This is a genomic window from Bacillus sp. J14TS2, assembly GCF_018333015.1.
GTDB lineage: Bacteria > Bacillota > Bacilli > Bacillales > Bacillaceae_C > Lederbergia.
Genome location: NZ_BORE01000001.1, coordinates 115,344 through 230,686, shown reverse-complemented (window position 1 = coordinate 230,686; position 115,343 = coordinate 115,344). Strand labels below are relative to the sequence as shown.

Annotated in this window: 82 protein-coding genes and 1 pseudogene (2 of these 83 cut by a window edge); 62 read left to right on the top strand and 21 right to left on the bottom strand. The window is 38.2% G+C overall.

Annotated elements, in window-relative coordinates; translation table 11 throughout:
- The 3 genes from KI375_RS00910 to KI375_RS00900 all read right to left on the bottom strand — a co-directional run.
- On the bottom strand, positions 1–250 hold the 5' portion of the coding sequence (locus tag KI375_RS00910) for a hypothetical protein (RefSeq protein WP_212971679.1). The gene continues 95 nt to the left of window position 1, outside the view; only the first 250 of its 345 coding nucleotides appear in the window; the start codon lies at positions 248–250; the stop codon falls past the left edge of the window.
- Between the two features lie 388 nt (positions 251–638).
- Positions 639–3,452 (bottom strand): DEAD/DEAH box helicase, encoded by a 2,814-nt coding sequence (locus KI375_RS00905; RefSeq protein ID WP_212971678.1) that lies wholly within the window; start codon positions 3,450–3,452, stop codon positions 639–641.
- Positions 3,442–5,019, bottom strand: coding sequence for an SWIM zinc finger family protein (locus KI375_RS00900; RefSeq protein WP_212971677.1), 1,578 nt, complete (start codon positions 5,017–5,019; stop codon positions 3,442–3,444). The genes KI375_RS00905 and KI375_RS00900 overlap by 11 nt, the downstream gene beginning before the upstream one ends.
- 329 nt (positions 5,020–5,348) lie before the next feature.
- Between KI375_RS00900 and KI375_RS00895 the strand changes: the two genes are divergently transcribed.
- The 13 genes from KI375_RS00895 (at position 5,349) to KI375_RS00835 (ending at position 28,819) form a co-directional block, all read left to right on the top strand.
- Positions 5,349–5,966 carry a YesL family protein gene (locus tag KI375_RS00895; RefSeq protein WP_212971676.1) on the top strand — a complete coding sequence of 206 codons (618 nt, stop codon included), beginning with the start codon at positions 5,349–5,351 and terminating at the stop codon, positions 5,964–5,966.
- Between the two features lie 21 nt (positions 5,967–5,987).
- Entirely contained in the window at positions 5,988–8,249 is a 2,262-nt protein-coding gene (locus KI375_RS00890) for a helix-turn-helix domain-containing protein (protein WP_212971675.1), read from the top strand.
- 511 nt (positions 8,250–8,760) lie between these two features.
- Complete coding sequence (locus KI375_RS00885) at positions 8,761–9,723, top strand: ABC transporter permease (protein WP_212971674.1); 963 nt, start codon at positions 8,761–8,763, stop codon at positions 9,721–9,723.
- A 14-nt stretch (positions 9,724–9,737) separates the two neighbouring features.
- Positions 9,738–10,643, top strand: coding sequence for a carbohydrate ABC transporter permease (locus KI375_RS00880; protein ID WP_212971673.1), 906 nt, complete (start codon positions 9,738–9,740; stop codon positions 10,641–10,643).
- Positions 10,644–10,831: 188 nt separating this feature from the next.
- Positions 10,832–12,445, top strand: a complete 1,614-nt coding sequence (locus KI375_RS00875) for an extracellular solute-binding protein (RefSeq protein ID WP_244852149.1) — start codon at positions 10,832–10,834, stop codon at positions 12,443–12,445.
- A 75-nt stretch (positions 12,446–12,520) separates the two neighbouring features.
- Positions 12,521–14,131 carry an extracellular solute-binding protein gene (locus tag KI375_RS00870; protein WP_244852147.1) on the top strand — a complete coding sequence of 537 codons (1,611 nt, stop codon included), beginning with the start codon at positions 12,521–12,523 and terminating at the stop codon, positions 14,129–14,131.
- A 114-nt stretch (positions 14,132–14,245) separates the two neighbouring features.
- Positions 14,246–15,853 carry an extracellular solute-binding protein gene (locus KI375_RS00865; RefSeq protein WP_212971672.1) on the top strand — a complete coding sequence of 536 codons (1,608 nt, stop codon included), beginning with the start codon at positions 14,246–14,248 and terminating at the stop codon, positions 15,851–15,853.
- Between the two features lie 207 nt (positions 15,854–16,060).
- Entirely contained in the window at positions 16,061–17,470 is a 1,410-nt protein-coding gene (locus tag KI375_RS00860) for a sulfatase family protein (protein ID WP_212971671.1), read from the top strand.
- Between the two features lie 34 nt (positions 17,471–17,504).
- Entirely contained in the window at positions 17,505–18,785 is a 1,281-nt protein-coding gene (locus tag KI375_RS00855; protein WP_212971670.1) for a sulfatase-like hydrolase/transferase, read from the top strand.
- Between the two features lie 132 nt (positions 18,786–18,917).
- Positions 18,918–20,321 carry an alpha-L-fucosidase gene (locus KI375_RS00850; protein ID WP_212971669.1) on the top strand — a complete coding sequence of 468 codons (1,404 nt, stop codon included), beginning with the start codon at positions 18,918–18,920 and terminating at the stop codon, positions 20,319–20,321.
- Positions 20,322–20,346: 25 nt separating this feature from the next.
- Positions 20,347–23,460: an alpha-mannosidase gene (locus KI375_RS00845; RefSeq protein ID WP_212971668.1), complete on the top strand. Its 3,114-nt coding sequence runs from the start codon at positions 20,347–20,349 to the stop codon at positions 23,458–23,460.
- A 421-nt stretch (positions 23,461–23,881) separates the two neighbouring features.
- Entirely contained in the window at positions 23,882–26,416 is a 2,535-nt protein-coding gene (locus KI375_RS00840; RefSeq protein ID WP_212971667.1) for a beta-mannosidase, read from the top strand.
- Between the two features lie 168 nt (positions 26,417–26,584).
- Positions 26,585–28,819 carry a glycoside hydrolase family 3 N-terminal domain-containing protein gene (locus KI375_RS00835; protein WP_244852192.1) on the top strand — a complete coding sequence of 745 codons (2,235 nt, stop codon included), beginning with the start codon at positions 26,585–26,587 and terminating at the stop codon, positions 28,817–28,819.
- A 279-nt stretch (positions 28,820–29,098) separates the two neighbouring features.
- Here KI375_RS00835 and araC read toward each other — a convergent pair whose 3' ends face one another.
- Positions 29,099–29,929 carry an arabinose operon transcriptional regulator AraC gene (gene araC / locus KI375_RS00830; protein WP_212971665.1) on the bottom strand — a complete coding sequence of 277 codons (831 nt, stop codon included), beginning with the start codon at positions 29,927–29,929 and terminating at the stop codon, positions 29,099–29,101.
- 82 nt (positions 29,930–30,011) lie between these two features.
- Between araC and KI375_RS00825 the strand changes: the two genes are divergently transcribed.
- The 13 genes from KI375_RS00825 to KI375_RS00765 all read left to right on the top strand — a co-directional run bounded on the left by KI375_RS00825 (position 30,012) and on the right by KI375_RS00765 (position 50,994).
- Positions 30,012–30,836, top strand: a complete 825-nt coding sequence (locus tag KI375_RS00825) for a phytanoyl-CoA dioxygenase family protein (protein ID WP_212971664.1) — start codon at positions 30,012–30,014, stop codon at positions 30,834–30,836.
- Positions 30,837–31,068: 232 nt separating this feature from the next.
- Positions 31,069–32,490 carry an alpha-L-fucosidase gene (locus tag KI375_RS00820; protein WP_212971663.1) on the top strand — a complete coding sequence of 474 codons (1,422 nt, stop codon included), beginning with the start codon at positions 31,069–31,071 and terminating at the stop codon, positions 32,488–32,490.
- Positions 32,491–32,704: 214 nt separating this feature from the next.
- Complete coding sequence (locus KI375_RS00815) at positions 32,705–33,235, top strand: GNAT family N-acetyltransferase (protein ID WP_212971662.1); 531 nt, start codon at positions 32,705–32,707, stop codon at positions 33,233–33,235.
- Between the two features lie 1,043 nt (positions 33,236–34,278).
- On the top strand, positions 34,279–35,895 hold the full coding sequence (locus KI375_RS00810; protein ID WP_212971661.1) for an extracellular solute-binding protein: 1,617 nt from the start codon (positions 34,279–34,281) through the stop codon (positions 35,893–35,895).
- A 243-nt stretch (positions 35,896–36,138) separates the two neighbouring features.
- Entirely contained in the window at positions 36,139–37,068 is a 930-nt protein-coding gene (locus KI375_RS00805) for an ABC transporter permease (protein ID WP_212971990.1), read from the top strand.
- A 30-nt stretch (positions 37,069–37,098) separates the two neighbouring features.
- A complete protein-coding gene (locus KI375_RS00800; protein WP_212971660.1) occupies positions 37,099–37,995 on the top strand; it encodes a carbohydrate ABC transporter permease in 897 nt (298 codons plus the stop codon).
- Between the two features lie 141 nt (positions 37,996–38,136).
- On the top strand, positions 38,137–39,750 hold the full coding sequence (locus tag KI375_RS00795) for an extracellular solute-binding protein (RefSeq protein WP_244852144.1): 1,614 nt from the start codon (positions 38,137–38,139) through the stop codon (positions 39,748–39,750).
- Positions 39,751–39,842: 92 nt separating this feature from the next.
- Positions 39,843–42,248 (top strand): glycoside hydrolase family 38 N-terminal domain-containing protein, encoded by a 2,406-nt coding sequence (locus KI375_RS00790; RefSeq protein WP_212971659.1) that lies wholly within the window; start codon positions 39,843–39,845, stop codon positions 42,246–42,248.
- Positions 42,249–42,897: 649 nt separating this feature from the next.
- On the top strand, positions 42,898–43,623 hold the full coding sequence (locus KI375_RS00785; protein ID WP_244852142.1) for a GntR family transcriptional regulator: 726 nt from the start codon (positions 42,898–42,900) through the stop codon (positions 43,621–43,623).
- A 174-nt stretch (positions 43,624–43,797) separates the two neighbouring features.
- Positions 43,798–45,534 (top strand): class I mannose-6-phosphate isomerase, encoded by a 1,737-nt coding sequence (locus tag KI375_RS00780; RefSeq protein WP_212971658.1) that lies wholly within the window; start codon positions 43,798–43,800, stop codon positions 45,532–45,534.
- Positions 45,535–45,548: 14 nt separating this feature from the next.
- A complete protein-coding gene (locus tag KI375_RS00775; protein ID WP_212971657.1) occupies positions 45,549–46,454 on the top strand; it encodes an ROK family protein in 906 nt (301 codons plus the stop codon).
- Between the two features lie 17 nt (positions 46,455–46,471).
- Positions 46,472–48,904: a glycoside hydrolase family 38 N-terminal domain-containing protein gene (locus KI375_RS00770; protein WP_244852140.1), complete on the top strand. Its 2,433-nt coding sequence runs from the start codon at positions 46,472–46,474 to the stop codon at positions 48,902–48,904.
- Positions 48,905–48,918: 14 nt separating this feature from the next.
- Positions 48,919–50,994, top strand: coding sequence for a DUF5054 domain-containing protein (locus KI375_RS00765; RefSeq protein ID WP_212971655.1), 2,076 nt, complete (start codon positions 48,919–48,921; stop codon positions 50,992–50,994).
- A 61-nt stretch (positions 50,995–51,055) separates the two neighbouring features.
- Here KI375_RS00765 and KI375_RS00760 read toward each other — a convergent pair whose 3' ends face one another.
- On the bottom strand, positions 51,056–52,354 hold the full coding sequence (locus KI375_RS00760; RefSeq protein WP_244852137.1) for a C40 family peptidase: 1,299 nt from the start codon (positions 52,352–52,354) through the stop codon (positions 51,056–51,058).
- Between the two features lie 217 nt (positions 52,355–52,571).
- On the opposite strand from KI375_RS00760, the gene nagA reads away from it, so the two are divergent.
- The 3 genes from nagA (at position 52,572) to KI375_RS00745 (ending at position 55,970) form a co-directional block, all read left to right on the top strand.
- Positions 52,572–53,714, top strand: a complete 1,143-nt coding sequence (gene nagA, locus KI375_RS00755; RefSeq protein ID WP_212971654.1) for an N-acetylglucosamine-6-phosphate deacetylase — start codon at positions 52,572–52,574, stop codon at positions 53,712–53,714.
- 83 nt (positions 53,715–53,797) lie between these two features.
- Positions 53,798–54,505 carry a glucosamine-6-phosphate deaminase gene (nagB, locus tag KI375_RS00750; RefSeq protein WP_212971653.1) on the top strand — a complete coding sequence of 236 codons (708 nt, stop codon included), beginning with the start codon at positions 53,798–53,800 and terminating at the stop codon, positions 54,503–54,505.
- 259 nt (positions 54,506–54,764) lie between these two features.
- Entirely contained in the window at positions 54,765–55,970 is a 1,206-nt protein-coding gene (locus KI375_RS00745; RefSeq protein ID WP_212971652.1) for an MFS transporter, read from the top strand.
- A gap of 467 nt (positions 55,971–56,437) precedes the next feature.
- Here KI375_RS00745 and KI375_RS00740 read toward each other — a convergent pair whose 3' ends face one another.
- The 3 genes from KI375_RS00740 to KI375_RS00730 all read right to left on the bottom strand — a co-directional run bounded on the left by KI375_RS00740 (position 56,438) and on the right by KI375_RS00730 (position 59,241).
- Complete coding sequence (locus tag KI375_RS00740; protein WP_212971651.1) at positions 56,438–57,682, bottom strand: efflux RND transporter periplasmic adaptor subunit; 1,245 nt, start codon at positions 57,680–57,682, stop codon at positions 56,438–56,440.
- Between the two features lie 80 nt (positions 57,683–57,762).
- Positions 57,763–58,443 (bottom strand): hypothetical protein, encoded by a 681-nt coding sequence (locus KI375_RS00735; protein WP_212971650.1) that lies wholly within the window; start codon positions 58,441–58,443, stop codon positions 57,763–57,765.
- Positions 58,444–58,839: 396 nt separating this feature from the next.
- Positions 58,840–59,241 carry a helix-turn-helix domain-containing protein gene (locus KI375_RS00730; RefSeq protein ID WP_212971649.1) on the bottom strand — a complete coding sequence of 134 codons (402 nt, stop codon included), beginning with the start codon at positions 59,239–59,241 and terminating at the stop codon, positions 58,840–58,842.
- A gap of 193 nt (positions 59,242–59,434) precedes the next feature.
- Between KI375_RS00730 and KI375_RS00725 the strand changes: the two genes are divergently transcribed.
- From KI375_RS00725 to KI375_RS00715, 3 genes are all read left to right on the top strand, one after another.
- Complete coding sequence (locus KI375_RS00725; RefSeq protein ID WP_212971648.1) at positions 59,435–59,881, top strand: hypothetical protein; 447 nt, start codon at positions 59,435–59,437, stop codon at positions 59,879–59,881.
- A gap of 334 nt (positions 59,882–60,215) precedes the next feature.
- Positions 60,216–60,938 carry a WecB/TagA/CpsF family glycosyltransferase gene (locus KI375_RS00720; protein ID WP_306419759.1) on the top strand — a complete coding sequence of 241 codons (723 nt, stop codon included), beginning with the start codon at positions 60,216–60,218 and terminating at the stop codon, positions 60,936–60,938.
- 244 nt (positions 60,939–61,182) lie between these two features.
- Entirely contained in the window at positions 61,183–62,253 is a 1,071-nt protein-coding gene (locus KI375_RS00715; protein WP_212971647.1) for a glycosyltransferase family 4 protein, read from the top strand.
- Between the two features lie 453 nt (positions 62,254–62,706).
- Here the strand turns inward: KI375_RS00715 and KI375_RS27760 are convergent, their stop codons facing one another.
- From KI375_RS27760 to KI375_RS00690, 6 genes are all read right to left on the bottom strand, one after another.
- Positions 62,707–63,129: a hypothetical protein gene (locus KI375_RS27760; protein ID WP_306419745.1), complete on the bottom strand. Its 423-nt coding sequence runs from the start codon at positions 63,127–63,129 to the stop codon at positions 62,707–62,709.
- A gap of 139 nt (positions 63,130–63,268) precedes the next feature.
- Entirely contained in the window at positions 63,269–63,532 is a 264-nt protein-coding gene (locus KI375_RS27755) for a hypothetical protein (protein WP_306419744.1), read from the bottom strand.
- Positions 63,533–63,734: 202 nt separating this feature from the next.
- Entirely contained in the window at positions 63,735–64,775 is a 1,041-nt protein-coding gene (locus KI375_RS00705; protein WP_212971646.1) for an LCP family protein, read from the bottom strand.
- Between the two features lie 230 nt (positions 64,776–65,005).
- Positions 65,006–66,103 (bottom strand): CDP-glycerol glycerophosphotransferase family protein, encoded by a 1,098-nt coding sequence (locus KI375_RS00700; RefSeq protein WP_244852135.1) that lies wholly within the window; start codon positions 66,101–66,103, stop codon positions 65,006–65,008.
- Between the two features lie 88 nt (positions 66,104–66,191).
- Positions 66,192–66,590: a glycerol-3-phosphate cytidylyltransferase gene (gene tagD, locus KI375_RS00695; RefSeq protein WP_212971644.1), complete on the bottom strand. Its 399-nt coding sequence runs from the start codon at positions 66,588–66,590 to the stop codon at positions 66,192–66,194.
- Positions 66,591–66,765: 175 nt separating this feature from the next.
- Entirely contained in the window at positions 66,766–66,924 is a 159-nt protein-coding gene (locus KI375_RS00690; RefSeq protein ID WP_212971643.1) for a hypothetical protein, read from the bottom strand.
- A gap of 216 nt (positions 66,925–67,140) precedes the next feature.
- Between KI375_RS00690 and KI375_RS00685 the strand changes: the two are divergent.
- The 5 genes and pseudogenes from KI375_RS00685 to KI375_RS00665 all read left to right on the top strand — a co-directional run.
- Positions 67,141–68,286, top strand: a pseudogene (locus tag KI375_RS00685) (CDP-glycerol glycerophosphotransferase family protein); the annotation flags it as partial.
- A gap of 142 nt (positions 68,287–68,428) precedes the next feature.
- Entirely contained in the window at positions 68,429–70,795 is a 2,367-nt protein-coding gene (locus KI375_RS00680; RefSeq protein WP_212971642.1) for a CDP-glycerol glycerophosphotransferase family protein, read from the top strand.
- A 453-nt stretch (positions 70,796–71,248) separates the two neighbouring features.
- Entirely contained in the window at positions 71,249–73,042 is a 1,794-nt protein-coding gene (locus tag KI375_RS00675) for a CDP-glycerol glycerophosphotransferase family protein (protein WP_212971641.1), read from the top strand.
- 307 nt (positions 73,043–73,349) lie between these two features.
- Positions 73,350–74,951 (top strand): glycosyltransferase, encoded by a 1,602-nt coding sequence (locus KI375_RS00670; RefSeq protein WP_212971640.1) that lies wholly within the window; start codon positions 73,350–73,352, stop codon positions 74,949–74,951.
- Between the two features lie 12 nt (positions 74,952–74,963).
- Positions 74,964–75,182, top strand: coding sequence for a hypothetical protein (locus KI375_RS00665; protein ID WP_212971639.1), 219 nt, complete (start codon positions 74,964–74,966; stop codon positions 75,180–75,182).
- Between the two features lie 46 nt (positions 75,183–75,228).
- Here the strand turns inward: KI375_RS00665 and KI375_RS00660 are convergent, their stop codons facing one another.
- Both KI375_RS00660 and KI375_RS27245 read right to left on the bottom strand, forming a co-directional pair.
- Positions 75,229–77,118 (bottom strand): N-acetylmuramoyl-L-alanine amidase, encoded by a 1,890-nt coding sequence (locus KI375_RS00660; protein ID WP_374706788.1) that lies wholly within the window; start codon positions 77,116–77,118, stop codon positions 75,229–75,231.
- Positions 77,085–77,807 (bottom strand): hypothetical protein, encoded by a 723-nt coding sequence (locus KI375_RS27245; protein ID WP_244852133.1) that lies wholly within the window; start codon positions 77,805–77,807, stop codon positions 77,085–77,087. Before KI375_RS27245 ends, KI375_RS00660 begins: the two co-directional genes overlap by 34 nt.
- A 484-nt stretch (positions 77,808–78,291) precedes the next feature.
- Between KI375_RS27245 and KI375_RS27750 the strand changes: the two genes are divergently transcribed.
- The 12 genes from KI375_RS27750 to tagH all read left to right on the top strand — a co-directional run bounded on the left by KI375_RS27750 (position 78,292) and on the right by tagH (position 93,495).
- Positions 78,292–81,540, top strand: a complete 3,249-nt coding sequence (locus tag KI375_RS27750; protein WP_212971637.1) for an SH3 domain-containing protein — start codon at positions 78,292–78,294, stop codon at positions 81,538–81,540.
- A gap of 277 nt (positions 81,541–81,817) precedes the next feature.
- Positions 81,818–82,696 (top strand): glucose-1-phosphate thymidylyltransferase RfbA, encoded by an 879-nt coding sequence (gene rfbA / locus KI375_RS00645; RefSeq protein WP_212971636.1) that lies wholly within the window; start codon positions 81,818–81,820, stop codon positions 82,694–82,696.
- An 11-nt stretch (positions 82,697–82,707) separates the two neighbouring features.
- Complete coding sequence (rfbC, locus tag KI375_RS00640) at positions 82,708–83,271, top strand: dTDP-4-dehydrorhamnose 3,5-epimerase (RefSeq protein ID WP_212971635.1); 564 nt, start codon at positions 82,708–82,710, stop codon at positions 83,269–83,271.
- A gap of 1 nt (position 83,272) precedes the next feature.
- Complete coding sequence (gene rfbD, locus KI375_RS00635; protein WP_212971634.1) at positions 83,273–84,124, top strand: dTDP-4-dehydrorhamnose reductase; 852 nt, start codon at positions 83,273–83,275, stop codon at positions 84,122–84,124.
- A gap of 2 nt (positions 84,125–84,126) precedes the next feature.
- Entirely contained in the window at positions 84,127–85,158 is a 1,032-nt protein-coding gene (rfbB, locus tag KI375_RS00630; protein WP_212971633.1) for a dTDP-glucose 4,6-dehydratase, read from the top strand.
- A gap of 244 nt (positions 85,159–85,402) precedes the next feature.
- Positions 85,403–86,116, top strand: coding sequence for an IspD/TarI family cytidylyltransferase (locus KI375_RS00625; protein ID WP_212971632.1), 714 nt, complete (start codon positions 85,403–85,405; stop codon positions 86,114–86,116).
- Positions 86,113–87,138, top strand: coding sequence for a ribitol-5-phosphate dehydrogenase (locus KI375_RS00620; RefSeq protein ID WP_212971631.1), 1,026 nt, complete (start codon positions 86,113–86,115; stop codon positions 87,136–87,138). The genes KI375_RS00625 and KI375_RS00620 overlap by 4 nt, the downstream gene beginning before the upstream one ends.
- Before the next feature lie 32 nt (positions 87,139–87,170).
- Complete coding sequence (locus KI375_RS00615; RefSeq protein WP_212971630.1) at positions 87,171–88,391, top strand: CDP-glycerol glycerophosphotransferase family protein; 1,221 nt, start codon at positions 87,171–87,173, stop codon at positions 88,389–88,391.
- A gap of 69 nt (positions 88,392–88,460) precedes the next feature.
- The gene (locus tag KI375_RS00610; RefSeq protein ID WP_244852131.1) at positions 88,461–90,392 is read left to right on the top strand and encodes a CDP-glycerol glycerophosphotransferase family protein; all 1,932 of its coding nucleotides are present in this window, start codon (positions 88,461–88,463) and stop codon (positions 90,390–90,392) included.
- Positions 90,393–90,575: 183 nt separating this feature from the next.
- Complete coding sequence (gene wecB / locus KI375_RS00605) at positions 90,576–91,673, top strand: non-hydrolyzing UDP-N-acetylglucosamine 2-epimerase (protein WP_212971629.1); 1,098 nt, start codon at positions 90,576–90,578, stop codon at positions 91,671–91,673.
- A 182-nt stretch (positions 91,674–91,855) separates the two neighbouring features.
- A complete protein-coding gene (locus tag KI375_RS00600) occupies positions 91,856–92,674 on the top strand; it encodes an ABC transporter permease (RefSeq protein ID WP_212971628.1) in 819 nt (272 codons plus the stop codon).
- Positions 92,675–92,688: 14 nt separating this feature from the next.
- The gene (gene tagH / locus KI375_RS00595) at positions 92,689–93,495 is read left to right on the top strand and encodes a teichoic acids export ABC transporter ATP-binding subunit TagH (RefSeq protein WP_212971627.1); all 807 of its coding nucleotides are present in this window, start codon (positions 92,689–92,691) and stop codon (positions 93,493–93,495) included.
- Between the two features lie 94 nt (positions 93,496–93,589).
- Here tagH and KI375_RS00590 read toward each other — a convergent pair whose 3' ends face one another.
- A complete protein-coding gene (locus KI375_RS00590) occupies positions 93,590–96,286 on the bottom strand; it encodes a CDP-glycerol glycerophosphotransferase family protein (RefSeq protein ID WP_212971626.1) in 2,697 nt (898 codons plus the stop codon).
- Positions 96,287–96,856: 570 nt separating this feature from the next.
- Between KI375_RS00590 and KI375_RS00585 the strand changes: the two genes are divergently transcribed.
- The 4 genes from KI375_RS00585 (at position 96,857) to KI375_RS00570 (ending at position 102,231) form a co-directional block, all read left to right on the top strand.
- Entirely contained in the window at positions 96,857–97,282 is a 426-nt protein-coding gene (locus tag KI375_RS00585) for a CDP-glycerol glycerophosphotransferase family protein (protein ID WP_212971625.1), read from the top strand.
- Between the two features lie 536 nt (positions 97,283–97,818).
- A complete protein-coding gene (locus KI375_RS00580) occupies positions 97,819–101,547 on the top strand; it encodes a CDP-glycerol glycerophosphotransferase family protein (protein WP_244852129.1) in 3,729 nt (1,242 codons plus the stop codon).
- A 59-nt stretch (positions 101,548–101,606) separates the two neighbouring features.
- Complete coding sequence (locus KI375_RS00575) at positions 101,607–101,801, top strand: hypothetical protein (RefSeq protein ID WP_212971624.1); 195 nt, start codon at positions 101,607–101,609, stop codon at positions 101,799–101,801.
- A gap of 226 nt (positions 101,802–102,027) precedes the next feature.
- Entirely contained in the window at positions 102,028–102,231 is a 204-nt protein-coding gene (locus KI375_RS00570) for a hypothetical protein (RefSeq protein ID WP_212971623.1), read from the top strand.
- Positions 102,232–102,308: 77 nt separating this feature from the next.
- Here KI375_RS00570 and KI375_RS00565 read toward each other — a convergent pair whose 3' ends face one another.
- Genes KI375_RS00565 through KI375_RS00555 form a run of 3 tightly spaced genes read right to left on the bottom strand, consistent with a single transcriptional unit; the run spans position 102,309 to position 104,825 of the window.
- On the bottom strand, positions 102,309–102,608 hold the full coding sequence (locus KI375_RS00565; RefSeq protein ID WP_212971622.1) for a hypothetical protein: 300 nt from the start codon (positions 102,606–102,608) through the stop codon (positions 102,309–102,311).
- 13 nt (positions 102,609–102,621) lie between these two features.
- Positions 102,622–104,043, bottom strand: a complete 1,422-nt coding sequence (locus tag KI375_RS00560; protein WP_212971982.1) for a radical SAM protein — start codon at positions 104,041–104,043, stop codon at positions 102,622–102,624.
- 2 nt (positions 104,044–104,045) lie between these two features.
- Positions 104,046–104,825: a prolipoprotein diacylglyceryl transferase gene (locus tag KI375_RS00555; protein ID WP_212971621.1), complete on the bottom strand. Its 780-nt coding sequence runs from the start codon at positions 104,823–104,825 to the stop codon at positions 104,046–104,048.
- A 490-nt stretch (positions 104,826–105,315) separates the two neighbouring features.
- Here KI375_RS00555 and KI375_RS00550 point away from each other — a divergent pair, with 490 nt between their 5' ends.
- The 6 genes from KI375_RS00550 (at position 105,316) to KI375_RS00525 (ending at position 111,079) form a co-directional block, all read left to right on the top strand.
- Complete coding sequence (locus KI375_RS00550; protein WP_212971620.1) at positions 105,316–105,489, top strand: YjzC family protein; 174 nt, start codon at positions 105,316–105,318, stop codon at positions 105,487–105,489.
- A 122-nt stretch (positions 105,490–105,611) separates the two neighbouring features.
- Positions 105,612–106,586 (top strand): nuclease-related domain-containing protein, encoded by a 975-nt coding sequence (locus tag KI375_RS00545; protein ID WP_212971619.1) that lies wholly within the window; start codon positions 105,612–105,614, stop codon positions 106,584–106,586.
- A 564-nt stretch (positions 106,587–107,150) separates the two neighbouring features.
- Positions 107,151–108,083, top strand: a complete 933-nt coding sequence (cysK, locus tag KI375_RS00540; RefSeq protein WP_212971618.1) for a cysteine synthase A — start codon at positions 107,151–107,153, stop codon at positions 108,081–108,083.
- Between the two features lie 77 nt (positions 108,084–108,160).
- The gene (locus KI375_RS00535; RefSeq protein ID WP_212971617.1) at positions 108,161–109,003 is read left to right on the top strand and encodes an ABC transporter ATP-binding protein; all 843 of its coding nucleotides are present in this window, start codon (positions 108,161–108,163) and stop codon (positions 109,001–109,003) included.
- On the top strand, positions 108,936–109,688 hold the full coding sequence (locus KI375_RS00530) for an ABC transporter permease (protein ID WP_212971616.1): 753 nt from the start codon (positions 108,936–108,938) through the stop codon (positions 109,686–109,688). The genes KI375_RS00535 and KI375_RS00530 overlap by 68 nt, the downstream gene beginning before the upstream one ends.
- A 419-nt stretch (positions 109,689–110,107) precedes the next feature.
- A complete protein-coding gene (locus tag KI375_RS00525) occupies positions 110,108–111,079 on the top strand; it encodes an aliphatic sulfonate ABC transporter substrate-binding protein (RefSeq protein WP_212971615.1) in 972 nt (323 codons plus the stop codon).
- Positions 111,080–112,323: 1,244 nt separating this feature from the next.
- Here KI375_RS00525 and KI375_RS00520 read toward each other — a convergent pair.
- Complete coding sequence (locus KI375_RS00520) at positions 112,324–113,097, bottom strand: SGNH/GDSL hydrolase family protein (protein ID WP_212971614.1); 774 nt, start codon at positions 113,095–113,097, stop codon at positions 112,324–112,326.
- 158 nt (positions 113,098–113,255) lie between these two features.
- On the opposite strand from KI375_RS00520, the gene KI375_RS00515 reads away from it, so the two are divergent.
- The 3 genes from KI375_RS00515 to KI375_RS00505 form a co-directional block, all read left to right on the top strand.
- Positions 113,256–113,996, top strand: a complete 741-nt coding sequence (locus KI375_RS00515) for a YveK family protein (protein ID WP_212971613.1) — start codon at positions 113,256–113,258, stop codon at positions 113,994–113,996.
- On the top strand, positions 113,989–114,684 hold the full coding sequence (locus KI375_RS00510; protein ID WP_212971612.1) for a CpsD/CapB family tyrosine-protein kinase: 696 nt from the start codon (positions 113,989–113,991) through the stop codon (positions 114,682–114,684). The genes KI375_RS00515 and KI375_RS00510 overlap by 8 nt, the downstream gene beginning before the upstream one ends.
- A gap of 433 nt (positions 114,685–115,117) precedes the next feature.
- Positions 115,118–115,343 carry the start of a tyrosine-protein phosphatase gene (locus KI375_RS00505; protein WP_212971611.1) on the top strand. 542 nt of this gene lie beyond the right edge of the window, so 226 of the gene's 768 nt are visible here — the first part of the coding sequence; its start codon is at positions 115,118–115,120; its stop codon lies beyond the right edge, outside the window.

The following is a 115,343-nucleotide window of genomic DNA, read 5'->3' as shown; positions in this document are numbered from 1 at the left end:
CCTCTGAAAGAAGTGCTGATAGATTTCCGTCGGCTGCACTTATCGCATTCCAACGTAGATGCAGAGGCAACCATGTTTCTGGGAATAAAGCCGGGTCTTCTAATAGTCCATCCACTTCTTTTTCACAGATACCACGTACGAGAAAATCTGCTCGTATTTCTTGTTTATCTTGCTGAAATTGTTTGTCTCTTTCTTTTAACTCTGTTAGAAACTCAGTCATTTTTTCTTGGTTCAAAGAATTACTAGACATAGGAAGGACCCCTTTCTTAAGTCTACAGGATGTAGGGTACAAAGGCTGGCAACAAGATGTCGATTGAGACTGGATGTAGACGTTGTCTAGCTCCAGCGTCTAACCCCGAGAGACTCGCGGGACGCGAGTCCATCGGCGTTGCGACAGGATGTCATGCCTTTAGCCGATGTTCTGCTTAATAACCCTGAACCTATGAAGGGAAAAAGCCCCTTCCTAGGTTCAGGAACATTTGCTTGTCGGAGGCCAACAGGACGTTGGTCAGAAAGGCGTTGCGACGTACAGGAGGTACTAGTGCAGACGAAGCGACAGGACGTCGCGTTTGAGTCTGCCGCCAGGACGGCGCGAATTTAGCCTTTCTTCTTACATCAAGGCGCTTGCGCTTTTGTTCTTAAGCCAAGGATAGTAAGGAACGTAATTCATCATTCGATAACTCTGTTACCCATTGATCACTGCGAATAATCTCTTCATTAAGAGCTTGCTTTTTCTCTAGCATCATATCGATTCGTTCTTCCAGTGTTCCTGTTGTGATAAATTTATGCACATGAACAAAGCGATCTTGACCAATTCGGTAGGCGCGGTCGGTCGCCTGATTTTCAACGGCAGGGTTCCACCAGCGATCATAATGGATCACATGATTGGCTGCTGTTAAATTCAACCCTGTTCCACCAGCTTTTAAGGATAAAAGGAAGAAAGGGAATTCTCCTGCTTGAAATCGAGCCACATATTCATCTCTTTTTGCTTTTGGCATACTTCCATTTAAGAAAGGGACCTGAATCGAAAATCGTTGCTGCAAAAGGTGACGAATCATTTCACCCATTTGAATGTATTGAGTGAAAATAATTCCGGCTTCTCCTCTTTCTACAACCGTATCAGCTAACTCGACCAATGTCTTCATTTTATTTGAGCGATCAAGCGTCTTTTCGGGTGGAGTTTCTTTTAAATACAGAGCAGGATGATTACATAATTGCTTTAAACGATTTAACATTTGTAAAATTAGCCCTTTACGCTCAAAAAAGCTCAAGGTTTCAATTTTTGAGAAGGTTTCTTGAACTAGATCCTCATACAAGGCAGCCTGTTCCGCTGTTAAGGAGCAGTATTCCTTTTGTTCTAGCTTTTCTGGCAGATTTAATTCCACTTCTGGATCTCTTTTTGTTCTCCTTAATAAAAAAGGCTTAATCAATCGCTGTAATTCCTTGATTTTTACTTCAGAATTATCCTTTTCAATCGGAGAAATATATTTCTTTTGAAATTGGCCAAAGGTTCCTAGATAGCCATGATTAATAAAGTCAAAGATGGACCATAATTCAGCTAAACGATTTTCCATTGGTGTCCCTGTCAAGGCAATATGATGAGCACCTTTTAATTTCCGAATTGCTCGAGATTGCTTTGTTTCGGCATTTTTAATATTTTGTGCCTCATCAAGGGCAATGGTTCCCCAATCAACCGTTGAGAATTCTTCAAAATCAAGATGGGTTAATCCATAACTGGTTAGCACTACATCAGCATTTTGAATGCTATCAGTGAAAGCAATATCCTTCGGTCGATTTGGTCCATAGTGAAGAACAACCTTAAGACTAGGAGCAAACCTCTCTAATTCGCGTTGCCAATTCCCGAGCACTGTTGTTGGGCAAATAATCAGGGCAGGTTGCTCGCTTACAAGCTCATTTTTTACGTGAAGCAAATAGGCAATAAGCTGAATTGTCTTCCCTAATCCCATATCATCCGCTAAACAAGCTCCAAATCCAAACTGACGCAGAAAGGCAAGCCAATCAACGCCAAGCCTTTGGTAAGATCGTAACGCCCCCAATAAATGAGGTGAAATCTGAATAGAAGGAATATCATCTAATGTATGAAGTTGTTTGAGCATTTTTTTAAGTGATTGATTGAGTTCGATCTTAATTTGTGCAAAGGCACGTGGATCGAATTCCTCCTCAGGAGTAGAAGCAAGTTCCTCCTCGGCCTCCATGGCAAAAATGTCTTGCATCCGTAAGCCTTCTTTTTTTGCTTGGATCATTAATGCTTGGAGATGGGCAATCATTTTTGGATCAAGCTTCACCCAGCGACCGCGAACTTTCACGAGTCGACGTTGCTCTTGTACAAGCTTCTGAAATTCTTCTTCTGATAGTTCAGCTCCATTCATGGAAAAACGCCAGTTGAAATTAAGCATGGCATCTAAGCCGACAAAAGAAGGCCGATATTGTGTGCCAGTTTGTTTTACACGTGCTTTCACAGTTAAATTCGCTTCTCGCATGGCTTCCCACCAGCTTGGTAGAAGGATGTCAACACCGAGCGAAAGCAATTTTTCACTCGCTTCTGTTAAGAAATCCCAAGCTGCAGCTTCTTCAAGGCTTTTTGTAATTCCTTGCTCACCTTCTAACCAAGGGAATAGCTGAATCCAACGCTTCTCTTCCTTTGCTACATTTTCTAGATATGGTTGCCAACGCTTGGGAAGCTTCCCATCAGTCGTAAAGACTTTTTCTGAATTTTTTACATCTCGAAGGACGGTCTCCAATCCCCATGGTTCTTCATCTGTATCAGGTTCTACTAAACGAAGTCCGATGGAGAAAGGCAGGTTCTCCTCAGAAAGATTGGCCCATTCACTCCATTTTTCTTCGTCGAAATACGTATTTAACTCTTCCGCCACTAATGGCCCATCCTGTAAGGTGGACAATTTTTCCGCTAGCTGTGGATGATGAAAGCCATTCTCTAGATATTGAGCTAAAGCATAATGATAAAACCTTGAAATGAAGGATTGAATCGATTCATCAAATAAGGTTTGCTCCCAAAAGCTCTCTTGAAATTCATCCCAAACAAGGGAAGGGACTTTCCATGTAAATAAAGCCTCTTCCTCGTCAGAAAAATGAGGATTCCAGTGCCCGCTTTGAATCGCTTCAAGGATAATGGGGGCCACATTTAGTAATGCTTCTTCTGGCTCCTCCCAGATCCATTGAATAAACGGACTAAAACTCTCTCTTCCTAATAATGTTAAAAGTTCATAACTAGTTAAGTGAATGCCCTCTATATGATTAAGGGTTTCTTTATTTAAAAAAGAACCGTAAAAGCTTTCCTCATGCCAAAGAAAGAGGTTAGGCTGCCAATCAGTGACATCCACCCCTTCACCCTGTTGATTTTCAGCATAAAGAAAGAAAGCATCATCAGCGAGTGGTCGGATATGCAGTTGCCATTGATCATTATTCCTCATGAATTAACTTTCCTTTCCGGCACTCTTCTTGAAAAGCACGTAATCGTTTTGTTTTCTTTAATAAAGTAGATAAGTAAAACTCCCACTGATCTAAATTCTTCTCTTTTCGATAAACGGTTCGTAATTTTTTTAAGTAACGGACTGCTTTTTTATATGAATCCCGGTTACGGAAATCAACTTGTTCGATAACCGCAGCGTGGTAAAGTGGTTTAATGGCAGCTGGATCTTGCTTGGCTACAGTTTCTAGCGTAGCACGATCAATAAAATCAATTGTATCGCCCATATACACCTGAAGAGCGACCCATTTTCGGTAATCCTGTTTATTGAGCAAATATTCATTATAGCGAAAGCGACTATAGGGCAGTAAAGTTGTATATAGTCGTTCGATTAGCGAAGCATCTATTTTCGTTAAAGTTTCCTCATCCATTGTTTCGTACAATGTACGAGTAAACTGAATTTTTTCCTGTGGTAACGTTAAGCTTGTAATATACTGCTCAATTTGCCGAATAAATTCTGGAATAAATGGTGCGATTCTTTCCTTTGGCAACCATTCAAAGCAGCTCAATACATATGGTGCAATATTGGCGCCATAACTTTTTATTCTTTGCAGGGCTAATTCATCTTTTTCCAATAAAATCGACAAGTGAATAAGCCCAATTTGTATTCGCGGCCGTTCTAGATCACTATTATGTTGAAGGTGATTCCATTCTTCCGCTCTTTCTTGCTTCTTCTTAAACAGCGATGTCCAAATTAATAAGTACATAAGCGTAAAGCTTGCGTCAAAAGCTGTTTCTTTTTCTAATAATCGGGTGCTATGACTGCGTAAATAATGTAAGTACTCATCAAAGGCAAATGGAGAAGCCGTTGCTGACAAAGTGGTGATCGCTTCTTTTGCTTCTTCCACCATTTTTTCCGCGAAAAATGACATTTCATCCATTCTGGCAGAATTTGTGGCAAGAGAATCGATCATATTTAAGGATTCAAAAGCAGCAAACAGTTGAAATAACGGCCGCCATTCCCGTTCAATCGGTGCAAGGCCAAGCAAACGCTGGTAACGAGTCCGGACCCATTCCTGCAATTGATAGATATTTTGTGGAGGAACATCAGAATAAGCTTGTTGAACGCGCTTGACCCATTGCGTCGGACCACTTTCTGGATTGGGTGCTGGCTGTTGTAATAAATCCGAGCCACGCTTTAAGCTAGAAAGGATATCTTCCACTTCCCAATGAGCCTTCCATTCCTGAGTCCATGTAAAAATATTTTGTGCTTTACTTAAAATCGCAAAAAATAGGGCGAGTTGATGACGGCATATGCCTTGCTCTGGACAAGTACAAGTATTTCGTTCCATTTCCTCAAAATAAAGTTCGACTGAAACGGTACTGACATCGCGGACATTGCCGACCATCTTTTTATGGCTAAACTTGACATTATATACATTTTGCTCGCGAAAAAGCATCATCCCTCTTTGGACCATTCGTTGATGCACGTCTGTCCTCGGATCCAGCTGATTCTGTAATTCTTTACTATATGATTGTATAGATTTTAACAAGCCCTGATTATATATCATCACAAACCTCCAAATCCTTATTATACCGTGATTTGAGAAAATAAAAAAGAGGGAGGGAAGATTAACGCTAACATGCATGTCATTGACAAAGAAAAAAACTATTTCTATGATAGGATTAAGAGGATGTTCGAAAAGTCTGGTAAAAATGTCACTTCAAGATAAAGGATCTTCGACTAAGCACCGACATGTCCTGTGAACAACGACATCAGCGGTTCTAGCCGGATTGGTCCTTTTTACCCTTCTTCTTGAACAAGCAATTCAAGAGAAAAAGAAAACGATTGATCGAAAATTCGTAAGAAACACTCGGTTTTTGAAAGGAATTAAAAAAGATGGAACATGTATCAGGTTTATTTAGATGGGTATATGAAATAGGCGATGGATTGGCAAAGTTGATTTATTTGCATATTCTTTGGGTGCTTTTCACCTGTGTAGGTCTCGGTATTTTTGGTGTTTTTCCGGCAACTGCGGCCTTGTTTTCAGTTATTCATAAATCAATTGAAAGAAAGCGGGGAGAGTCGATCTTCCGAACCTTTTATACGAGTTATAAGAGTCAGTTTTTAAAAGCCAATGGCTTTGGATTCATTATCACAGCATTTGGCCTCTTTTTATATTGGGATGTCACCATTTCAAAACAGGTGATTCAATCTGCTATTTTGCACGTAATTCTACTTGTCTTTTGTTTCTTCTATTTTATTACGGTCCTCTATTTCTATCCTGTTTTTGCGCGTTATGAATTGAAAGGCTTTCAATATATAAAACAAGCTTTTCTTATCGCCATCAGCAGGCCGTTTGAGACGATCGCTATTATTCTTTGCTTACTTATTCTGTATTATGTTTTTGTTTTCATTCCCGTTTTATATGTATTCATGGGGGCGGCAATGGTGGCCTACCCTGTGATGTGGTTCGCTATGCGTGCTTTCATGGGAATTGAAAGGAAGAAATCGTGAAGTGGAAAGAGGGAATGAAATATGCTTGGAAAAATAGAAAAATCAAGCCTCATCTATAAATATATTATCTCTTATTTATTGGTGTTTTTAATTCCCTTTGTCTTTATGAGTGTGTTTATTTATTATAATTCTGTTTCAAGCCTGCGTACGGAAATTGAACAATCCAATATTAATAAATTAGAACAAGTTGAAAATATGACAAATGAGCGGATCAAAGAATTGGAAAAGATTGCATCAAGTATTGCCTATGATCCTCGGTTAACTCCCTATATGATGGAGCATGGGTATTATGGGAAAGAAGCACAGGATGAATTAAGAAAATATAAAGATAATAGTTCCATTATTCAAGAGCTCTTTGTGTATTTTCATAATCAAGGTCAATTAATTTATTCTTCTAATGGACTGTATTCTTTTACTACGCTTACCCAAAGAATATATCAATTTGATACATGGGAAAAAGACAGCATGGTGCAACAGTTACACTCAGCCCAACCACTCATCCTGCCTGTTGGAGATGTAACTTTAAAAAATGGTGTAAGGGATCGGATGATTGCTTTCATTTTTCCGATTGCCCCAAACAATCCCAATCCATATGGATCTGTGATGTATTTTATCGAAGAATCGACTTTAACCGATATGATTGAAAATATCCTCGCTGATTTTAAAGGGAATACTTATATTTTAGATGAAAATCAGCAACTAGTTGTCTCAGCAGTAAAGGGTGAAGAAATCTCATTCGCACAGCTTGATCCAACGCTCATCGAAAAAAGGGGAGTTCAGACGACGCGCATTAATGGACAGAAATATTCTTTGGTGACGGTCACTTCCGATATGAGTGGATGGACTTTTGTGACACTGATGGATTCGGACCAATTTTTCGAACGGGTTATTCATCGTGCAACATTTATCATTGTGTTATTGATCATCATACTTCTAGTTGGTTTAGCTGCCGCTATTTTATTGGGGAAAAAGCAATATCGGCCGATTCAAGGCCTATTTGAATTTGCTAAAATGAGCAGTACAAAGACGCCAAATTGGGGTGGAGAAAACGAACTGGAAGCGATACGTCAAACGATTACCACTATTTTTAAAGATCATAAAAGCTTATCAGAAACAGTAGATTTGCAGAAACCGTATGCCAAAGAACAATTATTGACGAAAATGCTAAAAGAAAGTTTTCCGAATGAGCAGGAAATTGAGTCGATGCTTCGAGCCTTAAATATGACAATGAATGAAGGGCCTCATTTTGTAGCAATCGTTGAATTTCAAAAGGAAGAATATGAGGGGAACCAACAAAATTGGGAGCAATTCATTGATTCTCTGTCCCAACTTACATTACCAAATGCAACAGTAAACGGCGTTGATTTACTATACCAACAACATACTCTGGCATTTATTATAAGTCTAGAGGAAAAAGATGACATTGAACAACAACGGCGTATGCTTGTGGAAACTCTTCAACAGTTTATTCAGAAGCACTCACCATTAAAAGTACTAATTGTGACAGTAGGAACGAGTTACGAAAAGAAAAATCATATTAATCGTTCTTATATTGAGGCTTTGACTGTCTTAGATTATCAATTTGCCGTCTCAGAGGGAAGTCTTGTATTTTTTGAAGAGTTAGGATCCCCAGGGGAGAGAGCGCTTGGCTACCCGAGGGAGGATCAAATGAAGCTGGCGCAAAGCTTGAAACAAGGAGATCAGGTAGTTGCCTTGGAAACCTTGCATACGATGCTAACGAATTTGGCTAAAGCGGAAATGTCTATTCAGGCGTTAAAATATATTTGTTTCGACATTATCAACACCGTGATTAAGACAGCGATGGAGCTGCAACTAACGCTAAATTTGGATGATTACAAGGAACTGGGAGAATTTCAATCTGTCGAACAGCTTAGTCAACACCTTAGTCCCCTTATTTTAAAAATATGCCAAACAGTAGAAGATAAGACAGAAAACCGCAGTCAGCATCTACGCCGAGAGCTTCTGGAATATATTCAGGAGCATTATACAAGCTATGATTTAACTTTAGAAGGCATCGCTTATCATTTTGAATTATCCGTTCCATACCTGAGTAAATTTATCAAAGAACAAACAGGTGAAACCTTTACCCAGTATGTTTTAACTTTACGTATGGAAGCAGTAAAAAAACAATTAAGAGAAACCAATCAACCGATTAAAGAGATTGTATCGAATGTTGGCTACAAAGATGTGGCCAACTTCACACGGCGTTTCAAACAACTAGAAGGAGTCACCCCAGGACAATACCGAAAATTAAACCGGTGACAAGAAAAGCGGAAGCGCCCGTTTAGCGACGTACAAACTTTTTAAGCTTCTGACGAGATAAAGGAAACACGGCGAAGCATGAGCCGATGTTGACTTATCGTAGGAAGAAGCTGAAAGTTTGCTAGTCGCTGGGCGCTGGAGCTGGACAAAAAAAGCGTAAGCGCCTGTACAGCGACACTAAAGATGCCGTGTTCTCTGAGCTGAAATAATCTCGTACCTATTACAAGGTACGAGATTATTTTTTTGTCTAAAAGCAAAGGGGAGGTAATTTATTTACCAAGATTCGACATTATTTCCTTTAGAATAAGCCTTTCTAGGTGAAGCAAAACGCACATATTAGATTAACTCGTACATATTCGTGCGTTGTGAGCCCTTCTATTATCAAGGTTTGTCCTATCAAAAGTTTGAAAGTTGGAACGCTTTCATTAAAATCGACATATTGTGTACAAGTTGTCGAAAAAATAGAATAAGGGCAAGCTGAAAACACTTTCACTTAAAAGGAGGCAATCGAATGAGCTCGAATACAACCACAGAGACTCAACAAAAAGTACAGCTGAAAAGTCGGCCTGTCACAACCAAATTTCGTAAGGCCTTACAGAATTGGCAGCTATATGTATTTGTTCTACCTGCTTTTTTATACTTTTTGATCTTCCATTATGTACCGATGTATGGAGTTCAAATTGCATTTAAAGATTTCATTCCTACACTCGGGATTTGGGGGAGTGAATGGGTAGGGTTTGAACATTTTACTAGATTCTTTGAATCCTACTATTTCTGGGATTTATTAAAAAACACATTAGGAATTAGTGTATATGAATTAATTGTTGGTTTTCCATTACCGATTATTTTAGCTTTAGCTTTGAATGAGGCGAAGGACGGTATATATAAGAGGTTTGTACAAACGGTTACATATGCGCCTCATTTTATTGCCGTTGTCGTTATTTCTGGAATGATTATTTCCTTTCTCTCACCAACGACCGGAATTATCAACCATATTATTGGCTTTTTTGGCATAGGACCTATCCCGTTTATGGAAGACCCAAAATGGTTTAAAACGATCTACGTTTTTTCTGGAGTTTGGCAAAGCACTGGTTGGGGAACGATTATTTATTTGGCAGCCCTTGCAGGTGTTAGTCCACAGCATCACGAAGCAGCAATTGTCGATGGGGCAACGAGATTGCAGCGAATTTGGCATATTAATATACCAGCGATCATACCGACAATGGTAATCCTGATGATTTTAAATGTCGGTAATATATTGGCCATGGGTTTCGAGAAAATCCTACTTTTGCAAAATCCATTAAACCTAGAATCTTCCAATGTAATCGCTACGTTTGTCTATGAATCTGGTTTATTAAATGCCCAATATAGTTTCTCTGCCGCTGTCGGTCTATTTAACTCGGTGATTAACGCCATCTTGTTAATCGTTGTGAACAAAATTGCTCAAAAAACAAGCGAAACCAGTCTTTGGTAAGGAGGTAGATTAATTTGGCATCAGTGATAAAAGATACGAAGGCTGATAAAATATTTAAGGTTTTTAACTTTCTCTTTTTAACATTAGCAATGCTTGTTGTTCTCTATCCTTTGATTTATATCGTTAGTGCGTCGATAAGTGATCCAAAAGCTGTTAATTCAGGGGATATGTGGTTACTTCCAAAAGGGGTTACATTTGAAGGCTATAAGATAATTTTTGATAATCCTGATATTTGGAAGGGTTATCTGAATACGATTTTTTATACCGCCCTTGGTACAGTGATCAATTTAGCGATCACCATCCCTGCAGCTTATGCAATGTCACGACGTGACCTTTCAGGACGCGGTCTATTAATGGGGATGTTCGTATTAACTATGTTCTTTAGTGGTGGATTAATTCCCACTTATTTAGTTGTTCGGAACTTAGGGTTAATCGATACAGTTTGGGCGATGGTCTTACCGAATGCAGCCGCTGTCTGGAATATCATTGTGGCACGTGTATTCTTCCAAACCTCAATTCCAACAGAATTGGAAGAAGCAGCGATTATTGACGGTTGCACCAATTTCAAGATGTTTGCCAAAATTATTTTGCCTTTATCAGCTCCGATTATTGCTGTTATGGCTTTATTCTATGGTGTTGGGCATTGGAACGGGTACTTTAATGCGTTAATTTATTTATCTGATAAGCAACTATATCCGTTACAACTTGTCTTAAGAGAAATACTAGTGTTACAAGAAATGTCCTCTAATTCCACGGAGATTTCAAGTAGCTTAGCAGAAGCCATGAATAATAAGCAGCAGTTGGCGGCAGTAATTAAGTATGGGGTAATGATTGTTTCAACATTACCAATTATTATTGTCTATCCATTCCTACAACGCTATTTTGTAAAAGGGGTGATGATTGGATCATTAAAAGGATAACAGGAGTGGGTGTAAAGATAGAAAAAATGGGCTCTATTGTTTAGAAATGGGTTTTAACTGAGGAAAATGGGTTTCTCCGTTCGAGAATGGGCCTCTTAAACTAACAATGGGGCTCGCAGTCCTAATTTCCAAAAAATGTTAGGGAGTTTTCTAACGATTAATTTCAAAATAAGAAAGGGGTTTTTATCTTGAAAAAGTCATTTAAGTTAGTTTTAACGGGCGTATTATCAGCGACCTTGCTGCTGAGTGCCTGTTCATCATCATCAGGAAGTGATGGGAAAAAGGAACCTGCACGAAAAGTGAAGGATGTTGAGGTTCAAAAAGAAGGATTTCCGATTGTCGATGAGAATATCACTTTAAGGATGATGGCACCAGGAACAGGCCTGGCAGAATGGAAAGATATGCCGACATTGCAGGAATATGCAGAGAAGACAAATATAGAATTCAAATACAATACGCCACCGCTAAGTGATTTCCAAACAAAATTGAACTTAGCCTTTGCAAGTGGAGATATTGCGGATGTGGTGTATGCCGCTGGAACTAATAATTTAACTCCCGGAATGGAAGTGGATTACGGGGAACAAGGCGTGCTGATTCCGCTTGAAGATTTAATCGATGAATATGCACCAAATATTAAACAATTGCTTGAAGATAGACCAGATGTTAAAAAATCAATTACAACACTGGATGGTCATATTTATTCTTTACCTACAGTAAATGAACTGACAACAGCTTCCTGGTATATTGGACCGAATTGGTATAATGGCCAGTGGTTAGATGCATTGGACGTAAAAGAGTTACCGAAAACAACGGATGAATTTTACGAATTGCTAAAACGGTTTAAAGAGGAAGATCCGAATGGGAATGGAGAAGCAGATGAAATTCCTTTAACAGATGTTAAACTGAATTCAATGCGTCCATGGTTGCTCGCTGCATTTGGTATGAAAGAATGGGATATTGAAGAAATCGATGGTAAAGTAAGATATGCACCAATTACCGATAATTATAAAGAGTATTTGACATTTATGAACAAACTCTATAAGGAAGAATTGCTTGATCCAGAAACTTTTTCACAATCTGATGAACAAAAGAAAGCGAAAGGGCAAGATAATCGCTTAGGTGTATTCACTGATTTCTATTCCTTCTTTACAACAGGAGAAACGGAAGAGGAATCAATGAATAACCCAATGTATTATCCATTGACAAGCTCAGTTTCACCTGAGCCAATACTTCCAAGAAATCCAGCTATTCAAAGAGGAACATTCTCGATTACGAAAAACAATCCATATCCAGAAGCAACTATGCGTTGGGTTGATTATTTCTATTCACAAGAGGGCTACGAATTTTTAAACCAAGGGCCTGAAGGATATCTTTGGGAAGAAGGAGAAGGTGGTGAGAAGGAGTACCTAGAAGATCCACCGAAAGAATTTAAATCAATGGAAGATTATCGCGGTACACTCACACCTGCTTACGGAATAGCGGCTCCTGCCCTTGAGAGACCAATCGAAGGAAAAGATGAATCTGAGTTTGATCAATTTATTGAGAAGGAAACAAACGAAAAAATTGAACCATTTGCAGAAGTTCCCTTTCCTCTCGTTTATTTAGAGAAAGATGAGCAGAAACAGATCAATAATATCCAAGTTGATTTAAAATCCTATGTTGAGCAAATGGAAGCAAAATTTATTACAGGCGTTGAGCCATTATCAAACTGGGACAAATACGTACAAACAATTGAAAATATGCAAATTGAGGAATATGTAAAAATTCATCAAGATGCCTATGACCGTTGGAAAGAGAGTTAAAAATTTAAAAATATTAAGAGAAAAACAAATCAGTGGGAAAGGGCAGCACGTCCCACTGATAGGAGGAATACTATATTGAGAAAATCACTTAAATTAGCCCTAACGGGTGTGTTATCAGCGACACTTTTACTAAGTGCCTGTGCATCCTCAGGAAATGATGGCAAAAAAGGAACAGCCTCAAAAGCAAAAGATGTGGAAGTTCATAAGGAAGGATTTCCGATCGTCGATGAAAAAATAACTTTGAGCATGATGGCACCAGGATCAGGAATTGCAGAGTGGAAAGACATGCCGACACTACAAGAATATGCAAAAATGACAAATATAGATTTTAAATACAATACACCACCTATCAGTGACTTTCAAACAAAATTGAATTTAGCTTTTGCGAGTGGAGATATTGCTGATATCATTTATGCAGCTGGGACAGAGGATTTAACACCAGGAATGGAAGTCGATTATGGGGAACAGGGTGTCTTGGTTCCGCTTGAAGATTTAATCGATGAATATGCACCAAATATTAAACAATTGCTTGAAGATAGACCAGATATCAAAAAATCGATTACAACTATTGATGGACATATTTATTCTATTCCTAGAGTGGCTGAAGGTCCAACCTCTTCATGGTATAGAGGGCCGATTTGGTATAATGGCAAGTGGCTGGAAGCACTTGATGTGAAGGAATTGCCAAAAACAACAGATGAATTTTATGAACTATTAAAACGGTTTAAAAATGAAGATCCAAACGGGAATGGAAAAGCAGATGAAATTCCTCTTACAGATGTAAAACTAAATGCGATGCGTCCATGGTTACTTGCAGCCTTTGGCATGAAAGAATGGGGCATTGAGGAGATTGATGGGAAAGTAAGATATACACCGATCACAGAAGATTACAAAGAGTATTTAACTTATATGAATAAGCTTTATAAAGAGAAATTACTTGATCAAGAAACGTTCTCTCAATCGCCTGAACAGAAGAAGGCAAAAGGACAGGATAACCAACTAGGCGCATTCACAGACTTCTTTTCCTTTTTCACAACGGGTGAAACAGAAGAGGAATCAATGAACAACCCAATGTTTTATCCGTTGACAAGCTCGGTTTCACCTGAAATCGTTATTCCAAGAAATCCAGCTATTTCAAGAGGAACATTCTCGATTACCAAAAACAACTCGTATCCCGAAGCATCCATGCGTTGGCTTGATTATTTTTATACTAGTGAAGGCTTTGAGTTCTTGACAGAGGGCCCTGAAGGACATTTATGGGAGAAAGGGGAAGACGGGAAGAAGGAATACCTAGAGAAACCACCAGAAGGTTTCAAATCAATGGAAGATTACCGAGGCTCCATCACGCCTAATTATGGTATTTCAGCCCCTGCCCTTACTGGTCCAATCGAAGGAAAAGAGCAGTCTGACTTCGATAAATTTATTGAAGAGGAAACAAATGAAAAAATAGAACCCTTTGCAGAAGTTCCTTTTCCTCTCGTATATTTAACCAAAGAGGAACAGAAACAGGCTAATAATATTCAAGTAGATCTAGAATCTTATGTCGAACAAATGGAAGCGAAATTTGTCACAGGCGTAGAGCCATTAGCTAATTGGGATAAATACGTAAAAACAATTGAAAATATGCAGATTGAGGAATATGTAAAAATCCATCAAGATGCTTACGATCGTTGGAAAGAGAGCTAAAGAGAATAGCGCAAGGCGCCTGAAGCTAGACATCGATCGAGACATGCAATTCTGAGAGTATCAAAAAAATCGGTGGGGGAAGGTAACTTATCCCACTGATAAGGGGGGTCACTCATGAGAAAATCATTTGCATTCGTCCTAACAGGTGTAGTAGCGGCGACACTGCTACTAAGTGCCTGCTCATCACCAAACAACGATAAACAAAAAGACACATCTTCAAAAGTAAAAAATGTTGAGATTAATAAAGAAGGATTTCCGATTGTCGATGAAAATATCACTTTAAGCATGATCGCACCAGGAACGGGTCTAGCGGAATGGAAAGACATGCCGACTTTGCAAGAATATGCAAAAATGACCAATATCGACTTAAAATACAGTACACCGCCATTAAGTGATTTCCAAACAAAATTGAATTTGGCATTTGCGAGTGGTGATATTGCGGATATCATTTACGGTGCGAGCTCCAGTAACTTGACCCCAGGAATGGAAGTGGATTACGGGGAGCAAGGTGTTTTAATCCCGCTTGAAGATTTAATTGATGAATATGCGCCAAATATTAAAAAGTTATTTGAAGAAAGACCAGATGTTAAAAAATCAGTGACAACACTTGATGGACATATTTACTCCTTGCCAAGAGTACAGGAAGGTTCGACTTCCAGCTGGTATTTAGGGCCGATTTGGTACAATGGCCAATGGCTTAAGACACTTGGTGTAGAGGATGTGCCCAAAACAACAGACGAATTTTATGAATTGCTAAAAAGATTTAAAGAGGAAGATCCGAACGGAAACGGAGAAGCAGATGAAATCCCATTGACAGATGTGAAAATGAACACCCTTCGTCCTTGGTTACTCGGTGCTTTTGGTATGAAGGAATGGGAGATTGAAGAAGTAGATGGAAAAGTAAGATATGCACCGATCACCGAGAATTATAAAGAATATTTAACCTTTATGAATAAATTATATCAAGAGGGATTACTTGATCCAGAGGTATTCTCACAATCAGATGAACAAAAGACAGCCAAAGGACAGGATAATCGCTTAGGTGTGTTCACATCTTGGTATTCATATATGTTAACCGAGGAATCAGAAGAAGATGCTGTAGATAATCCGATGTATTTTCCATTAACAAGTTCAGTATCACCTGAACCTCTAATCCCAAGAAACCCTGCAATCCTAAGGGGAACATTCTCGATTACAAGCAATAATGCATACCCGGAAGCGACCATGCGTTGGATCGATTATTTTTATTCTAAAGAAGGCTTTGAATTCCTGAACGAAGGACCTGAAGGCTATTTATGGGAAGAAACGGAAGATGGAACAAAAAAAGACCTTGAAATTCCAGCAAGCTACAAAACGCGGGAAGACTATCGCGGTACAATCACACCGGATTTTGGAATTAATGCTCCAGCCCTCACTGGTCCTATTGAGGGAAAAGAGATAACGGAATTTGAAAAGTTTATTGAAAAGGAAACAGAGGAAAAAATTGAGCCATATGCAGAAGTACCTTTCCCACTTGTTTACCTAACAAAAGAAGAACAGAAAAAAGTAAACGATATTAAAGTGGACTTACAATCGTATGTTGAACAAATGGAAGCGAAATTTGTCACAGGTGTGGAACCACTAGCAAATTGGGATAAATACGTAAATACAATTGAAAATATGCAGATTGAGGAATATGTGAACATTCATCAAGATGCCTATGATCGTTGGAAAGAGAGTTAATAAGCATGAGGAATCACAGGGAAAACGGTTTCCAATTTACAGGAATCCACTTACAATTCCTGCAAAGCATGATAAACTAAAGTGGAAATCGACAATCAGTGAGAAAGGCAAGCCCTCTCACTGATTGCTATTTCATTTTACCTGTCTCTTTACGAAGGGAATATCTAGCAAGAATTATTTTGCGTGAAAAAGCGAAGGAGGATTCAGATGCCTAGTAAACAACCGAATATTCTTTTTATTTTAACAGATCAACAACGTGTGGATACATTAAAGGCTTACGGTGGAGAGGTGTGTCAAACACCTAATATTGATCAGTTAACAACTGAAAGCATTGTTTTTAATAATACATACGCTAGCTGTCCAGTGTGTACACCAGCGCGCGCATCTCTGCAAACAGGGTTGTATCCACATAACCATGAAATGAGAAATAACACCTCAGAGCCAGCATGTAAATATGATAGCTTGCCGAATTCTAGTGAGTTGCTTAGCAACAGACTAAAGGAGCAAAACTACAGTGTTGGTTATACGGGCAAATGGCATTTGGGCTGGGGGCCCACAAAGGTTGGCTATGAGGGCGATGACTTTCCGGGCCATGGTGCTGGAGGACATGGTTATGAGCAATATCATGATTATTTAAAGGAAAAGGGACTAGAAGTAAAGCTTGAAAATAAAATGTCAGGACATTATAAAGGTCATTGGGCAGCAGAGGTTGTCTCGCCTGTTGAAACAACTGTTGAATACTTTTTAACCGATCAAGCCATTCATTATATTGATCAATTCCGACAAAGAGAAAATCCTTTTTATTTTCAACTTAACTTTTGGGGACCACATGAACCTTATGTAGCACCGACAAAGCATTTAGACCTTTATCGTGATCTCGATCTTGAACCATGGGCGAATTTTGATGATGAATCGACAAATAAGCCAGCCATTCATAATTTGAAAAGAGCCAAGACTACTGACTGGAAAACGTTTGAACCTTATGTAAAGCATTATTTTGCTAATGTAAGTCTGATTGATGAACAAATTGGCCGATTAATCGACTATTTAAAACAGCATGATTTATATGAGAATACGATCATTATCTTTTCTGCTGACCACGGCGAGTCACTAGGAATTCATGGGGGATTATGTGATAAAAACTTCTTTATGTATGAAGAAACATGCCGGATTCCCTTGATTGTGAAGCCGCAAGAAAAGTTACCGGAAACAAAATATGAGGAGCGATTTGTAGGCACCTGCGATTATTATTCTAGTATTTTAGATTGGGCAGGAGCCAATCAAGCAGAAATATCCCGGGATGGGAGATCTTTTGTACCTCTTATAAATAATGAAGATGTGAAGGATTGGCCAGATCATGTTGTAACAGAAGGTAATGGTCTTGCTGAAATTTTGTATACTCAACGGATGATTCGCCAGGGACAAATGAAATATATTTTTAATTGTGGAGATACCGATGAGTTATACGATTTGGAAAAGGATCCACATGAGCTCAACAACGAAATTGACAATAGCGAGTATCAAGAGACTCTTACAAAGATGAGAGAATTATTGGCGGTTTGGATGGAAGAACATAATGACCTTGCTTTAGGACAATTCAAAGATCTACGTTTTTAATGAACAAATAGTATGATTCGGAAGGTGATTGATTTTGTCGAAACCCAATTTTATTATTTTTTATTGTGATGACCTAGGATATGGTGACTTAGGATGTTATGGATCAGAGCATGTGAAAACACCAAATATTGATAAGCTTGCAGAAGAAGGCATTCGATTTACGAATTGGTATTCCAATTCCCCGGTATGCTCACCTTCTAGAGCCTCTTTATTAACCGGGAAGTATCCTGCTCGTACAGAGGTTGATCAAATTTTAAGTGGGAAAAGAGGGGCAGCTGGATTATCAGCGGAACATGAAACCATTCCTGCTAAATTGAAAGCAAATGGTTACCGTACAGCGATGTTTGGCAAATGGCATTTGGGTACGACGCCAGAGACACGTCCCAACGCTCATGGTTTTGATGAATTCTATGGTTTCCATGCGGGATGCATAGATTACTATTCCCATATTTTTTATTGGGAAAACCCACCTGTTCATGACCTTTGGCATAACAAGGATGAAGTCTGGAACAATGGCGAATACATGACAGAATTAATCACAGAGAAAGCCGTTGAATTTATTCAAAATGAACGTGAAGAGGAACAACCATTTTTCTTATATGTTCCTTATAATGCGCCTCATTATCCAATGCATGCCCCAGAGAAATACATGGAGCGATTTGCTCATTTACCATGGGACCGCCAAGTCATGGCCGCAATGATTTCGGCTGTTGATGATGGGGTCGGGGAAATTGTCAACGCCCTGAAAAGACTAGGAAAATATGAAGACACGATGATTTTCTTTTCCAGTGATAATGGCCCATCGGCAGAAGTGCGCAATTGGCTAGATGGTACAGAAGATAAGTATTATGGTGGAAGCGCTGGGATTTTTAGAGGCCACAAAGGAAGTTTATTTGATGGAGGAACTCGGGAACCCGCGATTTTAAGTTGTCCGTCTCTTATCCCAGGAGGGCAGGTTTCCGATGAAATTGGCGTGATGATGGATATCCTTCCAACCTTTATGTCCTTTGCCGATGTATCTTTTGAAAAAGAAGGATTGGATGGCGATTCGATTGTCGAAATGATAACAAAGAACGGAAAAAGTCCCCATGACCAGGTATTTTGGGAATATAATGACCAACTGGCTATTCGTCAAGGAAAGTGGAAGCTCGTTTTAAATGGAAAGCTAGATTTTGATAAAGCTATAGAGGATACAGTTCATCTCTCGAATCTTGAAGAAGATCCTAGTGAGCGAACCAACCTAGCTGCACAGCACCCTGAATTGGTAGAACAAATGACAACGGATCTACACGAATGGTATGAAAGTGTGAAATAGATAGGAAGTAAGAGACTTATAATGGGAAACTCAACTTTGTTTTTGGAATAATCTCCATTGAGCAAAGGTGGTGTTTCCTTTATAAGTTAAAAACAAGTTGGAAGCGTTGTATAGTGGAACATTTGAGGAGGAATGAAGTTGACGAACATACATGATGAAATAAAAGAGACGGAACAGAAGGAAGAAGTTGAAAATGGTGTTCACCACTTTAGTAATGAAAAAGGTTGGGTGAAGCCGGAAGATCCAGCCCTTTTAGAGCAAGTGGAATGGTTTAAGGACCAAAAGCTCGGCTTTATGATGCACTGGGGTCCATATTCACAATTAGGATTAGTCGAGTCATGGGCACTAAGTGATGATGATGCTGACTGGTCACGGGAAGATATTGATTGGGAGTCAGATCCAGAAGTCTTTAAGCGCCAGTATGTGGACTTGAATAAAAGCTTCAACCCTGTTCGCTTCCAACCAGAGGAATGGGCTGAGTTAGCACAAGAGGGAGGGTTTAAATATTTCCTCTTTACGACGAAGCACCATGATGGCTTTTGTATGTGGGATACAAAGACAACAAATTATAAAATAACCGATCCAAGTTGTCCATTTCATACACATCAATATGCAGATATTGTTAAACATGCTTTTAATGCATTCCGGGACAAAGGATTACCAATCGCTGCCTATTTCTCTAAAGCGGATTGGCATACACCGACATACTGGGCACCGAATATGGAGCGGGGAACAGAAATGTGGAGGGGGCCTTCCTATGATCCCGAAAAGCATCCTGAATTATGGGAGAAATTCGTGCAATTCACACACGAGCAAATGCAGGAATTACTAACGAATTATGGACGAATTGAAGTACTTTGGTTAGATGCAGGCTGGGTATCTGCAAAGAGTAAGCAAGACATACGTCTTGGAGAAGCAGTGGAACGTGCCCGTGAAAAACAACCATGGCTGCTTTCTGCTGACCGATTAATTGGCGGTCCCTATGAAAATATTATCACGCCTGAGCAAGCAGTACCTGAAAAACCAATGGATGTACCATGGGAAAGCTGTATTACAATGGGATCAGCCTTTTCGTTTAGATATGAAGATGACTATAAGACAACAAGAGAATTGATTCATTTATTAATAGAAGTCATTTCGAAGGGTGGAAACTTAGCTTTAAATGTTGCCGCTCAACCGGATGGACGTCTGCCGCGGACAGCAATTAAAAGAATGAAAGAAATGGGCGCTTGGTTAAAGGTGCATGGTGAAGCTGTGTATGGCACAAGAATGTGCGCTCCTTACTTCCAAGGAAATAGTGCTTTCACCAAGAAAGACAACACGGTTTACTGTTTTTATATGTATGAGAATGAGGATACCCCTATAGAGCAGGAAATTTTTATTCCTTATCCTGAAAAAGTGAGCAGCGTAGAAATGGTTGATGGAGATAGAAAAGTAGACTTTAGTCAAACGGAAAAAGGTTTATCGATTATCTTGCCTGATTCTGAAAAAGGGCAAACAGCTCCAATCGCGCATGTCTTTCGTTTTACTGAATAGTGGGTACTGAAAGGAGTTGATATAAGTGTACGAGGTTCGACGATTTATCCAGCATTTACAAGATCATCTCGCTTTAGATTCCGTTGTCCTTGAGGAATGGAAAGCAAAGCGTGCAGAATATACTGAGCCTGTCCAATATACCTATAAAGACAAAGAGTCGGTCAAAATTAATATTGGAGATCATTTAATCGTTTCTGGTGAGACGATGTTTCTTGAAAGAGATATTACCGTTCCATTAGAATGGGCGGATAAATCTGTAGGATTAGAATTTTTAGTTGGTCAGCCTAATGTAAAAACAAACCATGAGGCTCTATTATCTATTGACGGGAAGCCCTATCATGGGATTGATCGTAACCGAAGTTTTGTACCGTTTCAGGAAATAAAGAAAGAAAAACTTACGTATCAAGTGCAAATCGAGTTATTTAACCCTGTTGCACAAGTTGTCGATCGACTGAACTTTCAAAATGAAGCGGCTGAACATAGCCCTGCTCCGTTATCGCTTTTACAGAGTAAACTCGTTTGTATGAATACTGCGGTGGAGAAACTTCTATATACCGTAAAAACTTATGATGAAGCGGCGAAGTTACTTCCAGATGGAGATTTAAGAAAATCTTCGATCATAAAAGCATTAACGACAGCAGCAGATAAAATTCAAAATGAATCTGCTGAACAATTAAGGAATCAGGAATGGGTTTACGCAATCGAAGCGGAATTACGAAAAGAATTGGACATGCCAGCAGATCCATCAGTTGGCAAAATACATATGGTTGGCCAATCGCATATTGATCTTGCTTGGCTATGGCCAGCTAAAGAGGCGGTACGGAAATGTTCTCGAACCTTTTCTACGATGAGCACCTTATTGGACCAGTTTCCAGAATTTGGTTATGTGCAAAGTCAACCACAAGCTTTTGAGTTTATGAAGGAACATTATCCTGTTATCTATGAGCGGGTGAAACAACATATTGCTTCTGGGAGATGGGAGCTTGTTGGAGGAATGTGGGTAGAACCGGACTTGAATATTCCTTCCGGAGAATCGCTTGTACGGCAACTTTTATATGGAATGAATTTTTATCAGAAGGAATTTGGCCTTAAGCCTCGTATTGAATGGCTTCCAGATACTTTCGGTTACTGTGCTTCCTTGCCACAATTATTGCAAAAAGCAGGACTTGAATATTTCATGACAACGAAAATGAATTGGAATGATACAAACCAATTTCCATATGATCTTTTCCATTGGGTAGGCATTGATGGGACAAGCATTCTCTCCTATTTAAATCATGGTGTGAATGAACATACACATCCAAAGGAAATCAAGGATCATTGGGATAGTTATAAGCAGAAAGCCGAACATCCAGAACAAATGCTATTGTATGGCCATGGGGATGGCGGCGGTGGTGTCACAAGAGAAATGATTCAGTATGTAGAACGCTCTGAAAATTTGCCAGGTCTGCCTAGTGCAACATTTGGTACCGCCCATGAATTCTTTGATGGAGTCAAAACGGCGAATCCTTCACTCCCTACCTGGCATGGCGATATGTATCTTGAACTCCATCGTGGAACCTATACAACTCAGGCTCATAATAAACGATGGAATCGAAAAGCAGAGGTTCTCTATCGAGATGCCGAACTTTGGAGTAGTTTTACTTCTAATTTGGGAGAAAGTCAATCGACTTTGCATGATGGTTGGAAGTTATTATTATTCAATCAATTTCATGATATTATCCCTGGCACTTCTATTCCAGAGGTGTATGTGAAATCGGCATCTGACTACAAGGAAATTTTCCAAATCGGTCACAAGATCAAGGATCAGGCTCTGCAAAGTTTGGAGACGCAAATCGACACAAACGGCGCTGGAATTCCGATTGTAGTTTTCAATAGTTTATCCTGGTCGAGGTCAGAAACAGTGATGATTCAAGGTGGAGCCGAATTGAAGACGATGGGGGCCTACGACGAACACGGAAATAGGTTAGAAAGTGACGCTCGCCTTTTAGGAGAGAATCAAGTGGAATGCTCTATCTATGTTCCAGCTATCCCAGAAATGGGCTACCGCACAATTTGGTTAAAAGAAAGCCGTTTACATGGCCAATTGGAAAGTTCTACTTTTGAAGGATACTGGGAGACCGAATATTATCAAATAGAATGGAATGACCAAGGAGAAATTTCCCGTTTATATGATAAACAAGCAGATCGGGAAATCGTAAAACCAGGAGAAACCGTGAATCAATTTCAATTTTTCCATGATCGCCCCCCTTTATGGGATGCATGGGACATCGACCCGCAATTTGATGGACAAGTAGCAGATCAAGTGAAATTACAAACGGTTGAAGTCATCCAAGAAGGTAAAACAAAGGATATTTTACGATTCAAATGGTCTGTATCGAACTCTTTTATTGAACAGGATATGATTCTGTACCATCATTCGCAACGCATCGATTTTGACACGCAGGTAGATTGGAAGGAAGAGCATAAACTATTGAAGGTGGCATTTCCTGTCGATATTTTAACAGATAAAGCAACGTTTGAAATTCCATTTGGAACAGTGGAAAGGCCGACTCATAATAATACAAGTTGGGAATCTGCTCAATATGAAGTATGTGGGCATCGATTTGCCGATTTATCTGAGGGGAATTATGGAGTCAGTCTCTTGAATGACTGTAAATATGGATATGACGTGAAAGGACATCTAATAAGACTATCGTTATTGCGTGCGCCGAAATGGCCTGATCCACAAGCAGATATAGGTCACCATCAATTTACCTATTCTCTTTACCCGCATCGTGGAAACTGGCGGGAAGCTAATATCACAAGAAGAGGGTATGAGTTAAATCATCCTGTTTCGGTTATCCAAACAGAAGCTCATACTGGTGATTTGCCAAGCCAGCATAGCTTCGTGAAAACTCAAGCCCAACATGTGGTGGTCGATACGATTAAACCAGCTGAAGACGAGAATGGATTGATTGTGAGATTATATGAAACGTCTGGTGGAAGAGAGCGAGCAACTTTGCAATTATCTCAACCTGTTGACACAGTAGAAGAGACAAATTTATTAGAAGAGCCTGTTGCAAATTTGAACATCACAAACGGACAGGTAGAAACAGACTATAAACCATATGAAGTGAAAACCATGCGCATTAAGTGAGTGTTCAAATAGACTCTCGGAATTTCAAGATGTAAATCCGCCGAATGACCAAAAGCTTACTGGGAATCGAGGCCCTTTTCAAAAAAGACATGCCAAAGAAGCGTCACAAGTGTATTTTAAAAAAAGAATGTTTTTGTAACATCGTCTACCAAGATAGTGCGTGGTTGATTTCCGCTACAGTTGCTCGCTTTCCGCGGGGCGGGCGGTGAGCCTCCTCGGCGTAAACGCCTGTGGGGTCTCACCTGTCCCGCAGATCCCGCAGGAGTCTCGCACTTTCGCTCCAATCAACCTTTACCAGGTTTTGTTTTTCTAAGCAACAATCCCTTGGAGTCCTTTTTTTCGAAGTGTCATTTTCATGGGACTACTTGAACACGCACTTTTGATTAGTGCGGGATAAAAAAATGAAATAGAGGAGATGCAAATGAACTATTCTATGAGTCTAGCAGAAGATTGGCGTTTTAGACAGAAAGGCGAGGGGGAATGGCTTCAAGCTAAAGTACCAGGGTCTGTCCATACTGATTTAAGGGCAAATCGCAAAATTGAGGATCCCTTTTATGGAAAAAATGAATTGGCTATGCAATGGATTGATAAGGAAGATTGGGAATATGAAACAATCTTTGATCTATCGGAAGAGCTATTTCAGCAAAAAAATCTGGAAATCCTCTTTGAAGGCTTAGATACGTATGCAGATGTTTATTTGAATGGTCAACGCATTCTATCTGCAGATAATATGTTTCGCACATGGAAGGCAGATATAAAGCCTTATGCGAAACAAAAGGAGAATCATTTGCTCGTATCTTTCCGATCTCCTATAAAAGAAGATCTTCCGAAGTTAGAAAAACTTGGCTATGATTTACCAGCTTCTAATGATCATTCAGAGGATGGAGGATTAGGCGAGAAGAGATTGAGTATTTTTTCGCGTAAAGCTCCATACCATTATGGTTGGGATTGGGGACCACGTTTTGTCACAAGTGGAATTTGGAAACCTGTACAAATCCAAGGTTGGACGGACATCCGTATTACAGACCTCTATATTCGCCAAGATCATGTTACAACTCAATTGGCACGATTGTCAGCAGAAATTGAAGTAGAAGCAGATCAAGATTGGACAGGAAAGGTACGGATTGCCACAGAAGAGCTTAGTTTGGAAAAAGAAGTATCGATCCAAAAAGGAAATCATACGATCGAGCTGGCATTAGAGCTTGAAAACCCTAAGCTGTGGTGGTGTAGAGGACTTGGAGAAGCAAACCTTTATCAATTTTTAGTCAGTTTCTCAAAGGCTGGTAAGGCGATTGCTGAAAAGAAAGTAAGAACAGGATTGCGTACGATTCGCTTAGTTAGAGAAAAGGATGAAGCGGGAAAGAGCTTTTACTTTGAATTAAATGGCGTTCCTGTCTTTGCTAAGGGTGCGAATCATATTCCAAATGATAGTTTCCTAACGGATATCTCCTATGAACGTTATCGTCATGAAATTGCTAGTGCCGCTGAATCAAATATGAATATGTTACGTGTTTGGGGCGGTGGCATCTACGAATATGACATGTTTTATGAATTATGTGATGAGTACGGAATTATGGTTTGGCAAGATTTTATGTTTGCCTGCAGCATGTATCCTGGAGACCAAGCTTTTCTGGACAATGTGAAGCGCGAAGCTGAAGAGAATGTAAAAAGATTGAGAAATAACCCTTCGCTTGCATTATGGTGTGGCAATAATGAAATGGATTCAGCATGGGCTCATTATATTGAAAACAGAGGATGGGGCTGGAAGGAAGCCCATACGCCAGAAATCCGCGAGAAGATCTGGGCTGATTATGAGGAAGTCTTTCATCATATTTTACCAAAAGCTGTTACGGAGCATTCACCTGCGGTCGATTATTGGCCATCCTCTCCTATGAGTGAATTAACAGGAGATGAGCACCAGCATGCAACGTACACATCAACAAGTGGTGATATGCATTATTGGGATGTATGGCATGGAGCGAAACCGTTAGAGGATTATAAAAAAGTCGTCGGCCGTTTTATGAGCGAGTACGGCTTCCAATCCTTCCCTGAGTTAAAAACGGTTCAAACCTATGCGGAAGAAACAGAGCTTGAATTAGAATCGCCAGTGATGCTTCATCATCAAAAAAATGGTCGCGGCAATCAACTTATTAAAGAGTACATGGATCAGTATTACCAAGAGCCAAAAGATTTCCCCGCATTTTTATATATGAGCCATATTCTCCAGGCAGATGCGATCAAAACTGCCATTGAAGCCCATCGTGCTCAAAAGCCTTATTGTATGGGGACTTTATATTGGCAAATGAATGATTGCTGGCCTGTTGCATCATGGTCCAGTATGGATTATTACGGAAGATGGAAAGCATTGCAATATACAGCTAAGAACAGCTACCAGGATGTTATGGTAATTTTAGATCAAGTGGATGAAGAGTTGAATCTTATGGTTGTGTCTGATCTTCTTCAAGATAGTGAAGGAAGACTGCATTTGACATTATACGACTTTTCAGGGGAAAAGCTTTGGACTTATGAGCAAGGGATTCAAGTGAAAAGCAATACAGTGACGATGATTGATAAGCTAGAAGTGAAAGATATCGTACAGAATCATAAAGCAAACAATGTTGTGTTACATGCTTCTTTGGAAACAAATGAGCAAATAATAGATCAAAAAGTACATTATTTTGCAAAAATGAAAGAAATAGACTTGGAGATACCGAATATTTCAGTCGAACAAGTGGAAGGTCACGACTACGCTTTCGTCCTGACGACTAATGTGTTAGCTAAAAATATTTGGTTGGATGCTGAAAAAGAAGGGATTTTCTCAGATAATTATTTTGATTTAATTCCGGGTATTCCAAAAAAGATCACATTTTCGGCGCGGGATAATGGTCAATCTGCCTTTGTGTTAGAAAAACCGGGAGCTATAACAGTCCAATCAATGGTTGATTTCGTAAAGTGAAACTGACATCGGGGGGGCTTCATCTCCTCTCTGATGGTGTGCGAGACTTACGAATGGAAAAATGCTCATAATGAATAATGTAAAATCAATTGAAATGGATGTGAGTTGGTGAAATATAAAGACACTTCAATCCCTATCGAGGAACGGGTAGAAGATTTATTGCAAAGAATGACAGTAAAAGAAAAGGTTGGCCAGCTTAATCAGAAGATGTATGGATGGGAAGCTTACAGAAAAACAGATAATGGTATTGAGCTAACAGAAGCGTTTAAAGAGCAAGTGGAATTGGGAGATGGTATGGGCGCGCTTTATGGCCTGTTTCGTTCTGATCCTTGGTCTGCCGTAACCTATGAAAATGGCATTCCTACTCATGAAAATGCAAAATGGGCCAATAAAATTCAACGCTATGTAATGGAGAATACCCGTTTAGGGATTCCTGTTTTATTATCGGAAGAATGCCCACACGGACATCAAGCCTTAGACGGAACCTTAATCCCGACAAATATTGGAGCGGGGAGCACCTGGAATCCGGAGTTGATGGCAGAAATCTATCAACATGTTGCGGCCGAGGTACGCTCAAGAGGCGCACATTTAGGTCTTATCTCCACATTAGATATTTTGCGTGATCCCAGATGGGGCCGATCGGAAGAATGTTTTAGTGAAGATCCTTATCTGGCTGCAAGAATGACAAATGCTGCTGTGAAAGGCTTACAAGGAGAAAGCAGAGAAGAATTAACCCAAGCTGATAAGATTGTCGCAGTATTAAAGCATTTTAGTGGTCAGGGAGAAGGACAAGGAGGCCATAATGCCGGTCCAGCCAATATTGGTGAAAGAGAATTAAGGGAAATCCACTTACCTGGAATGAAGGCTGGGGTAGAAGCTGGTGCACTTGGGTGTATGGCGGCCTATAATGAAATTGATGGGATTCCATGCCATGCAAATACAACTTTACTGACAGAAATCCTTCGTGAGGAATGGGGCTTTGAAGGCATCGTTATGGCGGACGGAGTGGCTGTTGATCGCTTGACTCAGCTTGCAGGAGATTATGAATCAGCCGCTGCTATGGCGCTCTCAGCAGGTGTTGATCTGAGCCTATGGGATACAGCCTTTACAACCCTAGAACAAGCCGTTGAAAAGGGAAAAACAACCGAGGATCTGATCGACCGTGCTGTGCGAAGAGTCCTTCATTTGAAATTTGCTCTCGGCTTATTTGATCAGCCCTATACAGATGAAGAAAAAGCGTTGCAGATAGTCGGAAATGAATCGTTTAGAAAAGCCAATCTTCAAGTCGCCCGTGAGTCGGCAGTATTGTTGAAAAATGAAGATCAGCTTTTACCGTTAAGCAAGCAAACGGGAAAAATTGCTGTGATCGGTCCGAATGCGGATCAAATTTATAATCAGCTCGGGGATTATACAGCTATTCAGCAGGATGGAAAAGGAAGCACGGTCCTTCAAGGAATAAAGGATATAGCTGAGGGAGACGTTACCTATGTAAAGGGTTGTTCTGTACGAGGTCATTCAAAAGAAGGCTTTCCTAAAGCGATCACTGCTGCTGAGAAATCGGATGTCGTAATTCTTGTATTAGGTGGCAGCAGTATGCGGAATTTTGATCTCGAATTTGATTCCAATGGAGCGGCAATTGTTTCTGGGAATCCGACCGATATGGATTGTGGAGAAGGCGTTGACTTAGCCGATTTAAGGCTTGGTGGCGTTCAAGAAGCTTTGGTCAAGGAAATCGCTGCAACCGGAAAACCGATTGTAACGGTCCTCATCCAAGGAAGACCACATGCAATCACTAATATTGTCGACGACTGTGAGGCCATTCTTTGCGGATGGTACCCAGGGCAAGAAGGAGGACAGGCCTTGGCTGAGATCGTATTTGGTGAAGTAAACCCAAGTGGAAAACTACCAGTCTCTTTGCCGCGTTCATCCAGCCAATTACCTGTATACTATAATCAGAAGGACCAAGGAAGAGAGCTACAATATATCGATTCACCTGGAACAGCGTTATTTTCATTTGGACATGGTCTAAGTTACACACAATTTGAGTTCAGTCATTTACAAATCAGTCCCACAAATATTTCAGTGGAACAAGTCAATGAAGGGGCGACTGTGGAAGTCCAAGTAGTTGTAAAAAATACAGGAGATCTAGCAGGTGCCGAAGTGGTACAATTATATATAAAAGATATGGAAGCAAGTATTACAAGAAGAGTCAAGGAATTAAAAGGATTCCAGAAGATCTGGTTAGAGCCAAATGAAGAAAAAATGGTGACATTGCAAGTAAAGAAGGAAGATTTAGCCATTTGGAATCGCGAAATGAATTTTGTGGTTGAACCTGGGAATATCAAAGTGATGGTAGGTGCAAATTCTACCAATACGTTGGAAACGACTCTGGCGTTGACATAATCCTGACTATACAGCGAAAGAAGTTAGACATAGAGGCTGAGGCAAAAGTAAAAATCAATTTTTAGCTCGAACAAAATAGCTGCTGTATCGGAGGAAATATACAAAGACTCCTGCGGGAGGGCGGCTAGTGACGATTACGTCCTGCGACACTAGAACATCGTGTTCGTTGCAAAGTCCTCAATGAAACCTTGCAGAGCGAAGCACGAGGAGAGTCATTAGCCACCCGCAGGTGAGTATACGTAACAACTCGACTTTAACTGCTTTTGTCCAACCTCTTTCTTAATTTCTAGCAGTTTGCGCCCTATAAGAAGTGGGACTGATGCCATAAACTCTAGAAAATTGTTGGCTGAAGTAACTGGTTGATTGGAATCCACATTCTTCGGCAATTTCTGTTATAGAGTGAGAAGTAAATTGAAGGAAACGTGTCGCGTGCTTTAAACGAATGGTGATTAGCATCTCAATGATGGACTGTCCAACCTCTTGTTTAAATAAATGAGCTAAGCGTGATGGGGATAAACAGGCCATCTTAGCTAGTTCGGCTATGGAATGGTGCTGATTATAATGATGTGTTAAGTATTCTACGATGTCTTGTATACGCGGATCTCGAATGTGATTATATGATGGATTGCTTTTCTGATAGATAAGTAAAATGATTTCTTCAAGCGCATTAAGTGCCAGTTCCCTAGAAATACGATTAAATGGTTGATTGTCTTCAATTAATCTAAAAAATGCAGTTGTCAGCCTATTTTGCAAGGCTGGTTGGTTTGCATGGATCGATAATAACCCTGTATCTCGTTCTGGTAATTGTAGCCATGGTTTCCAATCTAGACGAGGGATAAAATGGACCCAAAGAAAATCCCAAACCTCTTCTCTTCTTGTATAATAATGATGTGGTGTTCCTGGTTTTAATATAATAATATCACCAGATTGGCACATGAAATCAACATCTCCAATTTGGAAACCGCCTTTACCTTTCAGTGTGTAGGTAAGAAGCCAATCACGAGTCCCTTCTGAACGAACGGTTTCATACCCAAATGCTTTGGAAAAATGGCCTGAAACTTGGACATTAGGAAAATGATATGTAGCAGGATCATGATAATGATTAGCCATTTTCTGTATTCCTTTCGTTTTCTCCCTATTATACAATGCAAACGTAACCATTCCTATGAAAATATAAAATGGAGGGGACAGTATGGAGAAAAGTGTAGAAAGTAATATGTTAGATCAGCAACTTGTTCAGCAGTTTCACAATGAAGGGTTTGTGATCGCTAGAGGGCTTCTTACCGAGCAGGAAATCGATGATATAAAAAAGACAGCGATGAACATGCATGCTGGGGGTCCGATTAAGGGGTGTTTCGATCCTGTTCCAAAAGAGAAAGCTGACCAGGACCCATTAAAGCTTTATCCAAGGATGATCCATCCCCATAAAGTGAATGGCACACTGAAAGAGTATATGCTTCATCCGAATATCAAACAAGTCCTAGCAAATTTATTTAATGAGGAACCGCTTGCGGCTCAAAGCATGTTTTACTTTAAACCACCAGGCTCAAGGGGGCAGGCACTCCATCAGGACAATTTTTATTTGAAGGTTGAACCTGGGACTTGTATTGCCGCCTGGGTTGCGGTAGATGATGCAGACGAAGAAAATGGCGGGCTAGTTGTTGTTCCAAAAACGAGTGAACTGGATATTATGTGCCCGCATAAGGCAGATATTAAAGAGTCATTTACAGCTTTAGAAGTGGAGGTTCCCGAAGGTAAATCCGTCGAACAGTGTAATATGAAAGCTGGAGATGTGCTATTCTTTAATGGGAGTGTCATTCATGGATCTTATCCTAATCAATCAAAAGACCGTTTTCGCCGCTCGTTTATTTGCCATTATGTAGGAGAATCGACAAGTCGGATCGGCCATGGCTATGCGCCTCTATATCGATTTGACGGAACACCAGTCGACACGGATGCAAGTGCCGATGGTTTGCCCTGTGGCATTGACTGGGAGTATGAATTTGAATTACATTAACTGGTAGGTTGAAGTGTTTTTTCAAATAAATCATTTTATATTTGTTGTCAACCTTTCCAGTAATGCTTTAAATCAAGTATTGAACTGAAAACAACAGCTAAAATAGGAGCTGGGACATCATTAAAACGTTAAGCTCCAAGAACGAACAATGCATTACCTTAGCAGAATTCGGCTTTTTCTTTGATGAAAATGCTTACGTCCCAGCCTCTTTAACATGGAAGGGGAGATAACAATGGAAGAGATTATTCATTATGCAGCTCATGTACAACCGACAGAAAGACAAGTGAAGCATCAAGAACTTGAGTTTTATGGCTTTATTCATTTTGGTATTAATACCTTTACCAATCAGGAATGGGGGAGCGGAAAAGAGGATCCTGCCATTTTCAATCCTGAAGAACTGGATGCGGAACAATGGGTAAAGGCCTGTAAAAGCGCTGGAATGAGAGGACTAATTCTCACATGTAAACATCATGATGGCTTCTGCCTATGGCCAAGTGAGTATACGGATTACTCAGTGAAAAGCAGTCCGTGGAGAAACGGTGAAGGCGATCTTGTGAAAGAAGTATCAGAGGCCTGTCAAAAAGAAGGCTTGAAATTTGGGGTTTATTTATCCCCATGGGACCGCCACGAGCATACATATGGAGATTCTCCTCGCTATAATACATATTTCAAGAATCAATTACGAGAGCTATTAACGAATTACGGTGAGATTTTCAGTGTTTGGTTTGATGGTGCTTGTGGAGAAGGGCCAAATGGAAAACGCCAACAATATGATTGGGATTCGTATTATGACCTTGTGCGCCAATTGCAACCAAATGCCAGCATGTCTGTATGTGGACCAGATGTGCGTTGGTGTGGAAATGAAGCAGGACATTGTCGAGAATCGGAATGGAGTGTCGTTCCAGTTGAATTAAGAGAAACAGAAAAAATTGCTGAAGAATCTCAACAAACGGATGATCGCGCATTTGCTAAAAAGTATGAGGCGGTTGATCAGGATTTGGGAAGTAGAAAGGTGATTCAGCAGGCAGATGAACTGATTTGGTATCCAGCAGAAGTCAATACATCCATTCGGCCAGGTTGGTTTTACCATGCTTCAGAAGATGACCAGGTTAAATCTTTAGATGAATTGCTACATGTTTATTATGGATCCGTTGGTGGTAACGCCATGTTCTTATTGAATTTACCACCAGATAAACGCGGCCTTATTCACGAAAATGATGTCAAACGTTTAGGAGAACTGGGCGATCGGATTCGCGAAATATTTCAAGAAAATTTGGCGACGGAGGCGACAGCAACTGCAACAGAAGAACAAAGCGGACATGAAGCAAATGCCATGTTTGATGATAATAAAGATACTTTTTGGGCTCCTGAAGAAGGAACTGAACAAGCCCAGATTGAAATTGATCTACAAGAGGAACAGGTATTTGATCATATTGTTTTGCAGGAATATCGTTACGGGCAGCGAGTTGAAAAATTTGAACTCGAATATAAAGCTGGTGATAAGTGGAAGCCATTGTTTACTGGAACGGTGATTGGCTATAAGCGTATTTGCCGTTGCGATGAGACAAAAGCTCGCTTTATTCGACTCACGATTTCAGCATCAAGATGGTGTCCACAGATTTCTTCCTTTGCAGTTTATAATAGTAAATCATAAGGAATATGACTATGGCTGTTATAAAAGTTATTCAATGACTTTTATAACAGCCTATTTCTTGTGACCTAGTAAATTATAAGTGGATAACTGTTTACGTAGTGGTTTGACATCCAAGTTGAAGTAATGGCAGTTACGTTTAGGAGATAATATTAGTAAAATAAGCTTAGGTGCCTGTAATTCAACTATTCATTATGGTTTTTAGGAGGGGGTATCCATGCTTACAATAAGTGTTATACAAATTGGAGATGTCTTACCTGGGATGCTAGATTCTTTTGAACGTTTTCAAAGAACAACAAGAGTGCTATTCAATGATCAGGGAACATTGATTGAGAACGAGGATTTGTTTGAAGACAATTGGACCTTGGAAAAGAAACGACAGATTGTCGAGCATTTTAGACAAACGATTAAAAAAGGCGGTGTTGTAGTAATTGCAAAACAAGAGGAACAATTGATTGGATTCGCTGTTATTGAAGCAGTGCCATTTGGAAGCGAGTCTATTTATCGAGAGTTATCTTTTCTCCATGTAACTCGGCCCGCCCGAGGACAGAAGATTGGTGAGTATCTTTTTCTTAAGGCAAAAGAAGCTGCGAAATTATTAGGTGCAGAAAAACTGTATATAGGTGCGCACCCATCAGTGGAAACTCAGAATTTTTATCATAAAATGGGTTGTGTTCTAGCGGCAGAGATAAATGAGTGTATTTATAAACGAGAAATTAGTGACATTCAATTAGAGGTGACGTTATAGCAAGTGGACTTATTAAGCTGATGGGCAGTTAGTTTAAGAACAGGCTGCAATCGGTACAATTATCACTCATAAAAGAACTCTCCAGATCAGATGCGGAGGGTTCTTACATTTTTACCCATGTCAGCTGTGTTGATATTACTCCTAATAAACATTTTTAAGCGAAGATATGACAAAGCATGTAAAGCGTTCTGGCAGTAGGCGTTTAAAAAGACAATTTTACACGTTGGGGTGTGATATAATGTCATGACAAAGGGACATTATAGTATAGGAGGTATATCATGTATATTCTTTTTCGAAAATACAGGTAAGGAAAAGAGCAAGCAGCTGTTATAAAGAGGTCATAGACATGTATTCACACCTGAGCCAATGTCATAACAATAGAATGATATAATACTATGAACGAAAGCAGGCTGTTAGAATAGGTCGTCAAACGTTGAATCCAAGTTATACCAAACGTGCATTTGAACAACTTTATTCATCTCAAAAAATATAGAATGGTCAAATGAATGTTAGGGATGAGCAGTAGCTCCACTTTCATTGAAAAAGGTAAGATCGTAACAAAATATGGTTTGCCGGCAGATGGCGTGAATTATCAAAACTGATCTTTAGATGGAACGATCGAAGATTACTTATTTGTAAACGATTTGAAAACGCTTGCCAGGAAAATGAACATGAAAGAAGCGAATGGATTAGCACCCTCCCAAGTTTCGCAAAAGGGGCATAAAATTCAATTACTTCATTAGAACGGCTGTAAAACGCAATGTACAATCCTTCCAAACAGATTGTATTGTTTTTCGGTGGATAAATTCTGGGAAGCATATGGTGGCGGATGGAGCCGGGACAACCATTAGCAATAAAGATAAAGGGAAGTGAGAATAGAACGCTTAGTACATGTAAAGGTTTAGTGTTTTTAATCTCGTCATTATAAGGCTGTATATAAATGATATTACTTCTAACGGTTTTGAAAATACGAAATATTCGGTATCTAGGATGCTACTGTGTTCTTTAGATATATAAAGAATTCTACATTTAGGAGGAGTAAGATGAAAAAGCTCTCATGGTTAATATTGGTTTTGCTTCTAACTTTTTCAATGATATTGACAGCTTGTACTGGTGGCGATTCCGAAAAAACAAGCAAAGAAAGTGATAAAACAAAAGATGGTAAGTTATCGTTACACTTTATGAAGAGAGGTTTTGGCAGTATTCACCCGCCAGCAGATGAGTTATGGATGTGGAAAAAGATGGAGGAAATGACAGGGATCCACATCGATTGGGAGGAAGTTCCCGATGAGAGCAGAGGAGAGAAAAAGAATGTCATCATGTCATCCAAGGAATTACCGGACGCATTCTATGGATCTTTCGGTTTTTCAGCAGACGAGGTAGCAAAATATGGACAAGAGGGTTTATTTATCCCGCTTGAAGATTTGATCGAAGAGCATGCACCAAACTTAACCGCATTATTTGAAGAGAATCCATCTATTAAGCAAGCAGTTACAATGCCAGATGGACATATTTATTCTCTACCGTATGTAGATTTTTCAGGTCCAGAACGTTCTTTAAGATATAACATTAATGCAAAATGGTTAGAAAACATTGGGATTGATGATCCTACATCAATCACAACATTAGATCAATTTACGGATGCACTTCGTAAATTTAAGTCAGAAGACGCCAATGGCAATGGAGATGCCGACGATGAGGTCCCGATTTCCATAGCGCCGGGTCAAATTGGTATGTTCGAGGAACAAATGCTTGGAGCCTTTGGCATGGGCAATGGTGGTCTAAAGGCTGCTGGAATGAAGCTATATTTAGATGAAAATGATGAGTTACAACTGACGCTTACAGATGATAAGTTCAAAAGTCTATGGTCATATTTTAATATGCTGTGGGAGGAAGACTTATTCCACCCGCAAACATTTTCTGATATGGAATATGAAGAATGGGTAACAGAAGGTACTCAAGATAAAGTTGGCGTCTTTTCATGGGCAGTTCCTGACTACCTTGGCAGTAAGGTTGCAGAGAACTTTGTTGGATTGCATGCCTTTGAAGGAGAAAATGGTGACAGGGTATTAAATTGGATTGATCATCCAGCCCGTGGTACTGCTCAGTTTATGATTACGAAAGATAATCAGAGTCCTGAAGAAACAATTAAGTGGGTAGATTTCTTCTACGGTGAAGAAGGTTCTAATTTTGGCTACTTCGGAATCGAAGGGGAAACATATGAAATGGTAGATGGAGCACCACTCTATAGTGATGAGATTTTAAACTATGATGGTGGTGTGCAATTAGGAGCATTCCAATTTGTGGATAACGTGTATGGTGCATTCTATCCATACGTTGAACCGGAACCAGAATGGCGTGCAAAAGCTAGAGGGGTAGAAATTGATGATATATATAACGCAAATACTGAAGAAATTGAAGCATTAGAACCAGAAACCATCCTACCACAATTCCAAAGTACTGCGGAAGAAAGTGCCGAAATCTCTGCCATCATGACAGATATTGACACATATGTCGAGGAGATGCGTGCAAAGTTCGTAACAGGTAAGGCTGATATCGAAACGGGTTGGGAAGAGTATGTAAACAGCTTGAAGAAAATGGGGATTGATCGTTATTTAGAAATCAGACGTTCCCAATATGAAAGAATTCAAAATCAATAATCCAAATCCTTTGAAAGTCTAAAGGCTTAGTATATTAATCCTGATGTAACCGTCCATAAGCCCCCTGCTTTCAAACTATGAGACTCCAAAGAAGCCCAAGCGGGGGATAACGGGCGATTAGTCAAAGTTTCTATCTAAGAAGGATTTTGGAAGGTGGTGAAAGACAAATCAAAATATAAACATAGTAGAAAAAGAGGAGGGAATTACGTGAAAAAGCAACAAACTGTTAGTCAAACGCCACTAATGAACGTTCAAAATAAAAGTCGTTTACAAGAAGTGAAGAAGAAGCTTAAAAAGAATATTCCGCTGTACATCATTATCGCACCAGCAATCATTTATTTTATCATTTGGCACTATTGGCCGATGTATGGGGTAATCATTGCCTTTAAAAACTTTTCACCTGCATTGGGGATATTTGACAGTCAATGGGCTGGATTGGCTCACTTTGAACGATTTTTTAATTCCTTCCATTTTTGGCGGCTTTTGAAGAATACGTTAGGGCTGAGTATTTATAGTTTAGTAGTCAGTATACCTGCACCTATTATTCTTGCATTATTGTTTAACGAGCTAAGATCAAAGGTTTTTAGGAATGTCGCACAAACAATCGCTTATGCGCCTCACTTTCTATCAGTCGTGGTCGCAGTAGGAATTTTATTTTTCTTCATTTCACCTAATAACGGCATAATCAACGCGATTATTGAAACATTTGGAGGAAAACGTATTGACTTTCTAGCGAATCCAGATAATTTTTGGCATATCATGGTATGGTCAGGAACCTGGCAAGGGGTTGGATGGGGATCGCTTATCTATACAGCTGCAATGGCAGGAATCCCACAGGATCAATATGAAGCAGCCTATATTGATGGAGCGAGTAAACTGCGGAGGATATGGCATATTACCCTGCCAGGAATACGCCCAACCATTGTCATTCTTGCCATCTTAGCAGTTGGAGGAATAATGGGTTCAGACTTTCAAAAAATCTTACTACTTCAAAATGGACTAAACTTGGAAATGTCAGAGGTTATCGCAACCTATGTTTATAAGAGTGGTATTGTCGAAGCCCAATATAGTTTCTCAGCAGCCGTAGGATTATTTAATAATGTAGTAGGCTGTATCCTTCTCATTACAGTGAATTGGATTGCCAAAAAGGTAAACGAGACGAGTCTTTGGTAATGCATGTGTTTGCAGAAAGGGAGTGGCATTATGTTGAATCAAGTTAAGAGGACAACAGGCGAAAAAATATTGGATGGTTTTATTCTCATAGCAGTCATCCTGATCCTATTCATGTTTTTGTATCCGTTGGTCTTTGTGTTATTTGCTTCGTTCAGTGATCCGAGGTTAATTTATGAAAGTCCACTACTTATTTGGCCCAAGGGCTTTAATGTAACAAGTTATATAGAAGTCTTTAAAAACACGGAGATTTGGATTGCTTTTAAAAATACAATTATCTATACAACGATAGGAACAGTTATAAATATTGTTATGACAATCTTAGGGGCTTATCCATTATCGAGAGATCGCTTTTATGGAAAGAATCTTATTACATTCTTTATAGTACTGACGATGTTCTTTAGCGGTGGATTAATCCCGCTCTATCTCGTAAACCAACAACTAGGATTAATGAATACAATGTGGGCACTTGTTCTTCCACCAGCAATTAGTGTTTTTAATCTCGTTATTATGAGGACGTATTTCCAAACAAATCTTCCAAAGGAAGTAGAGGAAAGTGCCTTTATGGATGGTGCTTCGGAATTTCAATTGCTATATAAAATTGTATTACCCCTTTCTACCCCAATCGTTGCCGTATTGATATTATTCTATGGGGTAGCGCACTGGAACTCCTACTTTGAAGCTTTAATTTATTTAACAGATCGAGGGAAATTTCCATTACAACTTATTTTAAGGGAGATTTTGGTGCAAAACTCGATGGAACAAATGCTTCAAACAACGGTGGATGCAGGGTATGCAGACCGAATGATTGAAAAACAAAGCTTGAAATATGCAGTAGTAATCGTATCAACCTTACCTTTGTTAATTCTATATCCATTGTTATCGAAGTTTTTCGAAAAGGGCATTATGGTGGGATCATTGAAAGGATAGGTTTATCAATAAAGGGACTGCTTGTCAAAAATTACCGTAAGTAGACAACGTCAAATTTCTTGAAAGAATAAAAAACTTGATATCCCGGATGCGACTGCATTCTTCAGATATAAAAAGAATTTTCCATTTAGGAGGAGTGAGATGAAAAAGCTCTCATGGTTGGGATTGGTTTTGCTTCTAACTTTTTCAATGATACTGACGGCTTGTAGCAATGAGAATTCTAAAGCTAGTAAGGAAGGTGATGAGACAAAAGATGGTAAGTTATCGTTACACTTTATGAAGAGAGGTTTTGGCAGTATTCATCCACCCGCAGATGAGTTATGGATGTGGAAAAAGCTGGAGGAAATGACAGATGTCCACATCGAATGGGAGGAAGTCCCTGATGAAAGCAGAGGAGAGAAAAAGAATGTCATCATGTCATCTAAGGAATTACCGGATGCATTCTATGGAGGATTCGGCTTTTCGACAGATGAAGTAGGAAAATATGGACAAGAGGGTTTGTTTATCCCACTTGAAGACTTGATCGCAGAGCATGCACCAAACTTAACAGCATTATTTGAAGAAAATCCATCCATTAAGCAAGCAGTTACAATGCCAGATGGGCATATTTATTCTTTACCGTATGTAGATTTCTCAGGTCCAGAGCGTTCTACAAGGTATTACATTAATAAAAATTGGTTAGCAAACATAGGGATTGACGATCCTACGTCCATTACAACACTAGACCAATTTACGGATGTACTTCGTAAATTTAAATCAGAAGATGCTAATGATAATGGGGAGGCCGATGACGAGGTTCCGCTTTCATTAAAACCAGGTGGAATTGGAAGCTTCGAAATACAAATGCTTGGCCCTTTTGGTATGGGAGAGGGTGGTCTAAAGGCTGCTGAGATGAAGCTTTATTTAGACGAAAATGGCGAATTACAATTGACACTTACAGATGATAAGTACAAAGAACTATGGTCATACTTTAATATGCTTTGGGAGGAAGAATTATTCCACCCGCAAACATTCTCTGATATGGAATATGAGGAGTGGGTAACGGAAGGCTCTCAAGATAAGGTCGGTGTTTTCGCCCATCCAGGTCCTGATTATCTTGGCAGTAAAGTTGCAAACAACTTTGTCGGATTCCATGCCTTTGATGGACCAAATAGTGACAGAGTTTTAAACTGGATTGACCACCCTGCTCGTGGTACTACTCAGTTTATGATTACAAAGGATAATCAACATCCGGAAGAGACGATTGAATGGGTCGATTTCTTCTATGGCGAAGAGGGTTCTAATTTCGGTTTCTTTGGAATTGAAGGAGAAACATATGAAATGGTGGATGGGGCACCACTTTATAATGATGAAATTTTAAACTATGATGGGGGTATTCAATTAGGAGCATTCCAGTTTGTGGATAATGTTTATGGTGCATTCTATCCATATGTTGAGCCAGATCCAGAATGGCGTGTAAAAGCAAGAGGATTAGAAATTGATGACATATATAAAGTAAATACTGAAGAAATTGAAGCATTAGAACCAGAGACCATCCTACCTCAATTCCAAAGTACTGCGGAAGAGGGTGCTGAAATTTCCGCCATCTTGACAGATGTTGAAACATATGTTGAAGAGATGCGTGCAAAGTTTGTAACAGGTAAGGTCGATATCGAAACAGGCTGGGAAGAGTATGTAAACAGCTTGGAAAAAATGGGGATTGATCGTTACTTAGAAATCAGACGTGCTCAATATGAAAGAATTCAAAATCAATAATCCAAGTACTTTGATAAGGGTAAGTGAGGATGGAATATTAGCAAATGTAAGGGCTTAGTATATTCAGCAAAAAAATGACAGGTGGGCTTAAGATGAAAAAGAAATGGAAGCTATATTTAATTCAACACTCGCATACTGATATTGGCTATACAGATCGCCAAGAGAAAATTGAAAGACATCATGTGGATTATATTAAATCAGCTATTGATAGTATAGACGCAATCGAAAATGGTACGAAAAAAGAGTGGGAAGGCTTTAAATGGACTTGTGAGAATTTTTGGCAAGTGGAACAGTTTCTTGAAAACTGTAATGAAGAATATAGACAGAAATTCAAAAAGTATGTGCAAGCAGGATTTATTGATATTTCCCTCACTTATTTAAATATGACGGAATTAGTAGATAATGAGATTTTGGATCAAAAGTTTCAAAAGGGAAGGGAATACGCGGAAACGAACCAACTTGATCTAAATTCTGCTATGACGGCAGATATTAACGGTTTTTCTTGGGGGTATGCTGAAACCTTATATAAAAATGGGATCGTTAATTTGTTTACATGCGTCCATACGCATCATGGGATGTTTCCTTTATATAAAAAGCAAATTCCTTTTTGGTGGGAAACACCGAAAGGCCATAAGATTTTAGTTTGGAATGGGGACCATTACCATATGGGGAACCAATTTATGCTTATTCCAAATAGCTATCGAATCAATAAAGGTTCAGCAACAGTGACAACCTCTGATCAAATGGATATTGCAGAAGAGCGAATCTTTACGTACCTAGAAAACTTAGAAGAAGAAGATTATCCATTTGATTTCATTCCTAATATGATTTCGGGAATTGGGACGGATAATTCACCTCCTAATCCGCGGTTAATGGAAATGATTCATAAATGGAATGCGAAGCATGGTGAGCAAGTGGAAATTGAACTGATCACATTGAATGAGTTTTTTCAGTTCCTGCGTAAGCAAGCTATCGATATTCCAACCTATTCAGGTGACTGGACAGACTGGTGGGCAGATGGAGTTGGCTCTACACCAGCACCAACAAAAATATACCGTGATGCACAACGCAAATATCACTTATCGAAAAAATTAGATCCAGAGGATAAGTTAGGGAAGCGGCAATTTTTAAAAGAGGCTGAATATCAGCTAATGTTATACGCAGAACACACTTGGGGTTACAATTCTTCCGTAAGAGAACCATGGAATACATTGGTTAATGATTTGGATTTTCGAAAAGCTGCATATGCGACCAACGCCAATCGACTTATATCGGAAAATTTAGATGAGGTATTAAGCAATCTCGGAGAAGTTGCCCATCAAATAGACAGAAAGCAGTTCTTTAAAGTTGTCAATCCTCATCATAATCGAGTGACTGATTATACATCTATTCAAATGAAGAATTGGGAGCATATTGATGGGGCTTATTTAGATAACTCTATTGAAGTTGTAGATTGTCAAACGAATGAAGTGCTAGATTCACAGCTTACATCTATCTCTAGAGGGAACCAGATTGAATTCGCTATTACATTAGATCCTAAGGAAGAAAGAATCGTTAAATTGCGGAGAGGGAAAGCCCCGCAAAAGAAAATGGTCGTGAACCATGCTGGGGTGGCAGATTTAGCCGCATATCCTGGATATGAAAAGATGGCGAATACGCATATTATGGAAACAAATGATTATAAAATCACGTTTAATCATAGCTCAGGAATTGAATCATTTGTTCATAAGCGGAGCGGAGAGGAATTAATTCATCCAGATGCCCCCTATGCACCGTTTGCTGGTGTTTATGAAAAAACGCCAATTCAAACAGATCCTAGTACAGAAAGAAGAGTGATGGGACTCAATCGCAAAGGAAGATTATCAGAGCGTCATGAAGCAAGCTTGAAAAATATGAAAGTAATAGAAGATGGAAAACTGTTTACATCGATTAAAATGGATTTTTCATTGGCCGGAACGGAAATGTATAATGTGGTCTTAAAGGTGTATAAGGATATGCCGAAAATTGGCGTTAATGTAAGGATTCAAAAGCAAAATGAGTGGGCTCCTGAAAATCTTTATATCCCACTTCCATTTAGTTTAGGGGAAGCAAGCGAGCTATTTGTCGAGAAGACAGGAAACGTATTCAGACCGGCGATTGATCAGTTGCCTGGTACCAATACCGAGTTCTACCTGCTGCAGAATGGATTAGCATTTAAAGATGAAGAACAAGCCCTACTTGTTGCGATCAAGGACACCCCATTAATCACTTTAGGGAATTTGGATCATCATGAAATTGAATTGTGTAATGAAAACACCCATAAGAAAAATAAGGATCTTGTCTACTCTTGGGTGATGAATAACTTTTGGGAAACCAACTTTAAAGTAGATTTATCCGGTTTTTATGAGTTTGACTATCAGCTTTATTTCGATTCAGAGAAGCAAAGTCCGGAGCAGCTGCTTGAGAAGTGCCAAGAGTTAAACGAAGGACTAGTTACCTTTCCAGTTAACCCTGAATAAGGACGGAATCATCTTATAAAGAAGAAACTACATGTTGTCTTTAAGACGCCTTTAGATATTTGGTTTTATCACCTAGATGAAAAGGTGATACTGATCTTTTCGATTATATTCCACAATGTATAGAGGATGAACTTTCCAGCTTGGTATGAGGGAGATATGGACTATCTTTTGAAAGCGGAATTGGCCATTCGTTAGAAGGACTTGTTGAACGAGGGGAAGAGATTCTCAAAAATATTTCAGGAGCATCCATTTCTCCCTCAAAAGGAAGGGTCTCACGTAAATAACCTACGGCTAAAATTGTCGTAGGTTATTTGGTCCTTAGCTCTATGCTCCGCAGCTAATTATAAAATTTGGCTATACCTTAATAAGAATATTGGCCCCGCAGTCAAAACCAGAAGGAACCTTTTGCCGTACTAATTTTGCTCCATTAGCAGCTTTGGATTTAGCTGATGAATCTGTATTTGTATTCTTATCGTATATGTAATAAGAAGTTAATGTTAGGGCCATTTTTATAAGATTTCTGTTCGTAAACATTACGTTTGGCTTGGCCACTATAAGTGTTTATATGAAAGGGAATAGAAGTGCTTGACTTATCAAATGAAACGAAAGAGACTAGTGATAAGTACAAATAGAAAGCAGTGAGTCTATAATGAAAATATACAATCAAGCGGCTTATCCATTATATGCGCAAATTGCCGACGATATGCGTTTGCATATTCAAACAGAGAAATGGCCGGAAGGTGAGCGAATTCCTACAGAAATGGAGCTGTGTGATATCTATCATGTAAGTAGGATCACGATTCGGAAGGCAATTGATGAATTAATGAAGGAAAACTTGCTCGTACGCATTCGATCAAAGGGTACATTTGTCAAAGATACATTTCAAGAGGAAGATCATTTTACAATTATTAAGGGATTTACCCAAGAACTACAGGAGCGCGGGAAGCTTGCAAAGACAGTAGATGTAGAGGTGAAAATAGGGCATGCGAATAAACGTGTGGCTAAGTTTTTAAATATTGAAGTTGGAAGCGAAGTGCTGGTCTTAAAGCGAGTACGGGGAGATGAAGATTCTATTTTTGCTTTCTTTGTCACCTATATTGCCTATGATCGCGAATATTCTTTAGATGCCAAGGACTATTATTCCTCTTTCTACGCCTATTTGAAGACAAAGAACATTAGCGTAAATCAGGAAAGGGAGTATGTTGAGGCTATATCGCCCAATCGTGAAGTGCAAAGAAAGTTAAAAATAAAGGAATCTGAACCTGTCTTGAAAAGAGTTCGTTTTACTTCACAAGCTTCCGAAAATTTTTACGAGTATACAGAATGTTTTTATATCGGAAAAAAATACCGTTACTATTTAGATTTTCGTGAATAAAGGATGATCACTTAAGATTGTGAACCATATAAAAAACTAGATCCATCGATCCGAAATCTATAACAAAGTCCGTTAAGCTTGCTCGGATGATGCTTCTAAAAAGACAATTTTTGTTATTAAATTGTGATAGACTCTAAAGTAATGTCATAACAAAGATACATTAGGAGGAACGTAATGTTTAATCCCTTTCCAGAGGTAAAAGTTAAAACAGAGCAACAGGCATGCAGTGGATATAAAGCAATTATAGACAAAATAAGACAAGAAATTACCCAATCTAGATCTAATGTTATAACAATAGAATGCTACCCTACTGTGAATGAAAGAGAGTTGTTAGAAGAACTCATTAAATCGTTAAATCCAAGCTGCATCGTGCAAGCATCTGAACAATTTTATTCATCGAAAAAAATAACAGAGATGATACAAATGAATTTAACGGATGATCGCGTTTTTGGCTTAATGAGCCATCACAGTTTTTCCGATTTTGTTGATGAAGAAAAACAAAAAAAGCTGAAGATGAGTATTCAAGAGAAGAGAGATAATGATGAATTGGTCGTTGTGTATGGAGTAGGAGCTTCATTACTCTATGAAACGGATCTCTTAATCTATGCCGACTTAGCAAGATGGGAAATTCAAAACCGTTATCGTTCAGGGGAATTTAGTAATTGGAAGGCAGATAATTTCGGGGAAGATCCATTAAGAATGGTGAAGCGTGGCTATTTTTTCGAATGGCGCATAGCAGATAAATTGAAAAAGCAATTATTTGCTCACATTGATTATTTTTTGGATACACATCAGAAACATCGGCCTGTTATGGTAGATGCTGAGAGCTATTTCCAGGCATTAGAGCAGGTCGTTAGACAACCTTTTCGTTTAGTCCCATATTTTGACCCGGGGGTTTGGGGAGGAAAATGGATGCAGGAAAAATTTCAGGTCGGACAAGACAAAGTCAATCTAGCTTGGAGCTTTGATGGGGTTCCTGAAGAGAATAGTTTATATCTAAAGTTTGGTGATGTACGGATGGAAATACCGGCTAATAATGTCGTCATGCACCAACCATTACCATTATTAGGAGAACGTGTTTATGGTCGCTTTGGCGCTGAATTTCCGATTCGTTTCGATTTTCTCGATACGATGGGGGGAGGGAACCTTAGCCTGCAGGTGCATCCGTTAATAGACTATGCGCAAGAAGTATTTGGTGCGCATTATACCCAAGATGAGAGCTACTATATTATTGATGCAGAAGAAGATGCCAAGATTTATTTAGGGGTGAAAAATGGCACAGACAAAGAAGAGATGATGCAGCAACTAAGATTGGCCGAGACTGGTACGGGGCGTTTTCTAGATGAAGATTATATTTATAAAAAAACAATCAAAAAGCATGACCACTACTCCATTCCCGCAGGAACAATTCATAGTGCAGGTGCCAACTCTGTTGTACTGGAAATCAGTGCAACCCCTAATCGTTTTACATTTAAACTATGGGATTGGGAACGAGTTGGCCTAGATGGAATTCCACGTCCAGTTCATTTAGAGCATGGTGAACCGAATATTGTTTTTTCTCGTGACCAAGATTGGGTGGAAGAGAAGCTAGCCAATCGTTTTGAAGTACTGGTCGAAAATGATACATGGAAGGAAGAACGAACTGGTCTTCATGAAAGTGAATTTATCGAGACTAGAAGACACACTTTTTCCGGAGAAGTATTACACGAAACTCATGGGAGTGTGAATGTCCTGAACTTAGTGGAAGGTGACGAGGCTATTGTAGAAAGTGTTGATGGAAGCTTTGCCCCATTTGTTGTCCATTATGGTGAAACTTTTATCATCCCTGAGGCAGTGAGGAACTACAGAATTAAGCCATACGGCAGCAGTGTCGGAAAAGAAATAATAACGATTAAAGCCTTTGTACGTTAATTGAGGTGGAAACAATGACCGAAGAATTTTATTTGTGTGTGGATGTCGGTGGAACTGAAATAAAAGCAAACCTTTTACACGGGGATCAGGCGGATGGCGAAAAGTACCCCTCTCAGGCGGAGCGGGGAAAATTAGAAATATTGGCCAATTTTGAACAGATCATCCAAAGGCAACTCCAGATTGTACTGGAACAAAAAGGGAAGTTAAAGGGGATCGGGATCGCCTTCCCAGGTCCTTTTGATTACGAAAATGGGATCAGTTTGATAAAGGGTTTGCGAAAATATGATGCTCTTTATCAAGTCGAGCTAAAGCCTTATTTCCAGGAATGGTTGGTTGATATGAACTTTCCGGCAAATATCCCTTTCTTATTTGAAAATGATGCGGTCGCCTTTTCCATAGGTGAATATGTTTATGGAGTGGGCCAACAGGCAGATAAGGCGATGTTCATTATGTTAGGAACAGGCTGTGGTTCCACCTTTATTGAACAGGGTGAGATCGTGAAAAATAAATATGGTTTACAGGAAAGTGGCATGATTTATCAAGATCCATTTTTAAAGGGAACGATCGAAGACTATTTATCAGCAAATGGCTTAAAAATGGTAGCCGGGCAAATGGGTATGAAAGAAACAGACGGACTAGCACTCTATCAAGCTTCACAAAGGGGTTCACAAAAGGCGCAACACGTTTTTCGAGAATTCGGTTTCCTGATTGGAACGGCTTTACAGCGTTATGTACAATCCTTCCAGCCAGATTGTATCGTTTTCGGCGGACAAATTGCTGGGAGCATGAAGTGGATGAAGGCTGGTATCCAGGCAGGACTAGATCAGGGACAAGCATTAAGAACAGAGATAAAAGCAAGTGAGAATGGCATGCTCAGTACATGTAAAGGCTTAGTATATTTATTAAAGAAAAAATGGTAAGGATAGGTGGGCTTCAGATGAAAAAGAAATGGACCTTATATTTAATTCAACATTCTCATACTGATATTGGTTATACTGACCGCCAAGAAAAAATCGAAAGATATCATGTTGATTATATTAAATCGGTGATTGATATTTTGGACGCTGCCCGAAATGGTTCGAAGAAAGAATGGGAAGGCTATAAATGGACATGTGAGAATTTTTGGCAGGTGGAGAATTTCCTTGAAAACGGCAATGAGGAATACAAAAGGAAATTTACAAAATATGTAAAGGAGGGCCTTATTGATATTTCTCTCACTTATTTAAATATGACAGAATTAGTAGATAATGAGATTCTAGATCAGAAATTCCAAAAGGGAAGAGACTATGCGGAAACGAACCAGCTTGACTTAAATTCCGCGATGACGGCAGATATTAACGGATTTTCTTGGGGATATGCTGAGACTATGTATAAAAATGGGATTGTAAATTTGTTTTCATGCTTGCATACGCATCATGGGATGTTTCCTTTATATAAAAAACAACAACCATTCTGGTGGGAAACGCCAAAAAGTAATAAGGTGTTAGTGTGGAATGGTGACCATTACCAAATCGGAAATGATTTTATGCTTATCCCTAATAGTTATCGAATGGATCAAGGAGCTGTAGTCGTAACGAAGCCGGACCAGATGGACATTGCGGAGGAAAGAATTTTCGGTTATGTAAAAGATTTGGAAGCTGAAAACTATCCGTTTGATTTCATTCCCAATATGATTTCGGGAATTGTGACGGATAATGCGCCACCTAATCCGCGTTTGATTGAATCCATTCATCAGTGGAATGAGAAGCACGGAGAACAGGTGGAAATAGCACTTATTACACTGAATGAGTTTTTCCGGATTTTGCGAAACAAGGATTTGGACATCCCTACTTATTCAGGGGACTGGACAGATTGGTGGGCAGATGGGGTCGGCTCGACACCAGCACCAACGAAAATTTATCGTGATGCACAGCGGAAATATCATCTATCGAAGAAATTGGACCCTAAATCCGAGTTAGGCAAACATTTGTTTTTACAAGAGGCGGAAAATCAGCTAATGATGTATGCGGAACATACTTGGGGTTATGCTTCTTCTGTCAGCGAACCATGGAATACGCTCGTCAATGATTTGGATTATCGAAAGGCTGCTTATGCGATTAGTGCCAACAGGCTGATCTCTAAGAATTTGGATGAAGTGTTAAGCAATCTGGGGGAAGTGTCCCAGCAGACGGATCGGGAAAAGTATTTCAAAGTAGTTAATCCACATGAGAATAGAGTGACGGATTTTACGTCTGTGCAAATCAAGCATTGGGAACATATTGATGGAACTTATTTAGCATGGGATAGGGAAAACTATGTGGAAGTGGTTGATTGCAAGACGAATGAGGTGCTGGATTGCCAGCTTACTTCTATACCGAGTGGTGATTTGATTGAATTCGCCATCACGTTAGACCCTAAGGAAGAAAGAATCGTGAAATTACAGAGAGGAGAAGCGCCCAAACAGAAAATGGTTGAAAACCATGCGCATATTGGCACAGATCGTGTGGAAGATTTAGCCGCATATCCTGGATATGAAGAGATTGCGAATACGCATATGATTGAAACAAATGCTTATAAAATTACATTTAATGATACAACAGGAATTGAATCATTTGTTGAAAAGCAGAGTGGCAAGGAACTCATTCATCCAGATGCACCATATGCTCCGTTTGCTGGTGTATATGAAAAAACACCGATTCAAACAGATGCTTGTACAGAAAGAAGATTGATGGGGCGTAATCGTAAAGGTAGATTGACAGAGCGTCATCCTGCCAGTCTGAAAAATATTAAGATAGTAAAAGATGGGCCGCTATTTATCTCCGTTAAAATGGATTTTGAATTGGCTGGTACGGAAATGTACACTGTATTCCTGAAAATTTATAAACATGTACCGAAAATAAATGTCAATGTGAGAATTCAAAAACAAAATGAGTGGGCCCCTGAGAATCTATACATCCCACTTCCATTTAGTCTCGGAGAAGCAAGTGAGCTATTTGTTGAGAAGACAGGTACCGTATTCAGACCAGCGATTGATCAGCTGCCTGGCACAAATATCGAATTCTACCTGCTGCAAAATGGATTAGCATTTAAAGATGAGGAACAAGCTCTGCTTGTCGCGATTAAGGACACACCATTAATGACATTAGGAACCTTGGATCATCATAAAATTGAATTGTGTAATGAAAACACTTATAAGAAAAACAAGGACCTTGTCTACTCATGGGTAATGAATAACTATTGGGAAACCAACTTTAAAGTAGATTTATCTGGATTTTATGAGTTTGATTATCAACTTTATTTCGTTTCAGAAAAGCAAGGTGCCGAGCAACTACTCGAGAGGTGTCAAGAGTTAAACGAAGGCTTAGTAGCCTTTCCGGTTAACCCTGAATAAGGAAGGAGTCAACCATGAAGAAACTACATGTTGTCTTTAAGACACATTTAGATATTGGTTTTACCGACTTAGCTGAGAAGGTAATGGATACGTATCTGTTTGATTATATCCCTAGAGCAGTTGAAATCGGTGAAGCCCTGAAGGAAAAGTTTACATGGACGACGGGGTCATGGTTAATTGACCACTATTTAAATCATGAAGCTGTTGTCGCAGAAGATAAAAATCGCCTGATTGCGGCGATTGAAGCAGGAACGATTAAATGGCATGGCTTACCTGTGACAACACATACAGAGTTAATGGATCGAGATCTGTTTGAGTATGGTTTGTCAATTTCACAAAAGCTTGATGAACGATTTCAGAAGAAAACCATAGCAGCGAAAATGACAGATGTGCCTGGACATACGATTGCAATTGTCCCCTTAATGGCGAAGGCTGGCTTAAAGTATTTGCACATTGGTGTAAATGCTAGTTCAGCTGTTCCGAATGTGCCAGAGTTATTCGTATGGCGGGCAAATGACGGTTCAGAAATCATTGTTCATTATGCGAAGGATTATGGACAAACCTTTGAACGTGAAGATTGGGATGACTTGCTTTATTTCGCCCATAGTCACGATAATCAAGGTCCACCTCGTGATGTTCAAGAAGTGGTGGAGCTTCATGAGAAATTGAGTCAGCAATATCCAGATGTTGACATTGTCGCATCCACATTAGATGAATTTGCCCAAGCAGCCTGGGGAAAAAGGGAAACCCTGCCTGTGATTGAAGAAGAAATCGCTGATTCTTGGATTCATGGTGTTGGCTCTGACCCAGGAAAAATAGGCAAGTATGAAATATTGCTTGGTTTGCGAGATAAATGGTTAGCCCGAGGGACATTGCTAAAGGACAGCGAAGAATATCGGCAATTCTCAGAACAACTATTATTAGTAGCTGAGCATACATGGGGCGGGAATGGTAATGTATTTTTGCCGGATTACCGAAACTACTTAATCCCCGATTTTCAAAAGGCTCGAGCAAAAGATAGATTAGAGTTTAATCGTGACCGCAAAACGATGGACTTCTTCGATCTGATGACGGAGATTAGTACAGATCTTGATTTTCATGCAGAGAAACGATCTTATAAATTATATGAAGCTTCTTGGGTAGAACAGCGGGAGTATGTTGAAAAAGCTGTCGGATATTTATCAAAGACACACCAGAAAGAAGCGGAACAGGCATTTGCGGACTATGAAAGTACAATCACAGTGATCCAGCCCGGCCAACAAATTGTGATTGGAAAACCATATCAGTTTGGTGAGTTTGAAATGGTCTTTGCTTCAACAGGAGCGCTCCAAGAACTGAAGGTAAAGAATCGTTCAATGCTTGAGCAAGGAAAGCGATTTGGAGAGCTATCATATGAACGTTTCGACTTTGCGAATTTTAGCCAATTTTTAAGTCAATATAGTCGTTTAACACGTTGGACGAGTAGTTGGGCATTGGTTGACTTTGCCAAAAGGGGAATCGAAGCATATTCCGAGATTAGACATGAAATCATCTCGCCATACGTAAATAATGCTTCCTTTAGACGAGAAAATGAGCTTGTCATATTTGATTTTGATTTAAAGTTCAAGGAAGAATCTGTGACACAGTTCGGCTTACCGAAGAGGATGCGGCTTAGTTACATTTTAAATCTTCGCACGAAAACATTAGAAGGAATGTTGAAAATGCAAGACAAAGCGGCTAATAGAATGCCAGAAGCATATTGGGTAGAAACGAGTATCTCTGTTGCGAATCCATATTGTTGGAAAATGCACAAATTAAGTGAGCCATTATCTCCTTATCATGTAGTAGAAGACGGGAATCGCAATATGCATGCTTTATCAAAAGAAGGGCTTACATATTCCGGCATTGAGGGGGGAGTCGCAATTCGTTCCAAAGAATCTCCTTTGTTTTCTTTTGGCAGAAGAGGGCTATTACAATTTGACAATGCTCAGCCTTCCTTGAACGATGGTATTTTCATAAATCTGTACAATAATGTCTGGGGAACGAACTTTCCGGCTTGGTATGAAGGAGATATGAACTATCGTTTTGCAGTGGAATTGGATATAAGATAGAGGGCCCAAGTATTTTTTTATAAAAGAGGCAGCCAAGAATGGCTGCCTCTCTCAGTTCAAATCAATAGAATCTCTTATACCCATCAAACTTACTATCCCAATATGGATTGCTAAGGTTGATGATGTTTACGCCTTTGTCGTTAGCGTGGATAAAGTCGCCATTTCCAAGGTAAATCCCCATATGCGAGATTCCAGGTTTATAGGTATCTCTGAAAAACACAAGATCGCCAGGTTGAGGATCTTTTACATAATAAGAACGATCATAATACCCCTCAGAGCTTGTACGAGGGACGTCATGTCCACTTTGACTAAATGCGTAGTAAATAAAACCACTGCAGTCAAAACCAGAAGGAGAGGTTCCACCCCAAGCATATGGGCTTCCAAGTACGCCTTTTGCTGTACTAATTAGTTTTGAAGTGTTAGTAGCTTCAGATTTAGATGACGAGTCTGTATTTGTATTCTTATCTTGCGAAGGCTTTGATTGTGATTTGTCAGGTGTAGTAGATGAAGTTCCATTTACTTTCAACACTTGTCCAACCTGAAGGAAATCAGAGCTTAGGCCGTTCAAAGATTTTAATTTACTGACCGTTGTTCCATACTTTGCAGCAATCCCACTTAATGTATCGCCACTCACGATTTTATAAGTATCTGTTTTGGAGCTCGTATTATTGGAACTATCATTCTTTGATTCATTTGGTTTTGTTGTGTTAGACGCTGAGTTTGATGAGTTTGAAACTTTTAACACTTGTCCAACACGAATAAGATCGGAACTTAATCCATTCTGAGACTTTAATTTACTGACCGTTGTTCCATATTTAGCAGCAATCCCACTTAACGTATCGCCGCTTACAACTTTATATGTATCTGTTTTGGTATTTGTATTATTCGAGCTTCCACTATTTGATTCTTTTGGTTTACTTGCCGTTGTTTTGGAACCCGAGACCTTTAGCACCTGTCCTGGATGGATTAAATCACTTGTTAAATTATTCCATGAGATTAAATCAGCTAAAGAGATATTATGTTTGATTGCAATATTAAATAAACTATCACCTGAGACAACGGTATAGGACTTCGCTGTAGATGAAGAAGTTGCTTGTTTTTTTGCGTTAGTTGAATCTGTCTTTTGTTTTTGTGACTTCTTTGCCTCATCCGGGGTTACAATGATCACTTGTTTAGGATAAATTAGATCCTGTTTTAAATGATTCCAGTCTTTTAATTGGGAAACAGAAGTTTGATATTTGGAAGCGATTTTCCAAAGAGAGTCTCCTGGTTTAACTTCATGTGTTGCGCCAAGCGCAGTGCCAGTGAAAGATGTTGTCAGCATAACGGCTGTTGCCGTGCCTACTAATGCTTTACGCACTATAAAATCCCCCTATCGATATAGTCTATTAATATAGTAGCATATACTTAAACATAATAATGGAAAATATTGCAATTTGTAACAAAAAATTAACGTTAGGACCATTTTTTGTAAAAACGTGGATGAAAGTTTACTTCTAAGGGAGATGTTTGTCATTATAACGTGCTAGACTTATAATAGGAGTAATTAAACTTGTTGGAGAAAGTAGGGTGAAAAGATGAATCAAAAGGTTGTAATCAATGCTGCAATTTATCCTGGTGGAAAAGCAGAGGTGATTGAGCAGGGATATATGCGTTTCTCTGAACAAATAAACGAAGTTGGATCTATGAGTGAGTATAAAGAACAGGAAGGCGAAACGGTCATCGATGCCAAGGGCAATCTCCTTATTCCTGGTATGATTGATATTCATATTCATGGTGGACACGGAATTGATTTTATGGATGCCGATCCGGAAGCAAATGTAAAATTAAGTGAAAAACTAATGGGAGAAGGAGTTACTTCCTTTTTTGCGACGACCATGACTCAAACATATGATCATATTACCAGAGCAATGGAAGCGATCCAATCAGCGAAAGAAAGGGGAGCCCATATCGAAGGTGTTCATCTGGAAGGCCCCTTTATTAATCCGATAAAAGCGGGAGCTCAAGATCCTCAATATATGGGACCTGCCGATATCGAGACATTTCTAAAATGGTATGAAGCTTCTGGTGAACAAATTAAGCTTGTAACATATGCACCAGAATTAGCGGAAGCCCGTGAATTCGAACAAGTGATGCTGGAGCGTAATATTATTCCATCTGTTGGACACTCTGATGCTGTCCGGTCAGAGCTTCTTGAGAGTGCGGCAACACATGCCACTCACCTATATAATGGTATGCGTGGTCTTCACCACCGTGAGGCAGGAGTAGCTGGACATGCTTTAATCACGGATGGATTGCAAGTGGAAATCATTGCAGATGGAATCCATATTCATCCCGATATGATCGAACTTGCCTACCTTATTAAAGGGGCAGAAGGCATTACTTTAATTTCAGATGCCATGATGGCAAAAGGAATGGAAAACGGTGATTATGAGTTAGGTGGTCAAAAAGTCATCGTAGTGGATGGAGAAGCCCGCCTTGAAAATGGCTCTCTAGCAGGAAGTGTATTGACAATGGATCTGGCATTTCGTAATATTATGGAATTCACAGGCTGCTCGATCGCTGAAGCGGTGCAAATGACTTCTAGTAACCAAGCACGTGAATTTGGATTAACACAAAAAGGCCATCTAGAAGTAGGCAAGGATGCAGACTTTGTCTTGATGAATCCACGTTTTGAAGTCGAAAACACCTATCGACTTGGCAAAAGCATGAAAGAATAGAGCTTAGGGATTGGATAGATACTAAAGCTACTAGCTAATAATCACTATAAGAGCGTGTTCAAAAAGGGAAAAGGGGGATGGAAATGCATATTATAACAGCAAAGAATGCTCAAGAAGCATCTAAAGCGGCATTCGATATAGTACAAGAGGGATTAGAAAGTGGCACAATCCACACATTGGGATTGGCAACAGGAAGTACTCCATTAAAGCTATACGAAGAAATGCGAGAAGCACAACTTAACGTTGAAAATGTTACAACGGTAAATTTAGATGAGTATATCGGATTAGCAGCAGATGATCCACAAAGCTATCATTATTATATGGAAAATGAGTTATTTAACAGCTTAAACTTTAAAGCCTCTCATTTACCTAATGGAATGGCTTCGGACTTAGAAGCAGAGTGTGAACGTTATGAACAAACTTTAAATGAGCATCCCGTCGATCTGCAAGTTCTGGGTCTCGGAACGAACGGACATATTGGATTTAATGAGCCAGGCACACCATTTACGACAAAAACGCATGTTGTTGAGCTAACGGCAGAAACCATTGAGGCAAATAAACGTTTTTTTGAAAAAGTTGAAGATGTGCCTACTCATGCGATTTCCATGGGAATTGCTTCGATTATGTCGGCGAAAAAAATTATTCTCCTTGCTTTCGGAGCAGCGAAGGCAGACGCGGTGCAACAGATGGTACAAGGACACGTAACGGAAGAATGTCCTGCATCTGTATTGCAGAATCATCCGGATGTGACTATCATTGTCGATGAAGCTGCAGCGGAGAAATTGAAATAATAATAGTGGCTAAGTGAATTTCACCTTAATTAGGGGCATGGGCAAAGGCATATCTAGGTAGACAGCATACGCATGTTCTGCCACATGGATATAGCCTGCACTGTCCCTTTATTTACGTTCTCCCTCTACCTCAAGGTTACGGAGAAGATACGCAGGTGAAAGATTCAACTACCAATCAGTAGGGATGGAGGAAAACCCCACTGATTGAAGTTTTACTTTATTTTTTCTCCTAAAACTACTTAGATTAAGAAGGAATTGTATGAATGATAAAAAGCCTGTATATGTTGTCGCTTTTGTGACCGCTATCTGTTTATTGGGAGACTCCATGCTCTATATTGTGTTACCAGTGTATTGGAGAGAAGTTGGATTACAATCCTTATGGGAAGTTGGGATTTTGCTATCGATCAATCGCTTTGTTCGACTCCCATTAAATCCGCTGATTGGTTGGTTATATAAAAAAATGTCCCTTCGTACGGGGCTATTTATAGCTGTTCTTATTGGGGCCCTGACAACAGTCGGTTATGGGGTCTTTAAAGGATTTATTGCTTGGTTAATTCTTAGAGGATTATGGGGAATTGCTTGGTCGTTTCTGAGAATGGGAGGATATTTTACTGTTATTCATTCTTCTCATGATGGCAATCGCGGGCAATTAATGGGCAGTTATAATGGGATTTTTCGGCTTGGCAGCTTGGCTGGAATGCTTGTTGGCGGGATACTAGTTCCTATTGTCGGAATGCAAAATGTTTCTTTAGGTTTTGGGTTGATTACGTTTATTGGCTTAGTACCAATATTTTTGTATATTTCTAATCAACAAGTAACAGAAGTGGAAGCGCATCCGCAAGAAGGAACCTTGCAATCTCGGATTTGGACGAAAGGCGTTATACAAATACTGATATGCGGGTTATGGATTGCTCTTTTACAAGCGGTATTTAGCTCGACATTAAGTCTGCTTATCGATCGTCATTACTCTGAATCAATTTCGATCTTTGGTTTGATCATGAGTAGCACGGCATTAGCTGGTATTCTCCAAGCCATAAGATGGGTGTGGGAACCTTTCCTAGCGACAAAGGTTGGGCAAATGTCAGATGGAGCTAAAGGAAGAATTCCCTTATTTCTCCTTTCGCTCTTTTGTGCAGCGATCGGCTATTTCTTAATCCCATGGGAACTGCCGATATATATATGGATGCTGATAGTACTATTTGTTATGGTAACAGGCACAGCAACCAACACTTTAATGGACGCGCTAGCCGCAGATATAGCAAAAACAACATCTGTGATTGCTGTGATGACAACCTATTCCGTTGTCACTGATTTAGGCTCTGCACTAGGTCCGATGCTGTCATACTGGTTTGTTGAATTAGAGCATGGTTTATTGCTAGTCTATCTTGTAAGTGCCAGCATCTATCTAGGAATCTTACTATGGTATCGTTCTACAAGGCGCTTAAAAAGAGAAATGCAGGAATAAGAGCAGTTTGGTGGGAGATCAGGGTGGCCGAAAAGAGGGGGGCATAAGTATTTTTACCAAAGAAAAAACGAACGCATAACTCCCGCTCCGGAAATATACTTCGCTTTCCACGGGCGAGCGGCAAGCCACCTGGGGTCTTGCCGAACTCTCACTTCCCGTAGGAGTCTACGTATATTTCCGCTAAGGTAATGTATCGTTCGTTCTTGGAGCTTAACGTTTTAATTATGTCCCAGTCTCTTGAAGGTTCATTTTATCCCGCATTAACGGGCAGTAATCCCCCCACCTCAAGCCATTAGAGAATACGGAGAGGCATAGCTGGGGGATACACTGCCCGTAAAAGCCCGATTGGTTCAGGCCAACAAGATGTTGGTCACAAAGGCGTAACGACAAGATGTCGCGATTTTAGCCTTTGATCCTCTTCAATCAGTGGGGGATGAAAGAAAACCCCCACTGATTGAAGGTTCACTTTATTTTTGTAAAAGTCCAATCAATAGATATTTTACTATTTTACGAGAACTGGCTTTTTTCCATGTCCGCAATATTTGCTTATCCCATTGGAAACTTGTAATAAAAGGATTGGCTCCACTAATCTCCGTTGGATCAGGAACATAGTATTCACCCGGTTCAATGCCGCTTGTTACTTCTTGTTGATCGTCAACGTGTAAACCAAGTTTGACCATTCTCTTTTCAGTTTTCCCTTCTTCTGTTAAGACCCAAAGGAAAGTTTGCTTGGCCTTCTTTTCCACACTGTTTTTTGCAACAATGGGGACATTGTTGGCTTGTGCTAAAATGATTTCTGTCTGAAGATGTTGACCGATTCGCCATTTTTCGTCAGGTATTTCAAATGCGACTGAGAATGGGTAAAAGCTTTCTTTATCCAAGTCTGCTTCCTCAAATGGGAGATCTTCAATACTTGCTATTTCACCAAGAATCGGCTGCTTAAACTGGCTAGAATGCAGTTTTACCGGCATATCAGGGTCTACTTCTTCAACCTGCTTCTCTGATAAACGTCCTTCTACGATCGGCTCTTCAGATACGATGGTCATAATAGGATTTTTTAGTTCGAATGAAAGATCGGTAATTTTCCCCCCTGTAGGGCTAAAAACAGTTAATCCTTTTATTCCATTTTGAACGGCTTCTCGTTGTGCTTCATATTGACGAATGGCCTCGTCGATATTGCGCTTATCCAGTTCTTTTTCAGCAATGGTTTGGTCAAGTGACAAAGATAATCCATTGATGGAGGCGGACTTCACTGCCTCAGACGTTTGACTATCTTCTTTATTTTCCTCTTCATGTATGCTAGTAGCTGTGGTTGGATACAAATTCGTTTTCATTTGGACGAGTTCTTCAAGATAAGCATCGATATTTTTCTTCTCTGATTCTAACCGTAAAATTTCTGCATCAAGTAAAGCAAGCTGCTCATCTTGATGAGAACTTTCATATTCAAAAAGCGGCGTGCCTTTTTCAACCACATCTCCTTTTTCAACGAGGAAATGTTTAAAAGCGGTTTGGTCATCAACAAAAATCGGATGTTTCTCCGCAGGCACGATCATCCCCTCTGTTTGTAAGGTTTGTTCAAGAGTCCCGGAAGCTAAGGCTTGCCAATCAGAAAGATGGGTCACTCGCTTCACCTTACTGTCATCCTTTTCCAGTAAAAAAATATTTATGCCAATAAACAGAACGCTCAGAAGGAAGAGTAAACCTTTTTTCATAAGAAAAATCACCAGCTTTTTATGTAAGATGAATAGGATGATGGGAAATCCTATTGCTTCGCGTTAGTGAGAATAATTACTTATAATAAGTTTACAAAATTAAACATAGCGATAGCAGAAGTACCGCACCATGAAATAAGATGCACAGTAAAAATAAGCAAAATAAGTGGAAAACGTCCTAGGTTCAGGAGCGGCTTCAGCCCACGATATTGCATAACCATGACCCAAATTTTAAAGATTGAGATGGTACCGAGTAAGAAAATGACATATGTATAGTTTGTGGAATATTGTCCGATCACCCCTAGAGAAAAAGGGGAAGAATACCAGGGCAAATCCATTTTAAGCGCTAATATGATATAAGAAATTTGTTCGAGTAATAAAATTGGCAACAGAATCGCTTGGATCATGACAAACTTTGAATAAGTTTCTTGAGAAAATAGTGAAAAACAGAGAGCAGGTAAGGTTAAAAAAACTCCAGCAAACAATAACCCAAGGATACAGCGACCTATAATAAAGAAGCCTCTAAGGCTTTCGTATTCCGCTGGCGAGTGATGCAATAATGCTGGGGACAGCGCTTGACTCCCAACTCCCAACCAGCCTGACAAAGAAAAAATAGCAGCACTTACCAATAAAAGAAAAGAAATGCGCAAACGCCATCTTTCAATGGTTTCCGCTTTAGCTAACTGGTAAAAGCTTTGATTTGGATAAAATAACCCTTTGAAAATGCTTAATTCATATATCAACAACATCACCTGCTTCAAAAGTCGACATCTTTATCCCGCAGTAACGGGCAGTAACATCTCCACCTCAAGGCTTTAGAGAATAAAGCGTAGATGGGGATAAATAGGCCGTAACAGCCCGATTGGTTCAGGCCAACAGGATGTTGCGAACTTAACCTATGATCTCTTAACAATCAGTGGGGGAGGAAAGAAACTAAATTTGCGACATCCTGTCACAACGACTTACTAGTACATATACGTCGATCCCCAGATTAAAGTTTCACTATCATCCTTAAAGAATTCCTCTTTAAGTTGTTTCTTTCCTTCTAAATTTGTAAAAATGGGACTTTAGGTGGATCGAGAGGAATAAGGAGTTGGTGGAGAAAAGCCTTAATCAATTAGTTAAGGCTTAACGGCACAACTATAGAGGCTAGTTTTTTAACGTTGGGCAAGTTTTAGTACGTGTGGAAGAAAGTCACCTACAAACCGCTGTGTTTTTTCGTCAGAATGAGAGAGTGAGACGAGAAACTTATGTAGGTTCTCATTTTTTTCAATCATATCCAGAATCTTATGGAGTTCTGAATCCTTTGTATGTTCTCGCAACATCATGGCGTTATACTCTTTTCCTGTTTCTTCACCAAAAAGAATGCGCATCAAATGATCTTGCGGAATCGCGTAGGCACGCTGAAATTGTTGAAGTGTTTCAATAGAGATTTGGCGTTTCCCATGTTCATAATTAGAAAGGGCAGCCTGAGTCATATGAAGTCGCTTGATTGCTTCATCTTGACTGATTCCCAAAATTTCTTCTCGATATTTTTTTAGTTCTTGATGAAATACCATGCTACTTCCCCCATTTAGCTTTTTCGTTAAAGATACCGACAAAAAAGGAATGAAGAAGATTTTATAACAAAATAGAATGGAAAATGATATAACAAATTATTTTTTTAATAAAAACAACCAATAAGAAAGTTAATATATAGGTATATTTAACTAATGATAGGTCTTTTTGACCTTGTGAGGGGGAAAGGTAAATTTGAGTATGAATATTGAAATTAGAAGAATAATGTCGCATGGGAAAATAGCAGGAAGAGGATATCAGTTGGTTTGCCATGGATGCGTAGCAAAGAATAGTAATATTATATTAAGCCCTGTCAATTACTTCTCAGAACCTTCATCTTTACAAAACTCCAAGAATTCTTTTCTAGATACCACTATACTTTTATCAGCAACCTTATTTGTTCACACAGTCCTTGATGTTACGGTCAAAAAAGAAGAAATGGAATGGAATATTCGAATGGTGATGGACCTAAACAATTGGTTATTTTACATTGAGGATCAAGGAGAGGACACCTTTATACCCAATGAAGTAAAAGTGCTGCTTTTCTCTTCCTTTAGTATCCAATTTCAGCGAAAGGCTCTGACACTTGGTGTATTAGCTTCAAAGAAACATATTATGAGTAAAAAACATTACTCCTCGTAAAAAAAGTGATAAGATGTATGAAAGGGGTTTCTTTGCTGTTTTGGCGGAGAAATCCAGGATCTTTGACACGATTTAGCTTAAAAATTTAAACAGAACGTAACTGTTTAGACATAAAAATAAGATACAATAGAGAGGATGCTGAAAAAATTCTGGATGATAATGTCTGAATTGATTATAGTGCAAATGACAAGTTTGGATATAGTTCATACACCGAACAGTGTCGGGTTTATTTGAATGAAGTAAACTTCTACCATATCCATACTTGGTTTATACGTGATATACTGTCTAAGGATATCAATAAATTGTGATACAGGAGTTAACCATATTGGAAAAAGTGGACATCCTTGGTGTGGAGTTTGACTATACTACCCAACAGGAAATAATAAATATCTTACAAGATAAAATAAAGCGGCATAAAAAAGCCTTTGTTGTGACAGCAAATCCCGAAATTGTTATGTATGCCAATCAACATCCTCACTATATGCAGACGTTGCAGTTTGCTAATCACATTATCGCGGATGGAATCGGCGTAATCTTAGGTTCGAAAATTGTTCGTCAGCCACTACCAGAAAGAATTGCAGGCTTTGATTTAATGGTAGAACTATTGTCAATTGCCAATGAGGAAGGATTACGTGTCTTTTTTCTAGGGGCGAGAGAGCAAACTCTTGAACAAATGCTACCAAAGATCAAAAAGGATTATCCAAAGTTGATAATTGCAGGTTATCACCATGGATTTTTTAAGGGCCATGAACATAAAGTGAAGCAGATGGTAAAAGAAGCGAATGCGGACCTTGTCTTCGTTGCCTTAGGTTATCCAAAACAAGAAGAATGGATTCAAAAAAATATAGATAGCTTCGAAAAGGGAATTTTTATGGGAATTGGTGGTAGTTTTGATATTTTAGCAGGTACAGTGAAACGTGCTCCTACGTTTTGGAGAAAACTAAATCTTGAATGGCTGCACCGGTTGATTCAGCAACCCACACGATGGAAAAGAATGCTTGCATTGCCTATTTTTGTGAAAAAAATGTTTCGCTATAGAAGAAAAAATTCACGTTAATTATGTAACCTTTTTATTTTTCGATCGTCTATAGTATATAAGATTAGTTGAAAACGAGATTTAATTCGGCTATTATGTGATTAGGCAAAATTCGACCTTTTTTAGTATAAAGGAGTATTTGTGGGGCACAGAAGCAGTTGTTAGGGGCTCTTATACAATCGTTCCTAATAATGGGAGAAATGTCATTAATCGATATGTCTAGTTATGATAAATTATGCAATAGTAAGGACAAGGGGGGTACAAATTGGATTTGCTGTATCTTTTTATATGCTTTGTTGCCTCAATTATTTTAACACCCATCATTAAAAAGTTTGCAATCAAATGGAATGTAACCGATAAACCGAATGAACGTAAGGTGCACGATAAAGCAATGCCATATCTTGGCGGGCTTGCCATTTATTTAAGTTTTATTATCGGTCTGATCATATCTCATGAAGATAGTCCTTATTTATGGCCAATTATAATTGGAAGTGGCATTATTATAGTGACGGGGATTTTGGATGATATTTATGATTTATCTCCACGCACTAAGTTTATTTGTCAATTGTTTGCAGCAGTAGTTGCCTTAGTCGGAGGATTTGATTTAGAATTCATTAATCTTCCATTTGGCGGGCAAGTGGAATTTGGTTATTTTTCCATCCCACTTACCATTCTCTGGATTGTTGGTATTACAAATGCGATTAATTTTATTGACGGATTAGACGGTCTTGCAGCTGGCGTTTCATCGATTGCTCTTATAACGTTAAGTATTATGTCTTTAATTCAAGGTGATTTTTTCGTTTTGACGATTGCGCTTGTGTTACTCGGTAGTACACTTGGGTTCTTACCTTATAACTTTTACCCAGCAAAAATTTTCATGGGGGATTCAGGAGCCTTATTTTTAGGCTATATGATTGCTGTCTTATCCCTACTTGGATTTAAGAATATTACTTTCTTGTCATTCGTTATCCCGATTATTATTCTCGGCGTTCCGATTTCTGATACATTTTTTGCGATGATGCGTCGATTCATCCAGCGAAAGCCACTATCTTCAGCAGATAAGCTCCATTTGCACCACCGTCTGCTAAGCTCTGGTTTTTCACATCGTCAAACCGTATTACTTATTTATGGCATTGCGATTATGTTTAGCTTAGTAGCCATCATCTTTTCCATGGCAACCGTTTGGGGCTCATTACTCATCCTTGCCTTGCTATTGCTGCTAATTGAGCTATTCGCAGAACTCATTGGCCTTGCGGGAAAAGACTACAAACCAATTCTGAAATTCATGCGACCTAGAGCAAATGCAAATGACAGTCGCTATAATGATCGACTATAAAAAACAAGAGCAATCGCCTAATAATTGCGATGCTCTTGTTTTTTATTTTGCATTAACAAGCAGTAATACTTCCTCAAGGTTCTAGGGAAGACGGAGAAGCATTATAGGTGAGATTGGCTCTATGGATTACAGGAGGCAGGTCAGGAAGGCGTTACAACGTACAGGAAGGACTAAAGTGCAGGTGTCGTCTTTGAGCCTGCTAACAGGCTGTTGTGGCCTTAGTCCTTGATCCTCTTTACAATCAGTCGGAATCGGGAAACAGACTATGCTCATCGCTATGTCTACTCTAGCACATCCCTACATCAAAAAACTTCACTGATTGAAGTTTCACTTTATGAATTCATTCAAGGCAAAAGATTTCAAGAAAGGCTTTTGTCCAGGGACCCATAAAATGTTATAGCTTCCTTTTCAATTCCTCAATTTCCCTTTTCTCCAACTTTGTTACCTCAACAATTAATTCGATGGACAACCCTTTTTTAGCATCTCTACTGCAACTTCTCGCTTGCCACTTTTTTCCCCAATCGCTTTCCCTTTCTCCTCATAAGAAATTGGGATTTCCATGATTTTGATTCTATCCGCTTCGTCCATATAATTGAGTTCATTCATCAATTGTTCCTCCTCCTGTTCGTTCAAAGTTAAATATCGTTCGAAAAACCCGTAGACCAATCTTTGTCTGGCTGGATCCAACTCCATTTTCACAAGCATTTTGAGGAATTCTTTTTTGACTTGAACTTTTTCATTTTCAGTATATCCCATTTTGCTTAAAAGAGCAGCAGTGGCCGGATTGTTTGATTCTATATAATCCCGCCAATTCTTTTTCTTTAGATGAAGCGTCAAATAGTTGAAGGTCAGTACATGAAAGAAAGGAAAAGCCATCGTATATTAATTCTTTTCCCAGTTCTCCTCATAAGTAAAAATAGCAATGGGAATAATCGTCTTCCGATATTTGTTATATAAAAGACTAAAGTATTGATACATGCGCTTGTGAAAATAGATTTGTTGAGAGCTCTGTGGTTCAACGTGGATGACAATCACTGATTCTGTCCCTTTTTAGTGTTGTTTCGATGACGATATCCAGCCTGCGCGTTTCTCCTTCAATTAAATCGGTAAAAACTTCTTCTGATAAAGGCGTCAGATCATAAAAATCAACAAATGGGTGGACATCTGGAAAAAACGCCTCCAAAAATTCTTCGAAAAAGGTATGAATTAATTCCTTGAATAATTGATCGTGATGAATATAGTCAGAAGGTTTCTCCTTAACCAACTGCGCTTGGGGCATAATCGCACTTCCTTTGTAGATTGTAATGAGGATGAGTCGAGGTGTACTTCTATCTCCATTATACCTAAAAAAGACAGAATAGATAGGGTTTTTCCAATTTCACATGCAGGAAATTTGACAAAATCCAGGGCGTGCCAGGGACCCGAAAGAGACTTAAAATCCCCCACTTATCATGCAAGTGGGGGATTGATTTTTGTCTATGTTATTCTTCTTCGTTAATAGCAGGTTCAGCGACATTATTTGTATGGTCAGTTGCTGGTTCAAGGCCTAGTTGTTGTTTTAAGCTAAGGCTGGTTTCAGCTAATGCTTCTTCATCAAGCTGCCAGTAGTAGACGTTGTTGCCAGCACTGTTAGGGATATAGCTGTCATAACCCTCAAGGGTCATGGTATCAATGGATAAGTGTCCAGTAATGCCGTAGTCAGCAAAAGCCTTAATTTCATCAAATGTCATATTCGTTTTCATATTGTTGCCAATGGCATCGATGATTTGACCCATTTTCGGAATCGCTGCCCCTGATGCTGCTTTCTTTGTAATGGCTTTAATGACTTCTTGTTGTCTCTTCCCACGCTCGATGTCATTATCCATATGTCTTGTTCTAGCAAAGGCTAAAGCTTCTTCACCATCAAGTGTCTGCATACCAGCTTCTAATGAGATCGCGTTAGCACGGTCTTTGGAATCCTGTTCAGAAAATGCGAATGGGACATCAATATCTACACCGCCAACAGCATCGATAATCTCCATGAAGGCTTCAAAATCGACACGTACGTAGTAATCGACAGGAATATCTAAAAGATTCTCAACGGTCTCAATCGTTGTTTTAGGACCACCAAAACTATGAGCATGGTTAATTTTTGTTGAATATCCAACCTCGTCAATATAAGCATACGTATCACGTGGAATGGATAAAAGGTTTACCGACTTTTGCTTTTCATTCAGTGTTGCCAGCAAAAGTGCGTCTGAACGCGTGGTATCACCCTGGCTGCGTTTTTCGCTTTCATCAATCCCAATAAATAAAATCGATACATTATCAATTTTCGGATTCACTTTCTTCTCACGCAGCTGTGATTTTCCGTCACGATCTTCTTGATAAGAATTTGCCATCATATCTTCAGCTTTCGTATATATATGAACACCGTAGCTAATCGCACCAGATGCTATCAATAAAATCGGGAAAATTAAAAACCAGAAGATGCGTCTTTTTCGCTTTTTTTTAGTTACCTTTTTTATATGTTGTCTTCCCATAAGGATTAGACCCCTTTATTTAAAATTTCTCTTACCTTTTAAAATGTGCTTATAAAAAATAAATATGCTACAAACTATAATACTATGAAAGTTTGATTAGGTAAAATACATTTTGATGACAAATCATGTAAAACAATGTAAAAAAAGTAACTAGAGCGAGAAAAAAATTGCGTTTTCAATCATGAATCAAAAGAAAAAGGAGTAAAAAGTTAAACTCCTTTTTCTCTTGATTATTCTTCTATAGATCGTGAATGTGAGATCTGTTCGGAAGAAGTGAAGAGGGCTTGTACTAACTGTTCACTTGAATTACCTTGCGAATACTCATTCCAATCCCGCGCAAACTCATCAATTTGTTGGAAATGAAAGTCCTGATTTTGAATGCTTTCAATGAGTTCATCGGTTGTTTGGACAATGGGACCTGGAACAAGACTTTCATAATTTTCCCAAAAACCACGGGAACGACTATAGGCTTCTAAATCGTAGGCGAAGAAAAACATCGGTCTTTGCAACAGGGAAAATTCAAATGGAATGGAAGAATAATCCGAGATTAATAGATCCGTGACCATTAATAAATGATTGACATCAGGATAATGAGAGACATTATAGATAAAATCGGGATAATGATTTGTCCAATCCGCTTGTATAGCGGGATGTAGTCGTAAAAACAATACATAATCTTTATGGAAAGCTTGATACATTTTTTCAAGATCAAGAGCTAGCTGAGAAATATGCATTTGGTCATCACGAAAAGTAGGTGCATATAGCATGACTTGTTTTTTCCGAATAACGGGGTAATGATAAGCCAAATCTGATTCAACAATTTGCTGAGTCAATTCATCATAAAAGAAATCTGTTCTTGGAATTCCTGTTCTTAAAATTCGCTCTGCAGGAATCCCAAAGCTCTGTTGGAAAATCTCACTCATTTTCTCACTACCTACAACCACATGAGTATGTTGATGATAGACTTTTTGAAAACGAGCTTGAGCTCGAGGTGTACGATAATAAATAGAGGGATCCTTTAACCCGAATTTCTTCACTGCTCCCGCTGCGTGCCATAATTGAACACAAGCCACTTCTTTCCGAAAGGGAGCAGCCGCTAAAAACCCAAAATAGTTATCGACAAAAATATGAGACGATGTAGCAAGGTGAAAAACGGAACGTAGCCAATGAATAGGAGAGGTAGGCTCGAAATTCAAGATAATCCAATCAGGATAACCGGCGAAATCTAGCTTACAAGAACTTGTCTTCAATATAATAATCGGTACGTCAGGCTTGGCTTTTTCCAAAGCACCTGCCGTATATAAAACATTATCTCCAAATGACGCCACAAAGGTTGACTGCTTTTTTAATGGGTACAATCTAAAAAGCGAGAAGACAATCCGAAAAAAACATAAATATAAAGTAATTGCCAGCTCTCTAACCATTATTCTTTCTATTCAAATCCTCTTTTATTTTGGTTGTGGAAATGCCAACCGTTCTTGGCAAATATACCACTTCGCAATATTCCTTTAAAAAATCAAACTTCCCCCGCCAATCATCCCCCATAACAAACACATCGACATCATGCTTCTTCACATCATCTATTTTCTGATCCCAAGAATTCTCGGGAATCACCTCATCTACATAACGTACAGCTTCCAAAATGGCCTTACGCTGTTCGTATGAATAATACGCTTTTTTTCCTTTAATCGCATTAAACTCATCCGTTGAAATGGCTACAATCAAATACTCCCCATACTCTTTTGCCCGCCGCAAAATATTAATATGTCCAGTATGGAGAAGATCGAATGTTCCATAGGTTATTGCTTTCTTCAATTTTGGAACCTCCGTAAGAAGTATTTCATTATTATATCCTTTTCACGATATCACTTCAAAATTCCTTGCTAAAGTGAAATTTCATAAACAATTAAAAGCCAAAGTAAGTGGATCTTCTAATTATTAAGCATAAATGCTTTAGTGATGTTAATAATACAAATAACAGGTAAATTCGTCAAAGGATTAAATGATCAATTCTTTCATTTGAATTCTGAAGAATGGGCTCTAAAGCAATCCGATTGTAATATTTGTAATCGGAAAATCCATTCGTATTGCCTATTTCATTTGGCCGTTGCTGATTTTTGTTGTTTTTCGCTATTATTGTATCAAACACCTCTCCAGTTTGGTAGCTTTTTTCAATTACTGAATGCTTAAGGGTGTTTTCTTTTAATAGCCTGCTCGATAGATAAAATTGTTATTCGTTCTTATAAACTGAAGTTTTGCTTTGGAAAGAGAAAGTCAGCTGAATTTATGGGAATAAAGAGGAGGAAGCGATATAGTGTCGTCATTTTTGAGTAAAGTTTTCCGCAGTCAGTCTATGCTGTTCTTATATAAAATTGTGTTTAAGCTTATTGGGCAATTCCCCCCCAAAAAAAAGCTTATTATTTTTGAAAGTTTTCATGGAAAACAATACAGTGATAATCCAAGGGCAATATATGAATATTTGCTAGAGCATCATTTTGAATATGAAATGTACTGGAGTATAGACAAGAGGTACCTGGAACAATTTCGAAAAAGGCATAACATAAGATGTCTACAACGCTTCTCGTTTCAGTGGTTAATGAAAATGGCTAGAGCCCGGTATTGGATCGTGAACAGTAGGCTGCCATTGTGGATTCCAAAGCCAAGGGAGACAATTTATGTTCAAACATGGCATGGAACGCCTTTAAAAAGGTTAGGTGCGGATATAGAAGAAGTACATATGCCGGGAACAAATACAGTGAAATACAAACAAAATTTCACATGTGAGGCAACCAAGTGGGATTATTTACTATCGCCAAACGAATATTCAACAAAAATATTCACGAGTGCTTTTAATTATAAGAAAGCAATTGTTGAATCAGGATATCCCAGAAATGACTTTTTAATAAATCATAACGATGAAAAAACCATTCTAGAAATAAAAAAAAGAGAAGGCATCCCCATTAATAAAAAAGTGATTTTATATGCTCCTACATGGAGGGATGATCAATTTTATACAAAAGGAAAATATAAATTTAATCTTCATTTAGATCTAGAAAAAATGAAGAATGATTTGGGAGAACAATACATCTTAATCCTTAGATTACATTATCTCGTTTCTGAAAGTCTCGACTTATCGGGGATGGAGGATTTTGTTATTGATTTATCTAATCATGAGGATATAAGGGAGCTTTATGTTATTTCAGATATGCTGGTGACAGACTATTCATCTGTTTTTTTTGATTATGCCAATCTTAAACGCCCTATGCTATTTTATGTCTATGATTTAGAAGATTATAGGGATAAATTAAGAGGCTTCTACTTTGACTTTGAGAATCAAGCTCCAGGACCTCTTGTTAAAAATACAAATGATTTAATTGAAGAAATTAAACTTATAGAAGAAAATGGTTATATTCCACCAAGGACTACAATCGAGTTCAATGAGAGATTTTGTTCCTTAGAAGATGGTCAGGCAAGTAAAAGAGTAATAAATGAAATTATATTGAACGGTTAAGTACAAAAAAATATTTAATGATCCTCGCCTTTAAAAGGATCTTCAAATCGGAAGTATAAAGCCGTGGAAATGATCAAAAGATAAATGTCATAAAGAATTCGTAATTAATTTTTATGGAAACGAAAAATGGAGTGTTTATTAAATGGAAATTTATGATTCCACATTTGAAGTTGTTGAAAGCCATCCTGAATCAATAGAGTTGTACTCAAAAATAGATAATAAAATCATTTCTATTGATATCCTTTCCCTTCATTTAAATGTACCACAGCAGATAGCAACATTAGAGATTAACGATAAGGAGCTCCTTAAGTATGCTCCTAATGAAAATGTCATTTTCATTTTATATTCGTATAACAACGTGGTCTACTGTATTTTAGAAGAAGAAGAAATCTCTACAAGCATAAAGAATGAAAATTATTTTAACTTTGATATAGAAAACTTTTATCCATCCACACGAGTATACCAACTAGGCTCAGCGCGAATAGGTATGGTGGATCAAAACGGGGAAATTCTCTTTAAAATCGATGACTTTCTGACAAATAACAGAAATCAGCTTCAATTTCAATATGATATGGGCTTTACAACAACGGAATTTAGGTACACTGTTATATCCATTATAAATTATGATAAATACAATATTGTGATTACCTATGACTTGTTCCGTAAAGAGTTTATTGTAGATAGAATTTTTTTAAAAGTTGTCAAACCTCATGAAGATTTGGACATAAAGTTGTTGAGTAAAAACACAATTCAAATAACTAGTGAGAATGCTTTAAAAGAAGTGAAATTTACATCCCTACCAAGAGGGAAAAGATACAAGTTACTTAACCATAATCAAGTGAAAAATGGAAGCAAAGAGAATATATTGTCCATTCTTAGTATTAATAAGACTCGCTATTATATCTTCAGTAGTCACAGAGGGATTTATATAGTAAAAGGTGATCCATATAAGGTTACGGGAAATCAAACAAACTTAAGGGTGATTTTGACTAAAAGAAATTTATACGTTTTCGGGCGTATGACGCACTACGCTTATCACGCGCATGGCCAATATGAATATTTATATTTACAGAATGCAGATCAAAGAATCGGGAAGTTTTTTAGACCATTCAAGTCGATTAAATTTTTGCAAAGGTTCGGTCTATTTAAAGTACCAATAAAATCTTTAATGGTAGATGGCCGAATCCACAATAACCTATTGGTAGGCGACGAAAAGATCCCAATTCATAATTTAAGAAGAAGAAAAAGAGATAAAAAAGCGACCACGCTTTCTTTTAAAAAGCAAGATGATCAATTAATGGTAATAAGAACAAATTTAGGTGGAAATTTAACCGCAACCGTTGTCCCGTTCAGTGAAGAATATCACTTGATTAATCGAATTAAGATTAAATTTGCTCATGTTGCATCAAGGTTGTTTCCATCGAAAGAAAAAAACGTGAATCTTTATTTTGAAAAGAAAAGTGAAAAAGCGGATGAATCGGGATTTCGTGTATTTGAAGAAGTAATGAAGAAAAGTCCAACAGCATCTGAAAACTTTTTTATTATTAACGCTTATTCCAATCGATACGCCGAACTAAAAGAAATATATGGAACAAATATCATTGCCAAATATAGCTTTAGGCATTATTTGAATATATTTCGAGCAAAATATTTTATTTCGAGTGAGCTATCTAATCATTTGTTAAATGATCGCTTATATATTGATGAAATTAGAAGCAAAATAATGTCCGTTCCCCTTATCTTTTTACAACATGGTATTATGTTTGCAAAGCCTGTGGACAACCCGATGGCTTTCGGATTTCACAAAGATAAGAATTTGTATAATATGTATAAATCAGTGATAAGTTCTGAATTAGAAGCGAATGAATTTTACAAGATGGGGTATAGTGATCAAGATTTAATTTTAACGGGTTTAGCAACATTAGATTTTGCAAAGCTTGATGAAAATGCTAATAAAATTGCCTATATGCCAACATATAGATATTGGGAAGAATCATTAATATATAACAATGAAATAAAGAAAACAACGTATTACAAATCGATTATGAAGATAGTGGAAGCATTTGAAAAAGCGCAACTGCTTGATCGATTGCTAATTGTTCCTCACAATAAATTTTCGCAATTCATTTATGAGAACATTCCGGAGTATAAGGATATAATTGAAAGCAATCCTTCTGAAGCTTTAAAAAAAGCACAAGTTTTTATTACTGATTATTCTTCCGCTATTTATGATGCAATTTTTAGAGGTGCTTATCCGATATTTTATTGGGAAGAAAAGGATTATTTAATTACAAACTATAAGGCAATCCCTCCTGTCAATGAAGAAAATGCCCCGGGGCCAATCGCGAATACGACCGAAGAATTAGTCGAGTATGTAAAGAATGCTATAGCCCGTAATTATGTTTTAGAAGGAGAGTATCAAGAAAGGTATTTAAGAATTAATAAGTTTGATGATCGGAAAAATACGGAAAGAATTGTGCAGTATTTAGAGGAAGAAAATATAATTTAGCTAAACTACAAATAGGGATTTATATAGATTATATAGTGCCGTCAAATAAGCTTATTTACAGATATTCCGTGTGTTCACCGACTTAAAAGAATGTTGAAAATTTTCAGTGAAAGGTGTATATTTATTAAGAATTTAGGCACGTAAACATAACTATTCTGAAGATGGCACTGAACCAACAATGAGAGAGATAGATATAAATAATAACTAATTATAGTGAAGTATTATCTTTTTTGCATAATTAACTTTGTGATCTTAATTAAGGAGTAAAAGGAAATATTGCTTCACGCCATTCAAATGCATTAGAGATGACTCATATTATGTGTACTAAGATAGGAACGAGTATATAGGGAATTTCAATAACTTATATTTTAAGTCCAAGATGAAAATTGAATATGTAGAGATCGCATTTATTTCTTCTGATTTTATTTTCTATGATTAAAAGGAGTATAGCTTATGTCAGAAAATACAAATCTATCTAAGTCAAATGAAAACTCTAAAGAAATTTTTCAAGATAAGTTCTATGAAGCCAAAAATAGCATAATGGATCTAAATTGGAATGAATCAATTTTAGATATTAAAGGATATTGTTACATTAAAGGAATCCCCTTGACAAACAGTTTTAATGTTAGAAAGAAATTGCTCTTAGAAAAAGAATTAAATGATCATGAGGAAGAAGTGGAAACTCTTTTTTGCTATATGCTGGAAGATATTCCTATGAGTGTATTAAATATAAATGAAAGTATTGAGGATTCTATGTATGTTTGGGCAGGATATAAAGGAAGCGTTAACTTGTCTAACGCTCATGAAAACAGACCCCTACCACCAGGTGCATATAAGACTTTTATAGAAATTGAAATACTGCAAAACAATCAAGTGGTAATAAAAGAGAGAATACCTCTCGGTGATATTCGAAGATTTTTGAAAAATGATTTTCATACAGCACAATTAAAGTTTTTCTCCGCAAAATTGCAAATTGAAAATAATTTAATGGTAACCTATGATTTAGATTCGAAAAGTATGTTGCTTGAGTCAATAAAAGTAAAGAGTTTAAATCCAAGTTTACTTTATGGAGATGTTAAGAATAGGACTGAAAAACCTGGTATTCTGTACAGAATTTTGAGGTCGAAAGTCTTTGTATTATTTTACTATCTTTTCAATCTACTTCCAGTAAAGGACACAAGGATTTTATTCGCGTCAGACAGTCGAGAAGAAATCGGCGGTAATCAAAAATTTGTATATGAAGAAATACAAAATCGTCAATTAAACTATGAATATAAGTTTATGTTTAAGGAAAACAGTTTTGTTAAAAAAAGTCTTTCGGAGATTGTTAAACTAGCTTATTTTGCAGCGACATCTAAATTTATTCTGTTAGAAGAAAATTATCCAATGTTTTCTCCTCTAAAAATCAGATCTAAAACTGATTTAATACAACTATGGCATGGAGCAGGAGCTTTTAAAAAGTTTGGTTATAGCCGTTTAGGACAGCCAGGAGGTCCTAAGATTAATTCTAAAGATCATCGTAACTATACTAAGGCTGTTGTAAGTTCAAAACATATTGTTCCACATTACTCGGAAGGGTTCGATATCAGCCCAGAAACAATTTATCCTTTAGGAATTCCTCGTACCGATATGTTTTTTGATGAGGAATATAAAGAGCAAAAAAGAGCGGAATTATACGAGCAATATCCCTTTTTGAAAGGGAAAAAGGTTATTTTATTCGCCCCTACATTTAGAGGAAGAGGAAGAAAAGAAGCACACTATCCTATAGAGGTTTTGAATTTCCAAGAACTTTATGAAAACTTAAAGGATGAGTATGTTTTTCTATTTAAACTTCACTTTATTGTTTTAAATAAAATCAATATTCCTTATCAGTATGCAGATTTCTTTTATGATTTTACCGATTATAGAGAAGTAAATGATTTATTATTGATCACTGATCTTTTAATTACAGATTATTCTTCCATATGCTTTGAATTTTCTTTATTGGACAAACCCATGCTATTCTTTGCCCATGATGTAGAAGAGTATATTAGTACTCGTGGTTTTTATTATGAATACCAATCTTTTATTCCAGGGAAATTAGTGAAAACCTCAAAACAATTAGTTGAACATATAAAGAATAATGATTTTGCTATTGAAAAAGTTCCTCCTTTTAGAGAATATTTCTTTAGTGAACTTGATGGTAAAGCAAGTAAGCGTGTTGTAGATCAATTAATATTGAACATTGGTGAGCAGGAAATACAATAGTTTAACTGAATCAAATCCTCTATAATAGTAGACACATCCTACTATTATAGAGTTTTTTCTTGTACCGGATGTAAATCTGAGTATTGTTTTCTATCACTGAAGAAAGTCTAATTGATCCTATGTAACATTTTATAGGCTATGGTAATGTTTTTATTCCTTTTTTATACATATATAACTGCAATAAAAGTGAACAATATTCGAATTATATGAGATGAAATTTGACCAAATATTTTTTTTCTATAAAATGTTAATGTAGTGAAGATTATTAAAAGATCAGCATATTGATTGCTTATAGGAGTTGAAAGGTTTGAAAATTACTGTAGCTATCCCAATCTATAATGCGGAAAGACATTTAAATGTAACATTAGATTCTTTAGTAAATCAAACAATGGATAGTAGTGAGTTTGAAGTAATTTGTGTGAATGATGTCTCAACCGACAATAGCACTAAGGTTGTAGAATCGTATATGGAAAGTCATAATAATATTAAGCTTATTAATAGAACTGAAAACTCTGGCGGCCCCATGCTACCAAGGAATGATGCAATTAATGCTGCAAAAGGTGAATATATTTTATTTTTAGATAATGACGACTTTATTGGAGAAGAAACGCTAGAAAGATTTTATAAGAGTGCAATAGAAAATAATTCAGATGTTATATTTGGTAAGTATGTAGGGGTTAATGGAAGGAATGTTCCGCAATCTATGTTTAAATATGGGAATTTACCAAGAGCTGAGATTTTAGAACATAATTTGGTCTTCTCATTAGCACCACATAAAATGTTTAAAGTTAATTTTATAAGGAAATATGATATACGTTTTCATAAAGAAGCTGTCGTAGGTGAAGATCAGTTATTCGTTATGCAGTCTTTTGTTAATGCTAAAGTTATTACAGTTTTATCTGATTATGAATATTATTATGTTGTTAAAAGAGGAGACGAAAATCTAAGTCTAAAATATTTCCCGGCTAAAAACTTTTATTACTCGTTTAATAATATTATGAAGAGTATAGAAGAGTCAGAGCTAAGCCCTCTATATAAAACGGAATTATCTGCGGCTTTCTTAAACAGATTCCTTCATGCAAGTAGATTAAGAAGTTATCTTTTAACGAAAAGGTTAACAACAGAACAAAAAATTGAATGGTTAAGTGAAACTAAAAGATTCATTGATAACCATGTAAATGATGAATTGATCAATTTATTACCGTCTCGCTTCCATTATTTAGTGTTAATTGCACAGGAAAATGATTTGCATAAATTATTGATGGTTCATAAGCAAATGGATAAAGTTAGTCCGAACCAAGTGACGAGGGTTGAAAATGGTTGGATTTGCGCAAGATTTAAATATTCTAGAAAACACTTAGCTTATAATGACGAATATTCAGTAAATCATCTTAATAAATCAGATGTTTTTGTTAATAATATTGTGGTAGGGGATACACATTTTGAAATATGTGGACAGTTTTATCAGAGCCTTTTAATCAATATGGATGTAAAACATGAGTTAATTCTTGTTCACAGAAGCTCCGGAATAGAAAAAAGAATAAAAAATAATCTTTTAAAAGAGTCAGGCCAATTCAGTTTTAAGGTTGATTACAGAGATTTCGTTATAGATGAGAAATCCTCTGGACCGTGGGATGTCTTTATAGAAGGAATTATAGATGAATATACAAAAAGAAGAAGGTTGGGACAAGCAAGAAGCAATGACCTAAAAACAAGGCATCAAGAAGGTATACATGAAGCTAAAGGTTTTATAGACAAAATTACACAGTCTAATAAAGAGCGAGAAGCAGTTCCTAAAAAGGAAATAATGACTGAACCTATACATTCGTTTGGAAAGAAATATACAGTTAAAGCATATTTTACTAAAAATCATGATAATCTTTCGTTTGATGTGAAATTGACTAAGTAAAAGGATGATAATATGGTAGATTCAAAAAAGAAAGCAATGATTAAAAATAATGATGTTTATTCGTATGCTAGACCTTCAAAGAATGCGATTAAGGTTAATCACTTTAATGAAGGCGATGAAATAACTGTATATCCTTTAATTAAGGGATGGTTTGAGCTTCGCCCAGTAGATATAGATGGTATTATGAATACGGAATTTATTGCAGAATCTGAAATAAGCTTTGTGGAATAGTATGATAAAAAGGCTAGGAATATTTTTATTCCTGGCCTTTTTAAAATTAATAGCTATTGAAGTACTGATCTACACCATCGGCTATAGCTTTAGCTAATTTATCTTGATATGAATTTGTAACTAGTTTAATGCGTTCAGATACATTATTAATATACCCAAGTTCCAATAATGTTGCTGGCATTTTCGCTTCACGTACTACCGCAAATGATGCCCCGCGTGTTCCACGATTTACTGCTGCGGTATTCCTGTGCATATTATGATGAATATAATTTGTTAATGTTACACTCTTTTTAATTCTTTGAGGATCATTATGCATATCCTTGTTTATTTTTGAAGGATATTCTTTATCATATTCATAGTAGTAAGATTCAATCCCATTCACAATAGTTGTGGTAGAAGCTGTTGAATTATGGTGAATACTAATAAATATATCTGCATCTAAATTATTTGCCATTCTTGGTCTATCATATAGGTCGACATAATTATCGTTGTTTCGTGACATATATACAGAATAGCCACGGTTTTTTAATAATTTTTCAACTTTTTTTGCCACGGTCAAGTTCAAATCAGCTTCCCTTACCCCTCCAGCTATGGCTCCCGTATCATAACCACCATGTCCTGGATCAAGAAAGACTTTAATTTTAGCCGGTTGCTTGAATGCCTCGCTCGCTTTTACTGATTGACCTTTACCTTTAGGTACTAGTTTTACTTGGATAGCTTCTAAGCGTTTGGAAGCACCTTCTGATCCAGCTTTCATTCCATTTTTGGCCCAACCTAGCCATCCATATGATTGGGAATGCACTCGATAATACACATCGAAATGGTTTGAAATTTCGCCCGTAAGATTAATTTGAATGGCTTCCATTCGTTTACTTTGTCCATTTGTTCCAGCTATCGCTCCATTGGAAACCTTGTTTAACCAACCGTGACTTTGAACATGACTGGAATAAATAATATTACCTGAGTATGGAGAGTCCTTTAAGTTAATTTTAATTGCTTCTAGCCGTTTTGATTGACCGTTTGTGCCGCTTGTTGCTCCATTCTTAACTGAATCTAACCAACCATACGTTTGAACATGTGAAGAATAAACAATTGAAGGCTTAGTCAAAAATCGATTTGCAGTTGACCCAGGGGCTTTTCCCCCCTTTGCTACTAATTTAACTTCAATAGCCTCAAGTTGCTTCGATAAACCTTCTGTTCCAGCGGATTGTCCATTTTTGGCCCAGCCTAGCCACCCAAAGTTTTGAGAATGAACCCGATAATATACATCATAATATTTTGCAACCTCTCCTGTGAGGTTGATTTTAATGGCTTCCATTCGTTTACCTTGTCCAATTGTTCCAGAAACAGCACCGTTAGATACATTCTTTAACCAACCAATATTCTGAACATGCGTAGAGTAGATTACCTCCCCGGAGTAATTGGAATCTTGTAAATCGATTTTAATTGCTTCTAATCGCTTTTTCTTCCCTGTTGTTCCGCTCAATGTTCCATTTGTGACTTTGTTCATCCAACCATAAGTTTGCACATGGGTGGAGTAAGCGATAGTAGGTTTCTTAATAAACGAATTCCCTGTTGAAATATCAACATTAGCTCCTTTTTCGATTACTTTTATTTCGACTGCTTCCAGTCTTTTAGAAATTCCTACTGTTCCAGCAGGCTCTCCGCTTTTTGCCCATCCAAGCCAACCGAAAGTTTGTGCATGAACACGGTAATAGACATCGTAATCTTTTGCTTTTTTACCAGACAATTCAATTTTAATCGCTTCTAAACGTTTTGATTCTCCGGTAGTACCACTAATTTTTCCATCAGAAACATAATCAAGCCATCCATAACTTTGAACATGAGTGGTGTATTTAACACCCAAATCTTTTGCATTATCAATTGAAATTCTAATCCCTTCTAAACGCTTAGCTTTACCAGAAGATCCCGAGATTTCCCCGTTGGAAACAGGATTTTGCCAACCAATTCCTTGAATGTGAGAGGAATAGCTAATAATGGGATCTTCGTTTTGTAAGGAATAGGTTCACTAGCGCTTGTGATATCCATGGCTGGGGATTCCGTATCTGTTGAATTTTCATTTTCCTCAGGCGCAGTCTCTGATTTTTCCTCTTCTATAGACTCAGCCTCTTCTTCGGCTACATTTTTATCTGTGTCAGTAATTCCATTTGTAGAATTACCATCTTCATCTTCACTTTCACCTTCATTTTCAACTTCGTCAGTTGTTGGGATATTAGAATCTGGTAAATTTATTTCTTCTACATGAAATAAATCAGAAGGATGCAGGGTATAATAAATACTTTTATCCTCCATTATTTTAAGCTCAATGGGATGTTCTGTCACTTCCAATATTAATTCATTTCTAGAACTTGATGGGGATGTTTGATCACCAACTTGCAATTGAGCATTAACTTCTGACTTAGTTTCATCCGACCAGCTTGTTAAAATTAATTTAATATTATTTTCTTCAAGAATTAACTCTTGTTCTTCACCATTGTAATGAATGGAGTAGTAATTAGTTTCTTCCCCATCCTTTGGTTCAGTGGGATTTTCCACTGCAAAGGCATTAGTTCCATTAAACATAAGAAGCATTAACAACAAATTACAAAGTAAAATTTTTTGCATTCTGATTCTCCCTGCTAATCTAGTTTCAAATTGGTTTTTTAGCAAAAATATTCCAATTCAATATACTATTTTAGCATAAAAATAGATAAATACTACCGGTAAAAAAGTTATGGATAGGAGAGGTTAGCTTGAAGTCGCTGATTATAAAGAACTAATTTTCTATTGATTCTCTATATAGTAATGTGGAAGTATATGTTAATATATGACATGATTTGAGTTTTTGTGCTACGACATTAGCACATAAGATTAATCTGAATCATCGATTTACTTTACTAGGTTTAAATCTAATTATTTCATTCGGAACTCTAAAAGGTATATAGGTGTTATGTACTATAATTTGGTGTGGAAGAGGTGGAAATCACGAAAAACATTTAGACTGTCTCAATGGTACTTTTGTCTTTGTTTTATAACTAGATTAAGAAAAAGCATTTTGTATTTAATAAAGTTACTAATTACGTAAAACATAAATTTAGGGAGATTGATGATGCAAAAAAAGATAAGTTTACTAAGTTGTATATTATTGATGTTTTCTGTGTTGTTCTTACAAGGGACATTTGCATACGAATTAGACAGCGCAGGAACAAAAGACTTTGGGGAAGAATTTAGTTATCACTTTATTCAATATGATGGTGTAGAACAAGAAATAGATATTAGTGAAAATATAAAATTAATCCTAAAAGGGTGGACAGACGAATCGAAATCATCTGTTAGTGGGAAAATTGAAATCTATACCGAGATGACTAATTCAACTGAAGAGGTCACTCTTGATGTTACTACCGAACGCAATGAACTTGTTATAACAGAAGATAAAAAGATTGATTATAGATTAGTACAATCTGATTCATTTAAGATTGAAGAGGTTAATCCTATTGAATTAAACACCGAGACGGATATCATTGCTGAGAATGAAAATGGCACATCTATTGAAGATGTGAAAATCATAGATGAGTATAATACTGTGATTGATCAAAGAACAGCTTATTATTTAATAGAAGAAGATAGTCAAAAGGTTGAAATCACAGAAGAAGAATATGAATTCTTAAATTCAGTGGAAGATGATGAAATAAAAGATGAATCTTTAAATCCTGTAGAAGATAAAGAAACAATAAATGAATCTTCAGAAGTTGAGATAGAAGAAGATGAAGAAAAGATTACTGAAGTAGAGGTAGATTCAATAGAAGAAGCATCATCAGAGGAAACACCATCAGAAGAACCTCTAACTACACCTGAAGAGCAGTCTGAGGAAACAGTAAACAAAAACTATATGATACAATCTAATCAAAATCCTTCCATTAACTATTCAACTCACGTACAAACTCATGGTTGGTTGAAAACAGTTAAAGATGGAACTTTAAGTGGAACTACTGGAGAAGCCAAACGTTTAGAAGCTATTAAAATTTCTATCGAGAATATGAACGATTTAGGTTTGAACTATTCTACCCATGTTCAGACATACGGTTGGCAAGATCCTGTTTCTGCAGGGAAAGCAAGTGGAACTACTGGTAAACACAAACGGCTAGAGGCAATTAAGATCGAATTAACTGGTAAAAATGCAAAAAATTACGAGGTCTATTACCGAGTTCATTCCCAAACGTTTGGTTGGTTAGATTGGGCAAAAAATGGTCAACCTGCAGGAACAGAGGGGCTTTCTAAAAGATTAGAAGCTATACAAATCCAACTTGTGAAAAAAGGTGGTAAGGCTCCTGGTTCCACAAATAAGCCTTTTCTTACAAAGCCATCAGTAACCTATTCTACACATGTTCAATTCAATGGCTGGATGAGCGCGGTTAAAGATGGGGTAATGAGTGGTACCGAAGGCGAATCCAAGCGTTTGGAAGCGATCAAAATAGGTTTAAAGGATTCTCCTTACAGTGGAGGAATTACCTATTCTAGTCATGTTCAAGGTAAAGGATGGATAAACAGTGTTTCTAACAATTCTTCATCGGGTACTACTGGACAAGGTAAACGTTTAGAAGCCATTAAAATTAATCTTACTGGTGAAGTTGCAAAACACTATGATGTGTATTATCGCGTTCACTCCCAAACTTTTGGATGGTTGGACTGGGCGAAAAATGGAGAAATCTCTGGGACAGAAGGTTTATCTAAACGTCTTGAGGCCGTTGAATTGAAATTGATTGAAAAAGGAAAAAAAGCCCCCGGTTCAACAGCTAGGCCTTCTCTTACAAAACCATCCGTCGTTTATTCAACACATGTTCAAACACATGGCTGGATAAATTCTGTACCAGACGGGGCAATGAGTGGAACAACTGGAAAAGCAAAACGTTTAGAAGCGGTTAAGATTGCTCTGAAAGATGCTCCTTATAGCGGAGGAATTACATATTCCACACACGTACAAAGTAAAGGGTGGTTGAAAAATGTCTCTAACGGTGCTGTATCCGGAACAAGTGGTGAAAGCAAGCGGCTGGAAGGCATTAAAATTAATCTTACTGGTGAAATAGCAAACCATTTTGATGTTTACTATCGTGTACATGCTCAAAACTTTGGCTGGTTAGGCTGGGCTAAGAACGGAATGGAAGCAGGCTCGCAAGGATTATCGAGACGTTTAGAGGCCATTGAAATTAAGTTAGTGTCAAAAGGTAAAGGTCAATCCGTAAATAAAGAGGATGCATTCAAAAAAATAGGAACAGTTGAAAATTATACAGACTATCTTATTAATTTTTCAGATATGATAGATATGCAAATGGCCGTAACTCCTAAGGCTGACGGTACTGGACTTTTATATGCAAGTAGGGAATTTGTTGAATATTATGCTAATCCGAACAACTTTTCAAAGGATTCTAGTAGCTATCTACAATTCATTAACCTTTCAAAAACAGCTGGATTAAGTGTTACAGAATTATATGATAAGGTCCTTAAAGGTAAAGGGGTTTTTTCTGGCAAAACACAGGCGCAGGCATTTATTAATGCTGGTAAAAAATATAATATAAATGAAGTGTATTTAATATCCCATGCTCTTCATGAAACAGCTAATGGTTTATCGATTCTATCAAGCGGTACTATTCAAGTGGGAGAGATAAGCAAGAATAAATGGGTTTCAATTCAACCCAAAGGAACGTATATTGCAGAATGTAAAATTAATGCTGCAGGTGGATGTAATTGGAATATTACCGAAGATAAAAAGTTTAATCCAAAAAACGCCAAAAATATTAAAACAACATATAATGCTTTTGGTATTGGAGCTCTCGATCAAAATCCAAATATTTTGGGTTCTGTAAGAGCATATCAAGAAGGATGGTTTAAGGTAGAAGATGCGATTATGGGCGGCGCACAGTTTATATCGAAAGGATATCTTGACCAAGGTCAAGATACATTATATAAAATGCGCTGGAATCCAGCTAGTCCAGCAACGCACCAATATGCTACACATGTGGCTTGGGCTGAATCACAAACCATTGGAATGGCAAATATATACAACTTACTAGAATCATATATTTTGCACTTTGATATACCGAAGTTTAAAAATCAACCAAGTGCATCTCCAAAACCGACGGGCGATGCTCAATATGATCTTGATCGTGCATTAGAGGGTAAAGCCGCTATTACAACAAGCAATCTTAACTTTAGAACCGGACCAAAGACGACGAATAGCATTATTCGAATTATACCTAAAGATACGGTGGTAACCATTATTGGTAAGAATGGTGGGTGGTATAAAGTTAAAGTGGATGGTATAGCAGGCTGGGTTTCTGGTGATTATATTGTAGTTAAATAGGTTTTATGCCTGAATTACCACATTTAGTACTGAAAAGATGCATTTTGGAGATGTCCAACATGCATCTTTTTAACATTATCGTAGATGATTACTTTTATGTAGATGGACAGATTATGCATGTTAAATGGAATTTGTTATAATTGTCGAAGGTAACAGAGTTTGACAAGTTTTTTATAAAATTAGTTAAAAACTGTATACTTTGGTATTAAGGAAAAATTAAGGTGCTCGATACTAGTTTTTTAGAAACTATATATATAATTTAGTAGGGGATGATGAAATGAAAGGCATTATTTTAGCCGGAGGAAGTGGGACACGACTATATCCACTAACGATGGTAACGAGTAAACAGTTACTGCCTGTTTATGACAAACCAATGGTATTTTATCCGTTATCTACATTAATGTTGGCAGGAATCAGGGACATATTAATTATTTCGACACCAGAAGATATACCACGCTTTAATGCCTTGCTTGGAGATGGTTCTCAGTATGGGATAAGTCTGCAATATATAGTTCAAGAAAAACCAGAGGGGTTAGCACAAGCTTTTATTCTTGGCGAGGATTTTATTGGAGAAGACTCAGTTGCTATGATTTTAGGAGACAATATCTATTATGGTAGTGGTTTAAGAAATAAATTACTAACAGCCACGAACAGGAAAAGCGGAGCTACTGTCTTTGGGTACCATGTTCCAGATCCGCAACGATTCGGTGTTGTCGAATTTAATAATGAAGGAAAAGTTATTAGTGTAGAAGAAAAACCTGATAAACCTAAATCAAATTACGCTATAACTGGATTGTATTTTTATGATAATCGAGTTGTCGAGATTGCGAAAAATGTAAAACCCTCGCATCGTGGAGAATTAGAAATTACTTCTATAAATGAAGAATATTTAAATCTTGGAGATCTCCATGTTGAATTATTGGGACGTGGATATACATGGTTGGACACAGGAACACATGAAAGTTTGGTAGCTGCGACAAACTTCGTAAGAACAGTGGAAGAACATCAAGGTATTAAAATATCCGCGCTTGAAGAAATAGCCTATATTAATGGGTGGATAACGCAAGAAGAATTATTTCGTTCAGCAAAAGCCTTTTCTAAAACAGGATATGGCCATTACTTATTAAAAGTTGCGAATGGGGACATTAAATACTAGAGGTGAAATTAATGAAAATTATTGATACAAATTTAGAAGGCGTCAAAGTAATCGAACCAGCTGTTTTTGGGGATCACCGAGGTTGGTTCATGGAAACTCATAGTTATTCTAAATTAAAAGAAGCAGGAATTGATTTAAACTTCGTGCAAGATAATCAATCCTACTCTGCCACAAAAGGAACGTTGCGCGGATTACATTATCAATTGAATCCAAAAGCACAGACTAAGCTTGTAAGATGTACGAAAGGTGCTATTTTTGATGTAGCAGTAGACATTAGAAAGGGTAGCCCTACATATGGTGAATGGTATGGAATCGAACTTTCCGCTGAGAATAAGAAACAATTATTAGTTCCAAGAGGTTTTGCCCATGGTTTTATGACTATTACTGAGGACGTCGAAGTCCAATATAAAGTGGATAACGATTATGCTCCTGATTGTGACCGAGGAATTATGTGGAATGATTCTACAATCGAAGTTCAATGGCCTATGGGGATCGAACCAATATTGTCGGAAAAGGACCAAAATGCACCAAGCTTAGAAGAAGCTGAGATCAATTTTTTCTATGAGGAGAAGTAGAATGAAGATTCTAGTAACAGGCTATACAGGGCAATTAGGCTATGATGTAGTAAAAGAGGGGCGAAGAAACAATTTTGAGATGTACGGTGTTGGAAGTAAAGATTTAGATATAACTGTACAGCAAAAAGTAAACAAATATGTAGAAGATTTAAATCCAGATGCTATTATTCATTGCGCTGCATATACAGCAGTTGATAAAGCAGAGGATGATCGAGAAACCTGTTGGAAAGTGAATGTAGAAGGAACAAAAAATTTAGCAGAAGTAGCAAAAAAGGTTGGTGCTAAATTTCTTTATGTCAGTACTGACTACGTTTTTGATGGGAAAGGTGAAACCCCGTTTAAGGAGACCGATCAAACAACCCCAATTAACTATTATGGTTTAACAAAATATGAAGGCGAGGAAATAGTTCAGAAAACACTAGATAGTTTTATTGTTCGAATTTCCTGGGTTTTCGGTTTGAATGGGAAGAACTTTATACGAACTATGCTACGATTAGCAGATTCTAATAAAGAGGTAAGTGTTGTGGGGGACCAAATTGGCTCACCAACCTATACGTATGACTTAGCAAAGTTAATAATTGACATGATTCAAACAGAGAAGTATGGAATTTACCATGCGACAAATGAAGGGTTTTGTAGTTGGGCCCAATTTGCTCAGGAAATCTTTAAGCAAAGTAATAAAGGAGTCAAGGTTAAAGTTATTCCAACAATAGACTTCCCTACTCCGGCAGTAAGACCAAAAAATTCAAGATTGGCTAAAACAAAACTTCAGGATAATGGATTTACGAGATTACCAAAATGGCAAGATGCATTAACACACTTTTTGAATGAGTTAAACCATGAGGTGAAATAGTTATGTTAAAGAAAAAGATAGTAGTTACTGGTGGAGCAGGTTTTATTGGAGGAAACTTTGTGCAGTATATGGTGGATAAATATCCAGATTATGATATTTATAATCTAGATTTGCTAACATATGCAGGAGATTTGACAAAGCACAAAGAAATAGAAAACAACGCTAATTATCATTTTATAAAAGCAGATATAAGTGATAGAGAAACAATCTTGAACGTATTTGAAAAAGAAAAATTTGATTATGTTGTTCATTTTGCGGCTGAAAGTCATGTTGATCGTTCCATCACAGATCCAGAGGTCTTTATAAAAACAAATGTATTAGGAACACAAATACTTTTAGATGCTTCTAAACATATCAATGTATCTAAATTCCTTCATGTATCAACAGATGAAGTGTATGGTGAATTAGATTTTGACCCAACTGTGTTCTTTACGGAGGATACTCCCATTCAACCCAATAGTCCATATAGTGCAAGTAAGGCTTCTTCTGACTTATTAGTACGAGCATACTTTGAAACATACGGTTTACCAGTTAATATTACTCGTTGTTCCAATAATTATGGGCCATATCACTTTCCAGAGAAATTAATCCCGCTTACTATATCAAGAGTTTTAAATGACGAAAGTGTTCCAGTTTATGGTGACGGCAAAAATATTAGGGATTGGCTTCATGTTTATGATCACTGCTCTGCGATTGATTTAGTTCTACATGAGGGCGGCAATGGTGAGGTTTATAATGTCGGGGGGCATAATGAGAAAACAAATCTTGAAGTAGTAAAAACTATTCTAAGTGCCCTTGATAAATCAGAAAGCTTAATTAAGTTTGTTGAAGATCGATTAGGTCATGATAAACGATATGCAATTGATCCTACAAAATTAGAAAATTTAGGGTGGAAACCAACGTTTAATTTTGAGACTGGTATTGCTCAGACCATTCAATGGTATTTAGATAATAAGGAATGGTGGATACAAATTATTAGCGGAGAATATAAAGAGTATTTTGAAAAACAGTATTCATTAAAAGACAATAAATAAAGGTATCCTTAATAGCTTGTCACTTATTTAAAAACAATTTCTTACTTAAAGTTAACATTTCCGTATAAGGTTTAAACTGTAAATAAACTCATCTGAGCCAGATGAGTTTATTTGATGTATTCCTATACAATCTATGACTCTGTTGATAAAATGAGAAAAGAAGTGTATATTTACTATGAGTTTGTGACATCTTTCAACAAAAAAATTTAGTTATATATAAACGTAGATAAAAGGAGATATGACAGTGATATATGCAGAAATCTTAGCAGGTGGAAACGGCTCGAGAATGGGAAATGTCAATATGCCAAAGCAATTTCTGTCGCTAAATAATAGACCAATTATCATTCATACCATCGAGAAGTTTTTATTAAATGATCGTTTTGATAAGATTATTATTGTATCACGTAAAGACTGGGTTAACCACACAAAAGACATTATAAAAAAATATATTGGTGAAACAGATCAAGTTGTCGTTGTGGCAGGTGGGCAAGATCGAAACGAGTCGATTATGAGTGGGGTTAGATATATTAATGAGAATTTTGGGGCTAATGATGAAGACATTATTGTCACCCATGATTCTGTTCGTCCATTTTTAACTCATAGAATTATAGATGAAAATATTAACGCTGCTTTAGAATATTCAGCTGTCGATACGGTGATTGCAGCCATTGATACAATCATTCGTTCTGATGATCAAGAGGTTATTACAGAAATCCCTGTTCGGGACACTATGTTTCAAGGACAGACCCCACAAAGTTTTAATATTAAAAAGCTAGTAGAACTTTATAAATCACTTGATCAAGATGAAAAAAGTATTTTGACAGATGCTTGTAAAATATTCGCATTAAAAGGTGAAAAGGTAAAATTAGTAAGAGGAGAAGTATTTAATATTAAATTAACCACCCCTTATGATTTAAAAGTAGCAAATGCGATTATACAGGAGCGGATTTCACAATGATCAATCAAGTTTATCGATTAGTTTCTGCCCGACAATTTGAGGTAACTTATAAGGATCGCAGCTTACAATCAGACTACGTAGTAGTTCGACCTGAGTTCCTTTCTATTTGTGCTGCGGATCAGCGCTATTACACAGGTACTCGAGGGAAAGAGGCCATGAGTGCAAAATTGCCAATGGCTCTAATCCATGAAGGAATTGGCAAAGTCGTTTTCGATCGCTCAGGTAAGTTTAAAATTGGGGCAAGAGTTGTAATGATTCCTAACACTCCTACAGAAATTGATGAGTATTGTGCAGAAAACTATTTACGTTCTAGTAAATTTCGTTCAAGTGGATATGATGGCTTTATGCAGGATTATGTATTCTTAAAAGCGGATCGCTTAGTTGAATTACCTGAAGATATTAATCCAGCAGTAGCAGCGTTTACAGAATTAATTACAATTGCAACACATTCTATTACCCGGTTTGAAGTTAAGGCACACAAAAGAAGAGAAGTATTGGGCGTTTGGGGAGATGGCAATTTAGGTTATATCACATCCTTACTGTTGAAGAAAAAGTACCCGAACAGCAAAGTCATTATCTTCGGCAAAAACCAATATAAACTAGACCATTTTTCCTTTGTGGATGAAGCTTACCAAATTGATGAAATACCTGAGGATTTATTGATCGACCATGCGTTTGAGGCAGTCGGCGGTAGAGGTAGTGAAGCGGCTATTAGCCAGATTATAGATCATATCTATCCTGAGGGTTCGATTGCTATTATGGGAGTATCAGAATATCCAATTCAATTGAATTCTAGAATGGTATTAGAAAAGGGAATTACTATTATTGGAAGCAGTCGGAGTGGTCGTAATGATTTTGTTGATACAGTGGAATTGATGAAAGAATTCCCTGATATCGTCGATTATTTGACAACACTTATTGGGTCTGTTCAATCCATTACAACAATTGGAGAAATTGTTGAAGCCTTTGAAAATGATTTAACTGTATCCTGGGGGAAGACAGTATTGGCCTGGAATATTTAATAGAGCGGCTATAAAGGAAGGTAGGCATAAAGGTGAACTTGAAATTTCTACCTACAATTACAGTGAAGTATTTTCTGCGATTTATTTTTAATATAATAACTTTTGTTTTTCCGATTAGGGAAAATAAGGTAACGTTTGCTTCCTATCGTTCAAATGTTATGGAAGGTAACTTGAAATATGTATATCAAGAAATGGAAAGTCAATATCCGGACTACCAATATTCCCTCTTAATAAAAAAATTTAATGGCTCTTTAATGGGTAAGATCGAATATATCTTTCACATGTTGAAGTCCATTTACGCACTCGCTACGTCTAGGTACTTTATTATCGATGATTTCTACTTTCCTGTTTATGTGATCAAACCACGGAAAGGAACTGATATTATTCAGCTTTGGCATGCAGTAGGTGCGTTTAAGAAGTTTGGATTAAGCATAGTGAATAAATCCTTTGGACCAAGCAAAGAATATCTCCAACATGTTAGAGTACATTCTAATTATTCCAAGGTATATGTGAGCTCCGGAAATGTGACCCCTTATTACGCAGAGGCTTTTGGAATGGAAGAGGATAAGATCTTCCCATTAGGGGTTCCACGCACCGACTTTTTCTTTGATATAGATAAAATAAAAGAAGCTCAGGAAAAATTTTACCTTCAGTATCCAGAAGTAATAAATAAAAAGATACTTTTGTATGCTCCTACCTTTAGAGGGAAAAGTCATGATCCTGAGAAGATTCCTTGCCCAATTAATATTGGCCAATTAAGAGCAGTGCTTGGAGATGAATATGTTTTACTCATTCATCTCCATCCTTATATGCAACAAAGTTCTTGGATTCAAGAAAAAGACAAATCTTTTGCTTTAATGATTAATGAAAAACTTACTATTGAAGAATTGATGGCTGTAGCAGACATTCTGATTACTGATTATTCTTCAATTATTTTCGATTACAGTCTTCTTGAAAAGCCAATTTTGTTCTATGCAGACGATCTCGAGGAATATTTACAAGAACGCGATTTTTACTTTGATTATCAAAGCTTTATCCCTGGTCCTTTGTTTGATGAAACAGTGTCTTTGGGGGATTGGATTCTAAATGAAAAATATGATCCAACAAATATTGTCAAATTTAAAAAGGACTTTTTTGATTACTTAGACGGTAAGAGTGCTGAAAGGATTGTCAATCATATTCATGGTAAAAATATTGGTGAGATTGAGCATAGAAGCCTTCCGGAAAACTCTGAATTTGTAATTGAGCCTTAATTTATGTAAGGCTAGACGGTCAGAGTGATAAAGTATTCTCTACCAATTTTTAAATAGAGGTGATGTCTATTGTTTATCTCATCAATTGAAAATAAGAATGTAGAACTTAAACATAATAAAAAAGTAATCCATGATATTACAAAACTTAACATTTTCGGGCCATACTTTGATATTGAAGGCTATGCTACAATAGAAGGATTGGCAACTTATGAAGAAGATAGAATCAGAAAAACATTATTGATTGTCCCGAAAATCGACTTTGATGAGTATCGAAAGAATCATAGAAGATGTGAGGAAGATGACGATACATGTGAAGAAATGTCCGATGATGAAATTCTTGAGAGAGAAATGTTTCATCTTCCTTTAATTAACTGCAAACTAAGCGATATTTTAACTGATTTAGGCGAAGATGAAGATCGTGAGCAATTGAGTGGCTTTAAAGGGAGTATTGATTTATCGGCTGTTAATAAAGATAAACCGCTTGAGGCGGGAGAATATAATCTATATATCAGATTGGAACAAATGCCTGATGATCAAGACGACATAAAATACCAGAAGGCTATACCGCTCTCGAGTGCTAAAAAATTGTTAGGAAATAAACTATTTACAACAAAACTGCATTATTTTTCACCAAAGAAAGTATTGAAATACAATCTGCTAATTGAGTTAGATAAATATTCGAAGACATTGCGTTTTAAAAACTCTCTTTTACAATCCTACGATCCTAGAGAGCTTGATGAAGATAACGAAGCAAGCGAGAATAAATATCTCAAAGCTTTAAAGCGTCGGTTCTTTAAACTAGCTTATACTCTATTTGGTTTATTTCCGATCAAAAAGAAAAAAGTTGTATTTGCTTCAGATAGCCGTTCAGAATTAAATGGTAATTTTTTCTTTGTTTATGAAGAACTATATAAACGTGATTTAAAATTAGATATTAAGTTTTTATTTAATGAACGAATTAATAACAGAAAGTCGTTATTTGAGTTATTTAAAATCGCCTTCCATTTTGCCACTGCGAAAGTCATTTTGTTAGACGATTTTTATCCACTCGTTTATCCACTTGATATTCGGAAAAAGTCAGATTTAATCCAAGTGTGGCATGCTGCTGGAGCATTTAAAACATTTGGTTTTAGTCGGCTGGGGAGACCAGGTGCGCCATCTCCTAGGTCAAGAAATCATCGGAATTATACAAAGGCTGCTGTAAGTAGTGAAGGTGTAAGAAAGAACTACGCAGAAGGTTTTGGGATCACAGTAGACAAAGTCTATGCAACTGGAGTTCCGAGGTCAGACATATTCTTTGATGAGGAATATAAAAGCCATGTTATTAACGCACTGCATAAAAAATATTCATTCTTGAGAAATAAGAAGGTTATTTTATTTGCTCCAACATTTCGTGGGAATGGACAATCCTCTGCCCATTATCCTTTCGAGGTTCTTAATCTGAAAAGGATCTATGAGGAATTACATGAGGAATATGTTTTCCTATTTAAAATTCATCCGTTTGTACAAAATAAACTCGATATTCCGTATGAATTTGCGGATTTTTTCTATGATGTGAGTGACTATCGAGAAATCAATGATTTACTTTTAATAACGGATTTATTGATTACAGACTATTCTTCTGTATGTTTTGAATATGCTTTGTTAAATAAACCAATGCTCTTCTTTGCATTCGATGTTGAACAGTATATTCAAGACCGAGACTTTTACTACAACTTTTTTGACTTTATCCCTGGTCCATTAGTAAAGACGACAGATGAATTACTTAAAAGAATCATAAGTAAGAAATTTGAAATGGAAAAAATACCGCCTTTTGTTCAATACTTTTTCGGCGATACTCTAGGCAAAGCGTCGAAAAATGTTGTCGATGAACTTATCATCCCAAGCCTAGAGGATAATATCGAAGAACAAAAAGAAACAAAGATCAATCTTTCACCGCCTAAATCCAGAATTGAGTTGTTTGAAAGATCCATTATTCAGCAAGAAGAGCAGCGAAAATAGGGTGCCTTCGATTAATATAATGATCCTAAAAAGAAAAGAGAAAACACTAATTATTTTACAATCAGATTTTAATTTATAAATTAAGAAATAATAATACCTAGCTATTGTCAATAGTAAAAAGTATTGTGTTCGTCTAGTTTTATCTTTAAGGATTAAATTCAATTTGAAGGATTGTGAAACCTCATGAAAAAAGTAATGGTAGTTTTTGGAACAAGACCTGAAGCGATAAAAATGTGTCCTTTGGTCAAGGAGCTAAACACACGAAAAACATTAGAAACGGTTGTCTGTGTGACGGGGCAGCATAGAGAAATGTTAGATCAAGTTTTGGGAGCTTTTCATGTTACACCTGATTATGATCTTTCTATTATGAAATCTAAGCAAACTTTATTTGATGTGACTATTAATATTTTGGATAAAGTGAGGAATGTGTTAGAAGAAGTAAAACCAGATGTCGTATTAGTTCATGGTGATACTTCCACAACATTTGTTACGGCGTTAGCGTGCTTCTATCTGCAAATTCCAGTAGGCCATGTGGAAGCGGGGCTGAGAACATATAATATTTACTCTCCATATCCGGAGGAATTCAACCGCCAAGCTGTTGGGATTGTAGCAAAGTATAATTTTACCCCAACCGAAATGTCTAAAGAGAACTTAATGAAAGAAGGCAAGGATCCTGCATCGATTTATATTACAGGAAATACAGCTATTGATGCATTAAAGACCACTGTACATGAAGAGTATTCACACGAGCAATTAGATTGGGTAGGGGATAGTAAGCTCATTATGATCACAGCCCATAGGCGTGAAAACTTGGGCGAACCAATGAAAAACATGTTTAGGGCTATTAAGAGGATTATTGATGAGCATCCTGATATCAAAGCAATTTATCCGATCCATATGAATCCAGTTGTAAGAGAAGCAGCAAATGAAATTTTAGGAAACTGTGATCGGATTCGGATTATTGAACCATTGGAAGTCATTGATTTTCATAATTTCCTCTCAAGATCTTATATGATCCTCACAGATAGTGGGGGCATTCAAGAAGAAGCACCAAGCTTAGGGAAACCCGTATTGGTAATGCGGGATACGACGGAAAGACCTGAAGGAATAGCTGCTGGAACATTGAAGCTAGTGGGTACTAGAGAGGAAGTTATCTACCAAACCTTTAAGCTTTTGTTAGAAGACCAAGCTGAGTATGAAAAGATGAGTCAGGCAAGTAATCCATATGGGGATGGGTTAGCAAGTAAACGAATTGCGGATGTGTTGGAAGGACAATCCTAGGAATTATAATTTTTTATTTTTGATTCAAGAAAAACTGTAATTATTTGAGTTGACCTCCGCCTGAATTTTCAGTTAGAGCTGTTACTCTATCTCTAGCTTTTCTAATCTATTGTTATTTAAACTCCTTCCCTGTATAATTTATGAAGTATGTACATCGATTATGGAACCTGAAAGGAAATTGTATGAAAGCTGCAATAACAGTTATTAAAGAGCAAGTTAATCACTTTTATCTTATTCGAAGATTGTCATTATATGAACTGAAAAGTACAAATAAAAGTAATTATTTAGGAATGGTATGGGAATTTCTAAATCCATTAATACAGGTGTTGATTTATTGGTTTGTGTTTGGAAGTATTAGGCAGAGGGCTGATATTGAAATTGCACCAGGTTTAGAAGTTCCGTTTTCTTATTGGTTATTCGGTGGATTCGTTCTATGGACATTTTTTTATCAATCGACCATTCAAGGCTCTAAGTCGATTTATACAAGGTTACGAATGCTATCGAAAATGAATTTTCCAATGAGTGTTATTCCTAATATAGCCTTGTTTTCTCAGTTTTATATTCATTTAGTTATGTTAGGAATCGTCGTTATTATATTTCAATTTGCTGGCTTTTTCCTTAGTATCTATTTTTTACAGATATTTTATTTTATCTTTGCGGCATTCTGCCTAATGTTTTCTATATCTCTAATTACCTCAACATTGTCAACGATTATTAGGGATGTTCATATGTTTTTAAATGCTACTTTAAGAATGGTACTTTATTTATCACCAATACTCTGGCAGGTATCAACGTTAGACGAACCCCTACCAACTCTTATGAAGCTTAATCCCCTCTACTATCTAATTGAGGGTTATCGATCTGCTTTATTTGGACTCGATTGGTATTTCATCGAACATTGGCAGTATAGCCTCTACTTTTGGGGGCTGGTGATTGTGCTGTTTTTATTTGGGGCAGTGATCCATGTTAAATTTAGAAGGCATTTTATAGATTACTTATAATGGTTGTGACAAAAATGGAGAAAGCAATTAGCGTAAATCATATTACGAAAAAATATAAACTATACAGCAATACGAAAGAACGAATTTTAGACCTTCTTACTCCAAAAGACTATGGGGAAGATTTCTACGCGTTGACGGATGTTAGCTTTGAGGCGGAAAAAGGAGATATCATTGGGTTTATTGGAATTAATGGCTCTGGCAAGTCGACATTATCCAACATTATTTCTGGGATCGTGCCAGAGACATCGGGAACAGTTGCAGTCAATGGTCAAGCATCTCTTATTGCCGTTTCTGCCGGCTTAAAAGCAGATTTGTCGGGAAGAGATAATATTGAATTAAAGCTCCTTATGCTTGGATTCAATAAAGAACAAATCAAAAAGCTGGAACCAGAAATCATTGAATTCTCGGAACTAGGCAAATTTATTGATCAACCAGTAAAGTCGTATTCCAGTGGTATGAAATCACGGCTTGGCTTTGCTATTTCGGTAAGTGTTGATCCTGATATTCTTATTATTGATGAAGCTCTCTCCGTAGGGGATAAGGCTTTCGCTGAGAAAAGTCTTGAAAAAATGAAAGAGTTTAAGCAACAGGGCAAAACAATGATATTTGTCAGTCACTCAATTGGACAAATGAAGGAGTTTTGCGAAAAAATTCTTTGGTTAGAATTTGGCATGGTCAAGGAATTTGGTTCTGTGGAGGAGGTTATCCCTGAATATGAAAAATTTCTGAAAGAATATAAGAAGCTGCCTAAAAAAGAAAAAGATCAGTATAGAGAAGACGCGTTAAAGAAACAGACAGAGATGTTGCGACTTTCATACTAGCTAAAAAACCGTGAAATATAAAACTTCACGGTTTTTTGGTGTACTTCTGAATGAGTTATAACTTGAGCAAAAGTCCATTGCATAATACAAATTTCTAATCCACTGTACTTGTCAACGGAATACTCTCTTGTAAAGCGTTCCAGTAATTAGAATTATTTTCATAATTAACAACTTCATCAAACTGGGTATCACCAAATAATCGTCTAGCTTCACGTTTAAATGCCTGTTTATAGGATAATTCCATTCTTTTATTAAGGAACTTTTCTTCAGAATGAAAATAATTAATTGCTATAGTTTCTTCAAGTGTTGTTGGCATGTTCTTGTCATGTGCTGTTAGATTAATATCTAAGCTTAATTTCGCAAGTGCTCTAAACTTGTCCTTATCCTTTGACAATTCTTTTTTTAACATTAGCGTCACAATATTGCCATCTTTCTTAAGGTGATTAAGTTTATCGATGAAACCGGGAATTCCTGATTGATCACTTAACACTCCACCTAGGAAAAGATAGGATTTATTGGATTTTAAACGATCGACAAAATCTATATCTTGATTATCGCTATAAAAAAACCATTTTACAATTCTCTCGGTAGATCTTCCGTCATCATAGGGGCAAAATCTGTCTTTTACCTTCATGTAATGTGAACTAGGTTTGTCATTCCGAAGTTTGTCCGCAACTGCAGCAATTAATTGTTTGCTCGTTTTTGCCACACTTCCGGGTAATTCATCTTCGCTTAGATTTAAACCTCGTTCTTTGGCATAGTCATCCACATCATAGAGATAATGAATGATTGGTCGTTCTGTAACCAAAAAGTCAAAGAATACACTTGAGTAGTCACTAATAACGATATCGGCTATACCTAGCAATTCGTTAGTTAGAATATCAGGTGACGGAACGATAATATTTTTTGGAAGTTTCACATCCTTTAACAGACGATTTGATATCGTATGCCCACGGAATACAACATTTGCATCGAGTTCTGCTAACATTTTTAAGTCTTCAATCAGTTTGTTTGAATCAAATTTATTGTCGGATTTCGTACTTCCACGCCAGGTTGGCACATAAAGAACCAGTTTTTTTGATGGATTAATCCCTAGCTTGGATGCTATTCGCTGCTTGGCATCGTCTGTTATATTAAGTGTAACGTCTATACGTGGATAGCCAATCTTCGCAATTTGTCCTGAATTAATATCTTTTATTGAATAACTTTTTGGCTGTTTTTCGGCCATAAATTCGTTAGGCACGATAATGTGAGTGGCTTGTAGCAAGTTGCGCGTACTTCCTGCAACCCCGACTGGCGTAGCGGCGCTGTCACGACCAACTGTTTTGTAAAATATTCCATGACTTGTCTGGAGATAAAGTTGATCAGGCTTACGAACAACGTAAGGCTCAAATGTTGAGTTGCATATCAGATATTTAGCACTAGCTATGTATTTGAAATAAGCATCGGATCCCTTTTTGACGAATATTACATTGTTCATGGATCTGAATTCATTGGGGATGATACCAAATGAGTTCACTACCCAGACATGGGTGTAGTCTTTGAAATTAATATCGTTGACTATATACTCAAAAATAGCAAAAGGGCTATCCATCATTCGAGCACCACCTAGACTTTCATAAAAGACCATCTTATCATTTATAGAATAATGCTCATAACTTATAGCATAGCGAACGTTGGTTTTAGCGATATTCTTTTTATACAAACTTTGGTCAATGTGGCTGGGTTTATCAAAAAGTTCGGCTTCTTGATATGCAGCTAAGGATTCCTTAGTTCGTCCAAGTTGAGCCAGAACATAGCCTAATCGTCTATAGTTTCCGGGGCGATGTTTTTCTTGTCGGGCAATTGCGCTTTCGTACCATTTAGCCGCATTTTGATAATCTTTTAATTGTTCATAACAGTTAGCCAGTGCAAAGTTCCATGGTGATCGAACTTTGTCTAATTCTAAAGCCTTTTCGTAATATCTTAGGGCATCCTCAGGTGCATATAATTTTTTGTCTAGTAATGAAGCTAATTTAAACTGAAGTTCAGCATCTTTATTGTTTAGTTGCAATTGATTTTTATAGGCCTCTACAGCATAGTCCCATTGCTTGTAATGTTCATGAAAAACACCAATGCCAAAACGTTGACCATTTAATTCTTGATCTAGTTCAATAGCCTTGTTAAAGGACTGAAAAGCTTTTTCAGGATGATTATTCTTAAGTTGCATTAGACCAAGCCAGTAATAGGAGTTGGCAAGTGTTTGTCCAACATGTTTATGATCAAGATTGTTCACAGCTTGTCGATATTTCACTTCGGCAAGCTGATAATCTTTCAGTTTGCGATAACATTCAGCCAATTGATAACTTGCCCCTGAATCTTCTGGATGTAACTTGAGGTAGGATTCAAGGCTATTTGTTGCATCTTTCCATTGGCGGAGTTTAATATATTCGTTTGCCAACTTAAGCCAAGCTTGGGCATTTGTTGGTTTATTCGATACATACTCATTTAGGCATGACACTACTTTGGCTGATTCACCTAAATGGATTAAACAGTCGGCTTTATACACATAATATTCATCGGGAGGCTGATTTCCAGCTAGTTGCATGGCGGTATTAATATGGTCTAGTGCTTGCTTCCACTTCTTTTGACGATAACCTAGCTTTGATAAACGATAATAATAGTCTGTTTTATTCTTATACAAAGGTTTCAATTTTAGTAAGTTTCGATACATCCCTTGTACATTGTCACGCCTTGTATAGATCTTTAAAGCTACATAACGGGTCAACAAATTATCTATTTTACTTTTCATAAAAAATTCACCTCTAACAATAACAAGTTTCCTTGTTTAATATTTTTATTTGTCAAACTAGCCATACGACATGGTTTCAACAAAATTCTTACCAGAAATAAAACTCTATTTGATTCCAATATGAGCCGCATATTGTTCTAAACTCAAGTGAATCCTGATAATTGGTTCACAGTCTCATGTGGTGAGGATTTCTGGATATATTTGTTTGTTGGACAGAGAATCTAAAAAATACTTGATAGATATTGGTTGTTCGTTTTGTAAGCGCTATTATTTTTTTGGTGATAATCTATATGCTTATTATAACCATATCACTATCAAAAGGAAAGGCCACATCCATTTAACCTCTGATTTCACATAATAATATTAGACGTTTGACTTAGTCAAAATAGTTCAGATTAAATGAAGCAATTATTGATGATTGATAGAAAGAATCTAGACCACGTCCTAAGAGATTTTTTACTCTGAAGGAAGTTTCTTTGGTAGCAGGGGAAAGAATATGCTAGTTTGTTGGTTCATTTAAACCAACTTTAGACTGAGGAGCAATACAGCTCTTTTTGTTATCAGGTGGTATTGGATAGTTTAGGGGAGACACATGCTTTACTGGTTCATCTTCATCCTTATATGCGCGGCAAGTTTGTATTAGAAGGAGAAGGCTTCGCCTATCAAGTAAAAGATGCGTTTTCCATTCAGGAACTTCTCGCCTTATCCGATTTACTTATTACGGACTACTCGACCGTTTTCTTTGACTATAGCTTACTTGGGCGCCCGATGATTTTTTATCCTTATGATTTGGAGGAGTACATCCGCAGTCGTGATTTTTATTATTCTTATGAAGATATGATCCCAGGTCCAATGGCGGCAGACACTGAAACGTTAATTCAGCTTATTCAGAATCAAGGTGGGGCAGAAGATGACATCGCTCAATTCCGCAATCATTTCTTCGATCATCAAGACGGCCACTCAGCAAAGCGAATTGCTCAACATATATTTGGATGAAAAAGCCTTGGAAAGGGCTTTTTTTATTTCTAACTCATAATTCTATTAGGAAACCATTTTGTGCGTGAAGAAACCCATAATTTGTCTGGGAAGCACATAATACGCATCTGAACCCCCTTATAGCATATAAGAAACCCATAACAAGCTCAGGAGACCCATTCCAAGTGAGAAGATCCCCATAACTTGTACACTAACCCCATTCCATTATTAAAGTAACCCATAGCCTGCATAGAAACCTTATTTCCCCAGTGAAGTGAGGAAGTTCTGCGGATATATAAAATATAAATTGAATATTTCAACGTTCAAAAGGGACTTGGCTCGATGTGTCATCTTAATCAAACGTTTGATTAAGATGAGAACGGAGTTTTTTCTATGCTAGATGGGTTTGTGAAATATAGGGATGACCTAATATGTATGGTTTCCTTATGAAGACCAAATGAAGGTCAAGATTTTATCATTTGTTCTTGATCTCTATTATCTATTGCTACATTTCTTTTTTTAGATTCACCTCCGAAGTATTTCCTGAGAAGAGCATCATGAATTTAGGGACGAATGTTCTTATTCGACAAAGAACAGGGGGTGTCAGACACCATTATATTTATTGCGGAATTGGGGCATACTGTGATCGGGAATATTTTGCAAATATTGCCCGGGAAATGGAAAGTTTCCCAAGTTTCGACGATTGGTGGTGGCTAGAAATTTTAAATAAAAAGGTTTTGAAGCGAAAAGTCAATTATTTGTTGAATCCGCTGACGAATTATCTGCTAAAAGCAGGGCATCGGCGGGTGAATCAGTATGCGTATTTTTATGATAAATTGTCGATTAAGGAAGATACTATCTTATATGAGTGCCGTGATGGAAAAAGCATGACAGATAGTCCATATGCAATGTTTTGCTATATGTTGGAGCATCCTGATTTCGAGAACTATATTCATATATGGTCGATTGAAAATGAAGAAGCACTCGAGCCTATAATGGCAAACTATAAAAATAACCCAAATGTGAAATTTGTTAAGCGCCATTCGCGTGCCTATTTACAAGCATTAGCATCATGCGCTTATTTGGTGAATAATTCTACCTTTCCTTCTTATTATCTCGCAAAAAAGGGGCAGGTTTATGTAAATACATGGCACGGAACCCCTTTGAAGTACATGGGCTATGATGTTCCAGGTGATCCTTCACAATCGCAAAATGTTGTGCGAAATTTCTTAAGCGCAGATTATATCCTAAGCCCAAATCCTCATACAACTAAAATTTTCCTAGATGCGTTTAAATTAGCTGGCTTATATCCAGGCGAGATCATTGAAGAGGGGTATCCGAGAATGGACTCGACATTGAATGGGAATGCGCAGACGATGCGTGCTCATTTACAAAAAGTCGGATTGTCACTCGAGAACGAGAAACGGATCGCACTATATGCGCCTACCTGGAAAGGGAGTGATGTGGTCAATGTAAATGATGATGTGCAACAGATTCATGCCGATATTCAAACATTGGAGAAGAGATTTGGTGATCGATACAATTTTTTAATCAAGGTTCATCCTTTTCTATATAAAGAAGCGACAAAATATTCGGAAATACAGAGCCACTTGGTCCCTGATTATCTCGATACGAATGAATTGCTTGCGACTGTGGATGTATTAATCACCGATTATTCAAGTATTTTCTTTGATTATCTTGCAACCAATAAGCCGATTCTTTTTTACACCTGGGATTTTGATTTGTACAGTGAGGAGCGTGGACAATATTTGCATCAGGACGAACTGCCAGGACCATTGCTTTTTAATATAAGGGAACTGTCAGAAGCACTTGAGGATATTGAGAGCATTCAAGCTTCCTATCAAGATAAGTATGAAAAAGCAAAACAGCGGTTTACAAGTCATGATGATGGGCAAGTGACAGAGCGGATCATCGCGTATATTTTTCAAAATAAGGGGGCGGTGAATACGATCAGCGACCCTCATATAAAGAAGGAAAAAATCCTTATTTATCCAGGTGGCATGCGTAATAACGGTATTACCTCATCCTTCTTGAATTTGATGAACAACATCGATTATGAGCGTTTTGATGTGACCTGCTTTACAGCAGCACCTCAGTCAGATGAGGCATTAAACAATATTAAAAAAATTCATCCGAATGTGCGCATGCTTTTTAAACCAGGTTTCCCTGTATACACCTTCTTTGAAGTGTATCAGGATAAGCTTGTACATAATCGAGGGAAAAGAGGTTTTTTAGCCAGCAGCTTATTCCCGGAACAAGCCTTTGCTAGGGAGCATCGACGGTTATTTGGCCAAACGAAATTTGATTATGTAATTGATTTCAGTGGATACAGTCTATATTGGGCAAAATATTTGTTGGCTGCAGAGGCTAAACAGAAGATTTGCTTTATGCACAGTGACTTATGGGCAGACAGTGAAAAGGTCGTGAATGGAAAAAGACCGCACCGAATTAATTTACGCGGGTTATTTTCGGTCTATGACCAATTTGATAAAATTGTCGGTGTTTCAAAAGTAAATATGGAAGTGAATCGAAAAAACTTACTTAAATATGCGGACGATGAAAAGTTTGGATATGTTATGAATTCGCTTCATGCTGAAAGGATCCTAGGGGATGATTTTGTGGATGAAGGAGAAGAAGAGACAGTAGAGAATTTTAAAGCACGAGCGATCTTAAAAAAAGGGAGAGAAGTTTGGAACATCCAGCCTTTCCATAAAGAAGCCAAGTCATTCTCTCTGGGTGAAGACAAAGAAGTTTCCATATCTAGAAAAGCAATAGATGATATGCATATATATTATAAGTGTCACGATCAACACCAAGTCATTGGTTGGGTAAAAGCCGATTCGATTGAATTTATGACAGATACCATTTTACAGGAAAAAGAGGTCAATAAAATTGGCAAAGTGACCAAGACAAAAGGGAATCAAATTTGGACGAAACCCTACCAAGTGTCTGGATGTGAGCGAGTGTCAGGTAGTGCTGATTATCAAGGATTACTTGTTGAGATTGATCAAGAGGCGAAAACGCAACACGGAACCTATTGCAGAATTGCTGTGAATGGGATCAAGATCGGTTGGATTGATCAAAAAGCATTACATGTATTCACATCCTGTAGTCTGACAGATGGCCATACTGCGATTGAAAAAGCACAAATTACTGCGAAAAGAAGGTTATTAAAGGTAAAAAATGAACAGCAAAATCGAGAAATCGTACGAAATCTACAAAATCGTGCCTTAAAAGAAGCGAAAATTGTCAAACCTGTTTTTGCTTATATTGCCAAACCGGGAGAGCATCTAATTTGGACTCACGCCTATCCGCATTGGAAAGCAGAAGCGATGGGACCTGCGAAATGGTTGGAAGGGGAAGTAGTTACCATTCGCGCTATGATTGAAACAAGGGCAGGCCGTTTTTACTTATTTTACAAAGATGAGAAAAAAGTGGGCTGGTTGGATGGCCGCGCCTTTGAAAAAATCACTCGTCCTACATTGATTCGAAAGCGGGAAGTATCTCAGGTAGCGGAATTGAGGTTGGATGGGAACCGAGCTATTTGGTCCAAACCATATGGGCTAGAAGGAGCTGAAAAGGTTGCCGATTCTCAAGCATACAATGGAAAAACGGTCAAAGTGGATCGTGAAGCCATTACGCAAAAAGGGAGATCTGCCCATATCTTGATAGATGATCGTGAACTAGGCTGGGTGAATCGCAAGGCTTTAAAGGTAAAAACAGAATTTGGTTTTGTAGTGGACGGCCGCTATATACCTGAACCAGATACGGAAAAAATCAATTTTGTCCATATGGGCCGATTATCCCCGGAAAAAGGGCAAGATCAACTGATCCAAGCTTTCGTTCAATTTCATAAGCAAACTCCTAAAAGTACGTTATACATCATGGGGGAGGGAGCTTTAAAAAAGGATTTGCAAAAACTGATAGACGAACTGGGCGTTGGGAATGCTGTCTACCTATTAGGGCAAGTGGAAAACCCCTTTACCTTAATGAAAAAATGCGATGCCTTTATCTTATCCTCCCATTATGAAGGGCAGCCCATGGTGCTACTGGAAGCGATGACCCTAGGAATGACCATTATCGCAACCGATATCGTCGCTAACCGCAACGTGCTCGCCAATGGAAAATATGGCCTCCTTGTTGAAAATAGTGTCAAAGGATTAGAAAAGGGCATGCACCAGGTAACAGACTTCCAACCAGCCCCCTTCGACTACCAATACTATAACGAAATGGCCATGGAAACCTTTTATAAAGGATTAAAATAGCAACCGGCCTGGGCCGGTTGATTTGCTTATATAAATGTGGCTTGGGAGGGGAGAGGGGGATGGGGTTCCTTGTGTGGAAATGGGTTTCTTCTGGAGTAAATGATGGGCCAATTGTCTTAGAAATGGGCTTTTTATTCGAAGAATCTGAGAAGAAATGGGTTTCTTCGTGTAAAAATGGGCTTGCTGTCTTTAGAATGTGTATCTCCCAGGAAAAATGGGTTTCTTGTCCAGAGAATGGGTTTCTCCCAAGGTAAATGGGCTTTTCGAGTGGAGATTGGGTTTCCCGTCTCAAGAATGGATATGTCCGTACCCGATGATCCATTTGTTCAGAAATGGATTCCTTGTCCAGAGAATGAGTTTCTCCATGCATGAATGGGCTTCCTGACTCCAGAATGGGTTTCTCCGTTCCCAATGGGCCATTTGTCCCCAAAATGGGTTTCTTATCCGAAGAATGGGCCTCACTGAGGAGAAATGGGTTTCTTGCCCAGAGAATGGGTTTCTCCCAAGGTAAATGGGCTTCTTCGAGTGGAGAATGGGTTTCCGGTCTCAAGAATGGATATGTCCGTACCCGATGATCCATTTGTTCAGAAATGGGTTCCTGGTCCAGAGAATGAGTTTCTCCCAAGAAAAATGGGTTTCTTTGAACATGAATGGGTTTCTTATCCGAAGAATGGGCCTCACTAAGGATAAATGGGTTTCTCCCTCCCAAATTCCCAATAAAGAAAGGAAGCACATCCCAATGTACTCCCTTTTTCTTCCTATTATAAATTGGATAAAGGGACAAAAATCACCCCATAGCAACCGGCATTCAGTAGAAAGGTAATGCCGGCAGCGATGATGATTCCCTTGGCAAAGCCAGGTAGATTTTTCACATTTCCGTAGATGATAAGCGGGATGACGTAAATAAGTTGGGCCACGCCGATAAACATCAAGAAGAACAGAAAGAATTCGGGCAAGAAATTCATAGAGTTAAAGACAATAGTGAACAAAACCAGATTGATCACTGTAAGGATAAGAAAGCCTATTCCTCCATAGGTTTTCTCCTTTTCTTCATCAGGCATACACTCGTCCTCCCTAAACTTCTGAAATCGGGCTTTCCGGTACAATTTCTGCTTGCAATTCTTTTAAAATTTCTTCCTGTTCATCTCTATAAAAAAGGTTAAAGGTATCAAAAGGAATTAAGCGACCATCTTGATGGACAATATGAACGCATGATTTTTTAACCGAACGAACATCAAAATTATATGGATCCAAGAACTGCATGATAATTACACGAAATACATTGTCGTATTGAATATTTTCCGGTACTTCGACCTGTGGCAAACAACATAATAAATTTTTCAAAGACATGCTGGAGGACTCAGGTGAGTGACTTGTCGAAAAAAGAGAAAAGATATGGTCTCTTACTGTTTCATCTTGTTCGTATACGATCGTGTTTCGAGAGCCTTGCAATAATACTTCGGGATCGATTAATCCCGTAAGCGGGAGTGCTTGGCCATTGATTTTCAAGGCATAGCCCATCGCTAGACAATCTGGATGGCAGGGAACTGGTATCATATCCTCTTCTTGAAAAAGTTCGGATTGATCAATGATTCCTTGACGTACCTCAGACAAGGTTAGGCGATCGACGGCAGGATCAAAATCTTCAAGTCGACCTGCTGCTTGAATCGGTTGAAAAGTAACGCCCCGCACCGCTTTTTGCTGCAATCCATATTGAATAATTTTGCCGATTTCTTGGTCATTTAATCCTTTTTTCAGCGTAACCACCAAAGTGGTAGAAATATTGAATTCATTTAAATGCGCCAATGCTTTTTCGCGAATTTTTCGTAAATCTGCTCCTCGGAGCTCCATTAAAGTTTCCCTTTCAAAGCTATCAAACTGCAAATACAGTTCAAATCCCGGCATGTACGTGGCGAGCTTTTTTACAAATTCCCGATCACGCGCAATCCGGAGTCCATTTGTATTGACCATTAAATGTTTAATCGGTCTCGTTTTTGCGGCATCGAGAATCGCAAAAAAGTCAGGATGAATCGTCGGTTCTCCGCCTGAAATTTGTACGATATCAGGTTCAATTTCATTACGCACCACAGCATCAAGCATATCTTCAATTTGCTCCAGACTACGAAACGTTTTACGTTGGGGCGAGGAGGCGGCATAGCAAATCGGGCATTCTAAATTACAAGATTCCGTAATCTCTACAATCGCCAAACAACTATGCTGCTCATGATCAGGACAGAGTCCGCAATCATAAGGACATCCATATTTAATTGGTGTATTGAAATGCCTTGGCATCTCGGCAGGCTTCAAATAATTCCGACACATTCTATAATATTCCGCATCAGATGAGATTAACACTTTCTCCGTTCCGTGATGGGCACAACGCTTAATCATATACATTTTTCCGTTTTGCTCAACTATTTTCCCTTCCACTTTTCGGTAGCAGGTAGAGCAAATACTATTTGTTAATTCATAAAAAATATACGGTCTCACTGGCATACTCAAGCACTCTCCTCTTTAAAATTTCTTCTTTTACGTAAAAGACCTAACAAACGCGGAATATCCTTTGCGTAATACAGAATCCCTAGTAAACAGGCAATTTGAATGCTTCCCAATCCCAGATATTCTCGCGGATAAGGCTTGATAAAATCAACCACAAATCGAAAAAACAAATAGCTGACCATAAAAAATTTGAATAGATCCCCTTCTTGATGCGGTAATTTATTTTTAAAAAATAAGATGATCCCTAAGCTTACAAGATATAATAATTCATAAAGTTGGGTAGGATGACGCAAAATGCCATCTCCGAAATCTATTCCCCATGGTAGGGCAGTCGCAATGCCGTATGTATTATCCTCAATTCCCGTTAAAAAGCAGCCAATTCTGCCAATCGCCATCCCTGTAATCAAGGGGAGGGTTAAATCATCCCCAGTCGACGCCGTATGGCCTACCAATTTTTTCGCGAGCTCTACTCCGATCAATCCGCCTAATAACCCGCCAACAATACTTTTCCCTTCCATCCAAAAACCAGGATCTGCAAGAGGCTGTTGAAGGTGGCTCCATAAAACGTCCCAATCATAAAACCAAGCCAACATCTTAGACCCGAGCGCAGCCCCTACAATCGCACCTGCAAGCACAGACAAGGAAACAGAAGGAGATAAGCGTTCCGAACGCCGTGAGAAAAGATAGAAGCGAAATCCAAGAAAATAACCCAAAGCTTCAAAAACCAAATGAGAATGCAGTGTAAACAACCCCAAATTGATACAAACAGGAAACTCCATCACCTCTCCTCCTTCTGCTAGATAATTCCAGTTTAACTAAAAAGTCCATTGATCGCACTAGCTTTAGAGCAATTTAGGACAAAAGATAGGAAGATTATCAAAGGTTCATCAGGGAATGGGTTCCTTGAAGGGAGAAATGGGTTTCCTCATCCCAGAATGAGGCTCTCAAGGGGAAAATGGGTTTCTCTGTTCCGTAATGGGCCTCACAAAGGAAAAATGGGCTTCTTTGCCTGAAAATTGGTTTTTCAAAAGGAGAATGGGTTTCTTTGTTCAGAAATGGGTTTTTCAAAAGGAGAATGGGCTTCTTCGCCCGGAAATGGGTTTTTCAAAAGGAGAATGAGTTTCTTTTCCCAGAAATGGGCTTTCTAATACAAAGAACTCCGATCCATAAGAAAGCAATCGGCACGCCGTTTGCCTCTTATTAATCAAACGTTTGATTAAATGTTTTGGTAAAGATTTATCAACATTTATATTTTGGGAGGTCCTTCAAATGGCAGACAAATACAAAACTGGTGAAAATGTTCCCGAAAGTGGCAAGTTTAAGGTTGATAGCTTGGTTAACGGGAACTCTCATAATGATGGCACTGCCATTGATATTGAAAAAGGGGAACAATTCCCACCATCCCCGAGTAGTCGTGAAGCTGCTTTCTGGGTAAAAGCATAAAAATAGAAGCAAATGGGGCCTTAAATATCAGGAAGGCTTTTTGCATAAAAAGAAGGACTTTTAGCACTAGCCTCGAATCCTATTAAAAAGGAATACAAATAGGAGAGGAGAACATAAATGAAATGATCATGAAATCAAGAACCAAGCCACTGGCTTTGAAAAAAATGGAAGCGATCATGAAGAGAGTAAGCGAAAATCATTGGAATAGGAAGGAAATCGAAACAGAATACAAAACTCGCTTAGCTGGCTATCATGGGGAAAAGACAGTGGATTATCACCTTTCGTTATTAAACCCAAACAATTACCTCATATTAAACGATCTACGTCTCAAAAACCGGACCGGAACTTATTTTCAGATTGACACAATCCTAATTTCTCAAGATGGAATGCTCCTTTTATCCATTAAAAACTTCCGTGAAAAGGTGATTTTTGAAGAGTCGACAAGACAGATGATTCACATTGTTGATGGCAGGGAAAGGGGCTATGCATGTCCAACTGTTCAAGCTTCCCATCATGAAATGCAGATAAAACAATGGCTTGGAAAAAATGGTTACCCTCAATTCCCCATACACTCCTTCATCATCTTCAGCGATCCTCACACCATTCTCAAAATCAATGGCAACCCCGAACATTATCAGCATATCTTTACTAGTAACCAACTTTATCTAAGGATGTCTCACTATGAAACGCATATTCATAAAAATTGTATGAGTAAGAAAATTATGAACTCCCTAAGCAACGAACTAATCAAACAGCACAAACCAGCTAACTACGATTTAATGAATAAATTAGCAATCAAACAAGCAGAAATTCAGACTGGAGTTCGTTGTCCCCAGTGTGACCACCTAGCAATGGAGCGGAAATATGGAAAATGGCTCTGTCCAAGATGCCAACAAACCTCCGTAAGCGCGCATATCCAAGCACTACTGGACTACTTCCTACTCATAAAACCTTCCATCACCAATGCACAATGCCGAAAATTTCTTCATCTTCACTCACGTTACCAAGCGCAAAAAATATTAAACACATTCCCTAATCTGAAGAAAACAGGAAAAAATAGAGGTACAACCTATCATTATAGAGGATTTCAAAAATAATTCCTTAATCGAAGCAATCGCCAAGCCGATTGCTCCATTTTGGTTATTAAAAAGGTTCTTTGTGAAAAGGAGCTCCCATTTAGTCATGAAGAATCTCATGGCTAAGTTGAAAAAGCCCATTATTTATTCAAGAAACCCATTAAGTTCAAGAGAACCCCATACCAAGGTTAAGATCCTCATTTGCAGATTAAGAAACCCATGACTTACCGGAGAAACCCATAATGAAGCAGGGAAACCCATTCTATTTCTAAGAGCCCCATAAACACCATGAGAAACCCATACTCAGGTCAAGTTCCCCATATTCCTCAATCTAGGCCTCCATTTCAAGCATAACCATTAAAAATGAATCCTCTTACCCCAGTGCCTAATTTAAAAATTGTAAAAATAAAGCTTGACGATTGACTTAATTCATTGTATTTTGGTATGTATTATCAGTTATTAATTCTTATTAAAAAACGACGTCAATCTCTTGAAAAGAGGAGAGAGGACATTCATTTTTAATTTTATAAATGTAAGGAGTTTGATCAGAGAATCATTTTTTCGATGATCAGGGAGGTATTTAGGATGTTGAGAAAGGTAAAGTCAATTGCTGATTTGGTGGGGGATACGCCACTTGTACGTTTAAATCGCTTGAATGACCCAGAGGGTGCTGAGGTGTTGGTGAAGCTTGAATATTTTAACCCAAGTCGAAGTGTAAAGGATCGGGCTGCCTATAATATGATTATAGAGGCTGAGCGGGCAGGACTGCTAAAGAAAGGGGCCACGATTATTGAACCGACATCTGGGAATACCGGGATTGGTTTGGCGATGAATGCCGCGGCAAAGGGATATCGGACGATTATTGTCATGCCGGACTCATCGACTTTGGAGCGGATCAATATTTTAAAGGCATACGGGGCGGAGGTTATACTTACGCCAAGTGCTGAAAAGATGCCGGGCTGTATTCGTAAGGCGGAGGAATTAGCGGAAGGTATCACAGATAGTTTCATTCCGATGCAGTTTGAGAATGAGGCGAATGCGGATATTCATAGGAAAACGACGGCCCAGGAAATTATTGCCGCTATGGAAGACAACGGTAAAAAGTTAGGCGCCTTCGTCTGTACAGCGGGAACAGGTGGAACGATTACAGGCACGGGTGAGGCGTTAAAGGCATATAATCCCAATATCACCGTCCATGTTGTAGAACCGGCGGGATCTCCCGTTTTATCCGGCGGTGAGCCGGGCAAACATAAGCTGGTGGGCACAAGTCCAGGCTTCATTCCGCCGATCTTGAATACAGAGATTTATGACGAGATTTTAAAAATTAAAGATGAAGAAGCTTATGAAACGACAAGGAATTTGGCAGCGAAAGAGGGCTTACTACTGGGACCTTCCAGTGGAGCGTCCGTGTTTGCAGCATTGCAAGTAGCCAAGCGACTATCACCAGATCAAACGGTTGTATGCATTGCACCAGATTCTGGCGAACGCTATTTATCAAGTGATTTATTTCAATTTTAATGGGGGCCTGTCCCCCTTCTTTTTTAAAAGTAAAATATAGTAAAACACTAGGTTTAATAATGTATGGAGGTGAAGGGATGTATCTCAGTTTAGAAGGTATTGAGAAAAATTTTACGAATAAACAGAATGAGAGCTTGCTAGTCTTAGATTCTATTGATTTACAAGTTGATAAAGGGGATTTCGTTTCAATTGTAGGGCCATCTGGTTGTGGAAAATCAACCTTGCTTTATTTGATTGCAGGGTTAGATCAACCAGACAAAGGAAGAATTGAGGTCCTTGGTAAAAAAATTGAAAAACCGAGTCCGGAGCGGGTTGTGGTGTTTCAAGAATCAGGCTTATTCCCGTGGCTGACTGTTTTGGAAAATGTTACCTATGGCCTGTTATTAAAAAAGATGTCCAAACAAGAAGCGGAAGAGCGTGCACGAAATATATTAAAAATGGTGCACTTAAGCCGATATGTGGATTCCTATCCGCATCAGCTTTCTGGAGGAATGAAACAAAGGGTGTCCATTGCGCGAGCACTTGTGATGGAACCAGAGGTCCTACTAATGGATGAACCCTTCTCCGCTTTAGATGAACAAACGCGGATGGTGCTACATCGCGAGCTATTGGAAATCTGGCGAGAGACGAAAGTGACGATAATTTTTGTCACCCATAATATTCGGGAGGCTGTCCAATTATCGGAAAAAATCGTCGTCATGGCCACACGTCCAGGACGGGTAAAGGAATTAATTGAAGTACCTGTCACTAAGGATGGGATCATGCCGGATAGCGTCACCCTCCATACGGAACAGCGTGTACTGAATATCTTGCAAAATGAAATTGAAAAAGTGTTGAAGGAGGAGATGGGAGATGACTATCGCTTTTCGGCGAATCAGTTTCATCGTGATCATAGCGGCGATATGGGAAGCCACATCTAGATTATCGGGACTTCCAGATTTCATGTTCCCATCATTAATCCAAGTATTTGAGACCTTGTTCAATGGCATTATCAATGGACAAATTTTGGTCGCCGTCGGTAAAAGTCTTAGCAGGCTGTTAATCGGGTTTTCAATTGCGATTGTACTCGGCTTAATAATGGGGTATCTCATTTGGCGTTATAAATTAGTTGAGGATACACTTGGTTTCCTTGTCACAGCCTTACAATCGATTCCAAGTATCGTCTGGTTCCCATTGGCAATTATCTGGTTTGGTTTAAATGATATGGCAATCTTATTTATCGTCACCATTGGGGCCACTTGGACCATGACAACAAGTGCGACGAGCGGCTTTAAAAATGTCCCTCAATTGTATCAAAGAGTAGCGAAAACATTTGGCTCAAGCGGTTTTCACTTTATCCGCACCGTCATTTTACCCGCATCTGTCCCACACTTATTATCAGGCTTACGAATCGCCTGGGCATTCTCTTGGCGCGCGTTAATGGCCGGAGAATTACTTGGTGCAGGAGGCGGGCTTGGTCAACTACTGGAAACAGGGCGCTCACTAGGACAAATGGACTTAGTCATTTCCGTCATGATCGTGATCGCCGTCATCGGCACAATCATTGATCAAATCTTCTTCACTCGTTTGGAACGTTCTGTCCAAACTAAATGGGGCGTCGCTTAATTTTTGGAGGAAGCTCAGTATAGGCAAGAGATCTATGTTAGTTTCCTTGGGCCAGGAAGGCGTTTAATTTTGTCATATGGGTTATTATCATGAGAAATGGGGCTCCTTTTCAAGGGAATGGGTTTCTCAGCATAGGTATGGGCCTATACCCTAAGGAATGGGTTTCATATTCACGAAATGGGCTTGTTTCCCAAGAAGCCAAGGTGAATGAGTTTATGGGCTTCCCTGCAAATAAATGGGTTTGTTTTAAGGAAGAATGGGCTTCTTCATATGAGGAATGGGTTTCTCGGCACGAGAATGGGCCCCATCCAAGAAAAATGGGTTTCATGCCACATAAATGAGTTCTTTCCCATAAGAATGGGTTTCCTAGCGAATTCCCATTAAAATACGAATGTCATTGGAAAAAGAGGAGAAATGTAATGAAAAAATTATGGATAGGTTTATTACTAGTAATCGTCTTAGCGGGTTGCGGAAATGGGAAAAGCGATACTGTGAAGATCGGCTATTTTCCAAACCTTACACATGTTGCGACGATTGTTGGTTTGGATAAAGGATTTTTTCAAGAGGAGCTTGGCGAGAATACGAAGATTGAGACAAAGACCGTCAGCAATGGTGGTCTCTTTATGGAAGCCATGACCACGAAAGCGATTGATATTGGTACAGTCGGTCCCGGACCGGCAATTAATTTCTATGTGAAAAATCCTCAGCACCATATTGTGTCAGGTGCTGTCAATGGGGGAGCGGTTCTAGTAGCTGGAGAAAATAGTGGGGTCGAGACATTAGCCGACCTTGATGGAAAAAGAGTAGCCATCCCAGTTATCGGAAGCACGCAAGATGTGATGCTGCGTAAAGCACTTCAGGAAGTCGACCTGAATGTACAGGAAAATGGGGGAACAGTGGAACTATATGCTGCAGCTCCTGCGGATACAGCGTCCCTATTTGTCCAAGAATCGGTTGATGCCGCTGCAACACAGGAACCATGGGGATATATCCTTGAAACACAAGCAAACGGAAAACTCTTATTGGACTGGGAAAACTTTGCATGGGGGAAAGATTCCACAAACACAGTTGTGGTCGCTAGAGACGATTTCCTTGAAAATGACGAACTTGTTCACGCCTATCTCCGTGCCCATCAAAAAGCCGTGGAGTTTATCCGGGAAAATCCAGAAGAAGCACAAGAAATTGTTATCGAACATATTAAAGAATTAACCGGTAAAGAAGTGGATGCAGAGGAAACACAGGCAGCCTTCGAACATTTAGAAGTGACCACAGACGTCAATGAACAAGTCATCAAAGAAATGGCCGAAATTAGTAAAGAAGCCGACTACATTGAAAGTGATGATATTGAAGGACTCATTAACCTAGACTATTTGGAAGAAGCAAAAGAATAAAATAAAATGGGGCAAAACTGAGGATCACGGCTTTGCCCCTCTATTTGGTTGCAACCGGCTGTGCCATTTGCTTCCTTATTAGGGAAGTTTTATTCGCCTTTCCACTGAGGTGCGCAATCCGACTTCTTTCAGAGAGTAATGGGGTTCTCATGTAAGTTATGGGCTTCACCTAAAATAAATGGGCTTTTCCCAATAGAAATGGGTATGTTCTTCAGAAAATGGGCCCCTCACGCACAAGAATGGGTTTCCTCCTCCAATTATGGGTTTTTCATTCATAGTAATGGGGCCACCCACCTCTAGAAACGGATCCTGTGCCCAAACAAAAAAACCAGTAGGGGAGAGAACCCTACTGATCTTCCGCTTGCAACCGGCTCACCAGTTGCACTCAGGAAAAGAACGATCAACAAAAGACAGAAGCGATGGCAAGAGTTTAAATCAGGAAATGGTGAACGATTGTCTGCATGCAAGGGAAGTAACAGGGATGGATGAAGATGGCGACCCACGGAATGTGGATCGGAATAGCTCTGTGACGTATAGAAAATGAGGCGGCAGGATGTAGTCATTTGCAATACGTCGTACCTTAGCCATTGCCCTAAAAACGAGTGCTTTTGTCCATGACAAGGAGTGGGTTTCAAGACAAGGCTCTCGCCCCAATTCCCTCCGAGATTGCATTCCGTCCGCATACAAGCTCGAGTGCATGAGACAAAAAGTCATACCATTTCTGTACGAAGAAATTGAATCCAGCTTGGCATGCTCATAACATAAGCATAAGGCACGAGCAGTGGATTAGCACGAGCCTTTCCCGCAAATTTTAATAGTCACAGCAGTCGCGACGAGCTGCCTCTTCACGACGTCTACAACATTTATGACAATGACAACCGTTATCAGGTTCTCGATCTCCTACGCCACCAACATTAACTTCACGGCACTTACATACGATGACACGTCGTCTTCTCCGCCGTCTATCCTCAACGCCACCTACAAAATCATTATCGTCATGATAACACATATACATATCTCCCCTCTTTTAGTAAAGGCCGGCCGACCTTACTATATACTACGGGGAAGTGGCCAATTAGATTGTACAAACAATCTAGTATAAACGAGGATTTTTTCAAATAAGTAAAAATAAAATATCGAAATGCCCGCATAAAAAATCGCCACCAGATTCTCCACTTAGGGTAGAAAGTCCAGTCGCGATTTTTCTTGTAAAATTCACACATTATCCTGCAGAACCATATCCATTATTCCGCAATAAAATATTCCTGCAAATACTCAAACCAGACTTCATGACCTTTTTCATTTGGAGCGCTCTCCCCATTCACCACATAATCAGAAGCATCCTCTGGCCAGTTTTCCCAGTGGTCAAGATAAGGAATATCATGTGTGTCCGCATACCTTTCCAAATCCTGAACCTGCATCGGGTAAATACTGGAATCAGGAATAGGACGAGCTGGTTGTAAAAGGACGACTGCGTCTGATAGTTCATCGAGGAATGTATCAAGATTGTCGTGGTTCTCACCAACATCGACAACACCGTTGTCATTTAAAATAAATGGCTCGAATAATACCAATTTAGGTGAAAAATCGACAACATCCTCATATTTTTCCTCGTCAATAAACTCTGTTGAGGTTAGGTCATATTCAAAAAGCTTTACATCGACGACATCATCCCCATAGCTTTCCTCTAATGCCTTTTTCAACATAGCAGCCCAGCCATCCTCGCCGCCTAACGCAAGTGAACCAACAATAGCGATCGGATAGGCTTCCTCGTTTTCAATCGCTTTCTCTAAGTCGGCCTGTGCCTCTTCAGGCCAGTTGCTAGCCAACTCCACAACCTTAGTGTCCACATCCTTTTCTTTCTTTTCCTTATCAGTTGCTTCTGAATGATCATCTTTTTTCGGGGTCGAATCAACTTCAGAAGCGACCACCCCAGTCCGATCTTTCCAGTACAAATAACCTGAACCAAGAAAAACCAGACAAGCCAAAACTATAATGGCTGTCAACAAATTTCGCATCGTTTTGATACCCTCCTAAGACAAACATACTAGATTCATTGCATATCCTGGCAAAAGATTCTAAGAAAACATGAAAAAATACCAGTTCAAAAACTTACATACTATGCTATAATAATACACGTTAATAGAATAGTCGACAATCATCCAGGGAGGATATTATGGAAGAAACAATCAGTTTAAAAGAGCTGATGCAGACTCTACGTAAGAGAATGACCTTGATTATACTGATTACAGTAGTGGCAATGGTCCTAAGTGGAGCGATCAGTTTTTTTGTGCTTACACCCATCTATCAATCTTCAACGCAATTATTAGTGAATCAATCCAAAGATGAGCAACCAGTCAATAATGTATCGGAAATCCAAACCAATTTGCAATTGATTAATACATATAATGTCATCATCACAACGCCAAGAATTCTGGATAAGGTAATTGCGGACCTAGACCTTGGCATGTCCGTTAATCAATTGAAAAATAATATTACTGTGCAAAGTGCGAAGGACTCGCAAGTTGTCGATATTACTGTACAAGATCCGGATCCGAATCAAGCTGCTGCGATTGCGAATAAAGTCGCAGAAGTATTTGAAAAGGACATCGTCGGTCTTATGAATGTTGATAACGTGAACATTCTAACCAAAGCAGAAGTAGGACCAACGGCTTCGCCGGTTAAGCCGCAGCCACTACTAAATATTGCGATTGCTGCTGTTGTTGGCTTGATGCTTGGCGTGGGACTAGCCTTTTTACTTGAATATCTTGATAATACGGTTAAAACAGCTGAAGATATTGAAAAGTTGCTAGAATTACCGATGCTTGGGGCTGTTGCCAATATTGAAGATCAGAAGATTCAAAGAAAAGTAGGGAATAGTCGCAATGCTAGAGTAAGGAGTGAGCAAGTTGGCTAAACAAGATCTAACCCCGCAATCGGGACGACGTAAATTAGTCGCGAAGGCCAATCCAAAGTCACCAATCTCGGAGCAATATCGGACGATTCGGACGAATATTGAGTTTTCTGCAGTTGATGAAGAAATCAGCACCTTAATGGTGACATCATCTGGACCAGCAGAAGGAAAATCAACAACGACCGCCAATTTAGCCGTTGTGTTTGCGCAACAAGGGAAAAGGGTATTGATTGTCGATGCGGATATGCGAAAGCCAACTGTGCATTATACATTTGGTATTACCAATACGATTGGATTAACGAATGTTCTCACTCGTCAGGTAGTATTAGAAGAGGCGGCCCGGTCTACGGATGTGGAAAATCTACATGTATTGCCATCTGGCCCCATTCCCCCAAATCCGGCTGAATTGCTTGGATCGAAAGGGATGCAACTTTTCTTTGAAGGAGCAAAAGAGCAATATGATCTGATTATTTTTGATACCCCTCCTGTCTTAGCTGTCACAGATGCGCAAATTTTGGCGAATAAATGTGACGGAACCGTTCTAGTCGTGGCAAGTGGCAAAACAGAGCTCGAATCCGCTCAAAAAACAAAGGAACTTCTAGCAGCTGCACAAGCGAAAATACTAGGGGTTGTCTTAAATAATAAAAAAATGGAAAAAACCGATTACTACTATTATTATGGAACGAATTAAGAAGAAAGAGACTACTAGGAAGAAAGCAACTCGATAATAAAAAACTAGTATTTTTTTCTCGGAAAAAGGTTTTACATCCATAAAACGATTAGTCCAAAATAACCGTATCAGTTGTTTTGGACTATTGAGTTTTACTGTTGGTTTTTACATCATCCTAAAAAAGTACTTGATTCCTCTTTCTTAGATTCGATCATTCCAGAAAATCGATCCTTTATCCCGGTGCAACCGTTCGTAGAACTCTGATATACTTCCAAAGAAGTCTAAGTGGAGGAAAAAGGGCACTAGCACCTTGATAATCTCGTTTTATTCGTGAAAATAGCGAGTAGTCATGAGCCTGATAAAGGCTGTTACGCTTTATGCTTTATTTCTTTCAGTTAGAGGATATGCTGAAAGAAAGAGTACATTTACTTTTAATGGAAGGGAGAAGAGGTAAATGATTGATATCCATTGCCATATACTTCCTGGCGTAGACGACGGTGCGAGCCATTATACAGATAGCTTATTAATGGCGAAACAGGCAGTCAGTGAAGGGATCCATACAATTATTGCAACACCACATCATATGAATGGTCATTTTTTGAATACAAAAGCAGATATTATGGTGAAAGTAAAAGAGTTAAATGAGTATTTGCAAGCAGAACAGATTGACCTTGAGATTT

Excerpts from the sequence above, each read along its gene's own strand:
- KI375_RS27755 (WP_306419744.1), bottom strand. The coding sequence starts at position 63,532 with ATGCCCCAAGCGCAGTTGGTTAAGGAGAAACCTTCTGACTATATTCAT.
- araC (WP_212971665.1), bottom strand. The coding sequence starts at position 29,929 with ATGGCTAATCATTATCATGATCCTGCTACATATCATTTTCCTAATGTC.
- KI375_RS00815 (WP_212971662.1), top strand. The coding sequence starts at position 32,705 with ATGCTTACAATAAGTGTTATACAAATTGGAGATGTCTTACCTGGGATG.
- KI375_RS00680 (WP_212971642.1), top strand. The coding sequence starts at position 68,429 with ATGGAAATTTATGATTCCACATTTGAAGTTGTTGAAAGCCATCCTGAA.
- rfbA (WP_212971636.1), top strand. The coding sequence starts at position 81,818 with ATGAAAGGCATTATTTTAGCCGGAGGAAGTGGGACACGACTATATCCA.
- KI375_RS00840 (WP_212971667.1), top strand. The coding sequence starts at position 23,882 with ATGAACTATTCTATGAGTCTAGCAGAAGATTGGCGTTTTAGACAGAAA.
- KI375_RS00810 (WP_212971661.1), top strand. The coding sequence starts at position 34,279 with ATGAAAAAGCTCTCATGGTTAATATTGGTTTTGCTTCTAACTTTTTCA.
- KI375_RS00550 (WP_212971620.1), top strand. The coding sequence starts at position 105,316 with ATGGCAGACAAATACAAAACTGGTGAAAATGTTCCCGAAAGTGGCAAG.
- KI375_RS00530 (WP_212971616.1), top strand. The coding sequence starts at position 108,936 with ATGACTATCGCTTTTCGGCGAATCAGTTTCATCGTGATCATAGCGGCG.
- KI375_RS27750 (WP_212971637.1), top strand. The coding sequence starts at position 78,292 with ATGCAAAAAAAGATAAGTTTACTAAGTTGTATATTATTGATGTTTTCT.
- wecB (WP_212971629.1), top strand. The coding sequence starts at position 90,576 with ATGAAAAAAGTAATGGTAGTTTTTGGAACAAGACCTGAAGCGATAAAA.
- KI375_RS00560 (WP_212971982.1), bottom strand. The coding sequence starts at position 104,043 with ATGCCAGTGAGACCGTATATTTTTTATGAATTAACAAATAGTATTTGC.
- KI375_RS00600 (WP_212971628.1), top strand. The coding sequence starts at position 91,856 with ATGAAAGCTGCAATAACAGTTATTAAAGAGCAAGTTAATCACTTTTAT.
- KI375_RS00865 (WP_212971672.1), top strand. The coding sequence starts at position 14,246 with ATGAGAAAATCATTTGCATTCGTCCTAACAGGTGTAGTAGCGGCGACA.
- KI375_RS00790 (WP_212971659.1), top strand. The coding sequence starts at position 39,843 with ATGAAAAAGAAATGGAAGCTATATTTAATTCAACACTCGCATACTGAT.
- KI375_RS00860 (WP_212971671.1), top strand. The coding sequence starts at position 16,061 with ATGCCTAGTAAACAACCGAATATTCTTTTTATTTTAACAGATCAACAA.
- KI375_RS00775 (WP_212971657.1), top strand. The coding sequence starts at position 45,549 with ATGACCGAAGAATTTTATTTGTGTGTGGATGTCGGTGGAACTGAAATA.
- KI375_RS00535 (WP_212971617.1), top strand. The coding sequence starts at position 108,161 with ATGTATCTCAGTTTAGAAGGTATTGAGAAAAATTTTACGAATAAACAG.
- KI375_RS27760 (WP_306419745.1), bottom strand. The coding sequence starts at position 63,129 with ATGGCTTTTCCTTTCTTTCATGTACTGACCTTCAACTATTTGACGCTT.
- KI375_RS00885 (WP_212971674.1), top strand. The coding sequence starts at position 8,761 with ATGAGCTCGAATACAACCACAGAGACTCAACAAAAAGTACAGCTGAAA.
- KI375_RS00730 (WP_212971649.1), bottom strand. The coding sequence starts at position 59,241 with ATGGTATTTCATCAAGAACTAAAAAAATATCGAGAAGAAATTTTGGGA.
- cysK (WP_212971618.1), top strand. The coding sequence starts at position 107,151 with ATGTTGAGAAAGGTAAAGTCAATTGCTGATTTGGTGGGGGATACGCCA.
- KI375_RS00575 (WP_212971624.1), top strand. The coding sequence starts at position 101,607 with ATGGGGTTCCTTGTGTGGAAATGGGTTTCTTCTGGAGTAAATGATGGG.
- nagA (WP_212971654.1), top strand. The coding sequence starts at position 52,572 with ATGAATCAAAAGGTTGTAATCAATGCTGCAATTTATCCTGGTGGAAAA.
- KI375_RS00900 (WP_212971677.1), bottom strand. The coding sequence starts at position 5,019 with ATGATATATAATCAGGGCTTGTTAAAATCTATACAATCATATAGTAAA.
- KI375_RS00580 (WP_244852129.1), top strand. The coding sequence starts at position 97,819 with ATGAATTTAGGGACGAATGTTCTTATTCGACAAAGAACAGGGGGTGTC.
- KI375_RS00740 (WP_212971651.1), bottom strand. The coding sequence starts at position 57,682 with ATGAAAAAAGGTTTACTCTTCCTTCTGAGCGTTCTGTTTATTGGCATA.
- KI375_RS00905 (WP_212971678.1), bottom strand. The coding sequence starts at position 3,452 with ATGAGGAATAATGATCAATGGCAACTGCATATCCGACCACTCGCTGAT.
- KI375_RS00780 (WP_212971658.1), top strand. The coding sequence starts at position 43,798 with ATGTTTAATCCCTTTCCAGAGGTAAAAGTTAAAACAGAGCAACAGGCA.
- KI375_RS00565 (WP_212971622.1), bottom strand. The coding sequence starts at position 102,608 with ATGCCTGATGAAGAAAAGGAGAAAACCTATGGAGGAATAGGCTTTCTT.
- KI375_RS00785 (WP_244852142.1), top strand. The coding sequence starts at position 42,898 with ATGAAAATATACAATCAAGCGGCTTATCCATTATATGCGCAAATTGCC.
- KI375_RS27245 (WP_244852133.1), bottom strand. The coding sequence starts at position 77,807 with ATGCAAAAAATTTTACTTTGTAATTTGTTGTTAATGCTTCTTATGTTT.
- KI375_RS00545 (WP_212971619.1), top strand. The coding sequence starts at position 105,612 with ATGATCATGAAATCAAGAACCAAGCCACTGGCTTTGAAAAAAATGGAA.
- KI375_RS00850 (WP_212971669.1), top strand. The coding sequence starts at position 18,918 with ATGAAGTTGACGAACATACATGATGAAATAAAAGAGACGGAACAGAAG.
- rfbB (WP_212971633.1), top strand. The coding sequence starts at position 84,127 with ATGTTAAAGAAAAAGATAGTAGTTACTGGTGGAGCAGGTTTTATTGGA.
- KI375_RS00825 (WP_212971664.1), top strand. The coding sequence starts at position 30,012 with ATGGAGAAAAGTGTAGAAAGTAATATGTTAGATCAGCAACTTGTTCAG.
- nagB (WP_212971653.1), top strand. The coding sequence starts at position 53,798 with ATGCATATTATAACAGCAAAGAATGCTCAAGAAGCATCTAAAGCGGCA.
- KI375_RS00820 (WP_212971663.1), top strand. The coding sequence starts at position 31,069 with ATGGAAGAGATTATTCATTATGCAGCTCATGTACAACCGACAGAAAGA.
- KI375_RS00515 (WP_212971613.1), top strand. The coding sequence starts at position 113,256 with ATGGAAGAAACAATCAGTTTAAAAGAGCTGATGCAGACTCTACGTAAG.
- tagH (WP_212971627.1), top strand. The coding sequence starts at position 92,689 with ATGGAGAAAGCAATTAGCGTAAATCATATTACGAAAAAATATAAACTA.
- KI375_RS00765 (WP_212971655.1), top strand. The coding sequence starts at position 48,919 with ATGAAGAAACTACATGTTGTCTTTAAGACACATTTAGATATTGGTTTT.
- KI375_RS00590 (WP_212971626.1), bottom strand. The coding sequence starts at position 96,286 with ATGAAAAGTAAAATAGATAATTTGTTGACCCGTTATGTAGCTTTAAAG.
- KI375_RS00555 (WP_212971621.1), bottom strand. The coding sequence starts at position 104,825 with ATGGAGTTTCCTGTTTGTATCAATTTGGGGTTGTTTACACTGCATTCT.
- KI375_RS00770 (WP_244852140.1), top strand. The coding sequence starts at position 46,472 with ATGAAAAAGAAATGGACCTTATATTTAATTCAACATTCTCATACTGAT.
- rfbD (WP_212971634.1), top strand. The coding sequence starts at position 83,273 with ATGAAGATTCTAGTAACAGGCTATACAGGGCAATTAGGCTATGATGTA.
- KI375_RS00675 (WP_212971641.1), top strand. The coding sequence starts at position 71,249 with ATGTCAGAAAATACAAATCTATCTAAGTCAAATGAAAACTCTAAAGAA.
- KI375_RS00665 (WP_212971639.1), top strand. The coding sequence starts at position 74,964 with ATGGTAGATTCAAAAAAGAAAGCAATGATTAAAAATAATGATGTTTAT.
- KI375_RS00795 (WP_244852144.1), top strand. The coding sequence starts at position 38,137 with ATGAAAAAGCTCTCATGGTTGGGATTGGTTTTGCTTCTAACTTTTTCA.
- KI375_RS00525 (WP_212971615.1), top strand. The coding sequence starts at position 110,108 with ATGAAAAAATTATGGATAGGTTTATTACTAGTAATCGTCTTAGCGGGT.
- rfbC (WP_212971635.1), top strand. The coding sequence starts at position 82,708 with ATGAAAATTATTGATACAAATTTAGAAGGCGTCAAAGTAATCGAACCA.
- KI375_RS00890 (WP_212971675.1), top strand. The coding sequence starts at position 5,988 with ATGCTTGGAAAAATAGAAAAATCAAGCCTCATCTATAAATATATTATC.
- KI375_RS00805 (WP_212971990.1), top strand. The coding sequence starts at position 36,139 with ATGAACGTTCAAAATAAAAGTCGTTTACAAGAAGTGAAGAAGAAGCTT.
- KI375_RS00620 (WP_212971631.1), top strand. The coding sequence starts at position 86,113 with ATGATCAATCAAGTTTATCGATTAGTTTCTGCCCGACAATTTGAGGTA.
- KI375_RS00835 (WP_244852192.1), top strand. The coding sequence starts at position 26,585 with ATGACAGTAAAAGAAAAGGTTGGCCAGCTTAATCAGAAGATGTATGGA.
- KI375_RS00705 (WP_212971646.1), bottom strand. The coding sequence starts at position 64,775 with ATGGGAAGACAACATATAAAAAAGGTAACTAAAAAAAAGCGAAAAAGA.
- KI375_RS00745 (WP_212971652.1), top strand. The coding sequence starts at position 54,765 with ATGAATGATAAAAAGCCTGTATATGTTGTCGCTTTTGTGACCGCTATC.
- KI375_RS00800 (WP_212971660.1), top strand. The coding sequence starts at position 37,099 with ATGTTGAATCAAGTTAAGAGGACAACAGGCGAAAAAATATTGGATGGT.
- KI375_RS00520 (WP_212971614.1), bottom strand. The coding sequence starts at position 113,097 with ATGCGAAATTTGTTGACAGCCATTATAGTTTTGGCTTGTCTGGTTTTT.
- KI375_RS00895 (WP_212971676.1), top strand. The coding sequence starts at position 5,349 with ATGGAACATGTATCAGGTTTATTTAGATGGGTATATGAAATAGGCGAT.